78 protein-coding genes, 1 rRNA gene and 1 CRISPR repeat array are annotated in these 82,895 nt (G+C 59.5%); of the genes, 36 read left to right on the top strand and 43 right to left on the bottom strand.

What is annotated here, in order from left to right; genetic code table 11:
• A partial coding sequence (locus F4V60_RS13045; protein WP_428840514.1) for an ATP-binding protein occupies window positions 1-405 on the bottom strand: 405 nt, incomplete at its 3' end.
• A 288-nt stretch (window positions 406-693) separates the two neighbouring features.
• Here F4V60_RS13045 and F4V60_RS12080 point away from each other — a divergent pair.
• Entirely contained in the window at window positions 694-1,275 is a 582-nt protein-coding gene (locus F4V60_RS12080) for a hypothetical protein (protein WP_075731387.1), read from the top strand.
• Window positions 1,276-1,682: 407 nt separating this feature from the next.
• Here F4V60_RS12080 and F4V60_RS12075 read toward each other — a convergent pair whose 3' ends face one another.
• From F4V60_RS12075 to F4V60_RS12065, 3 genes are all read right to left on the bottom strand, one after another.
• A complete protein-coding gene (locus tag F4V60_RS12075; protein ID WP_232315939.1) occupies window positions 1,683-2,360 on the bottom strand; it encodes an Abi family protein in 678 nt (225 codons plus the stop codon).
• Window positions 2,361-2,550: 190 nt separating this feature from the next.
• A complete protein-coding gene (locus F4V60_RS12070; protein ID WP_075730801.1) occupies window positions 2,551-3,054 on the bottom strand; it encodes a hypothetical protein in 504 nt (167 codons plus the stop codon).
• A 176-nt stretch (window positions 3,055-3,230) separates the two neighbouring features.
• On the bottom strand, window positions 3,231-3,722 hold the full coding sequence (locus tag F4V60_RS12065) for an SRPBCC family protein (RefSeq protein ID WP_075731385.1): 492 nt from the start codon (window positions 3,720-3,722) through the stop codon (window positions 3,231-3,233).
• A gap of 97 nt (window positions 3,723-3,819) precedes the next feature.
• Here F4V60_RS12065 and F4V60_RS12060 point away from each other — a divergent pair, with 97 nt between their 5' ends.
• Genes F4V60_RS12060 through F4V60_RS12910 form a run of 3 tightly spaced genes read left to right on the top strand, consistent with a single transcriptional unit; the run spans window position 3,820 to window position 5,276 of the window.
• A complete protein-coding gene (locus F4V60_RS12060; protein ID WP_232315938.1) occupies window positions 3,820-4,767 on the top strand; it encodes an SDR family oxidoreductase in 948 nt (315 codons plus the stop codon).
• Window positions 4,768-4,776: 9 nt separating this feature from the next.
• The gene (locus tag F4V60_RS12055) at window positions 4,777-5,151 is read left to right on the top strand and encodes a MerR family transcriptional regulator (RefSeq protein ID WP_232315937.1); all 375 of its coding nucleotides are present in this window, start codon (window positions 4,777-4,779) and stop codon (window positions 5,149-5,151) included.
• Entirely contained in the window at window positions 5,148-5,276 is a 129-nt protein-coding gene (locus tag F4V60_RS12910) for a hypothetical protein (RefSeq protein WP_255312483.1), read from the top strand. Before F4V60_RS12055 ends, F4V60_RS12910 begins: the two co-directional genes overlap by 4 nt.
• Before the next feature lie 25 nt (window positions 5,277-5,301).
• On the opposite strand, the gene F4V60_RS12050 is transcribed toward F4V60_RS12910, so the two are convergent.
• From F4V60_RS12050 to cas7g, 7 genes are all read right to left on the bottom strand, one after another.
• A complete protein-coding gene (locus F4V60_RS12050; protein WP_084559233.1) occupies window positions 5,302-5,613 on the bottom strand; it encodes a helix-turn-helix domain-containing protein in 312 nt (103 codons plus the stop codon).
• A gap of 334 nt (window positions 5,614-5,947) precedes the next feature.
• Window positions 5,948-7,867: direct repeats of the CRISPR family, unit length 36 nt; unit sequence GCCTCAATGAAAGACCGTCCTCGAAAGGACGGTGAC.
• A 192-nt stretch (window positions 7,868-8,059) separates the two neighbouring features.
• Window positions 8,060-8,362 (bottom strand): CRISPR-associated endonuclease Cas2, encoded by a 303-nt coding sequence (gene cas2, locus F4V60_RS12045; protein ID WP_075730797.1) that lies wholly within the window; start codon window positions 8,360-8,362, stop codon window positions 8,060-8,062.
• On the bottom strand, window positions 8,359-9,957 hold the full coding sequence (locus F4V60_RS12040; RefSeq protein WP_075730796.1) for a CRISPR-associated endonuclease Cas4/Cas1: 1,599 nt from the start codon (window positions 9,955-9,957) through the stop codon (window positions 8,359-8,361). Before F4V60_RS12040 ends, cas2 begins: the two co-directional genes overlap by 4 nt.
• On the bottom strand, window positions 9,954-10,979 hold the full coding sequence (locus F4V60_RS12035) for a hypothetical protein (protein WP_075730795.1): 1,026 nt from the start codon (window positions 10,977-10,979) through the stop codon (window positions 9,954-9,956). The genes F4V60_RS12040 and F4V60_RS12035 overlap by 4 nt, the downstream gene beginning before the upstream one ends.
• Window positions 10,976-13,660, bottom strand: a complete 2,685-nt coding sequence (gene cas3g / locus F4V60_RS12030; protein ID WP_084559230.1) for a type I-G CRISPR-associated helicase/endonuclease Cas3g — start codon at window positions 13,658-13,660, stop codon at window positions 10,976-10,978. Before cas3g ends, F4V60_RS12035 begins: the two co-directional genes overlap by 4 nt.
• On the bottom strand, window positions 13,660-15,189 hold the full coding sequence (csb2, locus tag F4V60_RS12025) for a type I-G CRISPR-associated protein Csb2 (protein ID WP_075730793.1): 1,530 nt from the start codon (window positions 15,187-15,189) through the stop codon (window positions 13,660-13,662). The genes cas3g and csb2 overlap by 1 nt, the downstream gene beginning before the upstream one ends.
• Window positions 15,179-16,384: a type I-G CRISPR-associated RAMP protein Csb1/Cas7g gene (gene cas7g / locus F4V60_RS12020; RefSeq protein WP_075730792.1), complete on the bottom strand. Its 1,206-nt coding sequence runs from the start codon at window positions 16,382-16,384 to the stop codon at window positions 15,179-15,181. Before cas7g ends, csb2 begins: the two co-directional genes overlap by 11 nt.
• A gap of 489 nt (window positions 16,385-16,873) precedes the next feature.
• Here cas7g and F4V60_RS12015 point away from each other — a divergent pair, with 489 nt between their 5' ends.
• From F4V60_RS12015 to F4V60_RS12005, 3 genes are all read left to right on the top strand, one after another.
• Entirely contained in the window at window positions 16,874-18,457 is a 1,584-nt protein-coding gene (locus F4V60_RS12015) for a DUF5129 domain-containing protein (RefSeq protein ID WP_232315936.1), read from the top strand.
• A 75-nt stretch (window positions 18,458-18,532) separates the two neighbouring features.
• Window positions 18,533-21,382: a leucine--tRNA ligase gene (gene leuS / locus F4V60_RS12010; protein WP_075730791.1), complete on the top strand. Its 2,850-nt coding sequence runs from the start codon at window positions 18,533-18,535 to the stop codon at window positions 21,380-21,382.
• A 15-nt stretch (window positions 21,383-21,397) separates the two neighbouring features.
• Window positions 21,398-22,123 (top strand): metal-dependent transcriptional regulator, encoded by a 726-nt coding sequence (locus tag F4V60_RS12005; RefSeq protein ID WP_075730790.1) that lies wholly within the window; start codon window positions 21,398-21,400, stop codon window positions 22,121-22,123.
• Here F4V60_RS12005 and F4V60_RS12000 read toward each other — a convergent pair.
• On the bottom strand, window positions 22,120-23,979 hold the full coding sequence (locus tag F4V60_RS12000; RefSeq protein ID WP_075730789.1) for a phosphoenolpyruvate carboxykinase (GTP): 1,860 nt from the start codon (window positions 23,977-23,979) through the stop codon (window positions 22,120-22,122). The two genes, F4V60_RS12005 and F4V60_RS12000, sit on opposite strands and share 4 nt — an antisense overlap.
• 117 nt (window positions 23,980-24,096) lie before the next feature.
• Between F4V60_RS12000 and nrdI the strand changes: the two genes are divergently transcribed.
• The 3 genes from nrdI (at window position 24,097) to erm (ending at window position 26,618) form a co-directional block, all read left to right on the top strand.
• Window positions 24,097-24,615 carry a class Ib ribonucleoside-diphosphate reductase assembly flavoprotein NrdI gene (gene nrdI, locus F4V60_RS11995; protein ID WP_084559228.1) on the top strand — a complete coding sequence of 173 codons (519 nt, stop codon included), beginning with the start codon at window positions 24,097-24,099 and terminating at the stop codon, window positions 24,613-24,615.
• Window positions 24,612-25,625 (top strand): class 1b ribonucleoside-diphosphate reductase subunit beta, encoded by a 1,014-nt coding sequence (gene nrdF / locus F4V60_RS11990; RefSeq protein ID WP_075730788.1) that lies wholly within the window; start codon window positions 24,612-24,614, stop codon window positions 25,623-25,625. Before nrdI ends, nrdF begins: the two co-directional genes overlap by 4 nt.
• A gap of 198 nt (window positions 25,626-25,823) precedes the next feature.
• Complete coding sequence (gene erm / locus F4V60_RS11985; RefSeq protein ID WP_075730787.1) at window positions 25,824-26,618, top strand: 23S ribosomal RNA methyltransferase Erm; 795 nt, start codon at window positions 25,824-25,826, stop codon at window positions 26,616-26,618.
• An 11-nt stretch (window positions 26,619-26,629) separates the two neighbouring features.
• On the opposite strand, the gene F4V60_RS11980 is transcribed toward erm, so the two are convergent.
• Both F4V60_RS11980 and paaZ read right to left on the bottom strand, forming a co-directional pair.
• The gene (locus F4V60_RS11980) at window positions 26,630-27,379 is read right to left on the bottom strand and encodes a hypothetical protein (protein WP_075730786.1); all 750 of its coding nucleotides are present in this window, start codon (window positions 27,377-27,379) and stop codon (window positions 26,630-26,632) included.
• A gap of 66 nt (window positions 27,380-27,445) precedes the next feature.
• A complete protein-coding gene (gene paaZ / locus F4V60_RS11975) occupies window positions 27,446-29,578 on the bottom strand; it encodes a phenylacetic acid degradation bifunctional protein PaaZ (RefSeq protein ID WP_084559227.1) in 2,133 nt (710 codons plus the stop codon).
• A gap of 121 nt (window positions 29,579-29,699) precedes the next feature.
• On the opposite strand from paaZ, the gene F4V60_RS11970 reads away from it, so the two are divergent.
• Window positions 29,700-30,101 (top strand): PaaI family thioesterase, encoded by a 402-nt coding sequence (locus F4V60_RS11970; RefSeq protein WP_075730785.1) that lies wholly within the window; start codon window positions 29,700-29,702, stop codon window positions 30,099-30,101.
• 325 nt (window positions 30,102-30,426) lie between these two features.
• Here F4V60_RS11970 and F4V60_RS11965 read toward each other — a convergent pair whose 3' ends face one another.
• The 3 genes from F4V60_RS11965 to F4V60_RS11955 are packed head-to-tail and all read right to left on the bottom strand — an operon-like array spanning window position 30,427 to window position 32,442.
• The gene (locus tag F4V60_RS11965; RefSeq protein WP_075730784.1) at window positions 30,427-30,984 is read right to left on the bottom strand and encodes a helix-turn-helix domain-containing protein; all 558 of its coding nucleotides are present in this window, start codon (window positions 30,982-30,984) and stop codon (window positions 30,427-30,429) included.
• Window positions 30,985-31,035: 51 nt separating this feature from the next.
• On the bottom strand, window positions 31,036-31,572 hold the full coding sequence (locus tag F4V60_RS11960) for a DJ-1/PfpI/YhbO family deglycase/protease (RefSeq protein WP_075730783.1): 537 nt from the start codon (window positions 31,570-31,572) through the stop codon (window positions 31,036-31,038).
• Between the two features lie 18 nt (window positions 31,573-31,590).
• A complete protein-coding gene (locus F4V60_RS11955; RefSeq protein WP_075730782.1) occupies window positions 31,591-32,442 on the bottom strand; it encodes an SDR family oxidoreductase in 852 nt (283 codons plus the stop codon).
• Window positions 32,443-32,736: 294 nt separating this feature from the next.
• Between F4V60_RS11955 and F4V60_RS11950 the strand changes: the two genes are divergently transcribed.
• Window positions 32,737-33,741: an HNH endonuclease signature motif containing protein gene (locus F4V60_RS11950; protein ID WP_075731375.1), complete on the top strand. Its 1,005-nt coding sequence runs from the start codon at window positions 32,737-32,739 to the stop codon at window positions 33,739-33,741.
• Window positions 33,742-33,912: 171 nt separating this feature from the next.
• Here F4V60_RS11950 and F4V60_RS11945 read toward each other — a convergent pair whose 3' ends face one another.
• The 11 genes from F4V60_RS11945 to F4V60_RS11895 all read right to left on the bottom strand — a co-directional run bounded on the left by F4V60_RS11945 (window position 33,913) and on the right by F4V60_RS11895 (window position 42,661).
• Entirely contained in the window at window positions 33,913-34,335 is a 423-nt protein-coding gene (locus F4V60_RS11945; protein ID WP_373862526.1) for a GlcG/HbpS family heme-binding protein, read from the bottom strand.
• 99 nt (window positions 34,336-34,434) lie between these two features.
• Window positions 34,435-35,286, bottom strand: coding sequence for a 3-hydroxyacyl-CoA dehydrogenase family protein (locus tag F4V60_RS11940; RefSeq protein WP_075730780.1), 852 nt, complete (start codon window positions 35,284-35,286; stop codon window positions 34,435-34,437).
• A 57-nt stretch (window positions 35,287-35,343) separates the two neighbouring features.
• Window positions 35,344-36,108 carry an enoyl-CoA hydratase/isomerase family protein gene (locus F4V60_RS11935; protein ID WP_075730779.1) on the bottom strand — a complete coding sequence of 255 codons (765 nt, stop codon included), beginning with the start codon at window positions 36,106-36,108 and terminating at the stop codon, window positions 35,344-35,346.
• 1 nt (window position 36,109) lies between these two features.
• Window positions 36,110-37,312 (bottom strand): acetyl-CoA C-acyltransferase, encoded by a 1,203-nt coding sequence (locus F4V60_RS11930; RefSeq protein WP_075730778.1) that lies wholly within the window; start codon window positions 37,310-37,312, stop codon window positions 36,110-36,112.
• Complete coding sequence (locus tag F4V60_RS11925) at window positions 37,313-38,116, bottom strand: enoyl-CoA hydratase/isomerase family protein (protein ID WP_141255965.1); 804 nt, start codon at window positions 38,114-38,116, stop codon at window positions 37,313-37,315. It abuts the gene before it with no gap.
• A 46-nt stretch (window positions 38,117-38,162) separates the two neighbouring features.
• A complete protein-coding gene (gene paaE / locus F4V60_RS11920; RefSeq protein ID WP_075730777.1) occupies window positions 38,163-39,323 on the bottom strand; it encodes a 1,2-phenylacetyl-CoA epoxidase subunit PaaE in 1,161 nt (386 codons plus the stop codon).
• Window positions 39,323-39,865: a 1,2-phenylacetyl-CoA epoxidase subunit PaaD gene (paaD, locus tag F4V60_RS11915; RefSeq protein WP_075730776.1), complete on the bottom strand. Its 543-nt coding sequence runs from the start codon at window positions 39,863-39,865 to the stop codon at window positions 39,323-39,325. Before paaD ends, paaE begins: the two co-directional genes overlap by 1 nt.
• Before the next feature lie 23 nt (window positions 39,866-39,888).
• Window positions 39,889-40,725: a 1,2-phenylacetyl-CoA epoxidase subunit PaaC gene (paaC, locus tag F4V60_RS11910; RefSeq protein WP_075730775.1), complete on the bottom strand. Its 837-nt coding sequence runs from the start codon at window positions 40,723-40,725 to the stop codon at window positions 39,889-39,891.
• Window positions 40,722-41,009, bottom strand: a complete 288-nt coding sequence (paaB, locus tag F4V60_RS11905) for a 1,2-phenylacetyl-CoA epoxidase subunit PaaB (protein ID WP_075730774.1) — start codon at window positions 41,007-41,009, stop codon at window positions 40,722-40,724. The genes paaC and paaB overlap by 4 nt, the downstream gene beginning before the upstream one ends.
• A gap of 44 nt (window positions 41,010-41,053) precedes the next feature.
• Complete coding sequence (gene paaA / locus F4V60_RS11900; protein WP_075730773.1) at window positions 41,054-42,055, bottom strand: 1,2-phenylacetyl-CoA epoxidase subunit PaaA; 1,002 nt, start codon at window positions 42,053-42,055, stop codon at window positions 41,054-41,056.
• Between the two features lie 162 nt (window positions 42,056-42,217).
• Window positions 42,218-42,661 carry a hotdog fold thioesterase gene (locus F4V60_RS11895; RefSeq protein ID WP_075730772.1) on the bottom strand — a complete coding sequence of 148 codons (444 nt, stop codon included), beginning with the start codon at window positions 42,659-42,661 and terminating at the stop codon, window positions 42,218-42,220.
• Between the two features lie 122 nt (window positions 42,662-42,783).
• On the opposite strand from F4V60_RS11895, the gene F4V60_RS11890 reads away from it, so the two are divergent.
• From F4V60_RS11890 to F4V60_RS11880, 3 genes are all read left to right on the top strand, one after another.
• Window positions 42,784-43,398, top strand: a complete 615-nt coding sequence (locus F4V60_RS11890; RefSeq protein ID WP_075730771.1) for a TetR/AcrR family transcriptional regulator — start codon at window positions 42,784-42,786, stop codon at window positions 43,396-43,398.
• Between the two features lie 306 nt (window positions 43,399-43,704).
• Window positions 43,705-45,015 (top strand): AMP-binding protein, encoded by a 1,311-nt coding sequence (locus F4V60_RS11885; protein ID WP_075730770.1) that lies wholly within the window; start codon window positions 43,705-43,707, stop codon window positions 45,013-45,015.
• A gap of 90 nt (window positions 45,016-45,105) precedes the next feature.
• A complete protein-coding gene (locus F4V60_RS11880) occupies window positions 45,106-46,431 on the top strand; it encodes an MFS transporter (protein WP_373862524.1) in 1,326 nt (441 codons plus the stop codon).
• Window positions 46,432-46,517: 86 nt separating this feature from the next.
• On the opposite strand, the gene F4V60_RS11875 is transcribed toward F4V60_RS11880, so the two are convergent.
• Window positions 46,518-47,498, bottom strand: coding sequence for an MDR family oxidoreductase (locus F4V60_RS11875; protein WP_174775534.1), 981 nt, complete (start codon window positions 47,496-47,498; stop codon window positions 46,518-46,520).
• 79 nt (window positions 47,499-47,577) lie between these two features.
• On the opposite strand from F4V60_RS11875, the gene F4V60_RS11870 reads away from it, so the two are divergent.
• Window positions 47,578-48,207: a VanZ family protein gene (locus F4V60_RS11870; RefSeq protein ID WP_084559223.1), complete on the top strand. Its 630-nt coding sequence runs from the start codon at window positions 47,578-47,580 to the stop codon at window positions 48,205-48,207.
• Here F4V60_RS11870 and F4V60_RS11865 read toward each other — a convergent pair.
• From F4V60_RS11865 to F4V60_RS11855, 3 genes are all read right to left on the bottom strand, one after another.
• Complete coding sequence (locus F4V60_RS11865; protein WP_075730768.1) at window positions 48,197-49,009, bottom strand: Rossmann-like domain-containing protein; 813 nt, start codon at window positions 49,007-49,009, stop codon at window positions 48,197-48,199. The two genes, F4V60_RS11870 and F4V60_RS11865, sit on opposite strands and share 11 nt — an antisense overlap.
• A 112-nt stretch (window positions 49,010-49,121) precedes the next feature.
• Window positions 49,122-49,910, bottom strand: a complete 789-nt coding sequence (locus tag F4V60_RS11860) for a metallophosphoesterase family protein (RefSeq protein WP_075730767.1) — start codon at window positions 49,908-49,910, stop codon at window positions 49,122-49,124.
• Between the two features lie 78 nt (window positions 49,911-49,988).
• On the bottom strand, window positions 49,989-51,614 hold the full coding sequence (locus F4V60_RS11855) for a bifunctional ADP-dependent NAD(P)H-hydrate dehydratase/NAD(P)H-hydrate epimerase (protein ID WP_075730766.1): 1,626 nt from the start codon (window positions 51,612-51,614) through the stop codon (window positions 49,989-49,991).
• 281 nt (window positions 51,615-51,895) lie between these two features.
• Between F4V60_RS11855 and F4V60_RS11850 the strand changes: the two genes are divergently transcribed.
• Window positions 51,896-52,177 (top strand): hypothetical protein, encoded by a 282-nt coding sequence (locus F4V60_RS11850; RefSeq protein ID WP_075730765.1) that lies wholly within the window; start codon window positions 51,896-51,898, stop codon window positions 52,175-52,177.
• An 86-nt stretch (window positions 52,178-52,263) separates the two neighbouring features.
• On the opposite strand, the gene F4V60_RS11845 is transcribed toward F4V60_RS11850, so the two are convergent.
• Entirely contained in the window at window positions 52,264-53,076 is an 813-nt protein-coding gene (locus tag F4V60_RS11845; protein ID WP_075730764.1) for an Fpg/Nei family DNA glycosylase, read from the bottom strand.
• 154 nt (window positions 53,077-53,230) lie between these two features.
• On the opposite strand from F4V60_RS11845, the gene F4V60_RS11840 reads away from it, so the two are divergent.
• Both F4V60_RS11840 and trhO read left to right on the top strand, forming a co-directional pair.
• Window positions 53,231-54,727: a DUF1846 domain-containing protein gene (locus F4V60_RS11840; RefSeq protein WP_075730763.1), complete on the top strand. Its 1,497-nt coding sequence runs from the start codon at window positions 53,231-53,233 to the stop codon at window positions 54,725-54,727.
• A gap of 50 nt (window positions 54,728-54,777) precedes the next feature.
• Entirely contained in the window at window positions 54,778-55,734 is a 957-nt protein-coding gene (gene trhO, locus F4V60_RS11835; RefSeq protein ID WP_075730762.1) for an oxygen-dependent tRNA uridine(34) hydroxylase TrhO, read from the top strand.
• Here trhO and F4V60_RS11830 read toward each other — a convergent pair.
• The 4 genes from F4V60_RS11830 to F4V60_RS11815 all read right to left on the bottom strand — a co-directional run bounded on the left by F4V60_RS11830 (window position 55,731) and on the right by F4V60_RS11815 (window position 59,043).
• Window positions 55,731-56,213, bottom strand: coding sequence for a hypothetical protein (locus F4V60_RS11830; protein WP_075730761.1), 483 nt, complete (start codon window positions 56,211-56,213; stop codon window positions 55,731-55,733). The two genes, trhO and F4V60_RS11830, sit on opposite strands and share 4 nt — an antisense overlap.
• A gap of 10 nt (window positions 56,214-56,223) precedes the next feature.
• Window positions 56,224-57,219 carry a universal stress protein gene (locus F4V60_RS11825; protein WP_075730760.1) on the bottom strand — a complete coding sequence of 332 codons (996 nt, stop codon included), beginning with the start codon at window positions 57,217-57,219 and terminating at the stop codon, window positions 56,224-56,226.
• Between the two features lie 152 nt (window positions 57,220-57,371).
• Entirely contained in the window at window positions 57,372-57,851 is a 480-nt protein-coding gene (locus F4V60_RS11820) for a MarR family winged helix-turn-helix transcriptional regulator (RefSeq protein WP_075731367.1), read from the bottom strand.
• A 103-nt stretch (window positions 57,852-57,954) separates the two neighbouring features.
• Complete coding sequence (locus F4V60_RS11815) at window positions 57,955-59,043, bottom strand: inositol-3-phosphate synthase (RefSeq protein ID WP_075730759.1); 1,089 nt, start codon at window positions 59,041-59,043, stop codon at window positions 57,955-57,957.
• A 159-nt stretch (window positions 59,044-59,202) separates the two neighbouring features.
• Between F4V60_RS11815 and F4V60_RS11810 the strand changes: the two genes are divergently transcribed.
• From F4V60_RS11810 to rplI, 7 genes are all read left to right on the top strand, one after another.
• Window positions 59,203-59,571, top strand: coding sequence for a DUF5318 family protein (locus F4V60_RS11810; RefSeq protein WP_075730758.1), 369 nt, complete (start codon window positions 59,203-59,205; stop codon window positions 59,569-59,571).
• 75 nt (window positions 59,572-59,646) lie between these two features.
• On the top strand, window positions 59,647-61,830 hold the full coding sequence (locus tag F4V60_RS11805) for a transglycosylase domain-containing protein (RefSeq protein WP_075730757.1): 2,184 nt from the start codon (window positions 59,647-59,649) through the stop codon (window positions 61,828-61,830).
• A 12-nt stretch (window positions 61,831-61,842) separates the two neighbouring features.
• Complete coding sequence (locus F4V60_RS11800) at window positions 61,843-63,267, top strand: glycosyltransferase family 87 protein (protein ID WP_232315935.1); 1,425 nt, start codon at window positions 61,843-61,845, stop codon at window positions 63,265-63,267.
• On the top strand, window positions 63,261-63,449 hold the full coding sequence (locus tag F4V60_RS11795) for a hypothetical protein (RefSeq protein ID WP_075730756.1): 189 nt from the start codon (window positions 63,261-63,263) through the stop codon (window positions 63,447-63,449). The genes F4V60_RS11800 and F4V60_RS11795 overlap by 7 nt, the downstream gene beginning before the upstream one ends.
• A gap of 125 nt (window positions 63,450-63,574) precedes the next feature.
• Complete coding sequence (gene rpsF, locus F4V60_RS11790) at window positions 63,575-63,865, top strand: 30S ribosomal protein S6 (RefSeq protein ID WP_174775533.1); 291 nt, start codon at window positions 63,575-63,577, stop codon at window positions 63,863-63,865.
• Between the two features lie 50 nt (window positions 63,866-63,915).
• On the top strand, window positions 63,916-64,473 hold the full coding sequence (locus F4V60_RS11785; protein ID WP_075730754.1) for a single-stranded DNA-binding protein: 558 nt from the start codon (window positions 63,916-63,918) through the stop codon (window positions 64,471-64,473).
• Window positions 64,474-64,529: 56 nt separating this feature from the next.
• Complete coding sequence (rplI, locus tag F4V60_RS11780; protein WP_075730753.1) at window positions 64,530-64,985, top strand: 50S ribosomal protein L9; 456 nt, start codon at window positions 64,530-64,532, stop codon at window positions 64,983-64,985.
• Between the two features lie 177 nt (window positions 64,986-65,162).
• Here the strand turns inward: rplI and F4V60_RS11775 are convergent, their stop codons facing one another.
• On the bottom strand, window positions 65,163-66,698 hold the full coding sequence (locus tag F4V60_RS11775) for a PucR family transcriptional regulator (RefSeq protein WP_075730752.1): 1,536 nt from the start codon (window positions 66,696-66,698) through the stop codon (window positions 65,163-65,165).
• Between the two features lie 127 nt (window positions 66,699-66,825).
• Between F4V60_RS11775 and gabT the strand changes: the two genes are divergently transcribed.
• The 4 genes from gabT (at window position 66,826) to dnaB (ending at window position 72,699) form a co-directional block, all read left to right on the top strand.
• Window positions 66,826-68,202: a 4-aminobutyrate--2-oxoglutarate transaminase gene (gene gabT / locus F4V60_RS11770; protein WP_075730751.1), complete on the top strand. Its 1,377-nt coding sequence runs from the start codon at window positions 66,826-66,828 to the stop codon at window positions 68,200-68,202.
• A 6-nt stretch (window positions 68,203-68,208) separates the two neighbouring features.
• Complete coding sequence (locus tag F4V60_RS11765) at window positions 68,209-69,675, top strand: NAD-dependent succinate-semialdehyde dehydrogenase (protein WP_075730750.1); 1,467 nt, start codon at window positions 68,209-68,211, stop codon at window positions 69,673-69,675.
• Window positions 69,676-69,707: 32 nt separating this feature from the next.
• Window positions 69,708-71,162 carry an amino acid permease gene (locus F4V60_RS11760; RefSeq protein WP_075730749.1) on the top strand — a complete coding sequence of 485 codons (1,455 nt, stop codon included), beginning with the start codon at window positions 69,708-69,710 and terminating at the stop codon, window positions 71,160-71,162.
• Between the two features lie 109 nt (window positions 71,163-71,271).
• The gene (dnaB, locus tag F4V60_RS11755) at window positions 71,272-72,699 is read left to right on the top strand and encodes a replicative DNA helicase (RefSeq protein ID WP_075730748.1); all 1,428 of its coding nucleotides are present in this window, start codon (window positions 71,272-71,274) and stop codon (window positions 72,697-72,699) included.
• Here the strand turns inward: dnaB and F4V60_RS11750 are convergent.
• From F4V60_RS11750 to F4V60_RS11735, 4 genes are all read right to left on the bottom strand, one after another.
• Entirely contained in the window at window positions 72,610-73,197 is a 588-nt protein-coding gene (locus F4V60_RS11750; protein ID WP_084559277.1) for a VanZ family protein, read from the bottom strand. The genes dnaB and F4V60_RS11750 overlap by 90 nt on opposite strands.
• Window positions 73,187-74,485, bottom strand: coding sequence for an MFS transporter (locus F4V60_RS11745; protein WP_075730747.1), 1,299 nt, complete (start codon window positions 74,483-74,485; stop codon window positions 73,187-73,189). Before F4V60_RS11745 ends, F4V60_RS11750 begins: the two co-directional genes overlap by 11 nt.
• A gap of 68 nt (window positions 74,486-74,553) precedes the next feature.
• Window positions 74,554-76,785, bottom strand: a complete 2,232-nt coding sequence (locus F4V60_RS11740) for a heavy metal translocating P-type ATPase (protein WP_141255963.1) — start codon at window positions 76,783-76,785, stop codon at window positions 74,554-74,556.
• A 59-nt stretch (window positions 76,786-76,844) separates the two neighbouring features.
• A complete protein-coding gene (locus F4V60_RS11735; RefSeq protein ID WP_075731363.1) occupies window positions 76,845-77,048 on the bottom strand; it encodes a heavy-metal-associated domain-containing protein in 204 nt (67 codons plus the stop codon).
• Between the two features lie 170 nt (window positions 77,049-77,218).
• Here F4V60_RS11735 and trxA point away from each other — a divergent pair, with 170 nt between their 5' ends.
• On the top strand, window positions 77,219-77,587 hold the full coding sequence (gene trxA / locus F4V60_RS11730) for a thioredoxin (RefSeq protein WP_075730745.1): 369 nt from the start codon (window positions 77,219-77,221) through the stop codon (window positions 77,585-77,587).
• A gap of 125 nt (window positions 77,588-77,712) precedes the next feature.
• On the top strand, window positions 77,713-78,471 hold the full coding sequence (locus F4V60_RS11725; RefSeq protein WP_075730744.1) for a PspA/IM30 family protein: 759 nt from the start codon (window positions 77,713-77,715) through the stop codon (window positions 78,469-78,471).
• 42 nt (window positions 78,472-78,513) lie between these two features.
• Here the strand turns inward: F4V60_RS11725 and F4V60_RS11720 are convergent, their stop codons facing one another.
• Entirely contained in the window at window positions 78,514-79,731 is a 1,218-nt protein-coding gene (locus F4V60_RS11720; protein WP_075730743.1) for an NYN domain-containing protein, read from the bottom strand.
• A 217-nt stretch (window positions 79,732-79,948) separates the two neighbouring features.
• On the opposite strand from F4V60_RS11720, the gene F4V60_RS11715 reads away from it, so the two are divergent.
• From F4V60_RS11715 to F4V60_RS11700, 4 genes are all read left to right on the top strand, one after another.
• Complete coding sequence (locus F4V60_RS11715) at window positions 79,949-80,323, top strand: GntR family transcriptional regulator (protein WP_075730742.1); 375 nt, start codon at window positions 79,949-79,951, stop codon at window positions 80,321-80,323.
• Window positions 80,320-81,123 (top strand): AAA family ATPase, encoded by an 804-nt coding sequence (locus F4V60_RS11710; RefSeq protein WP_075730741.1) that lies wholly within the window; start codon window positions 80,320-80,322, stop codon window positions 81,121-81,123. Before F4V60_RS11715 ends, F4V60_RS11710 begins: the two co-directional genes overlap by 4 nt.
• A complete protein-coding gene (locus F4V60_RS11705) occupies window positions 81,120-82,109 on the top strand; it encodes a hypothetical protein (RefSeq protein WP_075730740.1) in 990 nt (329 codons plus the stop codon). Before F4V60_RS11710 ends, F4V60_RS11705 begins: the two co-directional genes overlap by 4 nt.
• A gap of 581 nt (window positions 82,110-82,690) precedes the next feature.
• A 16S ribosomal RNA gene (locus tag F4V60_RS11700) occupies window positions 82,691-82,895 on the top strand; the annotation flags it as partial.

Here is an 82,895-nt window from a genome sequence, read left to right as displayed (position 1 = left end):
GCCATCGTTGGTGTCCTTTCGAGGATGTGTAGGAGCTGAGTCGAAAGGTACCGCGGTGGTCTCCTTGCTGGTCGGCAAGGGGGGGTTCACCAGGCGGTAGCTGTACACCACACTATTGGACGCAACCGGTGTTCCCGCAAGAAATGTGACGGAAACTGACTCACTTCCCTCCTCCACTTCTGGGGCTTCTCTCCCTGAGATGAGCATCGACAGCCACATTCGGTCAAATCCCTGTGATGACTGCTCGACTAAGCCCAGTACCCGCATGGCATTCATTAGACAAGGGTTCCGGGGCATGGATTGGGTGGATAGCAATTTGTCACTGGCAACGCCCGTAGGAAGACTTCCGGGTGATTGCACCTTGAGCATCAGCGCAGACTGGTCCACAACGCCCGGATCGGTCATGGCCCAGTCTCGAGGCCGACGCACGCAAGTGCTACGTAGGAATGGACCCTGACCAAGTTGTCCAATAGTTGTTTCAAACAACTCAAAAATAACTTTTTGATAACTATCCCTAATGTCATAGCATTTATACAGGTAGAGGTATTTCCCGAGTTGTTTTGAGTAATTTCCTTGCCCACTGATTTCGGAATTCTCTCCAGCGCTTACGTCGTCTCAGTGTGGTGGAGTGCGTGGAACTGTGTGAGGTTAAACCTGTTTCTACTGTCTGCAGCGCTTGGTATCGTCGAAGTCGTGGCGGATACCAAGCAGACCAAGACCATCGGGGAACATCATGTTGCGGCTGAACTGGCCCGACATGGCTGGGCGCCGGCACTGACTCGTGATGGCCTGGAACGGACGGATATCCTCGCCGTGCTTACAAGCTCGGATGATCGCCGGATGGTTGAGATTCAAGTAAAGACAGCGCGTGGGTCGGAGTGGCGGTCAATTAGCTGGCCGCTTGGATCGAAGTCGCAGGAGCCGAGCCGACACGAACGCGAATACTACGTCATGGTGGCTGTGCCGCACGACCTCACCGTTCCACCGCGGAACTTTGTGGTGCCGCGCTCGCATGTGGCTGCGGCAGCATGGATCGAACACATGAACTGGCTCACCGCGCCCGGGATAGAGCCGGGCAAACGGAACGCGCCGGTTGAGCGGTCGCGCGTGCATCTGTCCACGTTCGAGCGCTACGAGGATCGGTGGGATCTGTTGTTGGTCGATGAGTCGAAAGCACCAGTGCTGCTGCCAGAGTACTACCGAGACTTCGCGCAGGAGGCGCGCGTCGGTTTACCTCCAGGACATGCTTGGCGTGCGATGCTGCCTGAGTGGTGATGCGGCGGAGAAGGTGAAGGAAGAATTCAGCCATCCGTATGGCTGTTTCGGATCCTGGAAGGACGTAGCGTCGGAAGTCGAGGTGGCAGGACATAGCGCCCCCTGGCGCATCAGGCCGACGTCGCTTGCCTGATCGCGTTGGATGTAACAGGCATTCTGGGAACAGCTAAGCGACGATCGCGGATTAGCCCGACGGAGCCGGACTCCGACCACTTCATATGTGGATCCGGGTGGCGCGACAATCTGTGCAGATCCTGGCCAATCAGGTGGCTGGGGCGAAGGTGGTGAGAACGTTTGTAGTGCTCTTGGTGTTGTGCACCGAAGAGATGGGGCCCGAGTTGGTTAATCAACGGAGGATTCGTAGCCCCTCCGTTTAGACTTTCCGAGGATCTTCTCGTGCAATCCGCCTAACTTGGCTGCCGACCATTGCCCAACCGGGGTAGCACGGGTCTATAGCGCCGAGAACAGAGTATGTCGTTTAAACGGCTCCTTACGTTTGTCCCTAGAAGGTTCTCTTGGTGTGAGACACGGTTGCGCAAACGTCGCAAACGTTCGAGTTTTCTTCCGATGTCTTCGCGCGAACGGTCATTACTATCAACATGAGGAAAGGCCGTGTGCAGGCAGTCCCTCCACAAGAGCTTGGCGTTGGCTTTATGATCGGGATGGGCTTCGCCGAAGAGGTTGGACCAGTTACCGAGAGTCAGTTGCGCGATGATGTCATCGTGATTCAAGGGGGCATTCTTTCGCGCATGTTCTTTCCCGCGGTTACTCGATTCTTTCTTTGCCCGTTTTCGAGCCTGTCTCATAGGCTGGTTCAGCATTTTGTAGAGAAGATCTGCTGATTGGTGTTCCAAGGACCAGTCCCTATAACCGCACTCTTTGTAATTCCAGGTTTGCAGCGCGGCATTTATTGAATTGCGGGTCAATACCTCGAAGTAAGACAATTGGGAGTGGAACGCGCCCGCCAACTGAGTATTCCATCGATACAGGGCGATTGCGTTTTCCGTGTTTCCGCTCGCGGCGGCGAAGTACTTCTCGAAACGAGCAGTTCCGAGCATAGTGTCCAGTTTATCCTTGGATATCATGGGGCCTGATGCTATCCTTGCCTTTTAGAGCGTCGATGTAGATCGGCGCACCGTATCCCACAACCCCGAGCCTTGTGCTCGGGGTTGTTGCATTGATGCCTAGAGCTCAGTCTAGCCCGTTAGTGTGATGCATCTGTTCCTTACAGCGCCAAGCTTTGCTTCTCAGCCCCATATTTACCTGGAAGAAGCACTAATCACAACGAGCGAATTCTTCCTGCGTTACGATTTTTCTCGAGGTTTGCTCTGAAGAGCCATCTAAAGAACCGATAAGGATTTCTCTGGGCTTGAGTGCAAGAATTTCCGATAGCTTCGCGTCTACTGGATACGCCTGGATGTCTTCATGCAAAGACGAAGCATTCGCAATCAATAGTTCATCAGGTGTCTCGGGAATCTGGATCTGTGAATCTTCTCGCCAGTTAGACCCCGGGTTCGAAATATCGACGTCAAAGTAGCCAGATGTAGGTTCCTCAGCCACGAAGCTGGCATATCGTCGATTTGCACCATCTACGTTCGGGCCAGCTAAGTCCACGCGGTCTAATTCAGCACCGCAGGATTCTACTTCTATAAGAATCCCACCAGCCTCATTCAGCGAGAACCCAACCTGTCCAGAAACCTTAGTGTGAACGGCGTTCCCGCACGCAGAAAGAGTGAGGCATAGCCCTCCCACTAGGGCATATAAAGATTGTTTCTTCATGTTTAACTCTCCTCAAGGCCGGGCTGGGGGTTTAGATTGTCGTGCGAGATCAAGCTTTGAAACAGTATCGGGCGAGTATCGAGCACGCTTGGCTGCAACCGGTAAGGAACCCTTACAGGTTCAAGAGCACGATTTTCACTTGGTTCTTGGATCACGCATTAGAGCACGTTTGGAACTTAACCCTCGAGGATTTCCTTGATGCGCGTGAGCGTCTGGGTGATGCCGGCGGTGGCGGCGTGCTGGCGCTGTGCTTCCTGGGCGGTGGCGTCGGGGCCGAATTTGCTGCGGAAGTAGGCCTCACCGGCTGGGGTGAAGGCGGTGTATTCGGTGAGGAGGGTGGCGTCGTTTGTATTGGGTGCTGGTTCCATCCGGTAGCCCCAGATGGTGCCGCTGGAGAGGACTTGCCAGGAGAACTCGGTATTGGGTTTGTAGGTGATGACTTCGGAAGTGGTGGACCACTCGCGTTCCGGGGTGTGGTTGTAGCCGGTGAAGGTGGAGCCAATGCCGTGGGAGGGGGCGTAGGAGGCGTGGGTATCGTCGGCATCGTTCCAGTGCGCGCGGTAGCACTGGGCGCTCCACTCGCCGGTGCGGGTGATGTCACTTAAGAGGTTGAACACCGCTGCGGGGGAAGCGTTGATGGTGATGGAATCGCTGAGTTCATAGGCCATTTTCATAGGATAGCGGGTGCGGGCATGTCTTGGTTTGTGCTTGAGGTTGTGAATTGGGCTTGCCTTCGAGCGCGCTCGAAGCTTTAGCGTGTGTGGCATGAGAGAAAACAACATGGCAACAGGCAGTGCGGCTGGCACTGCAAGTAAGAATCAAAAAACCTGGCTCATCACGGGGGCGACCTCCGGGTTGGGGAAGACGCTGGCACTGGCGGCGTTGGACAGTGGTGAGAGTGTCGTTGCTACGGCGCGGCGCCCGCGTGGCTTTGCGGAGATGCGGGAGGCTTATGGTGATCGTTTCACCGGGATCGTGCATGATGTGCGGGATACGGAGGGTGCGGGGGGCTTTGTCAAGCAGGCCATCGCAGCATTGGGGCGCATTGATGTCCTGGTCAATAATGCTGGTGCTGGGCAGGTGGGCACTGCGGAGGAAGTCACCGACGGGCAGCTGCGGGACATGCTGGAGCAGCATCTCTACGGCCCGGCGGCGCTGGTGCGGGCGGCACTGCCCCACATGCGGGCGGCTGGTGGCGGCGCGATTGTGCAGATGAGCAGCCAGGGCGGGCGGACGTCCTTTCCGGCGGCCGGTAGCTATTCGGCGGGCAAGTTTGCGCTGGAGGGTTGGTCGGAGGCGTTGTTCGGTGAGGTCGCGCCCTTTGGAATCCGGGTGCTCATTGTGGAACCGAGCCGCTTTCGCACCGAGTTCAACAGCGCGGGCGTGCTGAATTGGGCGGGCAAGAAGGTGGAATATGACGGCGTGGTTGGTGCGATCCGGCAGGATATGGCCGCCCCCGATGGGGCCCAGGAGGGCGATCCGGAGCGTGCGGCAGAGGTTATCCGTCGCGTGCTCGACCTGCCGGAGGTACCTTTGCGCCAGCCGCTGGGTGCTGAGGCGGTGGCCAACCTTAGCCGCACCTACGGGGAGAATCTGGCGGCGCTTGAGAAGATGAAGGAGTATTCGGTGGCCGCCGATTTCCCGGGTATGAAGGCGGCGCAGCGGGCGTTTCGCCAGGGCGCGACTTCGGTGACGCCCGCTGAACCGACTTAGACTGGTGTCATGACTACCCGTGCCCTCATCGAGGAATTGCTGGATAAGACTGGCGCCGACCCGCAGGCCCCAGTCGTCGATATTGTGCACGCGCTTATCGATGCCTCCCCTACCGAGCCCTCCCCCAACCTGCCTGTAGGCATTTCCGAGGCCGCCGGATTGTTCGGGCTCAGCGCGCATACCCTGCGCTACTACGAGGACGAGGGCCCGGTCGCCCCCGCGCGGGATGCCGCCGGCTATCGCCGCTACGGTGATGTCGATCTGCGCCGCCTGGTATTCCTCACCCGGATGCGGCTTTCCGGCATGGGGATGGCTGAGCTCAAGCGCTATGTCGCGCTCGTGGAGCAAGGGAATCGAGCTCCCCCGAGCGCCGCGAGATCATGATGGCGCAGCGTGCCAGAATCCAGCGCCAGCTGCGCGAACTCCTGCTTGCGCTCGAGGTGACCGAGTACAAGATCGAGGTCTATACGCCGGAAGTTGCTGCCGATGCGCGGCCGCAGGAGCCTTAGTGGAATGGCTGGCTGGATGGGGAGGCTAAGTAGCCGCTGCGATGGTCAGTTTCATGCCGAGAGCTCGCACTATCCTCGAGAGAGTGTCCATAGTTGGATTGCTAATCCCGCGCTCGATTCGACTGATTTCTGCCTGCTGAATGCCGGCCAGCTCGGCGAGGGATTCTTGCGATAGAGCGCGTGCTTTGCGCGCTATAAGGAGCTGGCTGCCAAGTTCTGCTCGCTGCGCCACCTCAGCGGAAAATGCTGCGGAGCTGGCCTCGTAGACATCGTGCGCTTGCTGGGACCAGTTCTGGCGGGCCTTGCTGGCTATCGAATCAAAACTCTTGGTGGGCATGGAGTCTCCCCTCTGGACTGCTAGCTTTTATTATGTGCTTTAACACATATTCTGTCAAGGGCTATCTCCCTTCCAAGAATCACCCCAAGAGTGCGTCGAACTCGGAATTCGTACAATCCCCGGCTTAAGTTCTTAACCCATCCGGTTCGGCAGATGCCGATTCCATAGAACTTAGGCTCACGATCAATAGCTGCTTGGGGGACTGCTTGATCTAAGTCATCCAGTTTGAGGTAGAACCTCTCACGAACTTCATTTACCTAGACATTGACGAGAGGCCGTCCGCGAAAGGACGACGACCCGAGCATACAGCCGCCCAACGAGCAGGCTCGCCGTGGCTTCAATGAAAGACCGTCCCCGAGAGGACGGTTACCAGCGGTTAGGGTCTACTGCGGTTCGTGCGTGCTTGCCTCAATGAAAGACCGTCCTCGAAAGGACGGTGACCTCAGAATAGATTGAGCCATCCGGGCGCAGCACACGCAAGCCTCAATGAAAGACCGTCCTCGAAAGGACGGTGACCGGACACCCTGCGCAGGTAGTCGAGGAATGTGTGCAGGCGCCTCAATGAAAGACCGTCCTCGAAAGGACGGTGACCCACGAGGAGACAGCATCGAGATACACATATGGCGGGCCTCAATGAAAGACCGTCCTCGAAAGGACGGTGACCGGCAAAGAACGGGTTAGCGTGCGCCATATCACCAATGCCTCAATGAAAGACCGTCCTCGAAAGGACGGTGACTTGGATTAGGCCCTCGGGACGGTTGACCATCTTAGCGGTGCCTCAATGAAAGACCGTCCTCGAAAGGACGGTGACTGGTCGCTTGTCCCTCTTGGCGTACCAGGATGCGGGCCTCAATGAAAGACCGTCCTCGAAAGGACGGTGACGTCAATGATGATGTCCACCAGATCTTGCGCCTGTTGGCCTCAATGAAAGACCGTCCTCGAAAGGACGGTGACGCTGCCATGGTGGCAAGGCTGGAGCTACCGGCCGCCTCAATGAAAGACCGTCCTCGAAAGGACGGTGACCTTTTCTTGTGGTGTGGGCTTAGGCTGCTTGGGTCTGGCCTCAATGAAAGACCGTCCTCGAAAGGACGGTGACTTACGACCCCGACCACCTCACCGACCGTGCCGTTGTGGGCCTCAATGAAAGACCGTCCTCGAAAGGACGGTGACTTATAGATGACGCGCCACGCGGTGCCTTTCGCTGTCGCCTCAATGAAAGACCGTCCTCGAAAGGACGGTGACCTCGTAGGCGAAGAACTGGACGGCGGCGTTGATGCCTCAATGAAAGACCGTCCTCGAAAGGACGGTGACCGCGCGTCTCATTAGGCGCGGCGCTGGAGCCGTTAGCCTCAATGAAAGACCGTCCTCGAAAGGACGGTGACCTTAATTCCACCCTCGCCCGCGACTGGGCGTTGCAGGCCTCAATGAAAGACCGTCCTCGAAAGGACGGTGACGATGGGGCATGCGGATGCGTCGGTGACTTTGCAGGTGCCTCAATGAAAGACCGTCCTCGAAAGGACGGTGACGATAGGTACATTCTTTCTTTGCCAATTCCGCTAGAGGCCTCAATGAAAGACCGTCCTCGAAAGGACGGTGACACGGCGGCGACGAGTGTTTTGCGGGTGACGGCGTGTACGCCTCAATGAAAGACCGTCCTCGAAAGGACGGTGACGTTTTTGCCGCTAATGACGATGGCGGCGGTGCCTTCGCCTCAATGAAAGACCGTCCTCGAAAGGACGGTGACTTGTTTGCCCCCTCGACTAGACACGCATAGTACGATATAGCCTCAATGAAAGACCGTCCTCGAAAGGACGGTGACGTGGGGGGTAGGAGATGAAGAAGTACTGAGAGAAGAGCCTCAATGAAAGACCGTCCTCGAAAGGACGGTGACCCTTTTGCAAATAGAGGTGCATTACCGCCCCCCGTCGCCTCAATGAAAGACCGTCCTCGAAAGGACGGTGACCATTCTTCCGGTCGGCCTTAGCCTCACCCAGCCGGGCCTCAATGAAAGACCGTCCTCGAAAGGACGGTGACGAAGTAGTGGTTGGTGGCGCCACTCCTGCCGGGGTCGGCCTCAATGAAAGACCGTCCTCGAAAGGACGGTGACGGCTGAGCGTGACGTTCAGGAGGCGCAGCGAGCGGAGGGCCTCAATGAAAGACCGTCCTCGAAAGGACGGTGACCTTAGCAGGAGTGACTTTAGGCGTGGTCTTTTTCTTAGCCTCAATGAAAGACCGTCCTCGAAAGGACGGTGACAGCACCCAAAAAACTAGTGCTATAAGCAGGCCATTTTCGGCCTTTTGCGAGCGCTACCTCGCGAGGCTAGCTTTCAATATAGCTTATCTTGCTCTCTATCGAGTTTTCACACAGCTACCAGCGTTGATGCCTTGCGAGTGCGTTCAGGGGTTTCCGTCCTATCATCGCGCTCGCAGCAGCAATCCTACCGCTTTAGAGAATAAGCACGTCGTTATCGGAGACTTCTCTAGTTTGCCCTAAGTAGCTGAACTTTTTGTCTGAGAGCTCTGAGACTCTGCCTAGATCGCAGAAGAGGATGGAATCTTCGGCACTGTCGATCTTGGCATTCGCTTCGTCCTTTAGCCGGAGGAGGCGAGCGGGCGAAATATCGGTGACGAACACGCTGTACTGTATTCGATCCCCATACGAGGACAATAACTTGGCCAGTCGAGTCCGGCGCTTGTCGTTGGTGACGTCGTAACAAATAAGGGTTCGACGCGCATCATCGCGGCTCATCGAATTCTCACCCCTTCGTACCGAGGAATTGAACCATCCAGAACTCCCAGAATCATTCGTGCCTGGACTTCAATTGCTCGGCGCCAAGTTACGTCGTATCCGAAGGTTGGGTGACGGAAGCTCGTTTGGATTCTCCTTTCAAATGCTCCTATCACTTTCTTACGGCCACTATCTCGTAGGCGATATGCATCGCCGACGGTTGAGAAATCAGAGTCTTTGATTTCTCGTCGGTTTACTAGAGCAACCACCGTGGAATCAGCAACAGGGGCGCGGAACTCCTCCATCAGATCGAGCGCCAACGCTGGCTTGTTCCGGTTACTGCTGTGTAGGAACCCTGCATGGGGGTCTAAACCGCAAGAAAGAACGGCTCTTATCGCCTCGGTCTTTAATAAGCCGTAGCAGTAGTTAAGCAGAACATTGAGTGGATCATCGGCCCCGCGCCCATGTCTTCCTTGCCATTCCCATCCGAGTTCAGAAAGCCTCTGAGGTCGAAACATCTGGGGAAAAGTCTTGAAGTATTCAGCGGCGGCTTCTCCTTCAATGCCGAAAAGACTGGGCAAATCGGGGGCTGTTAGGGCGGAAGACGCAGCATTTTTCAAAGTGAGCAGATACGGACTTTCTGTTGCGTTTCTCCGAAGTAATGTTGCTTGGTTGAGGATTTTCGCCTGAATCATGCCGGTAGCGATAGAGAGATTTCCGCGATGGCTGTGCACGTGTTGCTGTACGCGTGCTAGTCCATTTGGACTCTCGGTTGCCCTTGAATAGCCATAAACGCGACCAGTTGCAGAGCACCAAACAATTGGAACAGAGTTCCATAACAGGGTTCGGTTCAGCGCACTTGAAATGTCAATATTTCCATGTACGACCACCCCTTGAACCCGTTCGATTGGTACGTCTCCTATGTTCTCCCCTGCTTTGGAGACAACGACTCGTCCGCGGCGGAGCGAGGCTCGTGATCCCTGCACAGTCAGGTGAAGCACCTGCCCGTCGGGGTCACTTGCATTGATACGTCTGGGCACGACGGTTAGCTGATGCTCGTCAGGAAGGCAGACCGAGGCATGAGAACATGCAGTACATCGTTCATCACCAACTAACGGTGGCGGTGATTTCGCAGAACTCGAAATCTCCCTAGTTTCTTCGATGAGTGCCTTCGCACGAATTTGGTCATCTTCGTTGAGGTCCACTTCAATTCGGCGTCGATGATCCGAGAAGTAGATGGCTTGTGAGTCCACACGCACGCCGGCACTTTCCAAGCACATCTTCTGCAAAGTTAGTTGCAGGCGGTTCGCAGGGGTGACCTCGGCCCTTCTACGGACTGGAGTAGCTTTGTACTCCACCACATGAACAGCACCATCATCTGAAATCTCAAGCTCGTCTAAGCGCCCCACGATGCCGAGTTGGTCCGATGAAATAGGGACCGCAAACTTCCTTTTAACTCTCGAGTTCTCGGGCATATCGACGCGTTTGTGGGCGGAGTCTCCGGACTGCATTTGAAGCGTATCGGTGGACTCGCCGTTGAGTTCGAGCCACGTACGTCTAGGGCAGAAAGCGGTATGCAACACGAGGCTGATTGGGAGGAGATCTTCGTCTTTCATGACAAGACGACCACCTTTCCTTCCTCGAAGTAGCGCTCCGGTGCGCTTGCGGATCCTGCAAGACGTATGCGGTAAAGCGCGGCAGCTGGGATTCCAAGTTCTTTAAAATGCTCGTGGTCAGCTGGAGAGTTAAGTATGGAGGTTTCCGGTCCTAACTCAGAGACGAGGTCTGCCCAGTACTTGGAGATGACAATGTTCTCAAAGCGCTCCGGAGTAATTGGCAATACAGGAATGGGAAACACAGCGGCTGTGGGATGTAGTACATGACCTGGGCAGGCCCCTGGAGTAATCGCGACTTGACTCAATCGATGTAAGATTGGGAATCTCGAAAAACCCAGGAACGCGACGAAGGCTAAGGCTGTATCGGCTGGTCCCGGAGGAGTGAGGCCCGTAGAAGTCCGAGAGGTGGCTTTGTTTTTGCCGATAGTGTCATTTAACAGCTCTCCCGTTAGCCCTTTAAGGATGTCTGTAACGGACCAGTTACTGAGATCTGCACATACTTCATGAAGACGGCTGCGTACGAAGTCCTTTCCCGCCGTCCGAGTTATCATGTCCCATCTAGATGCACCGTGATCCGGGCGGGGTGCACCGCGATCGAAACGCCAGTAGGCGGCTTCGCCAAGCGCCTGAATCAAGTTGAGGGCGAGATGGTCTCCTTCTTCCGCGAGCTTGTCCAGTTGGGCAAGGCGGGCTTGCTGATGAAGGTTCCAGTCCGCGGGGTGTTTGATGGGATCTATGGCCTTGAATCGAGGACTAAAAGGTGAAAACTCGCCGGCAGAATACTGCACTGTGACGGCGGTCCATCCGGAGGCCCATTCTGTGGCTAGGCGCTTGACTTCACTAGCTATGTCATCGAGAGATAGGTCAGCACAATGCAATCTAGCCTGGGGAAGGGCATCTTGGGACCAGCTCATTTCTACGTCACCTTCGCTCAGTGAGCGCGCAAGTGCCGCAGCGCCAACCCAGGAAAAATACGTCAACCCAGATGCGACCGATCCAGCAAGAGTGAGTGTGAGACTCATCGTCCCTCCTTCGAAATTTGGGCATCTGCGGCTCGCTCAATGAAACTTAGATACGCCAATTGATAGGTTCCGTATTCTCGTGCGAGGTGTTGCGACATTGATTCCCAGTAACCCTGGTCGAATAGGCGTTTAGCGAGAGCCTTGTTACTGCTTCCCTCAAGCAGAAGCTGCTGACTCGTGTGCGGAAACGAATCTCGTCCGTAGCCGTGGCTTGTGCCCGCGATATAGACGCTCAGGTCGGAGACCTCGAGAGGGTTTTCTAGCTGTTGCGCTGCTAGCAGCAATGCTGAGTATTGCTCGTGGCGCCAGTGCAACGGGAGACCACTTTGGGCGGTGCGGCGACGAATATACTGATTACTTCTGTTTTCGCTCTTGGCCCAAGGATCGCCCTTGCCTACATTGCCAAGCATCCGCTGAAATCGCGGATCCGCTTTGCCGTCGTCATGGTGGAGTGCGGCCAGATGAACCTGTTGTGTGAATTCGCCGTCTAACCCGACTCGGGAGCATAGATACTCAGAGCGTTGAGCAACGTCTTCCTGGTGATCTTTGAGGTATACCCGATCCGAGGGGCTCCACTCTTGGCGTGCCTCAGGATCTTCGAGCAGTTCCACTGCTTGCTCTACAACGATCCAGGCAGCCTCGTCGTGGTTTGCCCGCAAATCCTGCCAGAGCGAAGTTGAAGCCGTGACGCTGACTAAGCCTTGCTCAGGGAAAGCGTCTTGCCACCGTAGCGTTAGTTCCTCGCTGGTGGTGTCTACTGCTTTTCGGAAGAACTCTTTGATGCGAGGATCGGCAAAGCGGTCGTTGAAATAGACGGTGATCCGCTCCCGCGGTACCGGTAGTGGCGCATTTCTATCTGTGGGTTCTTGAGTCGCGACCTTTTCCGATGTGAATACTTTGCCGTGATCAATCACCAATACGTCGCCGGGCTTCAGATTATCGCTTGCTTCTAGCTGAGAGACCTCACCTGCGGACCATACGAATGCTCGATGTGGGTACCCATTCGAGGAAGCAGTCGTTCTTGAGCCCTTAGCCGAAGTGAGATCCTCTTGTAGCTGGCGGAGAATCCTCAAAGAGGCTGGGAATACTTCGTCATCGGTTGGAGACACAGTCTTCAACAATTCAACTGCCGAGGTGTCGTCGGCAGGCAGTTCCCGTACGATGACTCCTCCTGCAGCTGGCTCGGACTCCAGGGAATCCCTTAACCAAAACTCCAAAGAAGGCTCTATAGCCTGGATGTCGTTGCTGCGGGAGAGAAGATCCAGATCTCTCATCTCAAGTCTTTGCAGAAGAGCCCTTCGCGGCTCACTAGAAGGGGGTGGTGAAGATGCCAATGCAGCAGGGTTAACACTGCCGCTAAGACCATCGAGCCATTCCCAAGCGCTCACCAGATCGGCACCTAGGTATGGCGGATGATCGTCGCGGATGGAATCTCTGGATTGTGGTTGGAGGATTAAGACCTCAGACTTTTGGAATCGCCCCAACCGGTTTACTCGTCCCATGCGTTGAGCCAAAGACGTAGCTGGCGCTAGTTCAGTCACCAAAGATGCGAAGTCGATGTCTACACCTACCTCGAGCGTTTGAGTTGCAACGACAACCTCAACCGTGGGATCCCCTTCCACGGTCAGTAGCTTTGGCCTGAGACGTTTCAATTCCGCTAGATCGTGGGGACGCATTCTACCGACCAGCAACTCTACGATGTAGTCCTTCTTCCGTAGTTCACTCGCTACTTTGAGGGCGGTATCAACATGGTTGACTACACAACCGATAGTTGCTGCTCGCTCAGGAGCCCGCAGCAGGGTCTCCACCTCCGCCACTGCCTGATTAACCAAGCTTTTGTTTCCTGGCCGGCCGTTCCATTTCGGAACTGCCACGCGCCTGAGGAACTTGTCTGCGTGCATTCGCTGAGCCAGTGCTTGATCGCGGCTTGCGTCTAAAGTTCCCGCCTGAACCCCGATTGTGGATACGTGGTCGGCATTCGTGGATGGAGTTGCTGTCGTCTCGACTACTTGTAAATGCGGAACGCCGAGATCGCGCCCATAATCTTGCAGTTGACGGACTCTGCGCGCTGTGGCGAGCAGCTGTTGGTTGATATGGGATTCATCCAAGACGAGGACTGAGTCGAAGGTTAAGAGTGAAGTCTCGCGTGGCCGAGCCAATCGGCTTGATCCATATCCGTGGAAGAGCGCTCGAGAGCCCCACATATCTGGTGTTGCCGCTATGATTGCGCAGCTAGCCGGATCATCGACGGGCAGACTTCTGTTGCTTAAACCACCACGAAGCAGGGAAACCGATAGGCAAGACGTACTGGCAGTGGGTTCCTGCAGTGTGCGCAAAGTTTTGTGGACTTCAGCCAAGAGTCCTGGCTCATTGGCTTGCTCGTCGAGCCTTTCTTGAATGCGGATCGCCTTTTCGAATTGGCTATCTACCAGTCCACGGCGGTTGACCACAGAATGAAGACGCCTAGGAATCCGCGGAGCTTGTCCTAGAGCCGAAAGGGCGTTGGCGAATACATGGACATCTACAACTGATGACTTACCAGCTCCAGTTGGAGCAACAATCTGTTGCGGCCATTGTCCTGTTTCAACTACGAATCGGAGCAAATCTACTTGCCAAGTGAAGGGCTGATTCCCGCCATTTAGTTCCGCAAAGAACTCATCGAAATCTTCAAGACTAAGCATCAGATAGACTCCAATTCTTTTTCTGGGACATCGAACGGTACGAGTAGGCCTCCGCCAAGGTGGCGGGACTGCCCGATCATCACTGCGGTTTGCGAGTCAGCGAGAGAACCGAGCTGGAAGATTGCGGTATACGGTTGAACGGGCACAGAGTTGTGAGTGCGGTGCACAAAGTCACGGGCCCTGACTGGAGAGGTTTTTGCATAAGAGACGGATGCACCGCGCGAAAGAACTTGGTTCCTCAATTCGATATACCGGCGTTGGCCTTTCTCGGTGGATGAAAGCTCATCCCGCCATACGTAGGCCAAAGAAAGCAACCCTGAGTCAGCCAAGCCCCAGGTTTCGTCTTTGAGCCTCACTGGTCGAGTCTCTGGAATGATAGGGATCATTGGCTTCCAAAGCCGCTTGTAGCCCGGTTCGGGGCTCGGCCAGAACTGATCAGCAAAGCGGGTGGTTGCTGTGAAGCGAATCCTTAATCTTCCGAGTTTTCTCGACCACAGTTGATCAATCTTCTCCGCAGCATGAATCTGCTGTAAGTCAGCTCCGGAGGTGCCACGAGGGACAAACAACGCGAGCACGGGTGAATCAAAGCCCAGAATGCGCGAAATGTTCCTTGGTAGGTACTGAATCGCCAGGCGGTTGGCTGGCTCTTGTTTAGTCCCAGAAAGGTACTTTCCCGTAATGACGGGAGAAACATCGTTGCCATTGCGAGAGATTAGTGCCTTATGCATTGTGCTGCACAGCTCCACGTAATGCTTGGCGGGAATCTCTTTGTCCACCTCGAAGAAATAGACCTCAGCCCAAGGTGTGACCGCCTCGTGGCGTGGAGAGTTCGAACGGTAGCGAACACGTCTAACTGACTCTCGCGACGGAATATAAGAATGAGGCCGTGCCGAAAAGGAGAACTTGTGTGGCGCCTTCTTCTTGAACTGCTGGTTGTGTTCGGAGATCAGCTTCTGGGTGCGCCCCGGCGCTGCCACTTCGCGCTCCTGGGTTCCGGGAGTGAAGGCTCCAGCCGCGTCATCACGAGTGAGGTTGGGGGTGAAATCAGCTACTTCCAGCACCGCTAGGCTGTGAGTCTCGCCAAGACAAGACACGTCCTCCAGCAATCCACGAATAGTCTCAGCGACTTCGGCCGGCACGCTGTCCCAACGGTATCCAAAACCGGAGGACACGGAGACCCCGTCTGAAACTCGACGTTTTTCTGTAGCAGGCTGGTATTTCCCTCCCTTAGATTTGGCAAGTGTTCCTACTTTTCGGTACATGAACCGCGAAGATGTGGTGCCGGCAATCATGCTCTCGGGTTGAAAGAGTGCATCTGGCGGATTTTGCTCTAACCATTCCAGCGCGTGAAGTGATTCTGCGCTCGGTTGGCCGTCTTCGCCGCGCGTTCCTTGGGCAGCGGCGTTGAGTAAGGCGGAATGGAGGCGGGCAGGGGAAGGCGCGAAATCAAGGCTTCCATCAGGTCGATGGCCGATGTAGACCCCCAGAGGAAAGCGCGCGATCACGCTGAGATGAGTGTCAGTTTTCATCTTCGGATTCCTCTACCGCACCGCCCAAGATGTCGGGGCACCCAACAATGTCGAGAGTCTGACCGTTCCACTCTGCGACGCCGAGTTTCTGTGCATGCTCGAGTGCTTCGGCAAAGAGCCCATCTGCTGCTTCCACTGTGAGCGGAGGAAGCTCTTCAAATTCTCCGTAGCGGCGGTCAATAGTGACCTTTGGCGCCTCGATCTCGACCAGATCGCAATTGGCGCGTAAGTAAAGCTCTTGTTCCGCGCGAGCCAGCAATGCAAGTCCAAGGGCTGCGAGAAGGGCCCTAGCTGCTTCATTGCCTTCTGCGGAGGCACCGAACCGCAACTGGCGCAGGGTGGCGAAACTCAGCACCCATGAACGGATGACGTCCCGGCACGATACACCGCCGAGGGAATCGAGGGAGGGAGGAATAGCTCCTAGTCCTAGTGAAGCTGCGCTCAGGGTGTCTCCCTTCTTCGCCTTTTTGATGGTCTCGCGGTTCTTCTTTAGGTTTCCGGGAGAGAGCTCATCTTCCTGAGCGTCGACGAGCCGGGCATAAGCCGTTGCATCAAGTTTGACCGAGGCTGCTACTGGGTCGATTCGTGCCCCTCCCCGGCGGGATTGTTGCTGCTCACCGGTAGCGTTCTGGTCTGCGAGGACGCCAATAATTTCCCCAACCAAGGCGCTTCGCAGTCGCAGTTGATTCTGCGCACGAGTAGAATCCCAACCACCGAGCAAAAGTGCAGCTGGCGCGCCATTAAGGATGGCCTGGGCGTTAGATTGTGTGGAATCTCGAATGGCCTTGAACTGAGGGTTCTTTACAGCGGGTTCGCCGTCGATGGTTCCCGCCCGGGCGTGGCCGTCGGCGAAACGGTGCGGGAGATCCCAGTCCGAATACGTTGGGCCATTCTCGTAGTTCACCACAATCCGCGGGATGCGACTTAGCAACGGATGGCCATCGGCGATGGCCAAGCTGATTGCGGCCTCGCCGCGGTTGAGGCTACTTTGCTTGGAATCCAGAATCACAGCCTGTTGAGGTTTTCCGTCGATGAAGCGGGTCTCGAAGGCAAATACTGAGCTGTTTCCATCGACGAACTTTGCAGGCGACACAGAAGCATGCTCCCCGGCGGCGGCACGCAGACGGGTGACGGAGGTCAGAGTGGCTGCCCCACCGGGGGCCACAGCTTCGAGGAGAGTAGAGAGAGTTAGCACGGGTGTTCCTTTCCGGACAAGGGTGTCCGAGGCAAGTGATAGGAAATAGGGACAGACCGAATCGATGCAAGCATCTGGTCTGATGCGGCCCATAGTATCAGAAGAAGCTAGAAAGCAGCATGAAATGCATAATTGTTAATCCTCTTTCACAAACACAAGACAAGTAAGAAAAACCAGCGCGTCACGAATCGCTTGCCTTGGCAGCGTCCGAAAACACATAAGTAAGGGCCCCGCAGCAGAAGTTCGAGGATTGCCTCTTGCCCAAACACAGGACAAGCCTCAATGAAAGGCTGCGAGGCCCAGTTCCAACTTAGCTATAGCTTCGACCACATCCAAGCCCCCCACGCTGGGAGTCGTCGCAAGAGGTGTCGTCCTTCCCATACATCGTTTCATCATGTGGGTCTATACGCCGGAAGTTGAAGCCGATGCGCGGCCGCAGGGCTGAGCTGTGCACGCCCGGCTGTGGCTTACTCAACTACAGTGGAGGACATGAGCGCGAAAAAGAAGCCCATGAAGTCCGCCAAGAAGGACGTAGCCCAGAAGGCACCTGAGGCCGAGAAGCCACAGGCGTTGACTGAGGCTGAGCTCAAGGAGATCAATAAGCAGGCGCGTCCGGGCATCGGAAAAATGATGGGTGTCTCGCTGATTTTGGGTGCCATTGGTGGCGGCGCGCTCGTCGGCGGCGTTGGGGCGGCCATGGATGTTCCGCAGCGTGCGGACTATGAGATTTCCAATTCGGCAGACACGCAGATCACCACTACGTTTAGCACCCAGATTGATAACCCTGACGGTGTGCTCAGCGCAGATGATGAAGCTCGCATGGAACGTGACACCGAGCGTCTTGAGGTTCCGGCAGTAGTAAAGCAGCTCAACTACATTGTCTTTGCGGACAATGATGACAACGTTAATGACACCGTTGAGAATTATCTGCGTGATAACCATCCGGAGTTGATTGGGGATGACAAGTTTGCAGATGGCGTGCTCATCGTTGGGGTGGGACTCGATCCGCGCCAGGCTTTCATCTTCGCTGGTGAGGACGTGGCAGATACGCTTGACCTGCGCGATAGTTCTCACCTCGATGATTCACTTGATGCTATTAAGCCGGGCGTAGAGGACAACAACATACCAGCCGGTCTTTTCGCTGGGGCGGATGAGGCAACAGATGTGTCACAACTCGCGGAGGATCGATATAACGATGCCGTAGGAGATCGCATCGGCGCGATGGCCGGAGCCGGGATTGGCGGCGGTGGAGCAATCTTTGGCATTGGCATGGGCGTTGGTGCGTATCGCCGCAATAAAGCTAAGAAGGTAGCCCAGGCACGTGCGGAGATGTCTCTGGTGGGCAAGGAGTACGGTGAACTGGCCACGCGGCTAGATCAGATTGATATCCGTGCGCACTCGCTTGCCTCACCGTTTGCGAATGAGACCATGCGCAAGCAGTGGGAAGAAGTCCGTGATCGATTCTTCAATATTCACGGCCAAGTAGATGCCTTGGGTAATCTCACATCGAAGTCTCCGGATGAGAAGTATCTGGAGCAGGCCGATGCTATCCATCAAGCCGCAGTGACAACGCGTGAGGTTAGCTATGCGGAAGACAACATCGACAAGCTTTATTCTTTGGAGCACGGCGATGAGCTCGTGCGCCGCACTGAGTTGCAGGCGCTGCGTGACGACGTCGTAGAGGCCCAGGTTTCCCTCGACGACGCCGAATCCGGCCTGTACCGCGAACTGCAGAACCTGCGCGAGCGAGCAGATTCTATGATGAACAGGACTCAGGATTCCGGCTTCTTGGAAGAGTACGTCTTGCTGCTCGGGGATTACCGCACCGCCCTGGAGCAGCTGCGTCAGCAGAAGTTCGATGATCTTGATGAGTCAAAGAACACTGCCCTGGTGGCCCCGGGAATCACTTCCCCGGATTACCGGGTGGGTTATGGCTACAACAACTTTGTACCCTTCTGGGCGCTGAGCACCTGGCATTCGAGCAATGCAAGCGCTCAATCCTCCTCCGGCAGTAGCGCCAACACCAGTTTCAGTTCCGGCTTCTCCGGCTCAGGTGGGTCATCGAGTTTCTAGATCTTCACAGATTCCAAGCCCCCACCCGGGGAGCAGTCGCAGGAAGTGTTGTCCTTCCTACTACACTGTTTAACCATGACTAACCCGAGTGAATCCACAGCGCACCGCTACACGCCGGAACTCGCCAACCAGATTGAACAGAACTGGCAGCAGTACTGGAAAGACCACGGCACTTTCAATGCCCCGAACCCCGTCGGGGATCTCTCGGCGCATGATGGCAAGCCGTTGCCTGCAGATAAGCTCAACGTCCAGGACATGTTCCCCTATCCCTCGGGCGCGGGCCTGCACGTGGGCCACCCGCTGGGTTATATCGCCACCGATACCTATGCGCGCTTTAATCGCATGCTGGGCAAGAACGTGCTGCATACGCTGGGCTATGACGCTTTTGGTCTGCCGGCGGAGCAGTACGCCATCCAGACGGGCACGCACCCGCGCACGACCACGATGGCCAATATTAAGAACATGCGCCGACAGCTCGGCGCGCTGGGTTTGGGCCATGATCCGCGGCGTTCGGTGGCCTCGACGGATCCGGAGTACTACAAGTGGACGCAGTGGATCTTCCTGCAGATTTATAATTCTTGGTTCGATGAGGAGCTGGGCAAGGCCCGCCCCATCGCCGAGCTGATTGCCGAGCTCGAGGCCAATAAGCGCACCACCAAGGATGGGCGCTACTACGAGGATCTTAGCGAGGAGGAAAAGCGTCACGCCGTCGACGAGTTCCGCTTGGTCTACCTTTCTAATTCCATGGTGAACTGGTGCCCGGGACTGGGTACGGTGCTGGCGAATGAGGAGGTCACGCACGACGGGCGTTCCGAGCGCGGCAACTTCCCCGTCTTCCGCAAGAATCTCTCGCAGTGGATGATGCGCATTACTGCTTATGCGGATCGCCTCTTGGATGATCTGGAGGACTTGGATTGGCCGGAAAAGGTCAAGTCCATGCAGCGTCACTGGATCGGCCGCTCCCGCGGTGCGGAGGTCAACTTCCGCGCTGAGGGCCATGACATCGCCGTATTCACCACTCGTCCGGATACCCTCTTCGGTGCGGAGTACATGGTTCTGGCGCCTGAGCACGAGCTTGTCGACGCCCTTTTGTCACCGATTCCTTATGAGGACGACGTCGACAAGCGCTGGACCTATGGCCACGATGACCCGAAGGAGGCCGTGGAGGCCTACCGCGCCGCCATCGCCGCGAAGTCGGACCTGGAGCGTCAGGAAAATAAGGAAAAGACCGGTGTATTCCTGGGCACCTATGCCACCAACCCGGTCAACGGCAAGCAGGTGCCGATCTTCATCGCTGACTACGTGCTCACCGGCTACGGTACGGGTGCGATTATGGCGGTGCCGGCGCACGATACCCGTGACTATGAGTTTGCCACCGTGCTGGGCCTGCCCATTACCGAGGTAGTCGCCGGCGGGGACGTTGCCACCGAGGCCTGGACCGGGGACGGCACCCTGGTCAATTCGGCTGCCCCGGGCGGCCTGGATCTCAACGGCCTGCACAAGGAAGAGGCCATTGCCAAGACCATCGAATGGCTCACCGAACAGGGCAAGGGCGCGGAGAAGATCCAGTACAAGCTGCGCGATTGGCTCTTTGCCCGCCAGCGCTACTGGGGCGAGCCCTTCCCCATTGTCTATGACGAGAAGGGGCAGGCCTATCCCCTGCCGACGTCCATGCTGCCCATCGAGCTGCCCGAGGTGGCGGACTATAAGCCTGTCTCCTTCGACCCGGAGGACGCGGACTCGAGCCCGCAGCCGCCGCTGGCGAAGGCGCGCGAGTGGGTCGAGGTCGAGCTCGACCTCGGTGATGGCAAGAAGAAGTACTTCCGCGATACCAACGTCATGCCGCAGTGGGCGGGTTCCTCCTGGTACCAGCTGCGGTACATCGATCCCACCAATGATGAGATCTTCTGCGACCTCGAGAACGAGCGTTACTGGACCGGGCCGCGCCCGGCCGAGCACGGCGCCAACGATCCCGGCGGAGTGGACCTCTACGTCGGCGGCGTCGAGCACGCGGTGCTGCACCTGCTCTACTCGCGTTTCTGGCACAAGGTCCTCTTCGACCTGGGCTATGTCACCTCCCGCGAGCCTTATCGCCGGCTCTATAACCAGGGCTATATCCAGGCCTTTGCCTACACCGATTCCCGCGGCGTCTACGTGCCTGCGGCCGAGGTGGAGGAGAAGGACGGCAAGTTCTACTACAACGGCGAGGAGGTCAACCAGGAGTACGGCAAGATGGGCAAGTCGCTGAAGAATGCCGTGGCCCCGGATGAGATTTGCCGCGACTTCGGCGCCGATACCCTGCGCGTCTATGAGATGTCGATGGGCCCGCTGGATACCTCGCGTCCCTGGGCCACCAAGGACGTCGTGGGCTCGCAGCGCTTCCTGCAGCGCCTGTGGCGCCTCGTGGTCGATGAGAGCACCGGCGAGTTGATAACCCATGACCGCGAGCTGAGCCAGGAGGATCTCAAGGCCCTGCACCGCACCATCGCCGGTGTGCGCGATGACTATGAGAACCTGCGGCTTAACACCGTGGTGGCCAAACTCATCGAGTACGTCAACTACTTGACCAAGTCCTATAAGTCCGGCGCACCGCGCGCTGCCGTCGAGCCCGTGGTGCAGTTGGTCTCCCCCATCGCGCCGCACATTGCTGAGGAGCTGTGGCGCCACTTTGGCCATAGCCAGACCATCACCTACGAGCCCTTCCCCACTTTCGATGAGAAGTACTTGGTCGATGATGAGGTCGAGGTTCCAGTCCAGGTCAATGGAAAGGTTAAGGCGCGCATCTCCGTGCCTGTCGATGCCGCCAAGGACGCCGTCCTCGCAGCCGCCAAGGCCGAGCCCAGGATCGCGGAGCTTCTCGAGGGCAAGAACCTCATCAAGGAGATCTTCGTGCCTGGCCGCATGGTCAACCTCGTGGTGAAGTAGCAGGTCACTTTCACCATGGGCATAGACGTGTCGAGCCTTTCGCCTTCGAATCAGGACTATGTGAAGGCCCTGTTTAACCTCGGCGAATGGAGCGATGCTCCCGTCACGGCGAAGGCTTTGGCACGCAAGGTCGGGGTGCGCTTATCCAGCGCCTCCGACGCCGTGCGGCGCCTGGAAAAGATGGACCTGGTGGATCACACGCCCTATGGCGCCATCGCGCTGACTAGCCAGGGCCGGAAGTTTGCCTTGGCCATGGTGCGCCGCCACCGCCTCTTGGAGTGCTTTTTGGCCGAGACGCTTAACTACCGTTGGGATCAGGTCCACGCCGAGGCAGAGCGCCTCGAGCACTCGGTCAGCGATTTCATGATCGAGCGCATCGACGAGCTACTCGGCCACCCCACCCGCGATCCACACGGCGATCCCGTCCCCACCGCGGAGGGCGATTATCCCCCGCGCGAAGATAACCCGCAGCTGCGCCGGCTTTCTGAGCTCAGCGCCGGCGAATCCGGAACCGTGGAGCGCATTAGTGATTCCGATCCGGAGCTACTCCAGTACTTCTTTGCCCACGGCCTAGTAGTCGGCGCGCGCGTGAGCGTGGAGCAGGCCGATCCTTATTCGGAGGCGAAGCACTCGCGCATCTCCCCGCCTGCGACACAGCCCGAGCGCGATCTCTCGCTGGGCGATACCGCAGCCCGCGCAGTGTGGGTGCGGATCGATTCCGGGTCAGCGAGCGGCTCCTAGGAGTTGCCCTGGCCGGCCGCCTGGAGGCGGGCGCGCAGGGTGCCGTGCGATTGCCAGATGGGAGCTGGCAGATCAACAAACTGATCAAGGTGGGTGGCACGCCTCTCCATTTCCAGCAGCCAGCGCGGCGTATCTACCGTTAGCAGGGCCTTCAGGTCTGCCGGGTCGATGGCAAGCCCCTCGAGGTTGAGATCCGCCGGTGCGGGTAGCGCCCCAATGGCGGAGGCCTCAGCGCGGGCGTTACCGCGTACGTACTCCCACAGCCACAGCAGTGGACGCAGGTTGTCGCGGTAGCCCGGCCACAGGAAGGAGCCGTCGGCGGGGTTCTTCTGGAACCAGTTGACGTGCGCAAAAGCCGGTGGTGTGGAGCACTGGCCAAGGATGTCTAGCCAGTGTGCGGCGTAGTTGCCCTCCGGATAAGACATGAAGGGCCGCATGGACATGGGGTCATAGCGCAATAGGCCATCGAGGCCCTCTGCGGCGAAGGTGGCTTCCGCGCCCAGCGTCAACCCGTCGTAGACGCCATCACGCACGGTGGACAAGACCCTGATGAGTGGCTCGCGGTCGCTGGTGCGGCCGCCGAAAATAATGGCGTCAACAGGCACGCCGGCGGGATCGTTGTAGTCCGGTGCGAGCGTGTCCAGGTTGGAAAGCCGCGTGCTAAACCGGCTATTGGGATGCGCCCAGGGTTCACCTTGCTGTTCGGGAGTGCGCTCGGCGATGGGAATGCCCTTCCAATCGCGCCAGCCTGCGAGATCCTCCGGCGGCTGCGGGGTCTTGCCCTCCCACCAGACTTCCTCGGTGAGCTCGTTATAAGCCACGTTGGTGAAGATGGTCCCGGAGCCCTCCCGGATCGCGTGCATGGCCTCCGGGTTGGTGCGCTCGTTGGTGTCCTTGGCTACGCCGAAGATGCCGTACTCCGGATTGAAGGCGCGCAGGCGGCCGTCTTCGCCGGGCCATAGCCAGGCAATATCGTCGCCGTAGAACTGTACTTCGTAGCGCTCGCCCAAGGCCTGCGGGGCGCGGGTCATGGCCAGGTTGGTCTTGCCGGAGGCAGAGGGGAAACCGCCGCAGACGTGAAAGGTCTCCCCTGTCTCCTTATCCTTGATGCCCAGCAACAAGAATTGCTCGGCCAGGAACTTGCCGGACTTCCAGCCGTCATAGGAAGCTTGGCGCAGTGCGTGGGCAATCTTCGCCAGGATGGCGTTGCCGCCATAGGCGGAGCCGTAGTGGATGATCGTGCGCTCGTCGGCGATGGTGGCAAAAAGGCGCTCATCTTCAGCGGTGCCTTGCTGCAGGGAATCAAGATCGCCCGTGACGTGCACTCCGCGCACGAAGAAGCTGGGATCTCCAAGTCCATTGAGGAACTGCGCCCCCACGCGCACCATCCGTAGCATCTGCAGGGCCACCACGCGGGAATCACTGAGTTCCACGCCGACCGCGAAGCGCTCAAGCGGGGAGCCGGGCGGTGCCATGAGGTAAGGAATCACGTAGAGGGTCTTGCCTGCGCAGGCACCTTTCAGGCGCTCCTCTAAGCGCTGCTTGGTGGAGTCAGCCGGGAACCAGTTGTTGTAGACGCCGTGTTCCGCCAGCTCAGAGGTGGCAACCACGGTCCTTTCCTCGGAACGCGCCGTATCCAGTGGGTGGGAGCGGGCAAGGTAGCGCCCGCGGCCGGCGGGAAGCAGCTCCCCTGCTGCGAGACCCTGGGCAACCAGCTCCTCCTCGGAGTCTGGGGTAATGACCTCGATGGCGGCGGGGCTTAGAGTCTCGGCCCATGTGTCCACAAACTCGCGGACGTGGGGATTATCTATTCCGGCGGCGAGCAGAGCATCGGCGCTGGACGTCGGGGATTTCACAGGTTGTCCTCCTAGCAGGATTAGTTGCAACTGATAGCCAAGTACGTTACAACGTAGTTACAGATTTTGCTAAGGAATTCGGGAAAAATACCCACCAGAGGAAACCCCCACAAGAACATGACAGAAGATGCAATTAACGCACCCCAAGGCGCAGCCGAATCGGCGCCTGCCCACGTGGTGTATTTCTCCTCCGTGAGTGAAAACACCCACCGCTTCGTGCACAAGCTCGGGCTTAGAGCCCTGCGCATCCCCTTGCGCCCCAAACGGGAAGGGATGCTCCATGTGACGGAGCCCTATGTGCTCATCGTGCCGACCTACGGTGGCGGCAATATGCGCTCGGCCCTACCCGTGCAAGTACGTGCCTTCCTCAACGTCCCAGCCAACCGGGAGTTGCTGCGCGGGGTCATCACCTCGGGCAATACCAACTTCGGCGAGGCCTACTGCTGCGCCGGGCGAATTATCTCCGAAAAGTGTGGAGTGCCCGAGCTCTATCGTTTTGAGCTTTTAGGTACCGATCATGACGTTGAGGTGGTCAAAAAGGGCCTGCGCGAGTTCATTGATCGCTACCTCTCCCCTGCCCACGCGCCGGATTCCGGCGTCAATCCATCTGAACTACAACCCGAAAGAATGCAATGAGTTTTTCCGATATTCTCGCTTCCTCCCAAACCCCGCCCTCCTTCCGTAAGGATGCTCAGCGCCCCCTGCGCCCCATCAACTGGAACCGTGTGAGCGATGAAAAAGACCTCGAAGTGTGGAACCGCCTCACCTCGAATTTCTGGCTCCCGGAGAAAGTACCCCTGTCCAACGATCTCAACGATTGGAACCGCCTGGGTGAGGTAGAGCGCCGGCTGACTATGCGCGTCTTTACCGGGCTTACGCTTCTCGATACCGTGCAGGCCACCGTGGGTGAAATCAGCCAGATCCAGGACGCCCAGACCGAGCACGAAGAGGCGGTCTACACCAATATCGCCTTCATGCAGGCCGTGCACGCGCGCAGCTATTCCTCGGTGTTTTCCACCCTCACCAGCAGCAAAGAGATCGAAGATGCCTATGCCTGGGCCATCAACAACGAGACCCTGCAGGCCCGCGCCAAGAAAGTTATGGTCCACTATTATGGCGATGACCCACTAAAACGCAAGGTATCTTCTACCCTGCTCTCCTCGCTCCTGCTCTATGCCGGGTTCTACCTGCCGCTCTACTTCAGCGTGCACGCCCGCCTGACCAATACCGCCGACATGATTCGCCTCATCCTGCGCGACAAGGCCGTGCATGGCTACTACTCCGGCTATAAGTACCAGCGCGGACTCGAGCACGTGGACGAGGCCAAGCGCAAAGAGATGAAGGAGTTCACCTACGAGCTCATCCAGGAGCTCTACGACCTGGAGCTGAAGTACTCTGGCGAGCTTTACGAGCCCCTCGGCCTCATGGATGATGTAGCCATCTTCGTGCGCTATAACGCCAATAAGGCGCTGATGAACCTGGGTTACCCCAACCTTTTCCCACATGAGGAATGCCAGGTCAACCCCAAGATTCTCGCTGCGCTCGCGCCCGGCTCGGACGAGAACCACGACTTCTTCTCCGGCTCCGGCTCCTCCTACATCATTGGCAAGGCCGTCGAGACTAGCGACGCCGACTGGGATTTCTAGGCCCCAGACACTGGCACTATGCCAGATTTCCTGTTAAGGTCTGGCCCATGTGTTCCGCAGGTATAGCAGTAACCAGGATCCGCGCCCTCTAGCGGCGCGGTCTTAACCTTCAAGGCCCCTCGCCGCTCCGTAAAATCAGCCGGGTGGCCCCTTTAGCCTGCCCGGATTCTTTGAACACAATCCGGAGATGCACGTATTTTGCCGACCTATCGCGGCGGCCGACACGAATTCGGCCAAAACTTTCTCGTTGACCAGAAAGTCATCGCAAATATCACAGATCTAGTGAAGAAAACCATCGGACCGATAGTTGAGATAGGTCCAGGCGGGGGAGCCATCACCGAGCCGCTATCCCGCCTCGGCAGGGAAGTAACAGCGATCGACATCGGCCCCAAACAAGTGCGACGCCTACAAGGCAAGCTTCCCGAAGTCGCCGCTATCAACCAAGACTTCCTGCGCTATCGCCTGCCCGCATCACCGCATGTCATCGTGGGAAACCTGCCCTTCCACATCACCACCGCAGTCCTGCGCAAGCTGGTGCACGCACCCGGCTGGACCCACGCGGTTCTGCTGGCGCAGTGGGAGGTGGCTCGCCGCCGCGCCGGAGTGGGCGGTGCCACGATGATGACAGCGCAGTGCTGGCCCTGGTTTGAGTTTCGGCTGCACAGCCGCGTTTCTAGTCGCGCCTTTAAGCCCAGTCCCGGCGTCGATGGTGGTCTGATGATCATTGAAAGACGCGCATCTCCGTTATTGCCATCCACTCAGGCAAGTGAGTATGGCGCTTTCGTCCACACGGTATATCCCGGTCGCGGGCGGGGAGTGCGTGAGATTCTCGGCAGGCTGCTGCGCAGCAAGCCAGCCGCGATGAAAATCCGGCGCTGGCTGGAAAAGGAAGGCCTGCGCCCAACAGACTTGCCCAAGGATCTCGACGCCGCCCAGTGGGCGGGCCTATTTCTCCTCGCCGTGGACCTGGGTTGGTGCCCGCGCGGGCGCTAGTTATGCGCGCGTTAGTAGCGCGGGGGCCAGTGATGCGTGCTGGCTACCATGATGACCTCGCCGCTACATGCCTGCCCAACGTGGGGCTCGGCATCGGCGGGTAGAGCCAAGGCGAGGTCGCCGAAAGGCGTCTGAACAGTGCAGAAGTAGAAGTCCTGGTCAGTAAGTTCGACGTGGCGCTGCTCTACGGAATTAATCACGCCCTCAATGTGCGCGTGTGGGGTTACCCAGCGCGGTTTGTAGCTGCGGTAGAACTCCTCGGTGCTCGGCGCCCGCAGGGAGAACTCAGTGTCCGTGTCTTCGTTACCCGGTTCGCCAAGCGTGACATCGAGAGCTATCGCGGCGATGTCCATGGATTCAGCGCGGTGTTCGCCGCCAGCCGGGTTGCCTGCGGGTAAGGCGAAGGCCGAATCACTCAGCGCAGAAAAGCGCAGGCTCTGGTCACCTGAGTCGGTGCTTTCTAGTGCGGAGTCGTCCGTCTCGCGGCGACCTGCTCCGGAAATCTCCACGAGGGCGATATAGGGCGTTATCCGGTAGGCCGATACCTCGGTGGGGTGCGCGGTGCGCAAGGAGGGAAGCGCCGTCCATTCGGTATCAAAGCTAAAAATGCTCAGGCGCGGACCCGAGGGATCCTGGTAGCTGAGGACGGCCTCGAATGCCGGGACATCCCCAAGCGCCACCTGAGCGGAGTCATGAACCTCGTCAACGAGGTCCTCCAGATCGGGGAAGTCCAGGGCGAGGGTGCGAAAGAGCTTGTCCATGTCACACTATTGTAGAGAACGCTGCGGAGAGCTCCGCGGCGAACCCAGATCCCAGCCCCGCACTCGCTAGTTCGCGTAGAGGCTGGCGCTCTTCTCTACGAGTGTGAGCACGTCATAGCTGGCGACGAGCTCATCGTCTTGGTTGTAGAGTGCCGCATCCCAGCACACCTCGCCGTAGTCATCGGTCAGGCGGGGAGTGATCCGCTTGGCGGTGAGCTCGACGCGGATGGAGTCGCCGTAGGTAACCGGGGTGATGAAGCGAAGGTTCTCTAGGCCGTAATTAGCCAGCACCGGGCCTGGGGCTGGTTCCACGAAGAGCCCGGCGGCCCAGGAAACCAGCAGGTAGCCGTGAGCAACGCGCCGGGGGAAGAAGGGGTTGGCGGCCGCGGCCTCCTCATCTGTATGGGCGTAGAAGGTATCGCCGGTGGACTCGGCAAACGCGCTGATGTCATCGAGCTCCACGGTGCGCAGGTCGGAGGCGAACTGATCCCCGATGTTGAGCGTGGCCAGATCCTTGCGGAAGGGATGCACGGCGCTTCCCGCAGTTACCGCAGCGCGGGTTGCCTTGTTGACGCGTGCCCCGCGATGCCACTGCCCGGTGACCGCGGTGAGGTGATCGGGGCTGCCCTGAATGGCGGTGCGCTGCATATAGTGCTTGACCCCGCGGATACCGCCGAGTTCCTCGCCACCGCCGGCGCGGCCAGGGCCACCATGGACGAGGTGCGGCAGAGGAGAGCCATGCCCAGTGGAGGTGGCGGCATCGTCGCGGTCGAGGAAGTGAAGACGCCCGTGATGGGCGGCAATCTCACGCGCAAAGTGCGAGGTGAGCTCAGGATCGTGTGTGATGACGGAGGCTACCAGCGAGCCCGCGCCCAGCGCCGCCAGCGAGCTTGCCTCCTCCGGGCTGTGATAGCCCAAGACGGAGACCACGGGACCGAAAGCCTCAGTGGCGTGAACAGCCGGCGCATAGGAATCCGTGAAGTGGAGGATGGTGGGGGTGAAGAAGGCGTCGGAAAGCGCCGTAGCTTCTTCGGTACCGCCATAGACAATGGTTCCGCCGCCTGTGACAAGCGTGTCCACCGCCTGTGCAACATCGCGGCGCTGCTCTGCGGAAACCAACGGTCCCATGGTGGTTTCGCGTTCGCGGGGATCGCCGAGCACGACCTTATCCGCCAAGCGCTGGGACAGCTCCTCGATGACCTGTTCCACCAAGTGCTCAGGCACGATGGCGCGGCGAATGGCGGTGCACTTTTGGCCAGCCTTCGAGGTCATCTCGTTGAAAACGGCCTTGATATATGCCGAGAACTCGGGGGAGTTCGTGGTGACATCGCTGCCGAGAATCGCGGCGTTGAGGGAATCTGCCTCGGCGCTGAAGCGAATTCCGCCCTCGATGACGTGTGGGTGGCTGCGCAGGGAATGTGCAGTGGCCGCAGAACCGGTGAAGGCAACGTGATCGCGGTAGTCCAGGTGGTCGAGGAGGTCGCGCGCCGAGCCGGAGATGAGCTGCAGGGATCCCTCCGGCAGGATCCCGGAATCCAGCATGAGGCGCACGCAGGCCTCGGTGAGAAAACTCGTCGGCGTGGCTGGCTTGACCAGGGTGGGGATGCCGGCAATAAACGCGGGGGCGAACTTCTCGAGCATTCCCCAGACGGGGAAATTGAAGGCATTGATTTGCACCGCGACGCCAGGGATTGAGGTATAGATATGGCGGCCTAAGAAGCTACCGTCGGGGGAGAGGACCTCGGCCTCGCCATCACATAACACCACAGCGTTGGGCATCTCGCGCCTCCCCTTGGAGGAGAAGGTGAAGAGAGTGGAGATTCCGCCATCAATATCGACAGCGTTATCGCGCCGGGTAGCGCCCGTGCGATAGGAGAGTTCATAGAGCTCGTCACGGTGTTCTTGCAGGTGAAGGGCAAGCTCCTTGAGCTTCAACGCGCGCTCGTGGAAGGTCAGCGGCGCCAGATTCCGCCGGCCAGTATCGCGGGCGTAGTCCACCGCTGCGGCAATATCGAGGCCCTCTGCGGATACCCGGGCAAAGACCTCGCCGGTTGCCGCATCACGTACCTCAGCTGCGTGTTGCGGGGCCTCCGGTTCCTGCCAGCGCCCGGCGAGGAAACTGGGGACGATGGGCGCGGCAGCAGTGGTGCTGGAACCTGTAGTGGATTTCGTGCTGGTGGTCTGAGTCGTCGTAGTCATGATGGGGAGTGAACACTCATCCTTATCGCGTTCGGCGCTCGCTATTACCCTTGGTAACTGAGCGGTCGGTCAGTAATTTAAGCTAGTATAATCCACATCACAATTTCTTGAAAGGGTAATCATGCAACAGGAACCGTGGAAGATACAGCTGGGGGAGTTGGATAAGAAGCTCGGGGTGGTTGTGCTCGAGGAATCGGCCGAGAGAGTAGTGGCCACCATGCCCGTGGCGGGCAATACCCAATCCTTCGGACTGCTCCACGGCGGTGCCATGGCTTGCTTAGCAGAGGCAGTGGGCAGTTGGGCTGCTGTCGTTCATGCCTCCAGCCTGGGGAAAGTAGCAGTAGGGGTCGACATCAACGCCACCCACCACGCCTCTGGGCGCTCAGGAGTTGTCACCGCCACCGCCACAGCGATTCACCTCGGGCGCACACTGTGCAGCCACGAGATCATCATCGTCGACGAGGCGGGCAAGCGGCTTTGCACCGCGCGAATTACCAATGCCGTGGTGGAAAGGAAGGGGTAGATCTCTGGGTATCATCTGAGAACAGAGTCGATGCCATTAGGCGTCCACGAGGGTTATGCTTCAAAAATAGCTACAGGAGATATTTTTGAAGCGAATCAGAGATAAGTCACCAGGGACTGCTCCGGGTCCTCCGCAGCATTAACGGTGATATACGGACAGTCGCGTACCTCGAAGCGGTTGTCTTCGCCTCTCAGTCGAATCCGCCAACAGCCGGAGGTGTTTTTATAGGGCACTTACCGCGTCCACAACTGCCTAAACGCGGGATCGTGCAGCAATTCCTGCACAGTGGAGACCAGAGATTCAGAAGCTACCTGCGTGACCAGCTTCATGTGCACCAACCCGATGACCTCTGCTGCTTTATCGCGCCAGTCCACATAGACCTTCCGGCTATACTGCCGGTGCTGACGAGAAAACATGTAATCCACAGTGACAACTCGCTGGGTGCTGAAGCATTGCCCGGGAACAAGATTGCCTTCGAGGCGGCGTCGGGAAGCACAAGATTGAGGTCACGATCGAGGATGTGCCGCATGGTCGCCTCCGGGAAATGGGACGCGACCTCGCCGAGAGTAGCCCGAGCGTTGTGGCGATCGCGCTCATCCGTCCGCGCCTCGAATGGTGCCTCCTCCTCAAAGAGCAAGCTTAGGTAGCGGCGGTCCAAGGCGCTCAGGCGTAGTGCCTTTATGATGGAGTTCAGCACCGATGGGGATGGATTGAGCATCCGGCCCTGCTTAAGCTTGACGTAGTAGTCGAAGCTGATTCTTGCAGCCCAGGCGACTTCCTCGCGGCGCATCCCTGCGACTCTGCGGTCCCCGACGGGGTCGAAAGCCGGGGAGCAAGCATCCGGATCGATGCGGGCGCGCCGCGTTCGAAGAAACCCTGCCACGGCATCTTTGCGGTAATTCGCCAGGTCAGGGATTGATACCGTTAATCGCCCCTAGGCCAGTGCTTTAAGCACGGCGTGGTTGAATGCCTGAAGATCAGCAGGTGTTCGCGAGGTGATGAGACTAAAGCCATTCGTAGTGTCCACGCAGACCTCCTCATCCACCCAAGAGCCACCCGCGTTGGTGATGTCCACGGCTAGTGCCGGATAGGAGGTAAGAGTCTTGCCAACGATAAGGTCAGCGTTTACCAGCAACCACGGTCCATGACATATCGCAGCAATGGGGATGCCCGCCGCGGCCGCGTCCTTCACAATGCGCAGAGCATCTGAATCCGTGCGCAACGCATCAGCGTTGAGGGTGCCGCCGGGGATCACAACGATATCGTAATCGGACGCGGTGACCGCACCGAGAGTGCTATCACTGTCCACCAACGGACCTGCGGTTTTGTCGCCGCGCAGTGTCTGAATCTCATTGCCATCGACCGATGCAACGGTAGTTGTCACCCCGGCTTCTTTCAGTGTCTGGAGGGGCGTGAGGAGTTCGTCGGTTTCGGTGCCGTAGTTCGTGGTGATGATCAGCGAGTTAGTCATATACCTTCCTTTATATCTCTACTTCTGGCTTTCCACCGGCGTATAAGGTTCGATGTCATAGGCGGTTTGGACGAGAGCCGGGCGGGTGCCGTCATTAACTGTCCGCGACCATTCGCCGTTCATCTGCGCCTTGATGTCATCGACTGTGTGCGCTGGGAGCACGTGCCGGTAGGCGGTGTCGACACCGGTGAGAACGTCGATGCTGACCTTGATGACCTCCTCAGGATCGAACTGTTCATGCGGGAAGTGGAGCTTGTCATAGTCAAAGAGCCGGGTGGAGGGATTGTCATCCCAGGACTTGAACTCCTCGAACATCGTATCGTTGAAGCCAGTGAGGAAAGGACCGGGATTAATCGTCGCGACCTTCACGCCGAACTCGGCGAGTTCCTGGTCGAGGGCGTCGGCGAAAGCCTCCACCGCGTGCTTGGATCCTGCGTAGGCGCCAGTGAAAGGATCGACGGTCAGCCCGGCGACCGAGGACATGAATACGATGCGGCCCTTCTTCTTTTCAACCATGTGCTTTGCTATGCCCTGGGTGAGCAACACTGGTCCGAAGACATTGACCTCGAATTGGTGGCGGATGACCGCGGCGGGCAGGTCCACCGTGGAACCGCCTTCCGAGATGCCGGCGTTGTTTAATAGGACGTCGATGTCCCAGGACAGTGCTTTGCGACGGTCGCCTTCGTCGGTGACATCAAGTTTTTCCACTCTGAGTTCTACACCGCGCTCGTGAGCCTCAGCGCGCAGTGTATTTACTTGGGCGATGATCTCTACGCCCGCAATGACGTCGTGGCCCTGTTCGGCGAGTCGCAGTGCGATCTCCTTGCCAAAACCGCTTCCGGCTCCGGTGATCAAGTAGGTATCTGACATGTCTGTGCTCTCTTTCATGGTAATTGTCTCTGCTCCCGTGTTCGTGCTTCTGCTCTTGTTTCTTGTGTCCACCGGCATTTGCCGGCTCTTCCGGTTTTGGGGTGGTTTTATTGGTCAGCACCGAGCCCGATCATTCAGGATAGGTCGGATGGCTTTGCTATTGCACTGCCAAGTTCTGGCGAGGCGGCCCGTCTGTGGATAACCGCACCGGGCCTGGTGGGTTATCCACAGTTTCCTTACTGGGTGCGGGTTGGGGATTGTCGTACCGCGTGGCGGTGCCTTAGCGTGACGGGCATGGGCTTGCAGGAGTATTTCGCACAACTTAGCCGGGGTGTTGACCTCGTAGCCGAGTGCTCGGGGCTATCTGCCCCAGACCTTGAGAAGATGGGGGCTAGCACACAGGATGCCGCCGAGCTTATAAGCCTGCACGCCATCTACTTCGGCTCCACGCCTTATACGGGCAAGCAACGCTTAGCTGTTGACGCTGCCAGGCGCAACGGACACACCCTGAGCACCCTGCGCCACATCGAATCCTTTACCCGCCGCGTTCAAGGACGCCTGGCGGCGTGGAACCTGCGCGTAGAGCTATGCGCCACCTCCAGCGAGCAGGTTACTGCGGTAGCCAGGCGCCGGCTGCGCGAGATGCGTATCCCCCGCCAGTACACCGAGCGTGTACTGCTGCGCCAGCACCCCAACGGGCTGGCCACCTTGACAGTGACCGGCAATGGGTTAGATATGGCAGATGCCTTCCGAACCATCGACCAGCAGCATCCGGGTAAGAGTTTTATCGCCCGCATGCTCGGCAAGGCAGGCGCGGCCCCGGCTGCGCGTACTCGGGTGACGACCATGGCAGTCCTCCAGTTGGAGGACTACGGGAAGCTTGTACGCCGCGAGCGCGATGATGTGCTGGTGCGCACCACTAGTGGGACTGTTATCACCGGCGCGCAGCTTGTAGAACGCGCCTGCGCCAACGAAGGGCTTATCACGATCATCAGCCGTACACACGGGCCGGTGGACTTGTACCGCTGTGAGCGCTTCGCCTCAACAAAACAGCGCACGATGCTCGCAGCAGAGCACCCCACGTGTGCATGGCCGGGCTGTAACATCCCGGCAGAGCGGGGGCAGTTCCACCATCTCACACCGTGGAGTCATGGTGGGGAGACTAACGTTGTCAACCTGGTGACCTTGTGTAGCTACCACAACGGCATCAATGACGACGATCCGAATGCGCCACCACGGCGCGGGCGCCTTACCCGACAGGGCGGGACAGTAGTCTGGCAGCCCCCGCAAACGCACTAGCCGTTAGGTCAACACCGCCTAACGGCGACTTCCGGCACCCCAAAACAAACCCCAGCGGGCAAGCGGGCAGGACTGTGACTGTGCGGTGGAGATGATCCCGGAAAATACCGACAAGGGACTCGCTTTTTGCCTACCACTCCCACCACGCACTCCAAAACCGGAAGAGTCCATCTACCGGTGCTCCGCCACCGCGGCGGCGCACTGCGCAATCGTGCTGTCCTGTTCCTGGGAGCCGCCGCTTATCCCGACGGCTCCGACGACCTCTCCGTCGACGATGAGGGGGACGCCTCCGGCGAATACCAAGACCCGGCCACCACCGCTAAGAGCCATGCCCCAGAATTGTCCGCCCGGTTGGGAATCCTCAGCGAGATCGCCGGTGGCAGAGCGGAAGAAAGCGGCGGTGTGCGACTTGTCGACGGAGTGCTCGATACTCCCGAGCTGTGCGCCGACCATCCGCGCATGAGCGATGAGATTGCCGCCCGCGTCCGCCACAGCGATGTTGCTCGGCGAGCCAATCCTCGTGGATGCCGCGATGCCTGCTTCGATGATGCGCTGAGCGTCGTCGAGCGTGAGCGTAGTTTGTGTTTTCACGATCTGGTTACCTCCTTTTCGGTTGCAGCACCCAGTATGCTTCGCCTTGCGAAGCCCTGTCGTGGTACTGCTAGTACCACCCAGCCTGAGCCCCAGCCTTAGCTAGGAGTAGTCATAGAAACCCGCCCCAGACTTGCGGCCCAGTTCGCCGCGGGCGACTTTATCGCGGAGCAGTTGCGGTGGGGAGAAGCGTTCTCCGAGCTGGGATTCTAGGTATTCGGCGATGCCGAGGCGCACGTCGAGTCCCACGATATCGGTGAGCTCCAGGGGGCCGATGGGGAACTTATAGCCCAGCACCATGGCGTTGTCGATGTCGCGCGGGGAGGCCACGCCCTCCTCGACCATGCGGATGGCCTCCAAGGCGATGGCGACGCCTAGGCGCGAAGAGGCAAAGCCGGGGGAGTCACGGACCACCACGGCGGTTTTGCCCAGCGCGGCCACCCACTGCTTGGCCTTGTCTACCAACTCCGGCGGGGTGGACTGCGCCACCACGACCTCAACGAGGAGGGAGGAGGGTACGGGGTTGAAAAAGTGCAGGCCAATGACGTCATTGTCCACGCACTGGGCTAGATCCGAGACGGATAGGGAAGAGGTATTGGTGGCGATGACCGCTGCGGGTGCGGCCGCCGCGATGGAGGCAAAGGCGGAGTTCTTGAGTTCCAGGGACTCCGGCACCGCCTCCACCACCAGGGGCGTCGCAGCAAAGTCCGCGGTATCGGTGCTCAGCGTGAGGCGGGAGGCCCAGGTGGCGAAGGTGCCTTCCGCCCCGCGGTCGAGCGAGCCCTGGATAGCCTTTTCTATGCGTCCGCGCGCAGCGGCGAGGGCGGCGTCGTTAATGTCAACCACAGTGACGTGAGCGCCGGCCGCGAGGAAAGCGTGCGCGATACCGGTGCCCATGCGTCCGCCACCCAGGACGCCGACGGCGGGGGGAACGCTGGCGTGTGCTTCATTCATGGGTTTTCTCCTTGGTTAATTCTGGGCTAGTTCTGATTTAGTTCTGCTAGCGCTCTGCTAGCTCTTGCCGCGGCCGTCGAGGAAGGCCTGCATGCGGTCGAACTTGGCGTCTGATTCAAAAAGTACGGCTTGGGCGATGTTATCGGCCACGGGATGCGCGGATTCGGGCACTTCCAGGAGCTGCTTGCTCAGGCGCACCGCCAGCGGATCTAACTGGGCAATGCGCCGTGCCAGGGCCTCGGCACCAGCCTGCAGTTCTACTGGGGGATGTAGCTCGCTGACCAGCTGTGCCGCCAGGGCTTCGTTTCCGTCGAGAACACGCCCGGCGAGCAGAATCTCCTTGGCCAGGGGCATGCCCACAGTATTTTTTAGCCGCCACAGCGCGCCCGCGCCGGCAATGATCCCCAGGTTGGCCTCGGGTTGGCCAAAGCGGGCCTGCGGGGTGGCTACCCGGAAGTCCGCGGCCAGGGCCAGCTCCAGGCCGCCGCCCAGGGCAAAGCCGTCGATGGCGGCGATAACTGGGGCGGGAAGCGCGGCTATGCGTTGGAAGAGGCCAGAGTTGATTCCGCGCAGGGCATCCTCGCGGCGGCGCTCGCGCAGCTCCGAGATGTCTGCCCCGGAGGCGAAGATGCCGCGCGGGCCACGTGAGGTCTGCGCCACGCAGCCGGTGATGATGAGAATCTGGGGTTCGCGCTCTAAGTGGGCGCAGAGTTCGTGGAGCTCGGAGACCATCTTCTCATCGATGGCGTTGCGCACCTCGGGCCGGTTGAGCCTGGCGAGCACCCATTCTTCTCCCTGGACTATGTCAATTGCGTGGCTCATCTCATACCCTTTCTATAGCAATGGCGGTGCCTTCGCCTACACCCACACACATGGTGGCGATGCCGCGGTTAACATCCGCGTCCTCAAGGCGGCTGAGCAGCGTGAGCACGAGGCGCGAGCCCGAGGAACCCAGCGGGTGCCCCAGTGCAATGGCCCCGCCCCAGGCATTGACCCTGTTCTCATCGAACCCGAGCTCCCGGATACACGCCAGCGATTGGGAGGCAAAGGCCTCGTTGAGTTCGATGGCGTCGACGGAGTCTAGTTCCCAGCCGGCGCGCTCGAGGACCTGGCGGGTGGCGGGGATAGGGCCGGTGCCCATGATCTCCGGGCTCACCCCGCGGGCAGAATTGGCTACCACACGGGCGCGCGCCACAAGCCTATGCTTGGCGACGGCCGCCTCCGAGGCCACGATGACACACGAGGCGCCGTCGTTCAGCGCGGAGGCATTGCCCGCGGTGGTGACATCTCCCAAGGAGGTGACGGGGCGCAGCGCGGCAAGCGCCTCGGAGGAGGTATCGCGGCGCGGGCCCTCATCGGTATCGACCACCGTGACTGCTCCCTTGCGGCCTGTGACCTCGATGGGCACGATTTCACGGGCGAACTTCCCGGCATCGATGGCGGCTACTGCGCGCTGATGGGAACGCAAGGCAAAGGCATCGGCCTCGCTGCGGCTAATGCCGAAGACGCGGGCGACCTCCTCGGCCGTCTCCGGCATCGAATAGGTGGCCTTGTCCTGTGCCAAGAAGGCGGGGTTGGGAAAACGCCAGCCAATGGAGGTGTCGTAGATCTCGCCGGGCCGGGCGAAAGCCGTTGTCGGTTTGGCCATGACCCACGGCGCACGTGACATGGATTCCACGCCCCCAGCCACGACGATTTCCGCCTGCCCGGATTCCACGAGCGCGGTGGCTAGGGCGATGGAGGACATTCCGGAGGCGCACAGGCGGTTGACCGTCAAGCCCGGAACCGTGTCGGGGAAGCCCGCCAGCAGCCAGGCCATGCGCGCCACGTTGCGGTTTTCCTCGCCCGCACCGTTGGCGTTGCCAATGATGACCTCGTCGACGAGGGCGGGATCGATTCCCGCGCTATCGACGGTCTTCTTGATCGTCGCCGCGATGAGATCGTCGGGGCGCACGCTCGATAGCGCGCCGCCATAACGCCCGACGGGAGTGCGGAAACCGGAAACGAGAAAAGCGTGGTTAGTCATCTAAGCTCCTTTGAAATGGGGGGTGCGCTTGGCGTTGAAGGCGGCAAAACCCTCAAGGTAATCCTCAGTGCTGCACAGTTTGCCCTGCACGATATTCTCTGCCTCTACGCTGCTCCATAGGCCAACGCCGTGATCGCGTAAGTCTTGGACGAGCGCGCGGCTGGCCAGGTAAGATAGCGTGGCACCGCGTGCGGCGCGCCGGGCGGTCTCGCGGCTAAACTCCACTAGCTCGGCCGCAGGCAGGGCCTTGGAGAACAGCCCCGCCCGCACCGCCTCCAGCCCGGAGATGAGTTCCCCGGTGATGATGAGATCCATCGTGCGGTGGGTGCCAAGCCGCTCGACAAAAAGCGAGTGCCCGCCGGAATCGAGCGTGGCCCCGAGGTTGCCAAAGGGCGAGCCAAAGGAGGCATCCTCGGCGACATAAACCACATCGCAGGCCAGCGCGAGACCCAGGCCCACGCCCAGACAGGGGCCGTGGACGGCGGCGAAGGTGGGTGCGGGGAAGTCATCTATCTGCTTGAGAAGCGGCGTGACCTCGGTGGCGAGGAAGGCGGTGGCATCATCCTCGCGTGGGTCAAGGCCCTTGATGTTGCGGCCCGCACAAAAGCCCTTGCCCTCCCCGCGCAGCAGGAGGGCGCGGGGCTTTTCCTCGGCAGCGCGGCTCAGCACCGCGGAGAGCTCTGCGATGTCTGCGGAGTTCAGCGCGTTGAGGGAGCGCGGATTATTAAGGACTATTTCCGCGACCGTTCCGCCGAGGTTATTCGGGGCGCTATCCGGTGCGGGAGGGAGGAAGTTGAGGTCGATCACGAGGCGAGTTTCTCCTTAGGGATACTGGTGTAGGCGTCCTGGTTTAGGCGTCGAAGTCGAGGACTACGCGCGGGGTGGTGGGGTGGGATTGGCAGGTCAGGACGTAGCCAGCAGCCAGCTCATCGGCCTCGAGGGCATAGTTCTCATCCATCTCCACCTCGCCCTCGATGACCTTGGCGCGGCAGGTGCCGCATACGCCTCCGGCGCAGGCGAAGGGAACATCGGAGCGGACCCGCAGAGCGGCGTTGAGCAGCGACTCGTGGGCGGAAACCGGTGAGGCCACCGAGGCCGAAAGCCCGTCGAGTGTGAAGGAGATTTCCGTGTTTTCTCCCTCCGGGTCTGCCTCGACGCTGCGCCCGGTCTGGCTCTGGGTGCCGGTGGGCTTTCCGGTGGTAAAAAGCTCGTAGCGCACCGCAGCCTTGTCTACTTCGCGCTGGGAAAGCTCGTCCCGGACTAACTGCACCAGTTCGAAGGGGCCGCATAAGAACCACTCGTCCACGTTTTCGGTGCGCACGACATTATCTAGCAGCATTTGGAGCTTCTCCGCATCGATGCGGCCGGAGAAGAGGGGATTGACGCGCTGCTCGCGCGAGAGCACGTGGTGTACCGCAAAGCGGGTGGGGTACTTGTCTTTGAGGTCGCCGATTTCCTCGGCGAACATGACTCCCGCCCCGCTCCGGTTGGCAAAGATGAGTTCAAAGGTGGCGCCGCTCGATTGCGAGAGCACGGTCTGGGCGATGGCCATGATCGGCGTGATGCCCGAGCCTGCGGCAATGGCCACTAGGTGCGGGTGGTCGATGCTGTCCAGGCCCTCCTTCACTGCCTGGGGGTTATTCAATCCGGTGATATGCGTATTGGAGATGAAGGCGCCTTGGGGATTCATCACGTCTATCTCAAAGCCTGGCTTGAGCTCATCATTAGCCCAAGAGGAAAAGAGCCCGCCCCGGTCACGCTTGATGGCGACGCGGATCTGCCCGTTGCCCGGGACATCGCAGATGGAATAGGAACGGCGCAGCTCCTGGCCTTCAATCGTGGCGCGCAGGGCGACGTATTGGCCGGGGATGTAGTCATAGTCCTCGCGCAGGTGCTCGGGGACGGCGAGGGAGACCTCGACGGAATCGGCGGTAAGCTTCCTTACCTCGGTGACGCTAAGGGTATGGAAGGTGGCTTTCTTCCGGGCGGGGATGGTGGTGGGAGAAGTCATTAGTGCACCTTGAAGTAGTCGAAGGGCTCCAGGCAGTCGCGGCAGCTATACAAGGCTTTGCAGGAGGTGGAGCCAAATTGGGCGAGGGTATGAGTGCGGCTCGAGCCGCAGTGTGGGCAGGGCACAACCGGTGGCGGCCCGAGGCGCAGCGGGACGGGGCCGCCGGAACCGGCGCGCGAGCGTCCCGTGGGAGGTGCGATTCCATAGTCGAGCAGGTTCTGCTTGCCACGCTCGGTGATCCAGTCGGTGCTCCACGCCGGGTGCAGCACTAGCTCGACGCGGGCATTTGCGTACCCGGCGCGCTCTAGCGCGCCTAGAATATCGGCGGTGATGGTTTCCATAGCTGGGCAGCCCGAGTAGGTGGGGGTGATGGTCACGACCGCCTGCTCACCCTCGAGCCGGGCCCCGCGCAGGATGCCGAGATCCGCAATCGAAATCACCGGGATCTCCGGGTCTGGAACCTGAGCGGCGATGTCCCAGATGGCGGCCTCTGCCTGCGCGGTGGGGCGCAGCGCGTGGGCAGAGGGGAGGTTGGTGGGCATAGAGGGCCTCCTTACTATCAGGTTCACCAGGTGGCGCCGGGATGCTGGCGCGCTAGTGATTGCATCTCGGCCAGGATGAAGCCACGTTGCTCGGAAAAGGCGCCGGTGCGCTGTCCGGAACGCGCCTGCTTGACATCAGGAATGGAAAGGCCAGCCGCATCGAGTACCCGGGCGATGGATGCATCGAAGTCTGCGCGCAACGTCGAGGGCAAGACTGCCTCGCCGGACTGCGCCAGCTGCTCATGAATCGGCAGATCCTCGAAGAGCTCTGCGAGATAGGGCCACATGTAATTAAGGCCCTCCCTCATCCGGCGCTGCGATTCCTCGGTACCTAGCCCCAGGCGCAAGACCCACTGATTGGCGTGATCGACGTGGTACTCCACTTCCCGGATTGCCTTGGCGGCGATGGCGGTCAGCGTCGCGTCGGTGGAGTTGAGCAACGCGGAGTAGAGGCCGTACTGATAGTGGGAGAAAAGCAGTTGGCGCGCGATGGTCTGGGCGAAGTCGCCATTGTCCTGCTCCACGAGCCGGCAAGAACGGAACTCCTCCTCGTTGCGGAAATAGGCAATGTCATCCTCGCTGCGCCCAGTGGCGGTGCCCGAATAGGTGAAGAAGAAGCGGGCGTGGCCGAGCAAGTCGAGGGCGATATTGCCCAAAGCGATATCCTCTTCCATCTCTGGGGCACGCGAGATCCACCAGCCGAGTCTTTGGGAGAGGATGAGTGCGTCGTCGCCAAGCAGGGTTGCGTACTCCGCCACTTGCGGCGTTGCCTGGGCAGTGGTGGCGGCGAGCTCCTCGGCGGTGAGCGCGTTGCCTTGAGAATGCTTGGTGGCCGAATCGGCGCTGGCGAATCCGCTCATAGGTGCGGTACCCCCTCGGACTTGTCGTAGTAGGTGGCGTGGCGGTAATTCTTGCCCTGCGGGGACTCGAAGAAGCCGCCCTTGGAATCAGGATCCGAGGTGGAGACCGCGGAGGTGGGGACCACCCACACTGAGGTGCCCTCGTTGCGGCGGGTATAGAGATCGCGGGCGTTGCGCAGCGCCATGGTGGCATCCGGGGCGTGCAGTGAACCGGCGTGGACGTGGGAGAGGCCGCGGGAGGAGCGAACAAAGACCTCCCACATGGGCCACTGGTTTTCAGGCATGGTTTTCCTTAACTATTAGAAGCGTTCAAGAACTGGGGGAACTCTCAGGCCGAAAGGGCCGAATCCACCTGTTGGTACTTCTCCGCGTAGGCAGCGGCGGCCTCGCGGACCCAGGCGCCGTCGGCGTGGGCCTGGCGCCGGCGCTGCATGCGCTGAACGTTGCAGGGGCCCTCGCCGCGGATGGCGGCTTTGAACTCTTTCCAGTCCAATTCGCCGAAGTCATAGTGGCCGCGTTCCTCGTTCCACTTCAGCTCTGGATCCTCGAAGTGGAGGCCCAATGCTTCCGCCTGCGGGACTATCATGTCGACGAAGCGTTGGCGCAGCTCATCGTTGGAAAAGCGCTTGATCTTCCACTCCATGGATTGGCGGGAGTTGGGTGAGTCATCATCGGGGGGACCGAACATCTGCAGGGCTGGGCCGTAGAAGCGGTTGATGGCCTCCTGTGCCATCTGTTTCTGGGCGGCGGTGCCATTGGCGAGCTCATAGAGGATCTCCCAGCCTTGACGCTGGTGGAAGGATTCCTCCTTGCACACCCGCACCATGGCCCGGCCGTAGGGGGCATAGGAGGCGCGGCACAGCGGCACCTGGTTGCAGATGGCGGCGCCATCCACCAGCCAACCAATGGCGCCGATGTCGGCCCAGGTGCGCGCCGGGTAGTTGAAGATGGAGGAGTACTTGGCGCGGCCGTCGAGGAGCTGTTCCACCAGCTCATCGCGAGTGGTGCCGAGGGTTTCCGCGGCGGAGTAGAGGTAGAGCCCGTGCCCGGCCTCATCCTGGACTTTGGCCATGAGGATGGCCTTGCGCTTGAGGGAGGGCGCGCGCGAAATCCAGTTGGCCTCCGGCTGCATGCCGATGATCTCCGAGTGCGCGTGTTGGGAGATTTGCCGGGTCAGGGTCTGGCGGTAGGCCGCGGGCATCCAATCGCTGGGCTCGATACGGGAATCGGCGGCGATGAGTTCGTCGAAGTGGGCTTGGGGTGTCTGGGGTTCTAGGTTGTGCTGGGCGCTTGGCGATGTCGCCTTCTTGCCCGAGTGGTGAGAAGTCATGGCAGTGGCTCCTTAACCTTCCTGGGGAGTGGAGGGTAGTGAGCTTAAAGAACTGGCTCACTTACTGAATGGTTGGTCAGTTTATGGGATAAGTGTGACTCACGTCAAGTGTTCTTGTGAGGTGGGTCTAATCTTTTGCTTGCTATGTCCGGTTGCGGCGCGCTAACGTGTGCCGCGCTGTGAGGGGATGACCCGGAAGGTTCCGCGGAACTCGGCGATGGACTCGCCCTCCACGGTGAGGGAGACATCAACCACCCCATTTCGTCCCCAGGACTGGCGGGTGATGGCGACGCCTTCGACGGTGTCGCCCTCCCAGGCGGGGGAGATGTAGTGAATGGAGTTGTGCGCGGCGACGGCCATCTCCCCGGGGGAGTTGCAGGCGCCGGCGAAGAGCGAATCGGCGAAGGTGTACAAGAATCCGCCCTGTGCCGTCCCGTGCCCGTTGCACATCTCGGGGCGGATTCTAAAGCGGCCTTCGCAGCGGCCGAGTTCGAGCGCGGTGATCTCCGCGCCGATGTGGGCGGTGGCGCGATCCTCTTCAAACATGCGCCTGACGTGGGACAAGGCGGGATCTGCGGCGACGCCGGGTTGCAAGATGGAAGTCATGAGTGCTCCTGGAGGTGACTGGGCTGACTGCCTCGCTCAAGGCCTGAGGCACAGCGCTACTCATGAGGAAATGCGGGTGTGGTGAGAAATGATTCTAACCATTGCTGCGCGGGTCTGCTTGAATGGGTGGGGTGACTACCGTGAATCCCACCTCCCAGCGTGGCCGCCCCGGCTACTCCCGCGATGACGTGATTCGCGCCGCCGTCCGCGCTTTTAACTCCCGCGGTTATGATGCCACCTCCATGGGGCATGTGGCGCAAGACCTGGGGATTTCCAAGTCTGCTTTGTATCATCACATCACCTCCAAGGAGGAGATCCTCGAAGAGTCGGTGGCTTATGCGCTGAGCAACCTAGAGCAGGCCTTCCGGGACGTCGTCGCAGCAGATTTAACCCCGGGGGGGACGATCCGTCAGCTCATCTATGGCTCGGTGGCCGTCTTGTGTGCCGATGCGGAATCCGTGACGCTCTTGTTGCGCCTGCGTGGAAACTCCGAGGTAGAGCTGCGTGCCTTGAGCCGGCGCCGCGAGCTCACGCGCTCAGTCATCCCGCTTATCGCTAAGGCCCAAGAAAGTGGCGAGATTCGTAGCGATATTAGCCCCGCGGTACTCACGCGCATGTGCTTTGGCCTGGTTAACTCCCTGGCGGACTGGTACGAGCCGGACGGTGAGCTCGGTCCGGAACAGATTGCGCAGGATGTCGTGGCGCTTCTTTTCGGTGGGCTCGACTCTCGGCGTTAGTTCCCTTCCACACTGCTCTAGTGCAAACTACGTGGGTACAAACTATGTGAGTGCGCACTAGGTGTGAGCAGCGGATTCTTTTTGAAATGTGGCGTGGATTAAAAAACTTCTAGAATTGTGTTGGCTATCACGTAACTTCCCTGTATTGTACGTCACATGATTTACCTGAACGAATGGTAAGTCAGTTTCCTCTAGCCGGATACCGTGCCGGCCTATCCAACTTTTCCCTGGCTGATTTATCCAGAGCACAACTTTCGAGGGAATGAGGGTGTGGACCTAACTTCTCCCGTACCGAAAGGCAACACCGTGACCGCAGTGTTTGATATTTTTTCTGATCATCACGGCCCGCAAATGGGCATCGAATACGCTTCCCGCGATGAGATCATCGCCCTGCAGACGCAGCGCGCGAAGAACGAGCTGCGTCACGCGTATTACAACGTCCCCCACTACAAGAAGGCATTCGACGAGGTGGGCGTCCACCCCGATGACTTCCGGGAACTGGCGGACTTTGCCAACTATCCTTTTACGGATAAGGAAACCCTGCGTACGGAATACCCCTTTGGAATGTTCGCGGTTGATCAACGCCAGGTTGCACGCATCCACGCCTCATCCGGCACTACCGGCCGACCGACCGTGGTGGGATACACCCAAAATGACGTGAAGATCTGGTCCGAACTAGTCGCCCGCTCCTTGTGCGCCGGCGGTATTCGGCCCAGCGATAAAGTCCAGATCACCTTTGGCTATGGACTCTTCACCGGAGGGCTCGGAGCGCACTACGGCGTTGAGCAACTAGGAGCCACCGCGATTCCTACTTCCGGCGGGCAAACCGAGCGGCAAATCCAGATCATGCAGGACTTCCAGCCAGATGCGATCCTCGGAACGCCTTCCTACATGCTCAACCTGCTGGATCGCATGCGCAAAGAAGGAATCGATCCGCGCGAGAGCTCGCTTAGGGCCGGCGTATTCGGCGCGGAGCCCTGGAGCGAAGGGATGCGCCGCGAGCTAGAAGCGGGCTTCGGTATCACCGCCACGGACATCTATGGCCTCTCCGAGGTCATGGGACCAGGCGTGGCCCAAGAGTGCGTGGAAACCAAGGATGGACTCACCGTGTGGGAGGACCACTTCTACCCGGAGATCATCGATCCGCAGACGCTACAGCCGGTCCCCGATGGGCAGTTTGGAGAGCTTGTTATCTCCTCGCTGACCAAGGAGGCTTTCCCCATCATCCGTTACCGCACGCATGATCTCACCCGCATTTTGCCGGGCACCGCTCGTTCCATGCGTCGCCTCGACCGCATCACCGCGCGTAACGATGACATGATCATCTTGCGTGGCGTCAACTGTTTCCCCTCGCAATTCGAGGAAATCATCACCGAACACCCCTCCCTGCGCCCGCGCTATCAATGTATTTTGTCTAAGCGGGGACGCATGGATCACCTAGAGATTATTGTTGAGCACAAGCCTGAGCTCTCGCTGGCCGAGATCGAGGATTCCACTCTGTGGTTACGTGCCCAGATCAAGAACCGCATCGGCATCACGGTTGGCGTGGATGTGGTGGAATCTGTCGATTCTGGCGAAGGCAAAGCCAAACGCATCATCGACAAGCGCGGCGACTAGCCACGCGGCACTTCAATGGCGGTTCCGTTTTTTCGGCAACGCAACGTACCGTACCGTCCCATCCCTGCACCCATAGAGAGAAGAAACCCTGTGTCTGCACCAGTCATAAGCCCCAAGAAAGACGGGCCCGGCATCACCTCAGAGCACAAGCGCGTGCTCGCGGGCTCCATGGTCGGCACCACCATCGAGTGGTTCGACTTCTTCATCTACGCCCAGGCCGCCGGCCTCATCTTTGCTTCCCAGTACTTCGACCCCGTAGCCAACGCTAATGCCTCGCTGGCCCAGATCATTTCCTGGGCCTCGCTGGGTATTTCCTTCCTCTTCCGGCCGCTCGGCGCAATTATCGCCGGCCACTTGGGTGACCGCATCGGGCGCAAGCCCGTGCTTGTCATCACCCTTTTCGGCATGGGCATGGCCACGATGCTCATGGGCCTTTTGCCCAACTACGCCGCCATCGGAATGGCCGCCCCCATCCTGCTGGTGGGCCTGCGCATCCTGCAGGGACTCTCCGCCGGCGGCGAGTGGGGTGGCGCGGCAATGCTCGCCGTCGAGCACGCTCCTTATAAGAAGCGCGGCCTCTTCGGTGCCTTCCCGCAGGTTGGCGTGCCCCTGGGTATGTTCCTGGCCACCATCTTCATGCTCATCCTCTCTGCTGTGTTGAGCACCGAGCAATTCGTGGCCTGGGGCTGGCGTATTCCCTTCCTCTCCTCGGTAGTGCTCATCGTCGTGGGCTACTTCATCCGCCGTGTGGTTGAGGAGTCCCCCGCCTTCGTCGAGCTCGAGCAGCTCAAGGAGAAGTCCTCGGCGCCGCTGGCCGTGCTCTTCAAGGAGCACTTTGGCACCGTGGTCAAGTGCGCGCTTATCTTCGCCGCCAATAACGCGGTGGGCTACTTCGTCATCGCCTACTTCACCTCCTATGGCACCAAGGTGGTGGGCTACACCCGCACCGACGCCCTCGCCGTCGCACTCGTTGCCTCGGTGGGTTGGTTCATCGGCACCTTGTACTTCGGCCACCTCTCCGACCGCGTGGGACGCAAGAAGATGTTCATCCTCGGCTACATCGCGCTTGCCGTGTGGGCAGTGCCGGTCTGGCTCGCAGTTGATTCCGCTAACCTGTTCATCTTCGGCGGCGCGGTAGTCATCCTGGGCCTCTTGTTGGGTGCGACTTATGGCCCGCAGTCCGCGCTTTATGCGGAGATGTTCCCCGTCCGCGTGCGTTTGTCCGGTGTATCCATTGGCTACGCCTTCGGCTCCATCATCGGCGGCGCCTTCGCCCCCATGATCGCCGAGATGCTCTACACGCAGTTCCAGACCTCCATGGCTATTGCCGCCTACGCCATCGGCATAACCTGTGTCTCCCTGATCGGCGTGGCCCTTATCCCCAAGGGCATTCAGGACCGCGACCTGCACGTCTAGCACGCGGCATCGTAAAGAAAGAAAGGCCCGGCAGCTGAGGGGAAAAGCTATTCCCTCAGCCGCTGGGCCTTGTCCCTGTGGTTGCCTTAGCTGATGGTGACCACGGTGCGCCCGTGGCGGGAACCGGCGAGCAGTTCCTTGCCTGCATCGATGACCTGGGGCAAGGCGATGGTCTCCGTAAAAGAATCAAGGACCTCCATGTCGAGCTTGGACGACAGCAGGCGCCAGGCCTCGTTGCGATAATCCAAGGGAGCATCGACCGAGTTCACTCCCGCAAGGGTGACATTGCGCAAGATGAAGGGCATGACGGAGGAGGGCAAGTCCGCGCCGGCGGCCATGCCTGTCGCGGCAACCACGCCTCCCCACTGCAACTGCGCTAGAACATTGGCCAAGACTGTCGAACCGGAAGTATCTACCGCGCCGGCGTAGTGGGCCTTCTGCAGCGGGCGGCCAGGCACGGCAAACTCGGCGCGGTCGATGACCTCCGCGGCGCCGATGCGGTGCAGATAGTCGCCGTGCTCTTGGACGCGACCGGTCAAAGCATGCACCTCGTAGCCCTTGTTGGCCAGGATATTGACGGCCACTGAGCCCACGCCGCCGGTGGCACCGGTGACCAAGATCGGGCCCTCGGGCACCTCGTGGGTGCTCAGCGCGTTGACACAGAGCGCGGCGGTATAGCCGGCGGTGCCAATGGCGGCGGCCTGCTCGGCGGTGAACTGCGCGGGGATAGCGACGGTGGCATAAGAGTTCACGCGCTGGGAATCCGTGTAGCCACCGTGGCGGAACTCGCCCAAGCCATCACCAAAGGAGGCCACGAGTGAGCCCACCGGCAGGCGCTCCACTGCGGAGCGCGCCACGGTTCCCACGATGTCGATGCCAGGCACCAAGGGATTTACCCGCATCACTCCCTTGTTTCCGTCGAGAGCCATCGCATCTTTGTAGTTGAGCGAGGAATGGGTGACGTCAACGAGGACGTCCCCCTCGTTGAGATAGGACCCCTCCTCAAAAGAGTGCGTGATGGTGTTGTCTGCATTACGGGTAACCAAAAGTGTGCTCATGGGCACCATCGTACGCACTTAGTGGCGCAGTGTTTTCTCAGCTCTCGGACAGACCGTGGCGTGGTAGGACTTGTAGGATTCACCCACTATGGTTTTCTTAGACACGATGCAGATTCACCCACGCAATAGGCTCGCCGCGGCACGACCCGCGCGTTCCCAGCGCCGCCCACATTCGGTGGGCTGGCGCCTGGGTGCCGTCGCGATCGTGGTGCTTGCTGTCATCGCGGTGGTGACCTTGGCTAGGACGCTGCTGCACATCCCGGGCATTGTCGACGCCTCGGCGCACGCCACCCGTGACCTCAACCTCTGGCCATTGGGCGGCTTCCGTCGGGCCTCGCTGTGGTACGTGCCGTGGCTGAACACATTCGGAAATATGCTGCTCTTTATGCCCTTTGGAGCCACCGCGCTGGCGGTAGGCAAGACCTTGGGCAAGGCCGCGCGCCCCAGCTTGCGGCGCCTTTCCTTCGGCGTGGGGGGCACCGTTTTCTTAGGATTTCTACTTAGTCTGGGTATCGAGGCGGCGCAGTACATCTTCGCCATCGGCTTTAGCGATATCGATGATGTCATCTTCAACACGCTCGGCGCCGCCGTGGGCACCGGCGTCTACGCACACCTAGATAAAGGCCGCCGCCTCACAGCGCTGCGCGCCATAACAGCGGTGGGCTGCGGGCTGCTCGTGGCCATAGTTGGTGCGAACCTCGCCGGCATCATCGGCTAAGGGCTACCCCTGCTCCGCGCTCCACGATGTGTCCGTTGGCCCAGCTGGAAACGTTATCTTCCTCACCCAGCGCCTCAAAGGTAGCCAGCGGCTTGTCTGAGACCACCCCATCTATCTGATCCACCCCGTACTCCTCAAGCAGGACGGGGGCCAAGGGAGTGGAAGGCCCCAGCAGAATGGTCTGTGCCTGCCGCGAGAGCTCTATCAGGCGCGGTGCCGTCTTGTTGACAAAGGCCGAGCCGGAGATGAAGACGAAATCGCACTCCGGCAAGAGGTACTCGGCGGCGGAATCCGGGTAATCGCCCTCGTTGAGCTGGCGCTCGAGCATGTAGAACTCCGCGGCTGAGTGCAGTGCTTTCGGCGCGAAGGGGAAGTGGCCAATGACGGCAACCTTCTTGCCCGTCACTCGTTCGCTGAAGGGACTAAACACGCGGTCCCAGGACACGCCCGCAGCTGCGCTCCCGCCTGAAGAAACAGCTGCAGCACCGGCTGGATCTATAACAAAGCCATGCTCGGCGGCCACGGACGCGGTGGAATAATAGGAATTCAACGCTGCCAGCCCAAAGGAGGCCTCGGAGAAGTTCCAACTCTTGGAAAGCTGGGCTATGGCGCGCACCGGAATCCCCACATAATCATCCATCATCTGCGCTGGGCGCGAGGAAGCACTCATGGTCAGCGCGATGCCGCAGCTGGGGTTGTTGGTATAAATGCGCGTCCACCGCGGGCCCTGAGCGGCACGCACCACGGTAATATCGCGCGGAATCGCGTCGATGAGCTCGTCATACAGGTCCCATGCTGACATGTGAAATCCTCCGCCTCTTAGTGAATCTGCACCAGTGTAGGCGCGCATGGATAATGCTAGAGGGCAGGCGCGGATTAGCCTACGTTATTTTCACCGAGCTGACAGCACATACTCAAGGAATCTGCATGACTGGGAAGGGCCACGGCCGCCGCAGCTCCTCGCGGTAGGTCTCGAAGGGGTAGCCCAAAGAAACCTCGACGTGGCTGATGCCATCCACCCGCGTCTCGGCGGGGATGTGCAGGTGGCCGTGGATGGCCATCCGGGCATTAAAGCGCTTGGCCCAATCCCGGGTGGCACGCGTGCCGCACCATAGCGCGATTTCCCTGTGCAGCAGGCGGTGTGTTGCTTCCTCCACCAGCGGCCAGTGGTTGACCAGGATCTTCGGGCCCGGGGTCTCCTCCAGGCGTGCCTCGGAGTATTCAATCCGCTCCGCACACCATTGCGGGATGTCCACGTAGGGAGCAATAGCCAGCTCATCATCCAGCTTGATCTTGGCGGCGTCGATAGCCTGCCGCGCGCTGAGCCCGGCGGGCCGGAAGGAATAATCGTAAAGGGTAAAAAGCGGGCAGACCGCCGCATCCCCGAAGCGTGGGAAAGGATCCTCAGGCGTCACCACACCGAGGACGCGTAGCTGGCCCACCAGCATGCGGTAGCGCGCCTTGCCGTTGAAGCGATCAGACTTGCGATTGAAAAGCTCGTGGTTTCCCGGCACCCAGATCACCTTGGCGAAGCGCTCACTCAGCAGCCGCAGCGTGCGCACCACGTCGGGGATGCGCTCGGCCACGTCACCGGCCACGATGAGCCAGTCACCAGGATTGTGCGGAGCAAACTCCTCCACCACCTGCTGGTTTTCCGCAAAGGTGGTGTGGAGATCACTTACCGCCCACAGGGTTTTTGCCATGGTGTTCAGTGTATATGGGTCTCGAAGGCTCTATACTGATCCACCTACTGAGCTCTAGCGAGTGAGCTCCTAAGCCGCTTAGCGCTGGGCGTGCAGGAGGCGCGCGACGGCCTGAGGCACGGCCGCAGCAATCTGGGAGGCCGAACAGATGCCCATGCCCTCTGGGGTCTGCGCGGCGATAGCAGCAGCGTGCTGGTGGATGGTGGCGGCGTGCAGCAACTCATGGACAATGTCCATCTCACCCGCGTGGTGAAGCTGCGCCAGCACAGCACCGATGATTCCGGAGAGCACGTCCCCGGAACCGGGCGTTGCTGCGTAGGAATGCCCCGCATTGAATGCGAAAGCCCCGGTATGTGGCCCCGCCACGACGGTATTGCGGCCCTTATGCAGCACGAAACACCCGAGCGCGGCGGCCAGCTCGCGGACGTTGGCGGCGACCCCGCGCCGCGGATCGAGGTCGCGTAAAAAAGTAGCCTCATAGATGCGGGTGAATTCGCCGGCATGCGGGCTGAGAATGACCAGCCCGTGTGCCTTGAGCAACTGGCGCAGGCTGGGGTGGAGGGAGAGGAGGGTGATGGCATCGGCGTCGACAAGCAGGGGCTGAGTGTAGTGGGTGAGCAGATACTCGAGCTCCGCGCGCGCCGCCTCATCCGTTCCGCGGCCCGGGCCCACCACCCAGCATTGGGCGTGGACATCCTTGGCATCGGCGTGGAGGACCACCTCGGGCAGGTGCTGGACGGTCTCCGCGTTGCCCACCACCCGCACCATCGAGGGCGTGGCACGAACCGCGCCCGTGGCGGCGAGGATGCCCGCGCCCGGATAGCGCTTGCTACCTGCACAGATGGCGGCGACCCCGCCGCTGTACTTATCGCTGGATGCACGCGGTGTGGGATCGATGATCGGGCCGGTGCAACCCACCGGGCGTGGCGCCGTGGCCCAGCCGCCGTGGGTATCGCGGATCGATTCGCTGGGCCACCCATAGGTGGCGGGCAGCGTGGGCTCATAGGCTATCGCGCCGACGGGCGCGCCGGCCGAGTTCGCGCCCTGTACTCCGCCTTGTTCGAGCTCTTCGGCGAAGCTACGCGCCGCGCCGGGCAGCTGCAGATCGCATAAGACCACCTCGCCGCACTCGGGCGCTGCTATCTGCCCGGCGCGCGCCAGGCCGAAACTGACAGTGACCGTGGCGTGGACAGCATCGGCGGCGGCAACGCCGGTATCCGCATCAATGCCGGTGGGCATGTCGATGGCCAGCACCGGCACGCCGCGAGAGTGGGCCTGGCGGTAGAACTCAAGGCCCAGACCGGCCAGCCCGCGGGCGGAGGCCAGTCCCGCCACGGCATCGATAAGCAAGGCAGTGGAGTCTGGCAGCTCTGCTATCTGTGTGTCCTCCGGCTTAAGGAAGCGGCCGCCAGCCGCGCTAAAAGCCGCGCCCGCGCTGTGGTGTGAGACCCCTGCGATGGGATAAGCATCCACCGCATAGCCCTGCGCGGCGAGGAAAGCCCCCGCATAAAGGCCATCCCCGCCATTGCCGCCGGGACCGACAAGGACGAGCACGCGCCGCCCGGAGTGGGCATCGAGCATGGCGGCGGCAGTAGCGGCGACCCCGCGCGCAGCCAGGCGCATGAGTTCATCGGGGAAGCGTTGCTGCGCCAGGAGCGCGGATTCGGCGGCGCGGACGGATTCGACAGTGAAGGCTTTACGCATGTCACCGAGTCTAGGCACGAATACCTCTAATAGGCTCGAGTATTGAGTGACAATTGAGGCAGCAATACTTCGATAGAGATCTCAGACAAGGAGCGCAGTTCATTGAAAGATAGCGGCGAAAACGTAGACGGTAATCGCGGTTCCTATCGGCCGCGGCTACAGAAACTGGATGAAGAGTCCGGGGCTATGCTCGCCCGGTTTCAAACAGGAGAGAACCCGCTGGTGCATCCAGATTGTGATGTAGCCGATTTCTCAGGGAGTGACTTTCCAGAGATTCACTAATGGCCATCCGGGATTTTGATCTGGACAGTACTGAGCGCCAAGAACTCATCACGTACTTGCTTGGCTGCTGGTACTTAGACCAGGTTGATGGTGCGTGGGCTTATGTGCCGATGCTAGTAGAACAACCTGCCCTCTACCTATCATTTGGGGTAGGGATAGAAACCAAGCAAGGCTCGATGATCAACGTCGCTGAGTCTGCACGGGAGATAATAGAAGGCCACGACTTGGGTTTCAAAGAAGCTATCTACACCGCGAATGTTAGGGTCGAAAACCAGGGTTGAACTCCGGGGTAGAACCCCGATCCACAACGAAGGCGAAACGCGCCTGAACGTTGAAGATGCGGCTCGGCGAGGAAGACAAGCCTGACTTAAGCCGCCTGGCAGTGCGGACACCAAAACAGGTTGCGCCCGTCCATGACCTTTTCGCTAATAGGGCTACCGCACACATAACAGGGGAGGCCGGCGCGGCGGTAGACGTAGACTTCGCCGCCGTGATCGTCGCGGCGCGGGTCGCGGCCCATGGCCTCCGGGGTGTGGGCGGGCCGCACGGTATCGATGCGTCCAGCTTCCACGCCTTGAGCCATGAGCTCGACCAAGTCTTGCCAGAGGGCGTCGAACTCGGCTGCAGTGAGCTGATTGCCGGGCCGGAAGGGCGAGATCTTCTGGCGAAAGAGCACCTCCGCGCGGTAGATATTGCCCACACCGGCAAAAAGGTGTTGATCCATGAGCAGGGAGCCGATGGCGCGCCGAGAGCGATGAACCTTGGCCCAGACTGCTTTCGGGTCGGCGTCCGCGCGCAACGGATCCTGGCCGATCTTGGCCAGGGCCGCGTGGTAAACCTCCTCGGTGATAAGGCGGCACCACTGCGGTCCGCGGAGGTTCGCCGCGCGGATTTCGGTGGCCAAATGCAGGCGAATCTGGCCGTGCAGGTCGTCGGGGTCCTCGAAGCGCAGCTGCCCGATGAGCCCTAAGTGAATGTAGAAGATATGCGCCGGGCGAGGTGCGTCGAAGTGCAAGAAGAGATGCTTGCCAAAGGCCTCTGCCACGGTGAGTTGGGAGCCTGTGACGAGGGCTGCCTCCGCAGAAAAGCGGCCTTGGGGGCTGGTGACGTGCAGTGCCTGGCCGCGGAATTCGGCATTGAGGGTGCGGGCGAGACGGTGGATGACGTGACCTTCGGGCATAGACCTACTCTAGAACGCGGGGGAGACTCTGCAGACAATGCGGTCAACTGCACCCGGCAATGCAGGCTTAGAATCTGAAGCGACGCGGTGCAGTAGAGTTGAGAACCGATTGTCCGGGGAGAGCGAAATACTCTACGTAGAAAGGCACCGAGGCGTGGCGCGCACATTAGGTTTCGACCGCGAGAAGTACATCGAGATGCAGTCGGAGCACATCGCAGCCCGGCGCAAGGAGATAGGCGGCAAGCTCTACCTGGAAATGGGCGGCAAGCTCTTCGATGACATGCACGCCTCCCGGGTGCTGCCCGGCTTTAGCCCGGATAACAAGATTGCGATGCTCGAGCGCATCAAGGAAGACGTGGAGATCCTGGTGTGCATCAACGCCAAGGACATTGCCAGGCACAAGGTGCGCGCGGATCTGGGAATCTCCTACGAGGAGGACGTCCTGCGCTTGGTCGACGTATTCCGCCAGCGTGGCTTCTTGGTTAATACCGTGGTGATGACGCAGCTGGAGGAAGGAAACGTGCAGGCCGAGGCCACCATAGACCGCCTGCATAGGTTGGGGCTCAACGTTGCGCGCCACCGCGTCATCCCCGGTTATCCGGCGAACACCGAACTCATTGTCTCCGAGGAGGGGCTGGGGCGCAACGAGTTCGTCGAGACCTCCCGTGACGTTGTCGTGGTCACCGCGCCGGGTCCGGGTTCAGGCAAGCTGGCTACCGCGCTCTCGCAGGTCTACCACGAGTTTCGTCGTGGCAACCGGGCAGGCTATGCCAAGTTTGAGACCTTCCCCGTGTGGAACCTGCCGCTAGATCACCCGGTCAATCTTGCTTATGAGGCCGCCACGGTCGATCTCAATGACGCCAATGTCATCGATCATTTCCATCTTTCTGCCTACGGCGAGTCCACCGTCAACTACAATCGCGACGTCGAAGCCTTTCCGCTGCTCAAGGTGTTGCTGGAGAAGCTGACTGGCTCCACTCCCTATCAGTCCCCGACGGACATGGGAGTGAATATGGCCGGCTTCTGCATCATCGATGATGAGGTATGCCGCGCCGCCGCCAACCAGGAGATCATCCGCCGCTACTTCCAGGCCTTGGTCGAGGAGGCGCGCACCGGTAGCGATTCCACCAAGTCAGATCGCGCGGCCGTGGTCATGGCCAAGGCGAAGATCAAGGTCGAGGATCGCCTCGTCGTCGCCCCGGCCCGCGCCCGGGCTGAGGAGACAGGGGAACCGGCGGCGGCTATTGCGCTTGGCGATGGCACTATCATCACCGGCCGCACCTCCGAACTGCTTGGTTGTTCCGCGGCGATGGTGCTCAACGCGCTCAAGCACTTAGCCGGAATCGACGACGGCGTGCACCTGCTCTCCCCAGGGGCAATCGAGCCTATCCAGACGCTCAAGACCCGCCACCTGGGTTCACGCAATCCACGCCTGCACACCGACGAGGTGCTCATTGCGCTCTCGGTCTCTGCCGCCACCGATGACAACGCCCGCCGAGCCCTGGAGCAGCTGCGGGAATTGGCCGGCTGCGACGTCCACACCACCACCATCCTTGGCTCGGTGGATGAGGGAATCTTCCGTAACCTGGGCGTGCTCGTCACCTCCGATCCCGCCTTCGCCCGCAAGCAGGCGCTCTATCAGAAGCGCTAAGCGTTCGGCACTAGTTGGTCGGGGGCCGTGAGCCGATTTAGAATCGAGCCGTGAGTATCGGCAAAATTCTTCTCTATTACTGCTTCACCCCGCTCAAGGACCCTGAGGCGGTCATGCTGTGGCAGCGCACCCTCTGCGAGTCCCTAGGGCTCAACGGCCGCATCCTCATCTCCTCCCACGGTATTAACGGCACCGTGGGCGGGGATATGGAGGCCTGCAAGCGCTACGTGCGTGCCACCCGCGAATACCCCGGGTTCAAGAAGATGGAATTCAAGTGGTCTGAGGGCAGTGCCGCGGACTTCCCACGCTTGTCGGTGAAGGTACGCGAGGAGATCGTGGCCTTCGGCTCCCCAAAGGAGATCAAGGTCGATGCAGAGGGCATCGTCGGCGGTGGCGTGCACCTTAAACCCGAGCAGGTCAACGAGCTGGTGGCCGAGCGCGGGGATGAGGTTGTGTTCTTCGATGGACGCAACGCCATGGAGGCGGAGATTGGCAAGTTTAAGAACGCCGTCGTGCCCGATGTAAGAACCACCCATGACTTCATCGCGGAGATCGAGTCCGGCAAGTATGACTGGATGAAGGACAAGCCCGTTGTTTCCTATTGCACGGGCGGCATCCGCTGCGAGATTCTCTCGGCGCTGATGAAAAACCGCGGCTTTAGCGAGGTCTATCAGATAGACGGTGGGATCGTGCGCTACGGCGAGAAGTACGGCAATGAGGGGCTCTGGGAGGGTTCCCTCTACGTCTTCGACAAGCGCATGCACCACGAGTTTGGGCAGGGTGTGCAGGATCCGGGTTTCATCCAGCTGGGGCACTGCGTGCACTGTGGGGTGGGAACGAACTCCTTCCACAACTGCATCAACGAGGATACGTGCCGCCGGCAGGTGCTCATCTGCGCCGACTGCGCCTCCCACGTGAAGACCCAACACTGCGGGAGAGTCGATTGCGCGGAGGTGGCGGCTGCAGCGGCTGCTGAAACCGTGCCGGAATCTCGGGGCCTAGCTTAGAGGGCGGGTCCTATCGCCAGCTGGATGTTGTTGATGGTCCAGATCATGAAGTTGAAGGCGAGGACCCAGAAGATGCCCATCCATGCGCGCCAGCGCAAGTAGCGGCGCAGCTTAATCACCATGATGATGGCATCACCTACCATTGCCGCCAGCGGAATGACTAGGGTCAGAATCGCCCACGCGTTGCGCTGAGTAGTCGAGCACAGCCACACGGCCTCCCCGCTCTCACACAGCGGGCCGCCGATGAGCCGCATGATGATGGCTAGGACAAAGGCAAAAACTGCTGAAGCAACAAGCGAGACAGTCATGAACACGATGGCCTGGCGGGTGGACTTGCGGTTGGCCTCAGCCACCTGCAGGGGATCGGGCTGATCGGCTAATTCATCGAAACTATGCGGCTCTGGCCGGCGCAGGTTGGAATAGTCTGCGTCTGAGGTCAGATCGTTTTCGGGGTGCTCCCGATTGCGTTTCGAAGTCATGGGATCGATGTTAGCTATAACACGGACGAACGAGAACCGGCACCCGCATGTGCGGGAGGAGTGCGGTGGCGGTAGATCCGAGGAATACGCGGGCCAAGGCTCCTTGGGGCACCGAGGCAAGGCAGACTAGATCGCCCTTCTTCCACTTCAGGGCGTCGACCGCGCCGCCCCAGCCGCTGCCGGTGCCGATGGCGGAGGTGACCTCTAGCTGGGGGAAGGCATCGAGGACGCAATCGCGCGCGCGATCGAGCATGGACAGCGAATCCTCCCGCCACTCCGAGGCAAGCTTGGAAATGTCGATCTTATCGTGGAGCGGGGTTTGGAAGAGTCCGTTGGCGGAGAAGGCCAGAATGCGTAGCGGGGTATTCCAGCTATCCGCGAGATGAGCTGCGGCGAGCAGGGAGTTCTTCTCGTTGTCGGCGCGATCATTGTCGCCACCGAGTTCGCTGCGATCCGTGAGGGCGAAGTTAACCCGCGTCACGCCGTGCTTGGAGAGCTTGATGCCACGCGGGACTAGCCCGAGCGGGACAGGTGAATAGTGCAACAGCGTATCCGCTGTAGATCCTGCGAAGAAGCGGCCCTTGGGGGCGGCTTGGTTGGGGCCGAGCAAAATGGCATCTGCCCCGAAGTCCGCGGCCATCTCCGTGAGGAGGTTCGGCCGCGAGGGTCCGTCCACCAATACGGAGGGCTTTTTGTCCCAATACTTCTGGTCTATGCCTGCGGCGGTGAGCTCATGGCGCACCGTTTCATCGCAGGCAGCTGCCTCCGCTTTGAACCACTTCTTATACTTCCCGCCGAGCTTCGAGAAGGAGGTGGAGCCCCAAGGCTGAAAGAGCGTGGAGACTACGCGCACCTGAATGGGCATGGTGCGCCCTAACCACGCGGCGAATTCTATCGCCTCATTCCCGGTGGAATGCGGGCTCCACGAAACGAGAATCCTGATGGGAGCGCCGGGATCCTTCTGGAGGAGAAATGCGGGGGCGGTGTCAGTGTTTTTCTTTGCCATTAATGCAAGCACCTAGGAAGAGGTGAAGAAGTGGTGGGGTGAACGAGGAAGATGAACAAAGTCTTGCCCCATTATCGCATTAGGGTGAAGAAGAAAGAAATTCCGACTTATAAGCTGTGTTTAATGCCAATGATGGCTCTGCCACGCTAGAGCTACTCCTTGGTCATGCTGGGACGGTAGACTTCCGCCAGCTTCGAGATGAGGCCGCCGACTTCGCGGGCCCCCTCAAGTTCTTCGGGTTCCAGCCAGCATAGGATTGCGGCCAGTGCCTCCGCACGCTGCTGGGAGACCAGATCGAGCTCAGATTCCCCGCGCTCTGTCAGGGCGACCAACACGCCGCGGCGATCCTTCTTATCGCGATGACGCTCAACAAATCCTTGGCGCTCCAATTGGTACAGCGCGTTCGATGCGGTGGGCATGCGGATGAGCTCCGCGGCGGCGATGGTGCTCACCCGGGATGGGCCGCGCAGACGCAATTGATTCATGATAGAGACCTGCGAGGTGGTCAGCGAGGTGCCCTCAGCCGTGCGTTGGAAAATCAGCAGCAGCTTATTAAGTGCAGGCTGGATATGGCGCGCGACGTCGAGGGCGTCATCATAATTGGAGGGGGAATCCGCAGCTCGTTCACTCATGCACTGCAGTTTAACTGGCACAGGCCCCCATGGGTAGTTAGGTTATTAAAAATTTTCCTTTTGAGAGGCAAATAATCTTTCCATGGGGGTGCGTAGGTGCTTCTTAGGAACCCAAGATGAAGCGCTCGAGCTCCGCGCGGGCGTCCTCATCGGCCATCTGGACCGGTGGGGACTTCATCAGGTAGGCGCTAGCCGGCAGGATCGGTCCTGCCAGACCGCGGTCGAGTGCAATCTTGGCGGCGCGAACGGCGTCGATAATAATGCCGGCGGAGTTAGGGGAGTCCCAGACCTCCAGCTTGTACTCGAGGTTAAGCGGCACCTCGCCGAAGGCGGAGCCCTCCAAGCGCACATAGGCCCACTTGCGGTCATCGAGCCAGGGCACATAATCGGAGGGGCCGATGTGCACGTTGCGGTCTTGGATCTTGCCAGCCAGCGGAGAGTCATGCAGGTTAGAGGTCACAGCCTGGGTCTTGGAGATCTTCTTCGACTCCAGGCGGTTGCGCTCGAGCATGTTCTTGAAGTCCATGTTGCCGCCCACGTTGAGCTGCATCGTGCGGTCGAGGCGGACGCCGCGATCCTCGAAGAGCTTGGCTAGGACGCGGTGGGTGATGGTGGCTCCCACCTGGGACTTGATGTCGTCGCCCACAATGGGTAGCCCGGCGTCGACAAACTTCTGCGCCCACTCGGGATCGGAGGCGATGAACACGGGGAGAGCGTTGACGAAGGCGCAGCCGGCGTCGATGGCGGCCTGGGCGTAGAACTTATCGGCCTCCTCCGAGCCCACCGGGAGGTAGGAGACAACGACCTCGGCGCCCGCCGCGCGCAGGGCAGCGGCGACATCGACCGGCGCGGCATCCGATTCCTCAATCGAATCGCGATAGTAGGAACCTAGTCCGTCCTTTGTGGGGCCGCGCTGGACTTCCACGCCCAGCTCGGGGACCTCGGCGATGGTGATGGTGCAGTTGCGGGAGGAACGGGTGGCCTCACCCAGATCCTTGCCCACCTTGTCTGCGTCGACGTCGAAAGCCGCGACGAACTCGACATCGCCAACGTGGTAGTCGCCGAAGGTGGCGTGCATGAGGCCGGGGATGCGCGCGCTGGCATCGGCGTCGCGGTAGAACTCCACGCCCTGGATGAGGGAGGTGGCGCAGTTACCCACGCCTACGATCGCTACTTTTACTTTTCCTGACAACGCTCAAACTCCTTGATTGGCTTTCTTAAAACTCTGTGGCAGGTGCCGTACTCGATGCGGCGTCACCTGCCCCAAAGCACGAGGTTAAGCAAAAAATGATGGGCTGGGGCCAAAGGAGCAAGGTGGATCGATAAAGAAGGACTCGATAGACTCGACACGATGAATTCTGTTGCCTATAAGCACGTTGTCTCCTACGAATGGGAACGCGCGCAACACCTGCGGCAGCTGCGCCTAGGCCAATTGCAGCGTGAGGATGTGTGTGATGCCGATTTCTTGTTGCGCGCAGCCGCTCGTCACCACGGGGTGACCATGGATAGGGCCTGTCCCGTGTGCGGGCAGCCCTTGCGGCTGACGCTGTGGGTTTATGGTTCCTCCCTGGGCCGGCGTGCGGGCAGCGCGCGCAGCGAGGAAGAAATCGCCGGGATGGTCGCGGAGGGAATCGAGTTCACGGTGCACGAGGTAGAGGTCTGCCCGGCCTGTCACTGGAACCATTTGCTCACCGCAGCCACCGCCTATGCTGCGTGTTAGTTTTTCCCATGCTGGTGGAGGAAGTAAGCTGCAGGTATTTAAGTTTGTTCCGTTAATGAATGAGGACACGAAACAGTGACCGAAAAGGAAGCAGCGGCGCAATCGCGGCGCAAGAGCACGAAGTCTAAGGCACGGAAGAAGCGACGGTGGCCGATCATCCTCCTGGTGATCGTTTTGGCACTCGTGGCCATACCGGGTGGCCTTTTTGCTTATGCCTATTCCCAGTACCAGGTGCCCGAGCCTAAGGACCTGGTCAGCAACCAGGTTTCCACCATCTACGCGGGTGATGGCACCACGCAGCTGGCGCGCCTCGTCCCGCCGGAGGGCAACCGTACCCAGGTTGGTCTCCAAGATATTCCGGACTACGTGGAAAGCTCCGTCCTGGCGGCAGAGGACCGTGAGTTTTGGACCAACTCCGGTTTCTCCTTCACTGGTCTCGGCCGCGCTGTGTTGGGCAAGCTCACCGGTGATTCCAGCGCCGGCGGTGGCTCGACCATCACGCAGCAGTACGTCAAGAACACCCTCGTGGGTGATGAGTACTCCTACGTGCGCAAGGTTCGCGAGCTTATCTATTCCATCAAGATGACTCACGAATGGTCTAAGGAAGACATCCTCAACGCCTACCTCAACACGGTCTACTTTGGACGCAATGCCTACGGCATCCAGGCGGCATCGAATGCCTACTTCAACAAGGATGCCAAGGACCTCACGGTGGAGGAAGGTGCCTTGCTCGCCGGGGTCATCCAGTCCCCGTCGGTGCTTGATCCTTGGGTAGACAGGGAGAGTTCCGAAGCGCGCTGGAACTACGTGCTCGACGGGCTGGTGGAGACCGGAGTACTGGATCCCGCACAGCGCAACGCCATGGTGTTCCCGGAAACGCGTGATCCTGCCGAGTACTCCGCCTATTCCGAGGCACCTGGTGCCAATGGGCACATTAAGAACCAGGTCATCAACGAGCTGGCCAGCGTCGGTATTTCCGAGGATCAGGTCGCAACCGGCGGTCTGAAGATCACTACGACGATCGACATGAACGTCCAGCAGTCCACCATCGACGCGGTCGATGCGCAGCTTAATTCCCTGCAGGATGATGCCCGTGCGGCCTCCGTGACCATCGATCCACGCACCGGCGCTGTGCGCGGCTACTTCGGCGGGCATGACGCAACGGGCTGGGACTACGCCAACTCGCCGCTGCAGACCGGTTCGATATTCAAGGTGATGACCTTGGCCGCGGCGTTGCAGCAGGGAATTAGCCTTGATACGCCTTATTCCTCTGAGCCTTATCAACTGCCCGGTTCTCAGGTTGTCACCAACGTGGATACGGGCTGCGGTAGCTGCTCCATTGCGGAGGCTTTGAAGAAGTCCTACAACACTTCCTTCCTGCGTCTCCAGGATGATTTGGAGAACAAGACCCAAGACACCGCCGACATGGCGCACGCACTCGGCATTGCCAAGTCCCTGCCCGGCATCGATGACACCCTGACCGAGCATGGCCAGACTCCTTTCGAGGGAATCGTGCTGGGCCAGTACCAGTCCCGCCCTCTGGATATGGCAACGGCAATGGCCACCTTGGCTAACCAGGGTGTCTGGCACAGTCCGCACTTCGTGCAGAAGGTAGAGAATAACTTCGGAGAGGTGCTCTACGAGCACCCCAACGATGATGGTGAGCGCCGCGTCTCGGCCAACGTTGCCAACAATGTCATCTCCGCCATGGAGCCTATCGCCGCTTGGTCTAATGGTGCCTTGGCGGGCGGAAGGCAGTCTGCTGCTAAGACCGGCACCACGCAGCTAGGCAACACCGGCAACAACAAGGATGCCTGGATGATTGGTGCCACCCCGCAGCTTGCCAGCGCGGTATGGGTCGGCACCGCCGATAACACCTCCGCCATCTTCAACTCTTCGGGCGGAATCATGTACGGCTCCAACTCGCCCACCCAGATCTGGAAGTACGTTCTCGATAACTCCCTGGCTAACTCGGACTTCGAGACCTTCCCGCAGGCCTATCCGGTTCGCTACGGCAAGGGAAGCCCGGGCAGCGGCTACTACTACACGCCTACGCCTTCGAGCCCCTCCACCGGTGGCAATGCCGGCGCCCAGACCCCCGCAGAGAGCACTCCCGCGGAGCCTCCTGCGGAAGAGAGTGCCCCGCCGGCGGAGAATCCCCTCCCCGAGCTGCCGGAGAACCCGCTGCCCCCGGCTCCGGAGGCGCCCTCGATCGAGGACCTCATACCCCAGGGAAACTTGCAAGATCTCTTCCGATAGGAGCGCAACCTCGTGACCAAGCCGTCGCCCGCCAGCATTAGCCCAGCTAACCGGGTGCCGGCCGCAGCGGAACCCATCGCCCGCGGGGTCATCGAGTTTCTCGGGGGAAGGATGGGCACCCACGCACGCGTGGGCCGGGCGCGGTGGTGGACGCCCCTGCGCGTCATCATCGCGGTGGGCTGGAGCTTTCTCGCCCTCGGATTCCTAAGCAAAGCCAATTGCGCAGGGGGCCGCCGTGGCGAGGACGGTGCCATCCTGCTCAACTGGGACGGAAACCGCAACTACACCTCCTTTTGCTACAGCGATATCATCCCGCTCTACGGCGGGCGCGGCATGGATCAAGGCGGCTTCCCTTATGCCTTTTCCTGGCAAGAGGGTGATGTCACCCGCTACATGGAGTACCCCGTTTTAGCCGGGCTCTTCCAAGGTCTGATGGGCTGGATTTCTCGCGCGACCTATCCCGTGGCGGAGCTTTTCGCCATTCCCGCCGCCGGTTGGTACTTCGCGGTGACCGCCGCGGTGCTTTCCTGCATCTGGGTCGGCGTCCTGGCCATGGTCTACCGTCTCACCGGGAACAGGGCCTGGGACACCATCTTGGTTGCCGCGAGCCCCTTGGTCATCATCCACGCCTTCACCAACTGGGATATTCCCTCCATTGCTCTCGCGGTTGCCGGCTTGCTTGCCGCCTCGCGCGGCCGCTACGTGTGGGCGGGCGCACTCCTGGGTCTAGGCACGGCCTTCAAGCTCTGGCCACTGTTCTTGCTCGGCGCCTTCTTCGTCGTGGCCTGGCGCAATCGGCGCTGGGTGGAGTTTATAAAGATGGCCTTGAGCTGTGCCTTCACCTGGCTTGCTGTCAACCTGCCGGTGGCGCTGGCTTATCCCGCAGCGTGGCGCGAGTTCTATCGCCTCAACGAAACCCGCGGTGCGGAGTGGACCACCATCTACGCCATCCTGAGCCGGAACCTGGGGGTGGAGCTTCCTCCCAGCGTTCTCAATGCAGTGGGCATTGTCCTTTTCCTTGCGGTATGTGCCGCCATTGCCGCCTTCGGCATCCTCGTGCCACGCCAGCCGCGCGTAGCGGAGCTGGCCTATCTCATCGTCGCCGGCTTTCTCCTGGTCAACAAGGTATGGTCCCCGCAATACTCGCTGTGGCTGGTCATTCCGGCGGTCTTGGCACTGCCCAGGTGGCGCCTCCTGTTGAGCTGGATGCTTGTCGACGCCGCGGTGTGGCCAATACTCATGTGGCATATGCTGGGCGCCGGAAACAACGGGGTTCCGCACGAGCTGTTGGACTTGGCAGTCCTTGGCCGCGACGGCCTCATCATTGCCATCGCTGTCTGCATCATCCGGCAGATGCTGGGGCTAAGTTCAGATAAGGTGGCCGCGGCTCATCGTGGCGCCGATCCTCTCTTAGAAAGAAAGTTTCAACGATGCTAACCACCATCATCGGAATCGTCTCCATCACGCTTGGCTTCTTCTGCGTGCTGGCGGCCTATTATCGCTTCCAGCAACACGGTGATAAGAAGTCGGCTCTCGTGTTGGGGATAGCGGCCCTGATCTTCCTCACGGTGATTCCCGTCGCCGCCGCCATCTTTTTCGCCGCGACCTCGAACACTTAGATTTCTTTTCGCCCCTCACGTGCGCTATTGTGGAAAAGTTGCTTGACGCAACGTACCCTCCTGCCATGTCCGCAAAGGTGATGTGGCCGAAAACAATTACTAGACCATAGGAGGTGATGAGGTCCGTGCGTCACTACGAAGTCATGATCATTCTGGATCCTAACCAGGATGAACGCACCGTAACCCCGTCCCTAGACAAGTTCCTCGAAGGTGTTCGCAAAGAAGGCGGCAAAGTCGAAAACGTCGATGTGTGGAGCAAGCGTCGTCTTGCCTACCCGATCGATAAGAAGGAAGAGGGCATCTACGCCGTCGTTAACCTTGAGTGCGAGTCCGCTTCTGTTCTCGAGCTCGATCGCCGTTTGAACCTGAACGACACCATCCTGCGTACCAAGGTTCTGCGCACCGACAGCAAATAGCGGATACTGGGTTCAACAGAAACCACGTAACCGATAAGGAGTAAAAAGACATGGCACAGGGAGATACCAATATCACGGTGGTCGGCAACGTTGTCGCCGACCCAGAGCTCCGTTTCACCCCGGCGGGTGCAGCGGTGGCCAACTTCCGCGTAGCTTCGACCCCTCGTTTCTTTAACAAGCAGACGAATCAGTGGGAAGACGGCGAGGCCATGTTCTTGACCTGCAATGTGTGGCGTACTGCGGCAGAAAACGTCGCAGAGACCCTAACCAAGGGCATGCGCGTCATCGTGACTGGTCGCCTTAAGCAGCGCTCTTTCCAGAGCCGTGAGGGAGAAAACCGCACCGTATTCGAGATTGACGTCGATGAGGTCGGTCCTTCCCTGCGTTATGCTTCCGCCCAGGTAAACCGCAACCCTCGTGAGGGTGGTGGAAACTATGGCGGTGGCCAGCAGCCGCAGCAAGGTGGCAATAACTACGGTGGCGGCAACCAAGGTGGGTTTGGTGGAAACCAGTCCGCCCCGCAGCAGTCTGCTCCTTCGAATGATCCGTGGAACTCCGCACCGCCTGCCGGCGGCTTCGGAGGCGCTGATTCTGAACCCCCGTTCTAAATCTGTCACGCATTTATTATTCACTGAATAACTAACTCAATTGAAAGGCAGGGATCATGAAGCTGATCCTCACCGCTGCCGTTGAGAACCTCGGCGCCCCAGGCGAAGTCGTTGAGGTCAAGGACGGCTACGGACGTAACTACCTGCTTCCTCGTGGTTTGGCTATCGTAGCCACCCGCGGCGCAGAAAAGCAGATCGAGGGCATCAAGCGTGCTCAGGAGTCTCGCGCAATCCGCGACCTCGACCACGCTCGTGAGGTCCGCAACCAGCTCGAACAGCTCGAAGGCGTTACCGTGGAGGTCAAGACCTCTGAGAAGGGTAAGCTCTTCGGTTCTGTCTCGGCACACGATATCGTCGATGCAGTCGAAAAGGCCGGAGGCCCCAAGCTCGACAAGCGCGTCGTAGATCTTCCGAAGGGCCTGGTCAAGAAGACCGGCAATTACCAAGTTGAGCTTAAGCTGCACGCTGACGTTCTCGGCAAGGTGAACTTCTCGGTCGCAGCTGCCAAGTAAGGCATAACGCGACGGTCATATAGACCCATAGACAACAGCACTGCTTTAGGGTCCAGGACTCCCAGCCATGTGAGGTGGCTGAGGGCTTGGACCCTAAAGCTCGTTTTACCCAGCCTGAAGCTGTGGATAAAGTCGTCCCCGAGCTCTGTGAGTGCTTCTCTCCCCCTTCGTGGCCGCTTAAGCGCTTCTGCTGAGGATTATTAGTAGTAGTTCTGCCCGGGTGAAAGGATCTCTTAAGTCGACTTCACAGATCTCTGCGATAAGTTCAATTCTTGAGCGGATGGTATGGCGGTGTACTCGGGTGGCACTGGCTGTAGCACTTAAGGATCCCGCTGCGCGCAAATAAGCTTCGAGCGTCGCTACTAGTTCCGTGTCATGGACAGTATCGTGCTCGATGAGGCGGTCTATGGTTTGTCTGGACCGTGCATCGAGGGCCTTGCGCACTGGGGCTTGGGCGATCCAGTTTGTTCCGACGTATTGCGGTCCGATAAGCGTGCCCAACTCAAGGGTGCGAGCCGCGACCGTGAGATCTTCTACTATCTTCAGGTTCAAGGTGCTCCAGTGCATTGGAGCACCAACCGCGATGCGTAAAGATTTGGCGTTCGGGCCGAAGAACTCTCGAATTTCCGCCGGGGTTCGTGTTCCTCGGAATAACAGCAGTGTCGATGCCGAACCAACCTCGAGGCTAAAGAGATATCGGTTTGCTGCGGCCAATTCTGCATCGAAGTGAGTCAAGGCCCTATTCAGGAAGTGTTCGCTAGCGCCGCACACAACCGCAGCGCGCACGCGCCCAGTGGTATCTGCGGCAGATTCGAACACCCGCGCCAGAATCTCGCTGCTGGAGTTTTCTCCTAATAGCGTCGCCAACGCTAGGGTGTGGAGTTCGCTTCGAGCTTTGCGCAGGGAAGCCGGACGCTGGACGAGGATATCGGCTAAGCCCGCACAATGTTTGACAATGCTTCGGTCATAGGAATTGAATTGGCGGGCAGCCAAGATGACAAGTAGATGAAACCGGTCTCCATGGGCGTCTAAGCGGTGAATCAGATAATTGGAGTCTTCGTAGTTTCCTGCACTGCTGGTTGTCTTTTTGGTGGCTAGGCAGCATTTGGCAACCTTGAGGGCCTGCGGAGCCATTATTCCATGGGAGCTAATTAACCTACCATCGCTATCGACGATGCACAGCGAAGCCTGCAATTGGGAGCTTGCTTGCTGGATGAGTTTGCGAACGCCTAGCCCTCCGGCGACGTTAAGCTCCTCTTGCGCGGCGAGTAAGGATTCTTGCTGGAGACGTGCCAGTCGTACCCGTTCGTCCTGCACCTTTTTTGTAAGGGAGATGAACGGAGTGGGTAAGGGGACCTCGAATAGCGTTAGGCCCTTGCTCTGGGCTGCACGGATCAGCTCAGGGGGGACGTGATCAAAACGCAGCCCAGTACCGAACCCAATTCCAACCGCGCCTTTGTTGGCAAGAATCTCGGCGTAGCCGGAGAAGAGCTCAGGTTCGTCGGCGAATCCTAAGCCGGTGAGTAGGATGATTGCCCCTTCATCGATGTACTCTCCAGGGTCTGGAAGTTCGATGCTTTGGATAGACCAGAACCAAGGCTGACCTGTGACGATGAGCCGAAGCCCTAGCCGCTCATCGGAGAGTAACCAGCTGAGCGATAGTCGTTGTTGGGAGACAGGGAGGGAGACTTCCAAGTTTTTAGATACCTTCATGGGTCACCTGCCAGACATGTACAAACATTTTCTATAAGTCTACCGGTATTGTCATATCGGTACCCCTATAGGTGCGTGCATACTGCTTGATGTAGCACGAGATGACACATCAAGAAAGGAACTCTCTATGCACGATCTAAAATACCGTCTCCCGCAAAAACGCCAGTTGAAGACTTCGATACCGGGGCCGGCTAGTGTCTCACTAGCCCAGCGGCGCGACGGCAGTGTCGCACGGGCGGCGACACCGGGGCTGCCGGCCTATATCGTGGAAGGCGATGGCGGGATTCTGGTGGACGCCGACGGTAACTCAATCATCGATTTCGCCTCAGGGATTGCTGTGACATCGGTAGGTGCCTCTAATGCAGCAGTGGTCGAGGCCGTCCGCGAATCGGTAGGTCATCTAACCCACACGTGCTTCTTGTCTGCGCCATATGAATCATACGTGGCGGTAACTGAGAAGCTTGCCGATATAACGCCCGGCGACCACGATAAACGCTCTCTGCTTCTAAGCACAGGAGCAGAGGCAGTGGAAAACGCGGTGAAGATTGCCCGCAACTACACCGGACGCAGCGGCGTTGTGGTCTTCGACCGTGCCTTTCACGGACGTACCAACCTCACCTTGGCGATGACCGCGAAGAGCGTTCCTTATAAGACTGGCTTCGGCCCGTTTAGTGAAGACGTCTACCGAGCCCCGATGTCCTATCCGCTGCGCGATGGGCTAGATGGAGTCACAGCTGCGGAGCGCACCATATCTCACATCGAACGGGAAGTAGGAGCTGAGAACCTAGCGTGCATAGTCATCGAACCGATTCAGGGAGAAGGCGGCTTTGTAGTGCCGGCACAAGGTTTTATTCCGACGCTATTTAATTGGTGTAAAGACAATTCTGTGGTCTTCATCGCTGATGAGATTCAAGCAGGAATGTGCCGTACCGGCCAGTGGTTCGCGATCGAGCGAGAAGGCGTCGTTCCGGATTTGATGACCATGGCCAAGGGCATCGCCGGTGGGCTACCTTTGTCTGCGGTTACTGGGCGGGCTGAGATTATGGATGCCCCAATAGCGGGTGCACTCGGTGGAACCTATGGCGGGAACCCTATTGCATGTGCGGCTGCCCTAGCAGCGATCTCTCAAATGGAAGAGCTTGATTTGGCTGGTCGGGCGCGCCAGATTGAAGGCATCATTCGCGAGGAGCTGGCACTGTTGACCCAGTATCAACAAGTGGCAGAGCTTCGGGGTAGCGGGGCCATGATGGCGGTGGAGCTGGTTAATTCCGACGGTCTCCCTGACGCGATGACAACCAAGAAGGTTGCCGCCGTCTGCCAGCGGGCAGGTGTGCTGGTACTGGTCTGCGGACTAGATGGCAATGTCATTCGCCTTTTGCCACCTCTGGTTATCAGCGAGGACATATTGCGCGATGGTCTGCGAGTCCTGGCCCAAGCGTTGCAGGATGAGTTCGACACGCAGCCCGCCGCAGCCTATGCGGGCGAGCCCGCAGGAAAGAGGTAAAGAACCATGCCTGATTATCGGACCTATTTTTCCTCCGACTTTCCAACTGGCTTGTGGATGGGGACAAACGCCCAGGAATCCTCCACACGGAGCACTTTTGAGGTACAAGACCCAGCTACTGGATCAATCATCGCCAATGTCGCGGATGCCAGCGTCGAAGACGCTCAGCGCGCCCTCGACTTGGCTGTGGCAGCCCAGGAAAGCTGGAGAGTGACTTCGCCACGGGATAGGGCCGCAGTCTTGCATGCTGTTTCTGAGGCGCTGGCTGAGCGTAGTGAAGAATTCGCGCGCACCATTACTTTGGAAATGGGAAAGCCATTAGAGCAAGCTCACGCAGAAGTGGCGAACGCTTGCGAGTATTTTTCCTGGTTTGCTGAAGAAGCGGTGCGTATCCCCGGACGCTTTGCTTATAGCCCTAGTGGCGAATCCCAATTTAAAGTCTCCCGCTTGGCGGTCGGACCCGTCTTGGCGATAACCCCCTGGAATTTCCCCTTGGCCATGTCAGCTCGCAAGATTGCGCCCGCGCTCGCTGCCGGCTGTCCAGTCATTGCGAAGCCAGCCCCTGATACGCCGCTGACCTTACTTCTACTAGGTGAAGTACTGGCCAAAGTGTTTCCGGAACACGGGGTGACAGACGGTTTGGTATCCATCCTCCCGACCAGCGACGCGCAGGCGCTGGCGAGGACATTGATGTCAGATCCCCGCCTGCGCAAGATTACATTTACTGGTTCTACCCCAGTGGGGCGGCAGCTTGTACGCCAAGCTGCTGAAAACCTGCAGCGTACCTCGATGGAACTCGGTGGAAATGCACCATTTGTGGTTGCAGAAGATGCAGATATTGACCTCGCGGTCGCTTCGGCTTTACAAGCTAAGCTGCGAAATTGTGGGCAGGTATGTGTTGCCGCGAACCGGTTTTTGGTAGATTCCAGCATTGCTGAAGAATTCGTCGACAAGCTCCTAGTAGGCCTCCGTGCCGTTCGCCTTGGCAATGGTCTGGATCCGGAGACAACTGTGGGGCCGTTGGTCAGTGTTGCCCAGCGCAATAGGGTGGCCGACCTCGTCTCCGAGGCGATTGCCGATGGCAGCATCTTAAGGTGCGGAGGGCACTGTCCTGAAGGCCCAGGAGCATTCTATCCGCCCACAGTGCTAGTCGATGTCCCGGCTACCTCGAGAATCATCCGCGAAGAGATCTTCGGTCCGGTATTTACCGTTACTACCTTTGACGGCATTGAAGAAGGCGTTGCTGTTGCCAACTCCACCGAATTCGGCCTGGCAAGTTATGGATTTAGCAATAGCGTGTCTACTGCGCGCTACCTAGCTGAGCACCTGGAGGCCGGAATGGTGGGAATCAATCGAGCAGCTGTCTCCGAAACAACAGCGCCCTTCGGCGGCATCAAGCAATCAGGCTTCGGCCGCGAAGGAGGTATCGAAGGCATCGAAGAATACCTCGACATCCGTTACGTGCTGTCTTAAGTATCTCCCTAGACCTCCAAAGGACTTTTAATATGACGAAGAAAGATGCTTCACCTTCTCACACAAACATCCGGACACAAGCATCCAAGCAAGCACTACGCTCGCGGCATGTCACAATGATCACGCTCGGTGGAATCATCGGCGCCAGCCTATTTGTTGGCTCGGGAAACATGATTCGCAATGCGGGTCCGGCCGCTGTGGTTTCCTATGCTCTAGGCGGTGTCTTAGTTTTCCTCGCGATGCGAATGCTGGGTGAAATGGCGGCTGCACGGCCGGCGATCGGCTCATTTATGGAGTATGCCCGCGAAGGCCTTGGCGACTGGGCCGCATACCTGGTGGGCTGGTTGTATTGGTACTTTTGGGTAGGGGTCTTGGCCTACGAGGCGATCCTCGGCGGCGAAACACTGCATGAATGGTTGCCAATAATTCCCTCCATAGGCTGGTCGATGCTTCTCATTGCGTTCTTCGTCGGAATCAACCTCTTTTCGGTGCGATTCTTCGGCGAAGTCGAGTTTTGGCTCGCAAGCATCAAAGTCGCAGCCATCGTGGTATTCCTCGGCGGCGGTACCCTCTATGCCCTAGGTCTATGGCCTGACTCAGAGTTTTCCCTATCCAATTTGTGGGCGCATGGGGGCTTCGCCCCCAACGGGCTAGGCGTAGCTTTTAGCGGTGTAGCCATTGTTATTTTTTCCTATTTCGGCACCGAAATCGCGGTTATGGCATCCGCAGAATCGGAAGACCCGGCGACGGGGGTACGTCGCGCCACATCCACCGTAATCTGGCGTATCCTACTATTCTTTGTCGGATCTATTGTGGTGATCTGTGCAGTGGTTCCTTGGAACGAGCTCCCAGAACCGACTAGCGTGGCAACCGCCCCCTTCACTTACGTATTCGCTCTGCTGGGGATGCCTGGGGCGTCAGCGATCATGCAGATGGTTATCTTTACTGCGGTAGTCTCGGTTTTGAATTCTGGGCTCTATTCCGCATCGAGGATGCTAGCCTCGCTCGGTGATCAAGGTTTAGCTCCGCAAATAGTTGCCCGTCGTTCTAAGAGCAACGTGCCGGTATACGCGCTGCTCGCCTCCATTAGCGGTGCCATTATTGCCACCATTGCAAATTACGTCGCCCCCCAATCAGGAGTATTCGACTTCATTATGAACTCGGCCGGCCTGGTCGCATTATTCGTCTATGTATTCATCGCGCTGACTCAGATGCGGATGCGGCAAAAGATGAGCCCTGAGCAAGTCGCCGGCCTAAAGTTGAAGGTGTGGTTGCATCCGTGGCTCAATATCCTCCTGATCGCCGGAGTCGCTGCCATACTCCTGGTTATGCTGGCTTCAGAAAGCGGACGCACACAGGCCTGGACTAGCCTGATAGCCACCGCCGTACTAGTAGTGTTTTGGCCGCTGGTGCGAAAGAGTCTGGCACGAAAACGGGCAACGGCTCAAGAGGAAACACCGAATGAGAGTGCCATGTTGGTGAGATGAAAAACCTCAGTTGAACCCAAAGGCGGAGGATTGTCGGTGCGGTGGCTACACTGAACGTATTTGGGTGGGGGAGATACATCGCTTTCGCTAGGAAGAAGGGACCATAGTCATGACGAACGCCAGTTTCGATGACTCGGAGGCAGTCCTGCCGGAGTCTGCTTCCGCGCAGGCGCGCCCGCGTCGCAATCACCAGGCAGAGCCCAAACCCTATGGCGAGTTCCGCCAGCCGCCCTCAGACCGTGAGGCCGAGCAGGGTGTGCTGGGGGCGATGCTACTGAGCCCGAATACGGTGATGGAGGTCATCGAGGAGCTCGAGCCGGAGGACTTCTACTATCCTGCACACGCGCTCATCTACAAGGCGATGTTGGACCTTTATGCCTCCGGAACCGACATCGATGCGGTCATCGTGGCCTCGCGCCTCGATCGCTTCAACAATCTTGAGAGAGTAGGCGGGGCGCCCTATCTCCACACGCTATTGGCCACGGTGCCCACGGCAGCGAATGCCCGCTATTACGCGGAGATTGTCGCGGAGAAGGCAGTCCTGCGCCGGCTCGTGGATGCGGGAACGCGCGTGGTACAGCTGGGTTTTGAGGGCGCCGAGGATGCGGAGATCGAATCCGTATTAGACCGCGCCCAGCAGGAGGTATTCGCCGTCGCCCAGCGTAAGACCGCCGAGGACTATCAGATCCTGGGTGATCTCATCGATCCCACCATTGATCAGCTCGCTGCCTTGCAACAGACCGGTGGCATCGAATCCGGCGTGCCCACGGGCTTTATTGACCTAGACAAACTCACCAATGGCCTGCACGCCGGGCAGATGGTCATCGTGGCCGCCCGTCCTGGTGTGGGTAAGTCCACGCTGGCGCTGGACTTCATGCGTTCCTGTTCGCTGGCGCACGGCAAGGCCTCGGCGATCTTTTCGCTGGAAATGTCGGCCTCGGAGATAGTCATGCGCCTGCTCTCTGCGGAGTCCGAGGTCAAGCTCGCGGATATGCGCGGCGGCCGGGTATCCACGGAGGACTGGGCCAAGATCGATGACACGCTCAACCGCATCCAGGATGCGCCCCTCTACATCGATGATTCGCCGAACCTGACGATGATGGAGATTCGTTCCAAGGCCCGCCGCCTGAAACAGCAGCACGGTCTGGACCTCGTCGTGCTCGACTACCTGCAGCTGATGTCCTCGGGTAAGAAAGTGGAATCCAGGCAGCAGGAGGTCTCGGAGTTCTCGCGTCAGCTGAAGTTGTTGGCCAAGGAGCTAGAGGTTCCACTCATCGCGATTTCGCAGCTCAACCGTGGACCGGAATCCCGCACCGATAAGAAGCCGCAGTTGGCTGACCTGCGTGAGTCCGGCTCGCTTGAGCAGGACGCGGACATGGTTATGCTGCTCTACCGCCCAGACTCTCAAGACCGTGACAACGAGCGTGCGGGCGAGGCCGATATCATCCTAGCCAAGCACCGCGGCGGCCCTATCGACACCGTGCAGGTGGCCCACCAGCTGCACTACTCCAAGTTCGTCAACATGGCCCACGGATAGTTCTTTGACCTGGTCGGGATCCCCCAGCCTGGGGCCGAGGATGACTAACACGGCGAACACGGCCGCGGCGCCAAGGCTAAGCCACTGCCATATACGTTGCCAGCGCGGGCCTGCCCAACGGGCCAGAACTGCGCCTAGCAGCGCGCCTAAGGTGTTGAAGAGGAGATCATCTATGTCGCTGCGGCCCAACGCTAAGGCGTATTGGGTGGCCTCGAGCACGGCGCTGAGCGCAAAGCCCGCCGCGACGGTCTTGCGTACGGATTGGGTGAGCCCAAAAACGAGCAGCCCGAAGGGGAGAAAGAATGCGGTGTTACCCGCGTACTCAAATAGCGGGGCGAACCAACTGCCGCTAGAGAACTCATCGAGGGGAACAAGCTCGAGCTGGCGCACGCGCTGCTTTTCTGGCACCCATAGGTAGCCAATGCGATAGAAGGGTTTCAGGGTGGTCAGCGCGATCATCACCGCAATCCACGCTACCAGTGCGCCCCTAGCTAGCAAGGGCCTTGTCCTTTTGCTCTGGAAGCGCGAAGGCTGCCAGTGCCGCGATGAGGAAGGAGAGCGCGAAGAGACCGAAGAGCCAGCCTATGCCGAAAGAGGCGAAGATGAGCGGCACGATAAGCGGCGCGATGATGGAGGCAATCCGCCCAAAGCCGGCCGCCGCGCCCGTACCGGACCCGCGCAAGGAGGTGGGGTAGAGCTCCGGCCCGATGGCGTAGAGGGCGCCCCACGCGCCGAGGTTGAAGAAGGAGAGCAGGCAGCCGGCGGCGATGATGGTGGCGTCGGAGGAGGCAAAGCCGTAGCAGCCGGCGGCCACCGCGGAACCAATCAAGAACACCGCGAGCGTAATACGCCTGCCCCAGACCTCAATGAGCCAGGCCGCCGCCGCGTATCCCGGCAGCTGCGCGAGCGTGATGATGAGCGTGAAGGTAAAGGATTTCACCAGGGAAAAGCCATCCGCCACCAGCAGCGAGGGGATCCAGATGAAGGCGCCATAGTAGGAGAGATTCACGCAGAACCAGATCACCCACAGGGCCGCAGTACGCCCGCGCACGGCCTTGCTCCAGATGGAGCGGGCGGAGATATCCTCTGGCGGTACCGGTGGCAGATCGTCATACTTGTCGACGCCCTCCTCAAAGGACCGCACCACCGCCTCGGCCTCGGCATCCTTGCCGCGGCTTTCTAGGAAACGTACCGATTCCGGCAGTTTGGAGCGCACGTAGACGGAGTAGAAGGCCGGGACCATGCCTATCGCCAGCGCCCAGCGCCAGCCATTTTCCCCGGCGCTGACGACGAAGGTGCCGATCAGAGCGGCTAGCAGCCAGCCCAGTGCCCAGAAGGCCTCCAGAATCACTACGAGGCGGCCACGTACCCGCCGTGGGGCAAATTCAGAGATGAGAGTGGAGGCCACTGGTAGCTCCGCACCGAGGCCGAGGCCGACGATAAAGCGCAAGACGATGAGTGCGACGAGCCCTGTGGCCAAACCGGAGGCACCCGTGGCGAGGCCGTAGACAAGGAGGGTGATGGCAAAGACGTGGCGGCGGCCGAACTTATCAGCCAGCAGCCCGCCGAAGGTGGCGCCGATGGCCATGCCGACGAAACCTGCCGAGGCAATCCATGAGGTTTGTTGGGCACCCAAATCCCAATGCACCGCGAGGGCGGCGATGATGAAGGAGACGAGTCCCACATCCATGGCATCAAGGGCCCAGCCAAGGCCGGAGCCGACGAGGAGTTTCTTGTGTTTTGCGGTTACGGGCAGCCGGTCGAGGCGTTCACTGCGAGAGAGCATGCCCTATACCGTAGCCCGAAGCACCCCCACAAGGGGAGGGGTTTGGGCACAATAAACCGCGACTTGTGCTAACTGCGCGGGCGGAAGCCGCGCAGCCGCAGTGAGTTGCTCACCACGAATACCGAACTTAGCGCCATGGCCAGCCCGGCAAAAAGCGGATTGAGCAGCCCAATGGCGGCCACGGGGATGAGGACAACGTTGTAGGCAAAGGCCCAGAATAGATTTCCCTTGATGGTGCGCAGGGTGCGGCGCGAGAGGCGAATGGCGTCGCCAGCCGAGCGCAGATCGTTATTCATCAGCGTGATGTCGGAGGCTTCGATGGCTACGTCGGTGCCCGCGCCCATGGCTAGGCCGAGGTCGGCCTGCGCGAGCGCGGCGGCGTCATTAATGCCATCTCCTACCATCGCAACGTTCCTGCCCAAGGCCTGCAGGTGCTTGATGAAGTCGACCTTATCCTGCGGCAGCACACCCGCCGCGACTTGTGAGGCATCAATTCCCACCGCGCTGGCCACGGCCTGGGCGGCGCCGGCGTTATCCCCGGTGAGAAGGTAAGGATCGAGGCCCAACTCGCGCAGCTGGGCAACCGCGTCCGCGGAGGTGTCTTTGACCCTATCGCGGACATCGATAATGCCGGTGAGCTTGTCATCGATGTAGACGGCAACGGCGGTGCCACCTGCAGCTTCGGTGGCGGAGAAGGCCTGCTGGAAACCATCCAGCGTGCCTTCAGCACGTCCCACCCGCACGCGCTGGCCGTTGACCGTGGCCTCGACGCCTGTGCCTGCCTGGGAAGTGAAGTCCTGTGCGGCGTGGCCTGGCCGGGCGGCCTCGGGGCAGGCGGCGACGATCGCCTTGGCGATGGGATGCTCTGATCCTGCCTCCACCGCAGCTGCGGCCTCAAGGACTGGGCCATGCACGGCGGCCACGGACATCGTCCCTTCGGTGACGGTTCCCGTTTTATCCATGACGATGGTGTCTACCCTCTTGGTAGATTCGAGGATCTCCGGGCCCTTGATGAGCAGCCCCAGCTGGGCGCCGCGCCCGGTACCCACCAGGATGGCGGTGGGGGTGGCTAGCCCCATGGCACAGGGGCAAGCGATGATGAGTACCGCCACCGCCGCCACGAAAGCCGGTGCGAGACCGCCGAAGAAGAGGTGAACCACAAGCGTCAAAGCAGAAACCGCAATGACGATGGGCACGAAGACCTGCGCGATGCGGTCTACCAGTTTCTGCACCGGTGCCTTGCCGGACTGGGCCGCGGTGACGAGCTTGGCTATATGGGCCAAGGTGGTATCTGATCCGACCTGGGTAGCCCGGACCTCAAGGCGGCCTGAAGTATTGAGCGTGGCGCCGGTGACCTTGTCGCCCTCCTTGACCTCGACGGGCACGGATTCGCCCGTGAGCATGGATTCATCCACGGCGGAGGCACCGGCCAGCACGATTCCGTCCGTGGCAATCTTTTCCCCCGGCCGCACCACAAAGACATCCCCGACCTGGAGCTGCGATATGGGGACGCGGACTTCTGAGCCCCCGCGCAGCAGTGAGGCATCCTTGGCCCCTAGGTCGAGCAGGGAGCGCAGAGCCGCGGAGGATTGACCCTTGGCCTTGAGTTCAAACCACCGCCCTAGCAGCAGGAAAGTGATGATCATGCCCACGGACTCGAGATAAATATGATCCATGTGGGCGTCATTGGAGGCAAAGCTCATGTGCATCTTCATGCCCGGCATGCCCGCATGCCCGAAGAACAGTGCGTAGAGCGACCAAAAGTAGGCCGCCGAGGTGCCCATGGTGATGAGCGTGTCCATGGTGAAAGCGCCGTGGCGCAAGTTTGCCCACGTGGCCTTGTGGAAGGGTGCACCGCCAAAGACGAAGACGATGGTGGCCAGAATCGTTGCGGCCCACTGCCAGTTCATAAACTGCCAGGCCGGGATCATGGAGACGGCCATGACGGGCACAGATAGGAGAGCTGAGACCACGGTGCGCCTGCCTAAGTCGCGGGACTCGGCGGTGCGTGCAGCGTCCACCTTTTCGGCGGCGGAGGGCTCGGCGTCCACCTCCGCGTTATGCTCCGTGGCTGTGTTATCTGCGACGGGGAAGGCATCATAGCCGGCGCCGCGCACGACCTCGACTAGGGAGTCTGGGTTGGTGGCGGCGGGGTCATAGTCCACGGAAGCTGATTCCGTTGCGTAGTTGACCGAGGCCTTGACACCATCAACCTTGTTGAGCTTGCGCTCGATGCGTGATGAGCAGGAAGCGCAGGTCATCCCCGTGACTCCGAGATCAAGATGGACAAGATTGCTCATGGGGCTTGCTCCTTTTAGATGTTGTACGGTGCCGGCCATTTCCAGGCTGTTGCTCGGAGTTATTGCTCGAGCGTGTAACCGGCCTCGGCGACGGCGGCGGCGACCTGCTGATCGCTGAAGCCCTCACCGTCCACGGTGACGGCACCGGTGTTGTGGTCTGCGGTGACTGCGGTGACCCCGGGGATCTCGCCGACTTCTTCCTTGACCGACATCTCGCAATGCCCGCAGGTCATTCCTTTGACTGTGTAGTTCTTGAGTGACATCTTCTTCTCTTTCTCTTCCATATTGCTTCACTTGTGATTCTCGTTTGCAAGATCCGATCCTATACCCCATAGGGGTATCCGACAAGGGTGGGAAAGGATTAAAAACGAATCCTGTACCGTTGACTAGACAGAAGAAGAAAACGAAGAAAGAGAATTAAGGAGCACATAACATGGCAACCGTTGACATCACTGAACAGACCTTTGAGAAGACCGTCACCGCCGAGGGCATTACCTTGGTCGATGCGTGGGCAGATTGGTGCGGGCCCTGCAAGCGCTTCGCGCCGGTCTACGAGCAGGCCTCCGAGAACCACCCGGATGCCACCTTTGCCAAGCTCGATACCGAGGCCAACCAGGGCATTGCGGCCGCGCTTGAGATCCAGTCCATTCCTACCCTGATGATCTTCCGCGACGGAATCTTGGTGTTCCGCGAGGCCGGCGCACTGCCGCCCGCAGCGCTCGAGGATCTCATTGGGCAGGTCAAGGGCCTGGATATGGAAGAGGTGCGCCGCCAGGTCGCCGAGCAAAACTCTGAGTCCTAGCAGTCCTAGGGCTCACAAGCTCTAAGTTCTGCCCCGCCAGTTCCGCGAAAGTGCACGGCGCTTTCTAGCGAGTCCCGCTAAACTCGCTAGAAAGCGTCTTTCTTTACTTTCAAGGAGTGTTATTCATGGCAAACCCATTCAGCAAGGGTTGGAAGTACATGATGAGTTCTTTCGATCAGAAGATCGATGAGAACGCTGATCCCAAGGTCCAAATTCAACAGGCAGTAGAAGGCGCCAAGAAGCAGCATCAGCAGATCTCTGAGCATGCCGCAGAGATCATTGGCCGCAAGTCCCAGCTGGAGATGCAGATTAACCGCCTGCTCAAGTCGCAGCAGGATTATCAGGCCCAGACCCAGCGCGCGCTCGAGCTGGCAGATAAGGCAGAGGACCCCCAGAAGGCCACCGAGTACAACCAAGCTGCCGAGGTAGTGGCCTCCCAGCTAGTAGCGGTAGAGCAGGAGCTCGAGGGTCTCAAGACCCAGCACGCTGCCGCCCAACACGCCGCGGAGCAAGCCAAGCGTCAGCAGCAGGAGTCGGAGGCGCGCCTGAAAGAGCAGCTGACTGAGGTGGATCAGCTCCTCGCGCAGGCTGATCAGGCATCCATGCAGGAGCAAAGCGCCAAGGCCATGGACTCCCTCAACGAGCTAAAGCCGGATGAGTCCACGCCGACCTTGGACGCGGTGCGCGCGAAGATTGAAAAGCGCTATACGGACGCGCTAGGCGCCCAGGAGCTGCACGAGGCCACCGGCGGGGACCGTATTCATGAGATCGCCGCCGCCGGCAATGACTTCAAGGCCAGCGCTCGCCTCGATGCCATCCGTGCGGAGATGGCAAAGAAGAAAGAGATCGAGCCTGGCTCCGAGGAGGCCTCCAAAGAGTCTTAGGGCTAAGAAGCCCCGGGGTAGTAGGTCCCCGGGTAGTAAGCCCTAGAGTTCGCGGTGGACGTTAATCAGCACGCCGCGGATTCCGGAGTGGAATCCATCGCGCAGATTAACGCGCTGGGATTCCGTCAGCGTGTATTCGTGCAGTGTTTCGCAGGCAAATTGCAGCAGCGGGCGATCGATCTCCGGGGGGAGTCCGCCGCCAGAAAGCATGTGCGCTTGATCGCGTTGCTCGGCGTTTGCTGCGTTTTCAAACCACCACGAGGCGTACTGCTGCCCCACGTCGAAGGGCGATTGAAAGCCCGCCGAGGACCACACTTCCTCCGGCAGCGGCACGTACTTTGACCTTAGCTTGCGGCGGGGCGCCATCATGGAGGGCTTCGGCGCGGCAGACTTTTCCTCGCCGGGGCCTTCTTCGGTGCTGGTTGATTCTTCGGCAGGATCCGCAGCTTCAGACTCGAGGGGGAATCCAGTCCCATCTGGCTGCGCATCAGTTCGGCCTGCCGCGAGATCTGCAGGGCTCGGCACCGGCGCAGCGCTAGGCTCGCTAACTGCGCCGCTGATTTCTGCCTCAACCTCGATCTGCGCCTCCACGCGGGCCTCGGCTTCGGTCTCCGCCGCGAAAGCCGCCTCTACCTCGGAAGCTTCTTCCGAATCGGTCTCAGAGACAGGTTCCTGGGAGGCAATGTGTTCCGGCACGATGGGAGGTACGGGACCTTCCAGAACCTGTAGCTCCATACAGTCGGCGAAGTCCTCCCGCGGATCCAAAATCGTGGTGGTGTCGCAGGCGTGGCGCAGCGCTGAGGACATGGAATCCCAGCCGAAACCGTAGAGGTGAACGCGCACGCCATTATCGACGGCCTCTTCAACCCCCGGAATCATATCCGCGTCCCCGGAAACGAGGACGAAATCGGTGACCTGCGCCCGCATCGCGGAGACCACCATGTCGGCGACGAGGCGGGTATCTACTGCCTTCTGGGCGCGGCGCTCGCCCCATTCAATGAGCTGACCGGTGCGCAGCTGTACGCCGTTGCACGTCCGCAGCGCACGTTGATAGCGGTGTGGCCCGCTATCGGGGATGCCGTCATACCAATACTGACGGTGGACACTGTTGTCGAGTTGATTGACAATCATGTTGTCCAAGGTGGCTACGACCTCGGGCAGGTCAATTTCTAATTGTGCTCGGGCTCCTGTCTCCCATGAGTTATAAAAGCTGGCTAGTAAATAAGAGGTGTCAACAAAGACAATTGTGCGCTCAAGTATGGCTCCTAAGTTCCGTTCCTAATTGTTCTAAGTAATTTTTTACATCTCCAGTGTGCCTCATTAGTCACAAAACTTCGATCTCCTTGCGAAAACACGCTGCTCAGAGCCAGAGAGAAACCTCTCTTGACCATTGCGGAACCCCTGGGCATGTTATACGGTTGGTTACGCAACTAACTAACCTGCGCAATGCAGAATTCAGCAAAGGAAGGCCAGGGGCGTGGATAGCTCAGCACAGCCGCTCTTTCGGCAGATTGCCTCCCTCATCGAAGACGCCATCGTCGATGGGTCTTTAGCAGAGGGGGCGCAAGCGCCCTCCACGAATGAATTGGCTGCCTTCCACAGCATCAATCCGGCTACCGCCCGCAAGGGCCTGGCACTGCTGGCCAGCCAAGGCATCCTTGAAAAGCGTCGTGGCATCGGAATGTTTGTTGCCACAAAGGCCCGCGAGCTTATCCGGCAGCGTCGGCGGCAGGACTTCGCGGCGGAATATCTCGCCCCCTTGGTCGATGAGGCCGTCCGCCTGAATTACTCCAAACCCCAGCTCCACGAGCTACTAGAACGCGTAGCGGAAAGCAGAGGACTCTACTCATGATTATGACCCCCCACTTCTCCTTCGCTCACAGCCTCACCCATGGCCTCGTGGGCCCCAATGGGCGTGGTAAAACCACCCTGCTGCGCCAGATTGCTGGGCAGATCCCCGCCCCTGATATCCGCGTGGACGGCGATCTTCCCTTTGATAATCAGGACGTCCTAGACCGCGTGGTACTCATGGGAATTGACAATCCCCTGCCGGAAGGCTGGAACGTCAAGAAGATCTTCGCTGTCGGCAAAACGCGCTGGCCGCAATGGAACCAAGACCGTGCCGATGAGTTGGTGACAAAGTTTGCTCTACCCCAGGGGAACTACTCCGGGCTTTCACGTGGCCAAAAGTCTGCGGTGGGCTTCATCTTCGCCGTGGCCTCTGGGGCGACGATCATGCTTCTCGACGAACCCTATCTCGGCCTCGATCCCCAGCGCCGCGAGGTATTTTATGAGGTTCTCCGCGAAGAGCACGGCCGTACCATCATCGTCTCAGTGCATCATCTCAACGAGGTGGCAGGGCTGCTCGATACGGTCAGTCTCCTTGATTCGACGCCGATCACAGGCCCAGTGGATGACTTCGTGGAGTCAATAGTGGAGCTGTCAGGGCCAGCTGAAAAGCTGGACAGGGCACTCGGGCGCCTAAAGGTTCCCGTCTTAAGCCGCGAGTCCACGCAGCTGGGAACTCGCGCGGTGGTCGATGCGCGTCCCAACCTCGCCGATAGCGTCTTTGATCAGGCAGTCCAATTGGGACTGCGGGCCCAGGAAGTCACCCTCGAGAAGGCGATTCTGGCACTGGGGGACAAAGAATGAGACTCTTTTGGCAGCTCCACTCTCCCCTTATCGAAGGGGGTGTGCTCGTATTCTTAGCTCTCTTACCGGAACTAGTCGCGGACAAGTCCACACTGTGGGGTTTAGTATCCGCATTCCTTGCAGCCAGCCTCATCGCCGGAAATCGCAATGGCTTTGCGCAGTACCGTGCGATCAGCCTGAGCAGCACGGTGTGGAATCGCGACCAGAAGATCATTGCTTGCCTGCGCTTTCTGGCCTTCGGCGCCTCAGCTGCCTTGCACTCGCAGTGGTGGCCCTTGGCTATTGCTGCAGTGGGGCTAATCATCCGCCTTGTTATTAGTCCCCGTCCGCAAAGGACAACGCTCTCCGAGTTGCTGGTCGGAAGCGCCGGGGACAGCAGTCTCGGGCGATTTTCTCCACGGCCGCTAGCCCAGGCTGTCTATCGACCGCAGCTTAAAATGTGGGCCTGGACCTGGGTGGCATACTGTCTGGTTACCGCAGGGGCCGCACTGACAGGTGCGTCGCGGGCGGAACAGGTGCTAATAGCTTTCGTGGTGACTGCGCCTTGGGTTTTAGTCTTCGGCTTTGGAACTATGCGCGACTCTTTGCGTGAATACGTCATACTCGGCGGCACGCGTGCAGCGTGGGCGCAAGCGACGATCCTAAATAGCGCAGTGGGGATAATCGTTGCATTGTTGGCGAGTGCGCTATTCGCCCTAGCGAACAATGACCTAGGCATGTCGCTGATTGCGTTCGCCCTGTTGCTTCCCTGCGCGGTTACTCTTCTTGAGTTCATGCGTTGGCGCAACGTGTATGTAGTCATTCTCTTCCTTGTAGGAGCCGGTCTAGTTACCTGGTCCTGGATAGTCGGAACGCTGGCAGCGTGGATCGCCGTCGCAGGGCTGGTCGTGCTCTATGGGTGCTGGGCCTTGCTGCTGCCCCTCTACATCCGCCAGGCAGATGCCTTTGGCAAAGGAATTGCTGGCTGGATGGGCCTGATGAAATAGCGCCTTTAAAACCCTGCAGAAAGCTGCGAAAACAGGGTCAGAACAAGTGCATCCAAAACATCGTATGACGTGCGGATTTGTAATTGTTCGGCGTGCTGTGTAACTTTATGTGAGTCAGAGCGACCGACAGCGCCCCACAGAATCACTTGATTCTGGCTGAAGCGGCGAGAAGAAAACGGCCCTGAACACAATAATTTTACTCATAACGAGTACCTAGTCTTTGGACTTGGGTATGAGTTGTGTAGCGATGATGTTTGAGAACTCAATAGTGTGCCAATGTACTTTTTATTTTGTATTTTTTTCACTTCTTTTGGTGGTTGGTGATTGTGCCAGCTGGGCTTTTGTTGGTTTGGTTGGTTGGTGTGTGCCGGATGGGGCCTTTTTTGGGGCGTCATTGTAAATAGTTAAATGTTTTTCGGCTATGCATTTTTTATCATTGTCCATTTTTGGTTGTGGTTTTTGTTTTAGTTGATTTTTTTAGATGGCCAGTTGGCTCCCTTTTTTCTTCTGCTGCTTTGGTGGTGGTTGTTGGGGGGTTGTTGGTTTGTCTTTTTTGTTAGGTTTGGGCTTTTCATGGCCTTTTTGTGGAGAGTTTGATCCTGGCTCAGGACGAACGCTGGCGGCGTGCTTAACACATGCAAGTCGAACGGAAAGGCCCCTAGCTTGCTGGGGGTACTCGAGTGGCGAACGGGTGAGTAACACGTGGGTGATCTGCCCTGCACTTCGGGATAAGCTTGGGAAACTGGGTCTAATACCGGATATGAACGGTCTTTGGTGTGATTGTTG

Source organism: Corynebacterium flavescens (genome assembly GCF_008693105.1).
Classification (GTDB): Bacteria; Actinomycetota; Actinomycetes; order Mycobacteriales; family Mycobacteriaceae; genus Corynebacterium; species Corynebacterium flavescens.
This window is presented reverse-complemented; position numbering and strand designations above follow the sequence as displayed.

What these genes read in the sequence shown, in the direction of transcription:
- F4V60_RS11785 (WP_075730754.1), top strand. Translation starts at nt 63,916, where the DNA reads ATGGCACAGGGAGATACCAATATCACGGTGGTCGGCAACGTTGTCGCC.
- F4V60_RS11950 (WP_075731375.1), top strand. Translation starts at nt 32,737, where the DNA reads ATGGGCTTGCAGGAGTATTTCGCACAACTTAGCCGGGGTGTTGACCTC.
- F4V60_RS11850 (WP_075730765.1), top strand. Translation starts at nt 51,896, where the DNA reads ATGGCCATCCGGGATTTTGATCTGGACAGTACTGAGCGCCAAGAACTC.
- F4V60_RS11735 (WP_075731363.1), bottom strand. Translation starts at nt 77,048, where the DNA reads ATGTCACTCAAGAACTACACAGTCAAAGGAATGACCTGCGGGCATTGC.
- F4V60_RS12035 (WP_075730795.1), bottom strand. Translation starts at nt 10,979, where the DNA reads ATGAGTCTCACACTCACTCTTGCTGGATCGGTCGCATCTGGGTTGACG.
- rplI (WP_075730753.1), top strand. Translation starts at nt 64,530, where the DNA reads ATGAAGCTGATCCTCACCGCTGCCGTTGAGAACCTCGGCGCCCCAGGC.
- F4V60_RS12015 (WP_232315936.1), top strand. Translation starts at nt 16,874, where the DNA reads ATGAGCGCGAAAAAGAAGCCCATGAAGTCCGCCAAGAAGGACGTAGCC.
- dnaB (WP_075730748.1), top strand. Translation starts at nt 71,272, where the DNA reads ATGACGAACGCCAGTTTCGATGACTCGGAGGCAGTCCTGCCGGAGTCT.
- paaC (WP_075730775.1), bottom strand. Translation starts at nt 40,725, where the DNA reads ATGAGCGGATTCGCCAGCGCCGATTCGGCCACCAAGCATTCTCAAGGC.
- F4V60_RS11760 (WP_075730749.1), top strand. Translation starts at nt 69,708, where the DNA reads ATGACGAAGAAAGATGCTTCACCTTCTCACACAAACATCCGGACACAA.
- F4V60_RS11745 (WP_075730747.1), bottom strand. Translation starts at nt 74,485, where the DNA reads ATGCTCTCTCGCAGTGAACGCCTCGACCGGCTGCCCGTAACCGCAAAA.
- F4V60_RS11705 (WP_075730740.1), top strand. Translation starts at nt 81,120, where the DNA reads ATGAGACTCTTTTGGCAGCTCCACTCTCCCCTTATCGAAGGGGGTGTG.
- F4V60_RS11960 (WP_075730783.1), bottom strand. Translation starts at nt 31,572, where the DNA reads ATGACTAACTCGCTGATCATCACCACGAACTACGGCACCGAAACCGAC.
- F4V60_RS12040 (WP_075730796.1), bottom strand. Translation starts at nt 9,957, where the DNA reads ATGAAAGACGAAGATCTCCTCCCAATCAGCCTCGTGTTGCATACCGCT.
- F4V60_RS11895 (WP_075730772.1), bottom strand. Translation starts at nt 42,661, where the DNA reads ATGACTTCCATCTTGCAACCCGGCGTCGCCGCAGATCCCGCCTTGTCC.
- F4V60_RS11890 (WP_075730771.1), top strand. Translation starts at nt 42,784, where the DNA reads ATGGGTGGGGTGACTACCGTGAATCCCACCTCCCAGCGTGGCCGCCCC.
- paaB (WP_075730774.1), bottom strand. Translation starts at nt 41,009, where the DNA reads ATGCCTGAAAACCAGTGGCCCATGTGGGAGGTCTTTGTTCGCTCCTCC.
- F4V60_RS11980 (WP_075730786.1), bottom strand. Translation starts at nt 27,379, where the DNA reads ATGGACAAGCTCTTTCGCACCCTCGCCCTGGACTTCCCCGATCTGGAG.
- F4V60_RS12005 (WP_075730790.1), top strand. Translation starts at nt 21,398, where the DNA reads ATGGGCATAGACGTGTCGAGCCTTTCGCCTTCGAATCAGGACTATGTG.
- F4V60_RS11825 (WP_075730760.1), bottom strand. Translation starts at nt 57,219, where the DNA reads ATGGCAAAGAAAAACACTGACACCGCCCCCGCATTTCTCCTCCAGAAG.
- F4V60_RS11710 (WP_075730741.1), top strand. Translation starts at nt 80,320, where the DNA reads ATGATTATGACCCCCCACTTCTCCTTCGCTCACAGCCTCACCCATGGC.
- F4V60_RS11820 (WP_075731367.1), bottom strand. Translation starts at nt 57,851, where the DNA reads ATGAGTGAACGAGCTGCGGATTCCCCCTCCAATTATGATGACGCCCTC.
- cas2 (WP_075730797.1), bottom strand. Translation starts at nt 8,362, where the DNA reads ATGAGCCGCGATGATGCGCGTCGAACCCTTATTTGTTACGACGTCACC.
- gabT (WP_075730751.1), top strand. Translation starts at nt 66,826, where the DNA reads ATGCACGATCTAAAATACCGTCTCCCGCAAAAACGCCAGTTGAAGACT.
- F4V60_RS11725 (WP_075730744.1), top strand. Translation starts at nt 77,713, where the DNA reads ATGGCAAACCCATTCAGCAAGGGTTGGAAGTACATGATGAGTTCTTTC.
- F4V60_RS11970 (WP_075730785.1), top strand. Translation starts at nt 29,700, where the DNA reads ATGCAACAGGAACCGTGGAAGATACAGCTGGGGGAGTTGGATAAGAAG.
- paaD (WP_075730776.1), bottom strand. Translation starts at nt 39,865, where the DNA reads ATGCCCACCAACCTCCCCTCTGCCCACGCGCTGCGCCCCACCGCGCAG.
- F4V60_RS11870 (WP_084559223.1), top strand. Translation starts at nt 47,578, where the DNA reads ATGGTTTTCTTAGACACGATGCAGATTCACCCACGCAATAGGCTCGCC.
- paaA (WP_075730773.1), bottom strand. Translation starts at nt 42,055, where the DNA reads ATGACTTCTCACCACTCGGGCAAGAAGGCGACATCGCCAAGCGCCCAG.
- nrdI (WP_084559228.1), top strand. Translation starts at nt 24,097, where the DNA reads ATGACAGAAGATGCAATTAACGCACCCCAAGGCGCAGCCGAATCGGCG.
- paaZ (WP_084559227.1), bottom strand. Translation starts at nt 29,578, where the DNA reads ATGACTACGACGACTCAGACCACCAGCACGAAATCCACTACAGGTTCC.
- F4V60_RS11855 (WP_075730766.1), bottom strand. Translation starts at nt 51,614, where the DNA reads ATGCGTAAAGCCTTCACTGTCGAATCCGTCCGCGCCGCCGAATCCGCG.
- F4V60_RS11765 (WP_075730750.1), top strand. Translation starts at nt 68,209, where the DNA reads ATGCCTGATTATCGGACCTATTTTTCCTCCGACTTTCCAACTGGCTTG.
- csb2 (WP_075730793.1), bottom strand. Translation starts at nt 15,189, where the DNA reads ATGAAAACTGACACTCATCTCAGCGTGATCGCGCGCTTTCCTCTGGGG.
- F4V60_RS11930 (WP_075730778.1), bottom strand. Translation starts at nt 37,312, where the DNA reads ATGACTAACCACGCTTTTCTCGTTTCCGGTTTCCGCACTCCCGTCGGG.
- paaE (WP_075730777.1), bottom strand. Translation starts at nt 39,323, where the DNA reads ATGACTTCTCCCACCACCATCCCCGCCCGGAAGAAAGCCACCTTCCAT.
- nrdF (WP_075730788.1), top strand. Translation starts at nt 24,612, where the DNA reads ATGAGTTTTTCCGATATTCTCGCTTCCTCCCAAACCCCGCCCTCCTTC.
- F4V60_RS11865 (WP_075730768.1), bottom strand. Translation starts at nt 49,009, where the DNA reads ATGTCAGCATGGGACCTGTATGACGAGCTCATCGACGCGATTCCGCGC.
- F4V60_RS12065 (WP_075731385.1), bottom strand. Translation starts at nt 3,722, where the DNA reads ATGGCCTATGAACTCAGCGATTCCATCACCATCAACGCTTCCCCCGCA.
- F4V60_RS11955 (WP_075730782.1), bottom strand. Translation starts at nt 32,442, where the DNA reads ATGTCAGATACCTACTTGATCACCGGAGCCGGAAGCGGTTTTGGCAAG.
- F4V60_RS12075 (WP_232315939.1), bottom strand. Translation starts at nt 2,360, where the DNA reads ATGATATCCAAGGATAAACTGGACACTATGCTCGGAACTGCTCGTTTC.
- F4V60_RS11810 (WP_075730758.1), top strand. Translation starts at nt 59,203, where the DNA reads ATGAATTCTGTTGCCTATAAGCACGTTGTCTCCTACGAATGGGAACGC.
- F4V60_RS12070 (WP_075730801.1), bottom strand. Translation starts at nt 3,054, where the DNA reads ATGAAGAAACAATCTTTATATGCCCTAGTGGGAGGGCTATGCCTCACT.
- cas3g (WP_084559230.1), bottom strand. Translation starts at nt 13,660, where the DNA reads ATGCTTAGTCTTGAAGATTTCGATGAGTTCTTTGCGGAACTAAATGGC.
- F4V60_RS11830 (WP_075730761.1), bottom strand. Translation starts at nt 56,213, where the DNA reads ATGACTTCGAAACGCAATCGGGAGCACCCCGAAAACGATCTGACCTCA.
- F4V60_RS11740 (WP_141255963.1), bottom strand. Translation starts at nt 76,785, where the DNA reads ATGAGCAATCTTGTCCATCTTGATCTCGGAGTCACGGGGATGACCTGC.
- F4V60_RS11940 (WP_075730780.1), bottom strand. Translation starts at nt 35,286, where the DNA reads ATGAATGAAGCACACGCCAGCGTTCCCCCCGCCGTCGGCGTCCTGGGT.
- F4V60_RS12060 (WP_232315938.1), top strand. Translation starts at nt 3,820, where the DNA reads ATGAGAGAAAACAACATGGCAACAGGCAGTGCGGCTGGCACTGCAAGT.
- trxA (WP_075730745.1), top strand. Translation starts at nt 77,219, where the DNA reads ATGGCAACCGTTGACATCACTGAACAGACCTTTGAGAAGACCGTCACC.
- F4V60_RS11775 (WP_075730752.1), bottom strand. Translation starts at nt 66,698, where the DNA reads ATGAAGGTATCTAAAAACTTGGAAGTCTCCCTCCCTGTCTCCCAACAA.
- F4V60_RS11845 (WP_075730764.1), bottom strand. Translation starts at nt 53,076, where the DNA reads ATGCCCGAAGGTCACGTCATCCACCGTCTCGCCCGCACCCTCAATGCC.
- F4V60_RS11875 (WP_174775534.1), bottom strand. Translation starts at nt 47,498, where the DNA reads ATGGTGCCCATGAGCACACTTTTGGTTACCCGTAATGCAGACAACACC.
- F4V60_RS11935 (WP_075730779.1), bottom strand. Translation starts at nt 36,108, where the DNA reads ATGAGCCACGCAATTGACATAGTCCAGGGAGAAGAATGGGTGCTCGCC.
- leuS (WP_075730791.1), top strand. Translation starts at nt 18,533, where the DNA reads ATGACTAACCCGAGTGAATCCACAGCGCACCGCTACACGCCGGAACTC.
- F4V60_RS12910 (WP_255312483.1), top strand. Translation starts at nt 5,148, where the DNA reads ATGATGGCGCAGCGTGCCAGAATCCAGCGCCAGCTGCGCGAACTCCTG.
- F4V60_RS12050 (WP_084559233.1), bottom strand. Translation starts at nt 5,613, where the DNA reads ATGCCCACCAAGAGTTTTGATTCGATAGCCAGCAAGGCCCGCCAGAAC.
- F4V60_RS11860 (WP_075730767.1), bottom strand. Translation starts at nt 49,910, where the DNA reads ATGGCAAAAACCCTGTGGGCGGTAAGTGATCTCCACACCACCTTTGCG.
- F4V60_RS12055 (WP_232315937.1), top strand. Translation starts at nt 4,777, where the DNA reads ATGACTACCCGTGCCCTCATCGAGGAATTGCTGGATAAGACTGGCGCC.
- F4V60_RS11795 (WP_075730756.1), top strand. Translation starts at nt 63,261, where the DNA reads ATGCTAACCACCATCATCGGAATCGTCTCCATCACGCTTGGCTTCTTC.